Source organism: Micromonospora cremea (assembly GCF_900143515.1).
Classification (GTDB): Bacteria; Actinomycetota; Actinomycetes; order Mycobacteriales; family Micromonosporaceae; genus Micromonospora; species Micromonospora cremea.
Genome location: NZ_FSQT01000002.1, coordinates 3,812,559 through 3,925,821 on the forward strand (window position 1 = coordinate 3,812,559; position 113,263 = coordinate 3,925,821).

The window sequence follows — 113,263 nt, forward strand, 5'->3', positions numbered from 1 at the left end:
GCCCAGCGGGCCGGCGGCATCGCGGCCTTCATCGACGCTGAGCACGCGCTCGACCCGGAGTACGCGAAGGCCCTCGGGGTCGACACCGACGCGATGCTGGTCTCTCAGCCGGACACCGGCGAGCAGGCGTTGGAGATCGCGGACATGCTGATCCGCTCCGGCGCGATCGACGTCATCGTGATCGACTCGGTGGCGGCCCTGGTGCCGCGTGCCGAGATCGAGGGCGAGATGGGCGACAGCCACGTGGGTCTTCAGGCCCGGCTGATGAGCCAGGCGCTGCGGAAGATCACCGGTGTGCTCAGCAACACCGGCACCACGGCCATCTTCATCAACCAGCTCCGGGAAAAGATCGGCGTGATGTTCGGCAGCCCCGAGACCACCACCGGTGGCCGGGCGCTGAAGTTCTACGCGTCGGTCCGGCTCGACGTGCGCCGCATCGAGAGCCTCAAGGACGGCACCGACGTGGTCGGTAACCGCACCCGGGTCAAGGTCGTGAAGAACAAGGTCGCGGCCCCGTTCAAGCAGGCCGAGTTCGACATCATGTACGGCAAGGGCATCTCGCGCGAAGGCTCGCTGATCGACGTCGGCGTGGAGCAGGCGATCATCCGCAAGTCCGGCGCCTGGTACACCTACGACGGCGACCAGCTCGGCCAGGGCAAGGAGAAGGCCCGGGAGTTCCTGAAGGAAAACCCGGACGTGGCCGCCGAGATCGAGAAGAAGATCCTGGAGAAGCTCGGCGTCGGGGTCAGCGCGAGTGACGCCGCCGGCGGCCCGGAGCTGCCGCCGGTCGACTTCTGACCGGTCGCTGATCCGTGGCAGGACGACGCGCCCGTACGGGGCGAGGCTGGGATGCCAGTCCGCCCCGTACGGGCGACGCCAGCGATCCGCCCCGCCCCCGTCGGGGTCGCCGTGGCCGGTCCGAGGAGGCCGACGCGGCCGAGTCCCCGTCACCACCTCGCGACGAATCGGAGGTGGCTCGCGAGATCTGCCTGCGCCAGCTCGCCGTCCGGCCACGCACCCGGGCCGAGCTGGCCGGGGCGCTGGCCAAGCGGGGCATCTCCGAGCAGGTCTCGGCCGAGGTGCTCGACCGGTACGACGAGGTCGGCATCATCGACGACGCCGCATTCGCCCGGGCCTGGGTCTCCAGTCGGCACTCTGGGCGGGGCCTGGCCCGGCGGGCACTCGCCAACGAGCTGCGCCAGAAGGGCGTGGACGGCGAGGTGGCCACCGAGGCGCTCGGCGAGTTGGACGAGGAGACCGAGGCGGAGACCGCCCGTGCCCTCGTGGAGCGAAAGTTGCGCACCGCCCGGGGTGAGCCCGACGCGGTCTTCCGGCGGCTGGTGGGCATGCTGGCCCGCAAGGGCTACCCGCCCGGCGTGGCCATCCGGGCGGTGAAGGACGCGATCGCCGCGCAGAGCGCCGAGGCGGCCGAGTTCGCCGAGCAGATCGACGCCGACGCGCTCGCCGACGCCGAGGGCGAGCTGGAGCGGGACAACCACCCGGCCGAGTGAGCGGCCCGGTGGATGCTCCGGGGCGAACCCGCCGCGTCACTCGGCGATGTCCGCAATTGGACGGATGGGTCACACACTGGGGCCGGCCCAGCTGGTCGAGTGTCATCCAGTGGGCGGTTGGGCCGGGGTTGAGCAGGCCGGACACGCTCACCGGGCGGAGCACTCGCGGAGTTTGTCCGCTCGTGTCCGGCCCGACATCAGCACGCGGTGATGCCGTGGCTTCTCTCCGTTCGGGGGGTTTGATCATGAGTTCTTGACCAGACCACCTCCGGAGACCTAGCCTCGCCATACAGGCTCACATTGCCCGACCAAGCGCAGGCTAAGCGCACAACATAGATCGCGTAACAGAACAGCATCACTTTGGCCAGCGCAGCCGGCCATTCATCGCAGCTCCGGGCAGGCCGGTCCGGAGCCGGCGCGACAACTGCACCCGGCCGCCGACGATGCCCGAGGGCACCGCCGGCGGAGAGAGCTATCCACGGCCAGTCGCTCCGGTCGGGCGTCCAGAGCCGCAGGAGCGTGCCCTTGGCACGGTCGCTGCGGCGCCGACGTATCCAGGGGGAGGCGGCCATGGCGGGGCGGCACAGGTTTACCGGCGGTCCGCACGAGGTCCGGGCATGAGCACCTTCGACATCGTGCTCCTCGCCGCCGTACTGGTCCTGACCGTGGTGGTGGTCGGCGCGGTGCTCTTCGGCGTCCGGACGCTGCGCCAGGTCGGCGCGGCCCCGGTGCCGGAGGATCCGGCCTTCATCGCCGAGAAGGATCGTCAGGAGCAGTCCCTGGCCGCCCTGCGCAGCGCGGCCGACCAGGCGAACAGCACGATCGACGTGGCGAAGTCCGCGGCGTCGGCCGCCCGGGCCGAGGCCGCCGCCGCGAAGGCCGAGGCGAAGGCGGCCCGGGCGGAGGCCCGCCGGGTGCTCGACGACGCCCGCGCGGAGGCCGACACCGTGCTGGAGCGGGCCCACAAGCAGGCCGAGGCGGACGCCGAGCAGCTGCGCACCACGGCCCGGCGCAGCGGCGAACGGGAGGTCGCGGTGCTCGCCGCCACCACCCGGGAGCAGGCGGCCGAGGTGGAGCGCCGGGCGGCCAGGATGGACGAGCGCGAGCGGCTGCACACCGAGGAAGTGGAGCGGTTCGCCGAACGGGAGCGGCAGCTCACCGAGGCCCGCGCCGCACTCGCGACCCGGAAGGCCGAGCTCACCCGGCGGGAGACCGAGCTGGCCGAGGCGGAGGAGCTGCGCCGCCGGGAGCTGGAGCGGGTGGCCGGGCTCACCGCCGAGGCGGCCCGGCTGGAGCTGATCGAGGCGATCGAGACGCAGGCCAAGCGGGAGGCGGCGCTGCTGGTGCGGGACATCGAGTCCGACGCCCGCAACACCGCCGAGCAGCGCGCCCGGCACATCGTGGTCGACGCGATCCAGCGGGTGGCCAGCGAGCAGACCGCGGAGAGCGTGGTCAGCGTCCTGCACCTGCCCGGCGACGAGATGAAGGGGCGCATCATCGGCCGGGAGGGGCGCAACATCCGCGCCTTCGAGTCGGTGACCGGGGTCAACCTGATCATCGACGACACCCCGGAGGCGGTGCTGCTCTCCTGCTTCGACCCGGTACGCCGGGAGGTCGGCCGGCTCACCCTGGAGAAGCTGGTGCTGGACGGGCGGATCCATCCGCACCGGATCGAGGAGGTCTACGACCTGGCGCGGCACGAGGTGGAGGAGCTCTGCCACCGGGCCGCCGAGGACGCCCTGGTCGAGGTCGGCATCACCGAGATCCACCCGGAGCTGGTCACCCTGCTGGGTCGGCTGCGCTACCGCACCTCGTACGGGCAGAACGTGCTCAAGCACCTGGTCGAGACCGCGCACATCGCCGGCATCATGGCCGCCGAGCTGCGCCTGGACGTGCCCACCATCAAGCGGTCGGCATTCCTGCACGACATCGGCAAGGCGCTCACCCACGAGGTGGAGGGCAGCCACGCCATCATCGGCGCCGACCTGGCCCGCAAGTACGGCGAGCACGAGGACGTGGTGCATGCCATCGAGGCGCACCACAACGAGGTGCCCCCGCAGACCATCGAGGCCGTGCTCACCCAGGCGTCCGACGCCTGCTCCGGCGGTCGGCCGGGCGCGCGCCGGGAGAGCCTGGAGGCGTACGTCAAGCGGCTGGAGCGTATCGAGGAGATCGCGGCCGGCAAGATCGGCGTGGACAAGGTCTTCGCCATGCAGGCCGGCCGGGAGATCCGGGTCATGGTCAAGCCGGACGACGTGGACGACATCGGTGCTGCCGTGCTGGCCCGGGACGTGGCCAAGCAGATCGAGGAGGAGCTGACCTACCCGGGTCAGATCCGGGTGACCGTGGTGCGCGAGTCCCGGGTCACCGAGATCGCCCGCTGACGCGCACCCCGTACGACCGAAGGGCCGCCCCGATTCGCTCGGGACGGCCCTTCGTGGTCGGTGCGGCGTGGCTCAGATGCCGGTTCCGGTGGCCTCGGACTGCGACATGAGCGCGGCCGGGGGCGTGGCCGTGCCTGCGGTGCCGGCCGTCTTACGGCCCCGGGAGAGCCGGCGCTGGACGTACTGGGCCAGCTTCGACAGCGAGTAGTTCACCGCGATGAACAGCACGGCGATCACCACGTACACCGGGATCGGGTTGCCCAGCGCGCCGATGATCTGCTTGCCGATGTTCAGGGTCTCCTCGTAGCTGATGATGAAGCCGAGTGAGGTGTCCTTGAGCACCACCACGAGCTGGCTGATCAGCGCCGGCAGCATGATCCGGAACGCCTGCGGCAGCAGGATCATCCGGGTGGTCTGCGCCGGGGAGAGGCCGATCGCAGCCGCCGCCTCGCCCTGGCCGCCGGGCAGGCCCTCCATGCCGGAGCGGAGGATCTCGGCGATCACCACCGAGTTGTAGATGGTGAGACCGATGACCAGGTACCAGAGCGTGTCGAAGGTGACGCCGAACTCGGGAAAGCCGCGGGCCACGAAGAAGATGGTGATGACCACGGGCAGGCCACGGAACACCTCGACGCAGACCCGGGTGACCGCCGACAGCAGGACGCTCAGCCCGCGCAGCAGATATGACACGGGGGTGGCGAGCCCGGTGAACCGGCGCCGGGTCAGGCTCTTGAGCTGGATCCGCAGCACCGCCAGCGCGGTGCCGATCACCAGCGAGGAGATGATCGCCAGCACCGCCGCGGTGAGGGTGTTCTTGAGGCCGAGCCCGATCCGGTCCCAGACCAGCGAGAAGTTCTCATTGGAGGGGTCGATCAGCGGCCCCCACAGCTCCATCGAGAACTGGCCCTTGGCGTCCAGCGGCCGGTAGATCAGGAAGTACGCGCCGACCAGCAGCAGCACGGTGGCCACGAGGCTGCTGACGAGGGTGATCCGGCGTTGCCGGGGCCCGGGTACGTCGTAGAGGACGGTCTGCTGACTCATCGGGCCACCGCCTGTCGCTTCTCGATCCGGTCCAGCAGGGCGCCGAGCGGCACGGTCATGATCAGGTAGCCGATCGAGATGCCGATCGCGACCGGGATGAAGGCGTAGCCCTCGGCTCCGGTGAGCTGGTCGGCCGTGGCCGACAGGTCACCGACGACCCCGAAGAAGCCGATCAGCGCCGAGTTCTTGATCATTGCGATGATCACCGAACCGAGCGGCACGATCGAGGCCTTCCAGGACTGGGGCAGCACCACGTACCGCAGGTTCTGGCCGAAGGTCAGCCCCAGCGACCGGGCGGCCTCCGCCTGCCCGGCCGGCACCGCGTTGACGCCCGAGCGCAGCGCCTCGCAGACGAACGCCGCGGTGTAGAGCACCAGGGCGATCAGCGCGAAGCGGAAGTACGGCAGGTCGGTGTCGAGCCGGCTGAAGACCGCTTCGAGCCCGGGGAGGCGGAGGAAGTCCGCGTTCGAACCGAGCGCCGGCAGCCCGAACGCGGCGAAGAACATCACCACGGTCAGCGGCATGTTCCGGAAGACGTTCACGTAGCCGGTGCCGACCGCCCGCAGCGGCGGCACCGGCGAGATCCGGAGCACCGCCACGACGGCGCCCAGAATCAGGGCGCCGATCGCGGCGAGTACGCAGATCTGGAGGGTGAGCCAGAAACCACCCGCAAAGACGTCGAACTTGTCGATGAGCACGTTCACGGGTCGGTGTTCCTCCCCACCCTCCAGATCGAAGGATCAGATCAGTAGCGGTTGATGGTCGGAGCCGCGCCCAGTTCCGCGCCGAACTTGCCGGCGGTGTCGTCCCAGGCCTTCTTCCAGCTACCGTCGGCGACCGCCTTGTCCAGCGTGTCGTTGATGAAGCTGCGGAAGTCCGCGTCCTCCTTCTTCACACCGATGCCGTAAGGCTCCTTGGTGAAGTTGGCGCCGGCCAGCTTGAAGGACGCCTCGTCCTTGGCGATGTAGCCGAGCAGGATCACGTTGTCCGTGGTGACGGCGTCGACCTGGCCGCCCTTGAGGGCGTCGCGGCACTTGTCGTAGGTGTCGAAGAGCACCAGCTGGGTGCCAACGTCCTTGACGTACTGCTTGATCGTCTCGGCGGGGGTCGAGCCGGTCACCGAGCAGACCTTCTTGGTGCCGTCCTTGAAGGAGTCCGGACCGGTGATGGTCGCCTCGTCCTTCTTGACCATGATGTTCTGGCCGGCCTCGTAGTACGGCCCGGCGAAGGCGATCCGCTCCTTGCGCTTGTCGTTGATCGTGTAGGTCGCGGCGACGAGGTCCACCGTGCCGTTGACGATCACGTCCTCGCGGACCTTCGAGGGGGCCTCGACCCACTCGATCTTGTCCTCGGGGATGCCGAGCTCCTTGACGATGATCTTCGCGACCTCGACGTCGAAGCCCTCCGGCTTGCCCGACAGGCCCTTCTGCCCGAAGCCCGGCTGGTCGAACTTGGTGCCGACCTTGATCTTCTGCGCCTTGTTGAGCTTCTCCATCGTGCTGCCGGCCGCGAAGGACTTGCCGCCGGAGCCGGCGTCCTCCCCGTCGTCGCCGCCACAAGCGGTCAGGCCGAGCGCCAGAGCGGCGACCGCGGCGACCGCGGCAACGCGCTTGATACGCATACTCTTCTCCTTCTTCGACGGAGCCCACCGGTGTCCGGCGCGCCCCACTGCGGACACCTAGTGCGTGAGGATCTTGGAGAGGAAGTCCCGGGCGCGCTCGCTGCGCGGGTTGGCGAAGAACTCCGCCGGCGGGGCGTCCTCGACCAGTTGGCCGTCGGCCATGAAGATGACCCGGTTCGCGGCGTGCCGGGCGAAGCCCATCTCGTGGGTGACCACGACCATCGTCATGCCGTCGCGGGCCAGGGAGGTCATCACGTCCAGCACCTCGCCGACCATCTCCGGGTCCAGCGCGCTGGTCGGCTCGTCGAAGAGCATCGCCTTGGGCTGCATGGCCAGCGCACGGGCGATGGCCGCCCGCTGCTGCTGACCGCCGGAGAGCTGGGCCGGGAACTTGTCCGCCTGGTTGGCGATGCCGACCCGGTCGAGCAGGGCCAGACCGCGCTCGCGGGCTGCCGCCGGCTTCTCCTTGCGGACCTTGACCGGGCCGAGAGTGACGTTCTCGAGGATGGTCTTGTGCGCGAAGAGGTTGAAGGACTGGAAGACCATGCCAACCTCGCTGCGCAGCTTGGCGAGGGCCTTGCCCTCGGCCGGCAGTGGCTGGCCGTCGAAGGTGATGGTGCCCGAGTTGATCGGTTCCAGTCGGTTGATGGCGCGGCACAGCGTCGACTTGCCGGAGCCGGACGGGCCGATCACCACGACCACCTCGCCCCGACCCACCGACAGCGAGACGTCGTCCAGCACGTGCAGCGGTCCGAACCATTTGTTGACCGCGTCCAGCACGATGAGCGGTTCGCCCGTCGTCACGTCGTCCACCGTCCCTGTCGTCTCCCGGATCGGGGTCGGTTGACCCCCGGTGCGGCCACTGTAGGCGGCGTGATGTGGCGGAACGCAACCTGGCGGGTCACGGAGCGGTAACACCGGTCACGATCGTCGCGGCGAGTCCGATTCCGGTCACCGTGCGGGCCGCATCGGTGGCGTTGGCCGCAGGTTACCGAGATCATGGGGGGATGACCGAACCGGTACGCCTGACCCGGTACGCCCGTGGCGGCGGCTGCGCCTGCAAGATCCCCCCGGGTGAGCTGGAGATCATGGTGGCCGGTCTCGGCCCGGCCACCGGCACCGCGGAGCTGCTGGTCGGGTTGGACCACGGCGACGACGCGGCGGTGGTCCGTCTGGATGAGCGGACCGGGCTGGTGAGCACCGCCGACTTCTTCACGCCGGTGGTCGACGACGCGTACGACTGGGGTCGGATCGCCGCGGCCAACGCGCTCTCCGACGTGTACGCGATGGGCGGCGTTCCGCTGGTCGCGCTTAACCTGCTCTGCTGGCCGCGCGACGTGCTGCCGCTGGAGCTGGCCCGCGAGGTGCTGCGGGGCGGCCAGGACGTGGCCCGGGAGGCGGGCTGCCACCTGGCTGGCGGGCACAGCGTGGACGACGAGGGTCCGAAGTACGGCCTCGCGGTCACCGGCACCGTCCGGCCGGAGGAGCTGATCACCCTCGACGCGGGCCGGGCCGGGGTGCCGCTGTCCCTGACCAAGCCGCTCGGGGTGGGCGTGCTGAACACCCGGCACAAGGCCACCGGTGAGATCTTTCCGGAGGCGGTGGCCACGATGAGCGCGCTCAACCGGGACGCCGCCCGGGCGGCGGTCGCGGCCGGCATCCGGTGCGGCACCGACGTGACCGGGTTCGGCCTGCTCGGGCACGCCTCGAAGCTGGCCCGCGCCAGCCGGCTGACGGTGGCCATCGACACCGCGCGGGTGCCCTACCTGCCGGGTGCACGGGAGGCGCTGCGCGACGGGTACGTCAGCGGCGGCAGCCGGCGCAACCTGCACTGGGTCACCCCGTGGACGGACTTCGGCGCTGTGGGCGAGGACGAGCGGCTGCTGCTGGCCGACGCGCAGACCTCCGGAGGCCTGCTGGTCGCCGGTGAGCTGCCGGGGGCGCCCGTGGTGGGCGAGTTGCTGCCACGCGGCGAGCACCTGGTCGTTCTGCGCTGACCGATCACCGGCGCGCGGTCACCGGTCGGAACGCGCGGCGCCGACCGTGCGGGCGGGGCACCTTACTCGATAAAATGTCACCTTCCCGCTACTCCGAGCATTGGCGCTCAGGGAATTTTTGCCCGGAATGGTCACAGACCGGTAACTTGCCCCCGGCTGAGGTCATATGCCCCCCACCATCGTCAGTAAGGCCCGATCCGGAGGCCGGTGGGACGAACGCAGCGAGGAGGCGGAATGACCGAGCTGTGGAACTGGAGAATCGACCGGGTACGACCCGTGGAGGTCTACCCGGCGCTGGCCGAGGCGCTCGGCCGTGTGGTGATGCCGCTGGCGGTGGCCGACCCGGCCCGGCTGCCGGCGTACGCCGTGGTCGTCGACGTCTGGCAGGCGCCGGGCGAGTTCGCGACGGTCGTGGACTGCTACGGGGTGCCCGAGCGGCTTCCCGAGCACGCCAGCATCGCCGCGCTGGCCCGGTTGCTGGACCGCAACTGCCTGCTGCGCGACGACACGCTCGACGCCGGCCGGCACCTGCTCGTCGCCCCGGACGGCACGGTCCGTCCGGTGCACTTCGACATCCGCGACACCGACGACGGCGAGGTGCTCAGCAGGCAGCGGCTCTGCACGCTGGCCGACCCGGGCTGCCGGGGCTGGTCGCAGTGCCACCGCTCACGCTGGGCCCCCGACACGGTCGCCCCGGCGCTCGCCGCGGCCTGACCCACGGGTCGGGCCGCGCGCCGGCGGCTCCCTCCCTGCTCGTCGATCTAGGGAAGATCGTTGCTCAGGGAGATCCACTGGCAGCAACATGCCCTAGATCGACGCGGTGGGGGCGGCCGGGGGCGGGCGGGTGGGCGGTCAGCCGTGGCTGGGAGCGGCGGTGGGCGGGCGGTCTGCGGTGGCGGGCCCGGCTCCCCGGACCACGAGCTGGTGGAGCAGGGTGCGGGTTGCCTCGGTAACGGCGGCCACCGCGGCGTCGAACGCGGCGGCGTTGTGCGCGGCGGGCGTCCGGAAGCCTGAGATCTTCCGGACGTACTGCAACGCCGCCGCCTCGATGTCCGCCTCCGTCACCTGCGGGGTGAACGGCTCACGCAGCGTCTTGATGCTCCGGCACATGCTGTGCTCCTTCTCGTCTCGTTCGCTACTTGACCAACGATGACATCGTCTGGGCTGTTGCCTATTCTGGTGGCGCGTCAGGGCCCCTCGGGCCGTCCATCACACCTCCCGTGGCGCGTTCGCGGGACCCGGAGATTCACTGTGGACGAGAAGCTCGCACCGCCCGCCGGTCGGACTCCCGACCCGATCCTGTCGATCCTGAGGACTCGGCTTGACCAGGTCGCGACCGAGCACCCCGAGACGGTTGACGTGCTCCTACGCCGCGTCCTGCCCCCGGCCACCGGTCCGGCGGAGACGGTCGTACCCGTCTCCGCCTTCAACTCCGCCATCTGACTCGATGGCGGCCGGGTCACCCGTACCGGCTCCGCGTACCGCTGCGATCAGCCAGTACGTCAGCAGCCGGCGGATCGCGACGTCGTCGACCACCCGGATGTCGGCCTCGGGCAACTGGGGGCGGAGGAACTCCAGCAGCGTCATCGGGTCCCGTCGGGCCTGTTCCGACCCGGAGGTCTCCACCGCGAGGTGCCGGCCGTCCGGAGTGGCGACGGAGTGCTGTGCCGCATGTTGTCGCGTCACGGTTGCCTGCCGCGGGTCCCCGAGTACGGAGCCGCGCATCGGCGGCACCGAGTGCAAAGCCCCCGAAATCGCCCAGAGCGCAATCTTGTTGTGCAGCGTACTGCCCGCCGTGGGCCCCCGCCATGGGCCACCGGGTCAATGCCGGTCGGCTGAGCCCGCCGACCGGGCCGCTACCCTGGTAGCCCGAGGGGAAGGGGCACCAAGAGGGTGGCTAGGACCTACAACGTCGTGACGTACGGCTGCCAGATGAACGTGCACGATTCCGAGCGCATCTCCGGCCTGCTCGAACAGGCCGGCTACGTACGCGCGGCGCCGGCCGACGACACCCCCGACATCGTCGTCTTCAACACCTGCGCGGTGCGGGAGAACGCCGACAACCGGCTCTACGGCAACCTCGGTCGTCTGCGCCCCGTGAAGGACAAGCACCCCGGGATGCAGATCGCGGTCGGCGGCTGCCTGGCCCAGAAGGACCGCGGCGAGATCGTCCGCAAGGCGCCCTGGGTGGACGTGGTCTTCGGCACGCACAACATCGGCGCGCTGCCGGTGCTGCTCGACCGTGCCCGGCACAACGCCGCCGCCGAGGTGGAGATCCTGGAGTCGCTGGACGTCTTCCCGTCCACGCTGCCCACCCGACGCGAGTCCACGTACGCCGGCTGGGTCTCGATCTCGGTGGGCTGCAACAACACCTGCACGTTCTGCATCGTGCCCGCCCTCCGGGGCAAGGAGAAGGACCGCCGCCCCGGCGACATCCTCTCCGAGGTGCGCGCCCTGGTCGACGAGGGCGTGCTGGAGGTGACCCTGCTCGGGCAGAACGTCAACTCGTACGGTGTCGAGTTCGGTGATCGGTACGCATTCGGCAAGCTGCTGCGCGCCTGCGGCGACATCGACGGGCTGGAGCGGGTCCGGTTCACCAGCCCGCACCCAAAGGACTTCACGGACGACGTGATCGCCGCGATGGCTGAGACGCCGAACGTCTGCCACTCGCTGCACATGCCGTTGCAGTCCGGCTCCGACGCCGTACTCCGGGCGATGCGCCGGTCCTACCGGTCCGACCGCTACCTGGGGATCATCGAGAAGGTCCGGGCGGCGATGCCGGACGCGGCGATCACCACCGACATCATCGTCGGCTTCCCCGGCGAGACCGAGGCCGACTTCCAGCGCACCCTGGACGTGGTCCGGGAGGCCCGGTTCTCCTCGGCCTTCACCTTCCAGTACTCCAAGCGCCCCGGCACCCCCGCCGCCACCATGGACGACCAACTGCCCAAGCAGGTCGTCCAGGAGCGCTACGAGCGGCTGATCGCCACGGTGGAGGAGATCACCTGGGCGGAGAACAAGCGCCTCGTGGGGGAGACTGTCGAGGTGCTGGTCGCGGTCGGCGAGGGCCGCAAGGACGAGCGGACCGGCCGGATGTCCGGCCGGGCCCGCGACGGTCGGCTGGTGCACTTCGCGACTACAGCGTCCGACGGTGGGTCGCTGGCCGGTCAGATCCGGCCGGGAGACATCGTGCACACCGCGGTGACGTACGCCGCCCCGCATCACCTCAACGCCGACGGCGCGCCACTGTCGCACCGGCGGACCCGGGCCGGCGACGCCGCCGAGGCGGGCCGCTCCCCACGTACCCCCGGGGTGTTGCTCGGCCTGCCCACGATCGGCGCTCCAGCGGTCGCGCCCGCACCCGCCAACGGCTGCGCCACCCACTAACTCCCCGCCTGCGCCCCGCGCGCACCGCCCCCGCCCCGCCCCGCCCCGCGCGCCCCGCCCCCGCCCCCGCCCCACCGCCGTCGATCTAGGGATAATCGCTGTGGATGGAGATCCACTAGCAACGATTTCCCCTAGATCGGCGCGGAGGGCGGGGCGCGGAGGCGCGCGGAGGGCGGGGCGCGGAGGCGGGCGGGCGGCCGTCCGCACGCCACGGTCCTTTGGGGTACGCGGACAGTGTGCGACGGTCGAGGTCACGCGGACGGGGACACTCGCGGAAGCTCACCGACGACCCCCGACAGCGGTGTCCCGCCGTCGTCGCCTTCGTGCCGGTGGCCCAACCTAGCTCCGTCGCCCATTCTCATCAGCCCAGGTCGATGCGTCGACACCCCGGCCGCCCGCTCCATCCCGCACGACCTTGGGGCGGGGCGCGGATACGCGGGAGCCCCGGTCCCGTGCGGGGACCGGGGCTCCGGGGTGCGTCAGGTCAGCCGGCCTGCTCGGCGAGCTGGAGGAACTGCCGCTTGGCCGCGAGGGCCTGCTCGGCCTCCTTGATCCGGCGGGCGTCCCCGGCGCTCTTCGCCCGGGCCAGCCGGTCCTCGGCCTCGGCCACCTGCGACCGCATCTGGGCGAGCAGCGGGTTGTCCTCCTTGGTGGTCCGGCGCCATGCCGAATCCATCACCTCGCGGACCTTGTCGTCGATGACACGCAGCCGGCGCTCCAGCCCGGCGGCGGCCTCCCGGGGCACCCGGCCGGCCTCGTGCCACTGGGCCTGGATCTCCCGCAGCTTGGCCTGGGCGCCCTTCGGGTCGGCGTCGATGTCCAGCGCCTCGGCCTCAGCCAGCAGAGCCTGCTTGCGCTCCAGGTTGACGCGCTGCTCGTTGTCGCGGGCGGAGAAGACCTCGCTGCGGCGGCTGAAGAAGGCGTCCTGCGCGGCCCGGAACCGTTCCCAGAGCTTCTGCTCGGCCTCCTTGGAGGCGCGCGGCGCGGCCTTCCACTGGGTCATCAGCTCCTTGAGCTGGTTGGCCGTCGCCGCCCAGTCGGTGGAGTCCTTGAGCTTCTCCGCCTCGGCGACCAACTCCTCCTTGGCCGTCTGCGCCTGCTTGCGCTGCGCGTCCAGCGTGGCGAAGTGGGCGCCCCGGCGTCGGGTGAACCCGTCCCGGGCGGCGGCGAACCGCTTCCACAGCTCACCATCGGCCTTCTTGTCGACCCCGCGGATGGTCTTCCACTCGTCGAGGATCTCCTTGAGCCGGTCCCCGGCGGTCTTCCAGCCGGTGGACTCGGCGGCGAGCTTCTCGGCCTCCTCGACCAGCGCGGTCTTGCGCGCCAGGGCCTCGCCGCGTGCGGCGTCCCGGGCGGCACGTGCCTCGCCGGCCTTCTCCTCGGCGAGGGTGGCCAGCTTGTCCAGCCGCGCGGCCAGCGCGTCGATGTCGCCGACCACGTGGGCCTCGGGCAGCGAGGCGCGGATCCGCCGGATCGTGCTCAGCGAGTGCCCGGCGTCCGCCGCACCCGAGTTGAGCCGCGCTTCGGTCAGGTCCACCTCGGTCACCAGATCGGCGAAGCGGCGTGCGAAGTGCGCGAGGCCCTCCTCCGGTGCTCCCGCCTGCCAGGATCCGACCACCCGCTCGCCCTCGGCGGTCTTGACGTACACGGTGCCGTCCGCGTCCACCCGTCCGAAGGAAGTCCAGTCGCTCATGTGCCCATCCTCGTTCTCCCGGCGTCGAGGGAACCGTCCCCCGTCGCCGCCACGGCGCAGCCAACTTGCTTCCGGCATTGTCACAGGTCCGACCCGGTCCGCGTCGAGCGCCTATCGCCGACCGTGACCATACGGTGTCCTAGGGCCCGATTGACCGGATCAGCGCGGAGACGCACCGGGGATTCCGGCTACGGTGAACGGGTGCCACTGGTCGCCGCCGCAGTCTGCCCGCATCCGCCCCTGCTCGTGCCCGAGGTGGCCGGCGCCGCCGCGCCCGAGCTGGACGATCTGCGGGCGGCCTGCGACACCGCCGTACGCGGGCTGTTGGCCGCCGACCCGGCCACCGTGGTGCTGCTCGGCGCCGGGCCGGTGACCGGCGCCATCCCGCCTCCGGCCACCGGCTCCCTGCAGCCCTGGGGCGTCGACCTGGACGTGCCGCTCACCCCCGATCAGCCGGACCGGGGCGCGGTGCTGCCGTTGAGCCTGACCATCGGTGCGTGGCTGCTGGCCCGGCACGCGGTACGACTGCCGGTGATCCCCGTGCAGGTGGCCGCCGACGCCGGTCCGGGCGAGCTGGCCGCGCTCGCCGACGAGGTCGGTGCTGTGGGTGCCCGGGTGGCGCTGCTGGTGCTCGGGGACGGGTCGGCCTGTCGGGGGGAGAAGTCCCCGGGGTACGACGATCCGCGCGCCCGCCCGTACGACCAGCGGGTCGCTTCGGCCCTGGCCGAGGCGGACCTGGACGTCCTGCTCGACCTCGATCCGGTCGTGTCGGCGGAGCTGAAGGCCGCCGGTCGGGCGCCCTGGCAGGTGCTCGCCGGCGCGGCCTGGTCGACCGGCGGCGGTTGGCGCGGTGAGCTGCTGCACGAGTCGGCCCCCTACGGCGTCGCCTACTTCGTGGCGTCCTGGGCACCGGCGTGAGCGGCGACGGGGGCAGCCCGGTCGGCACGGTCGTCGCGGTGGTCGGCCCGACCGCGGCGGGCAAGTCGGCGTTGAGCATCGCGTTGGCGCACGCCCTGGACGGTGAGGTGGTCAACGCCGACTCGATGCAGCTCTACCGGGGCATGGACATCGGCACCGCCAAGCTGACCCCCGCCGAGCGGGACGGGGTGCCGCACCACCTGCTGGACATCTGGGAGGTCACCGAGCCGGCCAGCGTCGCGGAGTACCAGCGTCTGGCCCGCGCGGCGGTGGACGACATCCTGTCCCGGGGGCGGGTGCCGCTGCTGGTCGGCGGCTCAGGGCTGTACGTGCGGGCGGTGCTGGAGCGCTTCGACTTCCCCGGCACCGACCCGGCGCTGCGCGAGCGGCTGGAACGGGAGCTGGCCGAGGTCGGCCCGGCGCCGCTGTACGCGCGGCTGCGCGCTGCCGACCCGGCCGCCGCCGAGGGGATCCTGCCCGGCAACGGCCGGCGGATCGTGCGGGCCCTGGAGGTGATCGAGCTCACCGGCGCCCCGTTCGCGGCGTCGTTGCCCGAGCCGACGCCGTACTACCCGTCGGTGCAGCTCGGGGTCGATCTGGACACCGGGCTGCTGGACGAGCGGATCGCGCTGCGGGTCGATCGGATGTGGGCCGACGGGCTGCTGGCCGAGACCCGCGAGCTGGTCGGGCGGGGGCTGCCCGAGGGGCGGACGGCCAGCCGGGCGCTCGGCTACCAGCAGGTGCTGCGGTTCTTCGCCGGTGAGCTGACCGAGACGCAGGCGCACGACGAGACGGTCCGGGCCACCCGGCGGTTCGTCCGCCGGCAACGGTCCTGGTTCCGGCGGGATCCGCGGATCCACTGGCTGGATTCGGCTGCGCCGGACGTGATCGAGGCTGCCCTGCGCCTGGTGCCCGCCCCTGCGCGATGATGGGGGCGTGGAGTTCACCAAGGGCCATGGCACCGGCAACGACTTCGTCCTTCTCCCCGACCCGGACGGTCAGCTCGACCTGACCCCGGAGCTGGTCGCGGCGCTCTGCGACCGGCGGCGGGGCGTCGGCGCGGACGGGGTGCTGCGAGTGGTCCGCGCGGCCAAGCATCCGGAGGGTGCCGGGCAGGCCGGTGAGGCCGAGTGGTTCATGGACTACTGGAACTCCGACGGCTCGTTGGCCGAGATGTGCGGCAACGGCGCCCGGGTCTTCGTCCGCTACCTGATCGACGCCGGGTTGGCCACGCCGGCCGGCGCGGCGCTGCCGGTGGCCACGAGGGCCGGCGTCGTGCGCGCGCGGGTCGAGGGGCAGGCCATCGCCGTCGAGATGCGCCGCCCCCGGCTGCACGCCGGCTCGACCGCCACGCTCGGTGGGTTGACCCTGCCGGGCACCGCCGTGGACCTCGGCAACCCCCACCTGGTCTGCGTCCTGCCGGCCAGCCTGGAGCTGTCCGCGCTGGACCTCACCACCGCGCCCGGATTCGACCCGGCGCTCTTTCCGACCGGGGTGAACGTGGAGTTCATTGTGGCGGGCGAGCCGATCGACGGCACCGATGCGCACACCCTGATGCGGGTGTACGAGCGTGGCAGCGCGGAAACTCTCTCCTGCGGCACCGGCGCCTGCGCGGTGGCCGCGGTGGCTTTGCGCGACGCGGCCCGGGACACCGGCAGGGTCGCCGTCGACGTCCCCGGTGGCCGCCTCACGGTCACCGTGACCGACGATTCCTGCTGGCTGTCCGGCCCGGCCGTCCTGGTGGCGACCGGAGAGGTCGACCTCGCCGGGCTGCCCGTGTCCGCCTGACGTCGGGCGGCGCTGGCCCGTCTGCTCTGCTGTCGCCCGTGCGTCGCGCCCGACTGCGGTCGGTCACCGCACAGCCTTGCTCTGCTTCACTCCACGCAACGGCTGACGTCCGATAATCGGACACCGACCGTTGCGGTGGTTGAAGCAGAGCAGAGCGGGGGAGACGACCGGTTCGTGGTCGGTTCCCCCGCTCACGGCCATACCAGCTCGCGCCGGCCCGGCTTCGCGTCAATCAGTCCGTCAGGGGGTGGCGCTGGCGTTGGCGGCGATCTCAGGCAGGTCGGCGGGGCCCGGGTCGGCGGCCGGCAGCGGGCTGGGGTTGTGGGCGGCGGCGCGCACGGCGGCCGCGACGGCCGGGGCGACCCGGGGGTCGAAGACGCTGGGCACGATCACCGTCGGGTTGATCTTCTCCTCGCCGACCACGTCCGCGATGGCCCGGGCGGCGGCGATCGCCATCTCCTCGGTGAACTCCTCGGCGTGCGCGTCCAGCATGCCGCGGAACACTCCGGGGAAGGCGAGCACGTTGTTGATCTGGTTCGGCTGGTCCGAGCGGCCGGTGGCGACCACGGCGGCGTGCTTGCGCGCCTCCCGCGGGTCGACCTCCGGGTCCGGGTTGGCCAGCGCGAAGACGATCGAGTCCTTGGCCATCTGGGCGATGTCGTCGCCGGTGAGCAGGTTCGGCGCGCTGACCCCGATGAAGACGTCCGCGCCCCGGATCGCGCCCGGCAGGTCGCCGGCGTAGTTGTCCTTGTTGGTGTTGTCCGCCAGCCACTGCCACGCCGAGTTGAGCCCGGTCAGCCCACGGTGCAGGGCGCCCTCCCGGTCGTACGCGATGATGTCGCCGACGCCTTGACGCAGCAGCAGCTTCATGATCGCCGTGCCGGCCGCGCCGGCACCGGAGACCACCACCCGGACGTCCGCGAGCTGCTTGCCCACCACCCGCAGCGCGTTGGTCAGCGCGGCCAGCACGCAGATCGCGGTGCCGTGCTGATCGTCGTGGAAGACAGGGATGTCCAGCAGCTCACGCAGCCGGGCCTCGATCTCGAAGCAGCGCGGCGCGGCGATGTCCTCCAGGTTGATCCCGCCGTACGCCGGCGCGATCGCCTTGACGATGGCCACGATCTCGTCGGTGTCCTGGGTGTCCAGGACCACCGGCCAGGCGTCCACCCCGCCGAAGCGCTTGAACAGCGCCGCCTTGCCCTCCATCACCGGCAGCGACGCGGCCGGGCCCAGGTTGCCCAGGCCGAGCACCGCCGAGCCGTCGCTGACCACCGCGACGGTGTTGCGCTTGATGGTCAGCCGGCGGGCGTCCGCCGGGTTCTCGGCGATCGCCATGCAGACCCGGGCCACCCCGGGGGTGTACGCCCGGGACAGCTCGTCCCGGTTGCGCAGCGCGACCTTCGAGGTCACCTCGATCTTGCCGCCCAGGTGCAGCAGGAACGTCCGGTCCGACACCTTGCGCACGTCCACGCCCTCCAGCGCGGTCAGCGCGTCGACCACCTGGTCGGCATGGCCGGCGTCGGCGGTGTCGCAGGTCAGGTCGACGATCACGTTGGTCGGGTCGGAGTCCACCACGTCCAGCGCTGTGACGATCGCCCCGGCTTCGCCGACCGAGGTGGTGAGCCGGCCGATCGAGGAGGCGTCCGCGGTCACGGCGATCCGGATGGTGATCGAGAATCCGGCGCTCGGCAGTCGGGTGATGGCCACGGGGTCCCTCCGTCACGGCTGTGCGGCCGCTCGGCCGCCGCCCAGCATTTCTACCGGGTTGTCGAGGTCGACCGGCATTCGCCCCCGCTTTTGGCGACCTTCGGCACGGGCATATAGCAGGTGCGTTCGGCGTTGCGTCATGTCAGGATTACGTTCTACTTATCAAAACGGACAGGAGAACCGCTTGCGAGACCAGGAGAGCTTTGTCGCCGTCGAGGACGAGCTCGACGACGTCACCACCGGCGAGATGGAGCTGTCGGAGCGGCAGTCGCTACGACGCGTACCGGGCCTCTCCACCGAGCTCACCGACGTCACCGAGGTCGAATACCGACAGCTGCGGCTGGAGCGGGTCGTCCTGGTGGGCGTCTGGACCGAGGGCACGGTGACCGACGCGGAGAATTCCCTGACCGAGCTGGCCGCGCTCGCCGAGACCGCCGGCTCGCAGGTGCTCGAAGGGCTGATCCAGCGCCGTACGCGGCCCGACCCGGCCACCTACATCGGCCGGGGCAAGGTCGACGACCTCGGCGCGGTGGTGCTCTCCACCGGCGCGGACACGGTGATCTGTGACGGTGAGTTGTCCCCGTCCCAGCTGCGCAACCTGGAGCAGCGCACCAAGGTCAAGGTGGTCGACCGGACGGCGTTGATCCTCGACATCTTCGCCCAGCACGCCAAGAGCAAGGAGGGTAAGGCGCAGGTCGAGCTGGCCCAGCTGGAATACCTCCTGCCCCGGCTGCGCGGTTGGGGCGAGACGCTCTCCCGGCAGACCGGTGGTAGCGGTCGCGGCGGCGGCGCCGGCGGCGGCGTGGGTGTGCGTGGTCCCGGTGAGACCAAGCTGGAGACCGACCGGCGGCGCATCCGTCACCGCATCTCCCGGCTGCGCCGCGAGATCAAGAGCATGAAGACGGTACGCGTGACCAAGCGCGCCCGGCGTTCCCGTAACGCCGTCCCCGCGGTGGCCATCGCCGGCTACACCAACGCCGGCAAGTCCAGCTTGCTCAACCGGCTGACCGGCGCGGGTGTGCTGGTGGAGAACGCGCTCTTCGCGACGTTGGACCCGACCACCCGTAAGGCCACCGCCGCCGACGGGCGCATCTACACCCTCTCGGACACGGTCGGCTTCGTCCGGCACCTGCCGCACCAGATCGTCGAGGCGTTCCGCTCGACGCTGGAGGAGGTCGCCGAGGCGGATCTGGTGGTGCACGTCGTCGACGGCACCCACCCGGATCCGGAGGAGCAGGTGCGGGCCGTCCACGAGGTGCTCGCCGAGGTCGGCGCGGACCGGCTCCCCGAGCTGCTGGTGGTCAACAAGACCGACACGGCCGACGAGGACACGCTGCTGCGGCTCAAGCGGCTCTGGCCGGACGCGATCTTCGTTTCCGCGCACACCGGGCGGGGCGTCGACGGGCTGCGCGAGGCGATCGAGGAGCGGCTTCCCCGGCCTGCCGTGGAGGTCCGGGCCGTCCTGCCGTACGACCGGGGCGACCTGGTGGCACGGGTGCACCGCACCGGCGAGGTGCTCAGCACGTCGCACCTGCCGGAAGGCACCCTGCTGCACGTCCGGGTCGGCGAGGCGCTCGCCGCCGAGTTGGCGCCGTTCGACGTCGAGCGGCAAAGTCAGGCGGCCGGCAGCCGGCGCTGAGCGGCCCCGGCGTCATCCCCCGGAAACGCGCGGCATGCGACACTGGCCGAATGCGCCGCGTTGTTTCCTCGGTCACGGTTGCCCTCGGCCTGCTCGGGGCAACCGTGGCGCTCGCCGGAGTCGCTGTCGCCGCTCCCGCCCCCGCATCCTCCGATGCGCCTGCCCTCACTCCCGGCAAGAAGCGATGCACGGTCGCCGACGAGCGGCTGCGGGAGCTGTCGGGCCTGGTCGCGACCAAGAGCGGCTACATCGTGATCAACGACGGCACCGACGTCGCGGCACGCAAGCGGGTCTTCTTCCTCGACAGCAAGTGCAAGATCTCCAAGAACCCGGTCCAGTACTCGGGGCAGGGCCCGTTCGACACCGAGGACCTCGCTCTCTCCCCGAACGGCTCGACCCTCTGGATCGCGGACACCGGCGACAACGCCACCTCCAAGGAACGCCGTAAGCGGGTCGCGCTCTGGTCGATGCCGGTCACCGGCTCCAAGCAGCCGGTGCTGCACCGGATCTCCTATCCGGAGGGCAAGCCGCACGACGCCGAGGCGCTGCTCATCGGCAACGACGGCAAGCCGCTGATCATCACCAAGGTGACCAGCGGAAAGGCCGAGATCTTCACCCCGGCGGCGGCGCTGAAGAACGGCGACACCGATCCGGTGCCGATGCGCAAGGTCGGCGACATCGAACTGCCCAAGACGCAGACGGAAAACCCGCTCAACACGTTCGGCCGGGTCGCGATCACGGGCGCGGCGCGCTCGCCGGACGGCACCCGGGTGGTCCTGCGCACCTACGCGGACGCCTTCGAGTTCGACGTGGCCGGCGGGGACATCGTCGGCGCGCTCACCACCGGCAAGCCCCGGGTGACGCCGCTCACGGACCCGTTCGGCGAGGCCATCAGCTACACCCCGGACGGTAAGACCTTCCTTACCGTCTCCGACGGCGGCCAGTTCAGTGCGGACGACCCGGTGGACATCCTCAGCTACACGCCGTCCACCCAGACGGCGCAACCGCTGGCGGACGATGCCGGTGCACCCAAGTCGGCCGCCTCGCAGTCGTGGTTCGACGGGCTGAGCTTGGACGACATCACCTACCTGGTCGGCGCGGTCGGGGTGATCGGCCTGCTGCTGGTCGGCGCCGGCATCATCGGCATCGTCCGGGCGCGCCGCCGGCCGCCGGCCGCTGATGAGTCCGACCGGTCGGACCCGGACGGCGAGCCCCTCGGCCCGCGTGGTGGCCCTGCCGACGACGGATTCCCGGCCGGTGACCGTGCCGGTGGGGTCTACGGTGGCGGCGCACCGGCCGGTGGGGCGGTCTACGGGGCCGGCGGTGGGGCGTACGGCGGCGGCGCGGGCCGTGGTGGTCCCGCCCCGGCGGGCGGCGGGGTGTACGGCGGTGGCCGTCCGGCGGCCGGCGAGGGTGGCTACGGTCCTGCCCCGGCGGGCGGCGGCGCGGCCGGCGGTGGCGTCTACGGCGGGGGCCGTCCTCCGGCGGGTGGCGGTGGCCGGCCGGCGGGTGGCGGTGGTCGTCCTCCAGGCGGTGGTCGTCCCGGCGGTGGCGTGTACGGCGGCGGTGGCCAGCCCGGCGGCGGTGGTCAGCCGGGCGGCGGTCGGGCGGAGCCGCCGCGGCGTGGTGGGCCGGAGCCGGACTACCGGGGCCAGCGGCCCGGTCGTCGGCGTGACGAGGACGCGCCCGTGGACCCGTACGGGCAGTATCCCGGGGGCGGTCGCGGCCACCGGGGCGACCGCTACTGACGCATCCCGGCCCGTGCCCTGACGCGCCTCGAACGATTGCATCGGCGCTGGGCGGGTGCGGGTGAGTGCCGTGGGCACTCACCCGCGGACCGGTCAGATCCGGCGCAGGACCGCCACGACCCGACCCATGATGGTGGCGTCGTCACCGGGGATCGGGTCGAAGGCTGGGTTCTGCGGCATCAGCCAGACGTGCCCGTCGCGCCGCCGGTAGGTCTTGACGGTCGCCTCGCCATCGAGCATGGCGGCCACGATCTCGCCCGAGTCGGCGGTGGGCTGCTGCCGGACGACCACCCAGTCGCCGTCGCAGATGGCCGCGTCGAGCATCGAGTCGCCCTTGACCTGGAGCATGAAGACCTCGCCCTCGCCCACCAGCTCGCGGGGGAGGGGGAAGATGTCCTCCACCGCCTGCTCGGCGAGGATCGGCCCACCGGCGGCGATCCGGCCGAGCATCGGCACGTATGCCGGGGTCGGCCGCTGCGCGCGGGACAGCTCGTCGTCGATGGCCTCGCTGGGGGCCCGGACGTCCACCGCGCGCGGCCGGTTGGGGTCGCGGCGCAGGAAGCCCTTCTTTTCCAGCTCCTTGAGCTGGTAGGCGACGCTGGACGGCGACACCAGGCCGACCGCCTCGCCGATCTCCCGGACGCTCGGCGGGTAGCCGTGTCGCTCCACCCAGTTGCGGATGAACTCCAGGATGCGGCGCTGGCGGGCGGTCAGGTCGACCGTCGCCGGGTCGGGGAAGGTGCTGACCACCGGGGTGACCGGGCGCACGGCGGGCTGGCCCGTCCGGCTGCGCGCGGCGCTGCGGCGTCGGGTGGCCGGCGGGCCCGCCTCGGTGATCTGCTGCGGGCTCTTCGGCCGGCTGGCCCGGTCCTCGGTCACGTCCGTCCTCCCTGGTCGGCGCTGGGTGCCTCGTCGGCTCGTGGTGCGTGCGGTGGTGCCACGACGGTGCTGGGGGTGGTGCGTCGCCGGGTGCGGTGAAGATCCATCGCGCCCGGTTGTTCCTGACCGTATAGGTGAGATCGGTCATTTTCAAACATCTGTACGACCTCTCACCGGCGTGTCGGGGTGAAAAACCACTCCTGTCGTACGGATGTTCTGATAAATGGTACGTCGGATAGCACGCGTGTTCGATCCTCGGCCGTTTTCCGGGCTGCTTGGGCCCGCTGGCCGGTAACCGCGGCGGGGGTCCGGCGTTGGGTCTTCCGGCGGAGCGGTGGGTGCGGATGACCGGATGGTCCGTGACGCGCCGGACACGCCCGCCAACTTGACCCGGGTTCGCCAGCGACATACGGTCAACCCCTAGATGTAGTAGTGACACGGGCGTAAGTTGCCTACAGGTTGGGTCCGACTACCGACCGCACTCCCGTAACGTCCACCACGGCGGGCGTCATCTCCGGATGGCACCGTCGTGGCGAGCCGTGCCCGGGAGTGCCCCGGCCCGGCCGTGGTTGATCATGATTAGGAGGTAGGCGATGCGGTGTCCGTACTGCCGGCACGCCGACTCCCGGGTGGTCGACTCGCGGGAGGCCGACGACGGTCAGCTCATCCGGCGGCGACGGTCCTGCCCGGAGTGCGGCAAGCGGTTCACCACCGTCGAGGAGGCGGTCCTCGCGGTCGTCAAGCGCAGCGGGGTGACCGAGCCGTTCAGCCGTACGAAGATCATCGGCGGGGTGCGCAAGGCGTGCCAGGGCCGGCCCGTCGACGAGGACTCGATCGCGCTGCTGGCCCAGAAGGTCGAGGAGACCGTCCGGGCCAAGGGCGCGGCCGAGATCCCCAGCCATGACGTGGGGCTGGCGATCCTGGGCCCTCTGCGGGACCTGGACGAGGTGGCGTACCTGCGGTTCGCCAGCGTCTACCGGTCCTTCGACTCGCTCGCCGACTTCGAGCAGGAGATCGAGACATTGCGGGCCGCCGCCCGCGCCCGGGAGGGCGCGGGTCAGGCCGGGGCGGCGGGGACCGCCGGCCGTACCAACTGAAATGTGTGTTGCTGACAGGTGGAAGCGCGGCGGGTGGCCGCGTGGACGAGGGGGCGGATGAGATGTCGGGGGATGGTGTGACGACAAGCAGGTCACGGAGCAAGGCCAGCGCGAGCGCCGGGCTGAAGATCGAGCGGGTGTGGACGACCGAGGGGGTTCACCCGTACGACGAGGTCACCTGGGAGCGCCGCGACGTCGTGATGACGAACTGGCGGGACGGCTCGATCAACTTCGAGCAGCGCGGGGTGGAGTTCCCGCAGTCGTGGAGCGTCAACGCGGCGAACATCGTGACCACCAAGTACTTCCGGGGCGCGGTGGGGACCCCGGAGCGGGAGTGGTCGCTCCGGCAGCTGATCGACCGGGTGGTCAGCACCTACCGCACCGCCGGTGAGGAGTACGGCTACTTCGCCAGCCCGGCCGACGCCGAGATCTTCGGGCACGAGCTGACCTGGATGCTGCTGCACCAGGTGTTCAGCTTCAACTCGCCGGTCTGGTTCAACGTCGGCACGCCGTCGCCGCAGCAGGTCAGCGCCTGCTTCATCCTGTCCGTCGACGACTCGATGGACTCGATCCTCGACTGGTACAAGGAGGAGGGGCTGATCTTCAAGGGCGGCTCCGGCTCCGGGGTCAACCTGTCCCGCATCCGTTCGTCCCGCGAGCTGCTCTCCTCCGGAGGCAACGCCTCCGGTCCGGTCAGCTTCATGCGCGGCGCGGACGCCTCGGCCGGCACCATCAAGTCCGGCGGCGCCACCCGGCGGGCGGCCAAGATGGTCATCCTCGACGTCGACCACCCGGACATCCAGGAGTTCGTGGTCACCAAGGCGCGCGAGGAGGACAAGATCCGCGCGCTGCGGGACGCCGGGTTCGACATGGACCTGGGCGGCTCCGACATCGTCAGCGTGCAGTACCAGAATGCCAACAACTCGGTCCGGGTCTCCGACGAGTTCATGACGGCGGTGGAGAACGACGGCGGTTTCGACCTGCGGGGTCGGCTCGATGGGGCGACCATCGAGACGGTCGAGGCGAAGAAGCTGTTCCGTTCGATCTCCCAGGCCGCCTGGGAGTGCGCCGACCCGGGCCTGCAGTACGACGACACCATCAACGACTGGCACACCTGCCCGGAGACCGGCCGGATCACCGCGTCGAACCCGTGCTCGGAGTACCTGCACCTGGACAATTCCTCGTGCAACCTGGCCTCGCTCAACCTGATGAAGTTCCTCAAGGCCGACGGCGGCTTCGACGTGGAGAAGTTCGTCAGGTCGGTCGAGTTCGTCATCACCGCGATGGACATCTCGATCTGCTTCGCCGACTTCCCGACGGAGAAGATCGGTGAGACCTCCCGCGCCTACCGGCAGCTCGGCATCGGCTACGCCAACCTCGGCGCCCTGCTGATGGCCACCGGCCTGCCGTACGACTCGGAGCAGGGCCGCTCGGTCGCCGCGGCGATCACGTCCCTGATGACGGGTACCGCCTACCGCCGCTCGGCCGAGCTGGCCGGTGTCGTCGGCGCGTACGACGGCTACGCCCGCAACGCCGAGCCGCACAAGCGGGTCATGCGCAAGCACGCGGCGGCCAACGACGAGATCAAGCCCACCAGCCCGGTGGCCACCGCGATCGTCCGCGAGGCGACCAAGCAGTGGACCCAGGGCAACAAGATCGGCGACAAGTTCGGCTGGCGCAACTCGCAGGCCAGCGTCCTCGCCCCGACCGGCACCATCGGCTTCATGATGGACTGCGACACGACCGGCGTGGAGCCGGACCTGGCGCTGGTCAAGTTCAAGAAGCTGGTCGGCGGCGGCTCGATGCAGATCGTCAACCAGACGGTGCCGCGTGCCCTGCGCAGCCTCGGCTACCCCGAGGAGCAGGTCGAGGCGATCGTCGAGCACATCGCCGACCACGGCCACGTGGTGGACGCTCCCGGCCTCAAGCCGGAGCACTACGCGGTCTTCGACTGCGCGATGGGGGAGCGGTCGATCGCCCCGATGGGCCACGTGCGGATGATGGCGGCCATCCAGCCGTTCGTCTCCGGCGCCATCTCCAAGACGGTCAACATGCCGGAGGCGGCCACCGTCGAGGACGTCGAGAAGATCTACTTCGAGGGCTGGAAGCTCGGCCTCAAGGCGCTGGCGATCTACCGGGACAACTGCAAGGTCGGCCAGCCGCTCTCGGTGGCCAAGTCCAACAAGGCCACCTCGCCGGCGGCCGTCGAGGCCGCCACGGCCGCGCCGGTCGTCGAGAAGGTCGTCGAGTACCGGCCGGTGCGCAAGCGTCTGCCGAAGAAGCGCCCGTCCGAGACGGTCTCCTTCTCCGTCGGCGGTGCCGAGGGCTACCTCACCGCGTCGTCCTACCCGGACGACGGCCTCGGCGAGGTCTTCCTCAAGATGTCCAAGCAGGGCTCCACCCTGGCCGGGGTGATGGACGCCTTCTCGGTGGCCATCAGCATCGGCCTGCAGTACGGCGTGCCGCTGGAGACGTTCGTCAGCAAGTTCACCAACATGCGCTTCGAGCCGGCTGGGATGACCGACGACCCGGACGTGCGCATGGCGGCCTCGGTGATGGACTACATCTTCCGTCGCCTGGCGCTGGACTTCCTGCCGTACGAGCGCCGCGCCGAGCTGGGCATCTTCACCGCTTCGGAGCGGGCCGCGCAGCTGCGGGCCGAGGCCGACGCGGAGAGTGCCGCGGTGACCGGTGCGGAGCTCACCGCGATGGCGTCCTCGGCGCCGGTGGAGGCCCCGGCCAAGCCGGAGGCCGTCGCGCAGCCGGCGCAGGAGATGGCCGAGGTGGCCGCCGCCAAGCCGGCCCCGAACGTGGGCTCCAGCACCGAACTGCTGGAGGCCGTGATCGGCAAGGCCGCCGACGCGCCGCTCTGCTTCACCTGCGGCACGAAGATGCGCCCGGCCGGTAGCTGCTACGTCTGCGAGGGCTGCGGCTCCACCAGCGGCTGCAGCTGACATACGACAGAAGCGGCCCTGCCCCGGCCTCCTGATCGGAGGGCGGGGCAGCGCCGTTTCCAGGTCGTCGCGGACTCGCGCGGAGGACATGTGCTCGTTGGCCGGTATACCTCACAGGCATATCTATGACTGTGCGGTATACCGCTCACCGTGGCGGGTGCCATCGACCCCAGCCTGGAGAGAAAGGCGCGGCGAGCGGCGGAACCGCGAGTTGGCCAGGTCAGGGCCGGGCGAACAGGGAGGCCTTAGTTCGAGCGGAACCTACGTTCGCCGAGGCGGGAGATGGCTGCGACGATCAGGGCATGACGACCGCCGAGGCGTATGCCAGGTTCGCCGGCCGCGAGGTGCGCGGGGTCTCGCCCGCGTACGAGCGGCTGTCCCGGGCGGTGTCCCGCGACGACGAGCTGCTCGCCCTGCTCGACGGGCTTCCGCCGGCCAAGCGGCAGCCGAACCTGTTGTTCGGCGTCGTCCGGTGGCTCGGCGGCCCGGTCGAGGACCCGGCCGCGTTTCACGACTACACCCTGACGAACTGGACGACCATCGAGGCGCAGGTGCGGGCTCGGGCCACCCAGACCAACGAGGCCGGCCGGTGTGCGGTCCTGCTGCCGGTGCTCGCCGCGCTGCCGCAGCCGCTCGCCCTGCTGGAGGTCGGCGCGTCCGCCGGGCTCTGCCTCTATCCCGACCGGTACGCCTACCGGTACGGCGAGCACCGGGTCGGCTCCGGGGAGCCGGTCCTGGAGTGCGCGGCCACGGGGTTGGCGCCGCCGGCACGCGTACCGGAGGTGGTGTGGCGGGCCGGCCTGGACCTCAACCCCCTCGACGTGACCGACCCCGGTGACGTGTCCTGGTTGGACGCGCTGATCTGGCCGGAGCACGAGCACCGGCGGGCCCGGCTGCGGGCCGCGACGGCGATCGCCGCGGCCGATCCGCCACTGCTGATCCGCGGCGACCTGGTGGACGACCTGCCGGCGCTGGCCGCGCGGGCACCGGCCGGCGCGACCCTCGTGGTGTTCCACACCTCCGTGCTCTACCAGGTGCCCGTGCCGCGCCGGGAGGCGTTCGTCCGGCTGGTCGATGGGCTGCCCGCGCACTGGGTCGCCAACGAGGCCCCGGAGGTGCTGCCGCACGAGGGGCTGCCGGAGCCGCCGGAGGAGGGGCTGCACAACGTCCTGGCGCTTGACGGCAGGCCACTGGCCTGGACCCGGGGGCACGGCCAAGCCATCACCTGGTTCGCCTGACGCCGTCAGCCGACCCGACCGTCGGCGGTCGCCGACGGTTCAGCAGGCCGGCGACGGCATTCGGGCGCGCAGGGCACGGCTGAACCAGTCCAGCGCCGGTGCCACCGCGCCACCGGTCGACCAGCCGTTGATCACGGCGAGCAGGTCGAGGTACCGGTCCCGGCGGGGATCGTTCGCGGTGTCCAGCCGGTCCAGCAACCGCCGGCGCAGGTCGGCGTCGTCGGGGCTGGCGCTGAGGCCCGCGTAGCGGGTGGTGACGGCCCTGATCACCGGGTCGGCCTCGGGCCCGGCCGGGTCCAGGCCGGCAGCCAGGGCGGGGGCCACCGCGTCCCGAACCACCGCGACGGCGTCCGGGCGCGGTAGCCCCGGGACGTCGTGGTCGGCGGCGTACTCCCGCACCAGCCGTCGCATGCTGGCCCGGAAGTCCGGGTCCTGGGCCAGCTCGGCCAGCTCCACCCACGCCTGCACCTGCTCGGTGCGGGGATCGTCGGGCAGCTCCGGGGTCAGCGACCGCATGATCCCCGGGTACGCCGGTGCGGTGGCCGCACCGTCGAATACGGCGTCGAGGAAGTCGGTGACGAGCCGGTGACGCTCCTGTCCGGAGAGCCGGGCGAGCCTGTGCAGCAGTTCCATCTGCTCGGCGCCTCCGCCGCGCCGGGCGGCCTCGGTGAGCACCGCTTGGCGCAGCCGCAGCACGCGGATCTGCACCGCCAACGCCTCGGCGTGCGCGGCGGCCACCTCTGCCAACGGCACCTCGCGGTCCACCACCCGCCGGATGGCGGCGAGGTCCACGCCGAGGTCGCGCAGCGTCCGGACCAGCTCCAGTCGGGCGACCGCGTCCGGGCCGTAGCGGCGGTAGCCGGCCGGACTCCGGTCGGTGGGTGGCACGATCCCCCGGTCCGCGTAGTACCGGATGGTCTTGACGCTCAGGCCGGTCCGCCGGGCCAGTTCGCCGATCGTGTAACGCGTTTCGCCGTTCATGTCCCTCACCATGCTGTCTCCCCCCGGTGGAGACTCAAGCGGCTGGTGCCGATGGTCAGCCGAGGAACGCCGCGAGCCTCGCGGTGAACCGGTCGGCGTCGTCGAGCCACGGGTAGTGTCCCGCGCCCGGCTGCACGACCAGCTCGGCGCCTGAACACACCCTCTCAGCTCCCGCCGGCCCTGTGGGTGCCGTCCCCGGCGGCCAGGCCCGGCGGCATGTTTCGCATCCGACGCAGCGGGGAGCAGACCACGAACAGGCACGCGGCCCAGGTGCCCAGCACGCACACCCAGAGGGCGCCGCGCAGTCCCAGCGCGGTGCCGAGCGCGCCGCCGGTCAGCGCGCCGAGCGGGATCACCCCGAAGCAGATCCAGAGGAACGCCGCGTTGACCCGACCGAGGATCGCCGGCGGGGTGATGCGCTGCCGGTACGACATCGCCGCCACGTTGAACAGCACCGCGTTGGCCGAGAACGCGGCCAGCCCGACCCCGTAGAGCAGCAACCCCCAACCGGGCTGCGCCAGTGGCATGAGCAGGTAGAACGGGCCCGGCGCGGTCATCGCCACCCAGATCACCCGGGCCGAGCCGAGCCAGGCCGACAGGCGGGCAGCCAGCACCCCCACCACCAGCCCGCCGACCGCGCTGACCGAGAAGACCAGCCCCACCTGCACCGGGGCGGCGTGCAGCTCGCGGACCAGGAACGTCACCTCGATCGAGGCGGACGCCATCACCCAGAAGTTCGACCAAGTGGTGCAGGCCAGGATGCTGACCAGGATCGGCTGCCGCCGGATGAAACCGAGTCCGTCGGTCAGCTCCACCCGCAGCGGCACCCGGGGCGCCGGCTCACGACGTACCGGCGCCTCCCGGATCAGGATCAGCGTCAGCGCGCTGACCAGGAAGGCGAACCCGTTGGCCAGGAACGTCCGGGCGGCGCCGACCAGCCCGATGAGCGCGCCACTGACCGTCGGGCCGACGAGTTCGGCGGCGTCCTCACTGATGGTGAGCTTGGCGTTGCCGTCCACCAGCAGGTCCGCCGGCACCAGCCGGGGCAGCATGCTCTTGTACGACACGGTGAACATCACGGTCAGCACCCCGCCGAGCCCGACCACCACGTACAGGAAGGGCAGAGTGAGCTGGCCGACCAGGGCGGCCACCGGCAGCGACAGCATGAGCGCGGCCCGCCCCAGGTCACACGCGATCATCAGCCGCCGCTGGTCGAGCCGGTCGGCGACGATGCCCGCCGGCAGCGAGAAGAGCAGGTACGGCAGCCAGGCCAGGACGGTCAGCAGGGAGACCTGGAAGACGCTGGCGTTCAGGGTGTCGGCGGCGAGCAGCGGCACCGCCACGTTGGCGATCCGGGTGCCCAGCTCGCTGACCGTCTGACCACCCCAGAGCAGCAGGAAGTTCCTGCTGCGCCACAGCGACGGGTCGGGCCCCGTCGCGCCCGCCGGAGCCTGGGTCATCTGCTGGGTCACGGTCACAGCCTGTCTGTGCGGTCACGCGTGCCACCGGACGGCGGCCCGGGGACCCTATCGGGGCCGCGATCGCACACGACACCGCTTTTCGCGCCGCCCGGCCGGGTCGCCGGGCCGCTCCGCGGGGCGGGTACGGTCCCAGGGCCGCCGGCGCCCCGGCGGCGGAACGGAGGTCCACCAGTGTCCATCGCCCTGATCACCCTCGGCGGCACGATCGCGATGGGCGGCGTCGACGCCAGCCGCCCGGGCGTGGTCACCCGGCTCACCGGCGCGGACCTCACCGCCGCCGTGCCCGGCCTCGCCGAGCTGGGCGTACCCGTGGACGTGCGGGACACCCACGCGGTGCCCAGCGCCAACCTCACCGGCCGCCACCTGCTCGACGTGGTCGCGGAGGCGTCCCGGGCGGTGACCGGCGGCGCGACCGGCGTGGTGGTCACCCAGGGCACCGACACGGTGGAGGAGACGGCGTTCCTGGCCGATCTGGTCTGGCCGCACGCCGCCCCACTGGTGTTCACCGGCGCGATGCGCAACCCCACCCTGGCCGGCGCGGACGGCCCGGCGAACCTGCTCGCGGCACTGCGGGTGGCCGCCGCGCCGGCCACCCGTGACCTGGGTGTGCTGGTCGCCGTCAACGACGAGGTGCACGCCGCCCGCTGGCTGCGCAAGACACACAGCACCAGCACCGCCACCTTCGCCGCGCCCAACGCCGGCCCGATCGGGCAGGTGATCGAGGGGGAGGTGCGGGTGCTGAGCCGGCCGCAGCGGCACGAACCGCTGCCGCCGGCCGACCCGGACCGGCTCGAAGCGACCCGGGTGGCCCTGTACGTGGTGACGCTGGAAGATGACGGGCTGCTGCTGGACGGGCTGGCCGACACCCACCAGGGCCTGGTGGTGGCCGGCTTCGGCGTGGGGCACGTGCCCGCCGCCCTGGCCCCGGTGCTCGGCGATCTCGCCGGCCGGATGCCGGTCGTGCTCACCTCCCGATCCGGGGCCGGGTCGGTGCTGCGGCACACGTACGGGGCGGTCGGCTCGGAGACCGACCTGCAACGGCGCGGGCTGCTCAACGGCGGGTTGCTCGACCCGTACAAGGCGCGGGTGCTGCTGCGCCTGCTGCTCGCCGCCGGCGCCGGCCGCGACGAGGTGGCCGCCGCGCTGGCCCGGCACGGTTGAGCCGGGCGCCGGCGCCACCGGACGGCGTCCCTAGAATGCTGCGGTGACCGGAGAGCGACGACCGTTGGCGGACCGGCCGCTCACCGAGCCGCACCCGTCCCGGCTGCCGCCCGAGCACCCCGACCGGTCCCGGATTCTCGCCGCGCACACGGCCGCGCTGGCCGCGGAGGAGGCTGGCTACCTCGACCCGGCGACCGGACTGTTCGTGCTCAGCGCCGGTTTCCTGGCCCGCCGGGGCACCTGCTGCGGACGTGGCTGCCGGCACTGCCCATACGTGGATGACCCGCTGGCCGGATGAGCGCCGGCCGGGTCGCGGCGGACCCGCCGAATGAGGGCTTCCGCCGGGCGCGGACACCCCGTACGGTGTCCGACGGACATCTGGCGGGCACCTTCCGCCGTCGGTCGGCGAGAGGGTGGAGCGTGCGCGGGCGGATCGTGGTCGCCGGGCTGGCGGGGCTGCTGGTGAGCGGCTGCGCCGCCGAGGCTGAGCCGGTGGCGGTGCCGCCGCCGGCGCCGATCGCGGTGGACGTGGCGGCGTCGTCGTCGGGCGGCGCCTGCCGCCTGCTGGACTTCACCGTCATCGAGCAGCTGGTCAAGGTGCGCTTCGACGTGGCGGCCGCCAGCGAACGGGTCGACACGTACACCTGCGTCGTCCGGGCCGAGAGCGCGTCGCTGCCGGAGCTGACGCTGAGCGTGACCGACATCAAGATCGACAAGGCCACCTTCGCCGCGGACGTGGTGCCCGACAAGGCGGCGAAGGTCACCGGTCTGGGGCAGCAGGCGTACCGGCGGACCGTCGCCGCGGCGAGCGGGCACGGGCCGGTCGCCGAGGTGGGGTGGCTGGCCACCGAAGGGCGGCTGGCCACGCTGAGCTGGACGGCGGCGCGCGGTGTCGAGCGTTCGGCGGCCGAGAAGCTGATCGGCGACCTGATCGCACTGGCCAAGAAGGTGGACACCCGGGCGCTGTGACGCGGGGACCAGCCCTCCTGGCCGGCGGTGGTCAGTTGGCGGCGACGAAGACCCGGGAGGCGACCTCGCGGGGCAGCCGGACGCGATCTCCGGAACGGTCGATCGACACGCCGTCGCGCTCCTGGGCCACGGTCACCGTGGCGCCCGGGTCGACACCGGCGGCGTGCAGCTGGCGCAGCACGTCGGCGTTGGTCTGCACGCTCTCGCAGATCCGGCGCACCACGACCGGCCCGGAGAGGCCGGGGAAGGCCAGGTTGCGCTCACCCTCGCCGGCTTCGGTGGTTTCCGGCTCCGGCGAGCCCAGCTCCTCCAGCCCCGGGATCGGGTTGCCGTACGGCGAGCGGGTCGGCCGGTTGAGCAGGTCGTACACCCGCTTCTCCACGGCGTCGCTCATCACGTGCTCCCAGCGGCAGGCCTCCTCGTGGGCCTCCTCGTAGGGCATCCCGATGACGTTGACCAGCAGCAGCTCGGCGAGGCGGTGCTTGCGCATCACGGAGACGGCGCTGCCGCGGCCCTGTGCGGTGAGCATCAGGTGCCGGTCGCCCTCGACGGTGAGCAGGCCGTCACGCTCCATCCGGGCCACGGTCTGGCTCACGGTGGGACCGCTCTGCTTCAGGCGCTCGGCGATCCGAGCGCGCAGCGGCGGCACACCCTCCTCCTCCAACTCGAGGATGGTGCGCAGGTACATTTCGGTCGTGTCGACTAGATCATGGCGATCGTGGCGCATCGGTGCCTCCTTCCGGCGGAGGTACTTCTGCGCTCAATCGTGTCGACCAGGTCGTGAGACTTCATGACGTCAGCGGCCCTCCGGTGCACGATGGTACCCCGGCGAACGACGATCGACCGCTGCCGAGCCGCGAGCCGACGACCGGGATGGTGTTGGATGGTCGCCATGTCCGGTACCCAGGAGCCGCTGGTCGAGGCTGATCGGCTCGCCGCCGAGCTCGACCGCGCTGATCCGCCCACCCTGCTCGACGTCCGCTGGCGGCTCACCGGCCCGCCCGGCCGCGACGACTACCTGGCCGGTCACCTGCCCGGCGCGGTCTTCGTCGACCTGGACACCGCGCTCTGCGGGCCGCCCGGCGTCGGCGGCCGGCATCCGCTGCCCGACCCGGCCGCGTTGCAGGCCGCGCTGCGGGCCGCCGGCGTCCGGGCCGGTCACCCCGTGGTCGTGTACGACGGCGGCGACGGGCTGGCCGCCGCCCGGGCGTGGTGGACGCTGCGCTGGGCCGGGCACCGCCCCGTCCGCCTGCTGCACGGTGGCTACCCGGCCTGGGTCGCCGCCGGTCGACCCGTCTCCACCGAGGCGCCCACCCCGGCCCCCGGCGACGTCGAGGTGCGCCCCGGCGACCTTCCGGTGCTCGACGCCGGGCGGGCCGCCGCGCTGGCGGCGGCGGACGATGCCGTGCTGCTCGATGTGCGGGCCGCGCCCCGCTACCGGGGTGAGGTCGAGCCGATCGATCCGGTCGCCGGGCACGTCCCGGGTGCGGCGAACCTGCCCGCCGGAGAGTACGTCGGCCCGGACGGGCGCTTCCTGGCCGCCGCCGTGCTGCGGGAACGGTTCGCCGCCGCCGGGGTGACCGGAGCGCGGTCGGTGGGGGCGTACTGCGGCTCCGGAGTGACCGCCGCGCAGGCCGTTCTCGCCCTGCACCTGGCGGGCCGACCGGACGCGGCGCTCTACGTCGGATCGTGGAGCAACTGGGTGGCCGACCCGACCCGGCCGGTCGCCTCCGGGTCGACACCTGGCCGCTGAGCAGCGCGTGTGGTGGGCCGGCGACGGTCCTCGTGCGACGATGGGGCCCATGTCCGACGACACGGTGGTGGTGTGGGACGAGTCGCTGCTCGCCTACGACATGGGTGACCATCCGCTCGACCCGGTCCGGCTGGAGCTGACCGTCGCGCTCGCCCGCGAGCTGGGCATCCTGGACCGCCCCGGGGTCCGCCTGGTCAAGCCGGAGCCCGCCGACGACACCCTGCTCACCCGGGTGCATGATCCGGCCTACCTGGCCGCGGTGCGCGCCGCGCCGCGCGACCCGCTCTTCGCCGGGTACGGGCTGGGCACCTCCGACAACCCGGTCTTCGACGGGATTCACGAGTCCAGCGCGCTCATCGCCGGCGCGACGGTGGCCGCCGCCGAGGCGGTCTGGCGCGGTGACGCACGGCGGGCGGTGAACGTGGCCGGTGGGCTGCACCACGCGATGCCCGCCCGGGCGTCCGGCTTTTGCGTCTACAACGACCCGGCGGTGGCCATCGCCCGCCTGCTGGACCTGGGCGCCGAGCGGATCGCCTACGTGGACGTGGACGTGCACCACGGCGACGGGGTGCAACAGATCTTCTGGGACGACCCTCGGGTGCTCACGGTCAGCGTGCACGAGACCCCGCTCGCGCTCTTCCCCGGCACCGGGTTCCCGGACGAGACGGGCGGGCCGGGCGCGCAGGGCACCGCGGTCAACATGCCGCTGCCGCCGGGCGTCGACGACACCGGCTGGCAGCGGGCGTTCCACGCGATCGTGCCGTCGGTGTTGCGCGCGTTCCGGCCGCAGGTGCTGGTCAGCCAGTGCGGCGCCGACGGGCACCGTCTGGATCCGCTCGCCGACCTGAACCTGACGGTGGACGGGCAGCGGGCCACCTACGTGGCGCTGCGGGCGCTCGCCGACGAGCTGTGCGACGGCCGCTGGGTCGCCACCGGCGGCGGCGGGTACGCGCTCGTCGAGGTGGTGCCCCGGGCCTGGAGCCACCTGCTGGCCGTGGCCACCGGCGGCCCGGTCGACCCGGCCACGCTCACCCCGCCGGCCTGGCGGGAGCTGGCCGCCGCCCGTCGTCCGGGCCGCGAGGTGCCGCTGCGGATGACCGACGACGCGGACCCGTCGTACGAGCCGTGGCAGCCGACCGGCGAGCCGAACGCGGTGGACCGGGCGATCGCGGCCACCCGCAAGACGGTCTTTCCGCTGCTCGGGCTCGACCCGCACGATCCGCGGGACTGAGCTGGGAGGACCGCGCCGGTGACCACGGTGGACCAGCCGGTGGACGTGCTGCTCAGCGACGGCAGCACCGTCCAGTTGCGACCGATCAGGCCGGATGACGCGCCGGCCATCGTGGCGATGCACGCCCGGTTCTCCGAGCGCACCCGCTACCTGCGCTACTTCTCGCCGTATCCGCGCATTCCCGAGCGGGATCTGATCCGCTTCGTCACGGTCGACCACCACGACCGGGAGGCGTTCGTGGTGCTGGCCGGCGACCGGATCGTCGCGGTCGGCCGCTACGAACGGCTGGGCCCGCAGGCCCCGGAGGCGGAGGTCGCCTTCGTGGTGGAGGACGCCCACCAGGGCCGGGGCATCGGCTCGGTGCTGATGGAGCACCTGGCCGACGTCGCCCGGCGCAACGGCATCATGAGCTTCGTCGCCGAGGTGCTGCCAACCAACGGGCAGATGCTGCGGGTCTTCGCCGACTTCGGCTACCAGGTCCAGCGCGAGTTCGCCGACGGGGTGGTGCACCTGAGCTTCCCGATCGCGCCCACCGAGGCCACCCTGGAGGTGCAGCGCGGCCGGGAGCACCGCACCGAGGCCCGCTCGATCGCCCGGCTGCTCGCCCCGCGCGGCATCGCCGTCTACGGCGCGAGCGCGACCGGCCAGGGCGTCGGCGCGGCGGTGCTCGGGCACCTGCGCGACGGCGGCTTCACCGGCGCGGTCGTGCCGGTGCACCCGAGCGCGTCGACCGTGGCGGGGTTGCCCGCGTACCCGTCGGCGGTCGGCGCCGGGGTGCCGGTGGACCTGGCGGTGGTGGCGGTGCCGCCGGAGGCGGCGACCGTGGTGGTGGCCGACGCGGCGGCCGCCGGGGTGCACGGCCTGGTGGTCATCTCCGCCGGTTTCGCCGAGGCCGGCGCCGAGGGCGCGGCGGCGCAGCGGGCGCTGGTCCGCGCGGCGCACGCCGCCGGGATGCGGGTGGTCGGCCCGAACTGTCTCGGCGTGGCCAACACCGACCCGGCGGTACGCCTCAACGCCACCCTCGCCCCGGCGCTGCCGCCGGCCGGCCGGGTCGGCATCTTCAGCCAGTCCGGCGCGTTCGGGGTGGCGTTGCTCGCCGAGGCTGACCGGCGCGGCCTGGGGCTGTCCAGCTTCGTCTCGGCCGGCAACCGGGCGGACGTCTCCGGCAACGACCTGCTCCAGTACTGGCAGGACGACCCCGGCACGGACGTGATCATGCTGTACCTGGAGACCTTCGGCAATCCGCGCAAGTTCGCCCGGCTGGCCCGACGGATCGGCCGGGCCAAACCGGTCGTGGCGCTCGCCTCGCCGGCCCGCCCGGTCGGGGTGGGCGACACCGCCGGGCCGGATGAGGTGGCGGTGGCGGCGCTGTTCGCCCAGTCCGGGGTGATCCGGGTGGACACCGTGCCGGAGCTGCTCGACGTGGGGGTGCTGCTGGCCAACCAGCCGCTGCCCGCCGGTGGTCGGGTCGGCGTGGTCGGCAACTCCTCGGCGCTCACCGGCCTGGCCGCCAGCGCGTGCGCCGGGCAGGGCCTCACCGTCGTCGACGGGTACCCCCGCGACGTCGGGCCGCGCGCCGGCGCTGCCGAGTTCGCGACCGCACTGGCTGAGACGGCCGGCGACGACCAGGTGGACGCCCTGGTGGTCGTCTTCGCCCCGCCGCTGCCCGGCCAACTGACCGATGTGGACGCCGACGTGACCGCAGCGCTGCCGGCCGTACTCGCGTTGGGCAAGCCGACCGTGGCGACCGTCCTGGTCGGCCGGCTGCCGGCCGGGGTGCCGGCGTACGGCGGGGTGGAGGAATCGGTGCGGGCCCTCGCCCAGGTGCACCGGTACGCCGAGTGGCTGCGCCGGCCGCCCGGGGTGGCACCCGAGCTGCCCCGGATCGACCGGGCTGCCGCGCTGGGCGCGTTGCGGGCCGACGCCACCGACCCGACCGCCCTGCTGGCCGCGTACGGCATCGACGTGGTGGCGTCGGTGCCGGTCGACTCGGTCGACGGCGCGGCGGACGTGGCGGCGCGGTTGGGCTTCCCGGTGGCGCTCAAGGCCGCCGCACCCGGGCTGCGGCACCGGCTCGACCTCGGCGCGGTCCGGCTCGATCTGCCCGACGAGCAGGCGGTCCGCCGGTCGTACGCCGAGCTGACGGCGGCCTTCGGCGCGGACGTCCTGGTGCAGCCGATGGTTCCGCCCGGCGTGGCCTGCGTGGTGGAGCTGGTGGAGGATCCGGCGTTCGGGCCGGTGGTGGGCTTCGGTCTCGGTGGCGTCGCCACCGAGCTGCTCGGCGACCGGGCCTGGCGTGCGGTGCCGTTGACGGACCGGGACGCCGCCGAGCTGGTCGACGAGCCGCGGGCGGCGCCGCTGCTGCGCGGGCACCGGGGCGCCGCACCGGTCGACCGGGCGGCGCTGGCGGATCTGCTGCTGCGGGTCGGTCAACTCGCCGACGAGCAGCCCCGGGTGCGTTCATTGACCCTGAACCCGGTGCTCGCCCGCCCGGACGGCATCTCGGTCCTGCACGCGCAGGTGCGGGTCGGCGGCGTGGCCGCCCGCCCGGACACCGGCCCCCGCCGCCTGTAAGGGGACCTTCTTAACGCCTGCGGTAGAAGAAGGCCCCCTTGTCAACCCCGGCCGGCCGGCGGGCGGGCGCGGGCGTGCGGTGGATCAGGCGCGGCTGGAGATCTGCTGGATTGCCCATGCGTTGCCGTCCGGGTCGGTGAAGAAGACGAAGCCGACGTTGTCCAGCGGGTGCGGCGTGGGGCTCGGGCTGGCGCCCAACACCTGGATCTCGCTGACCTCCACACCCCGTTCGACCAGCTCTGCGCGGGCCCGCTCCAGGTCGGGCACCACCAGTTGCAGGCCTTTGAGCGAGCCCGGCGGCATGTCCGGGACGGCGCCCTTGCCGATCACGATCGAACAGCCGGAACCGGGCGGGGTCAGCTGGACGATCCGCGCGTCGTCACCGATCACCGTGTCGTGGTCCACGGCGAAGCCGAGCCCGTCGGCGTAGAACGTCTTCGCCCGGTCCACGTCGGAGACCGGCACGATCACCACTTCCAATGTCCAGTTCATGGTTGCTCTCCTCGCATCGTCGTTGTCTCATGCAGCAGTTCGGCGAGCCGCGTGAAGCTCTGCCCGAGGCCCCGGGCCATCGGGTAGCGCAGTACGGTGTCCCGTCCCTGGGGGGTGGCGTAGCGCAGCGTGGTGGTGACGGTCGTCCGACCGGCCAGTTCGGTGAACTCGTGGCTGACCAGCGTTTCACCCGGGTAGGACTGGTTGTCGAAGAGCTCGGTGCAGACCAGCCGGTGCGGTGGCTCGATCTGCCGGTAGAGCCCGGCCTGGACCATCCGGGCCCCTTGCGGGCCCAGTGACACGAACCGCCACCGGCCGCCGACCCGCAGGTCGACGTCGCACTCCGCCAGCCGCCAGCCGCGCGCGCCGTACCACCGGATCAGCAGTTTCGGCTCGGTGAAGGCGGCGAACACCAGGTGTGCCGGCGCGTCGAACAGCCGGCTCAGCACGATCTCCCGGTCGCTCGGGGTGTGCACGACGAGCGGGTCGCCGGTACCGGTCATTCGCTGGCCCCGCCCCGTTGGGCGCGCCGTTCGGCGGCGGTCTGGTCGACGGCCTGGAGTTCGTCGAGCAGGGCGTCGAGGCGCTGGTAGCTCTCCGCCCAGTAGTCGCGGTAGTCGGCGAGCCAGGCCGTGGCCTCCCGCAGCGGTCGGGCCTCCAGCCGGCACGGCCGGCGTTGGGCGTCCCGCCCCCGGCTGACCAGGCCAGCGCGTTCCAGCACCTTGAGGTGCTTGGAGATGGCCGGCTGGCTCATCGCGAAGGGCTGCGCCAGCTCCGTCACGGTCGCCTCACCGCCCGCGAGCCGGGCGAGGATGGCCCGCCGGGTCGGGTCGGCCAGCGCCGCGAAGGTCGCGTCCAACAGTTCGGAGCCCATCGCTTATAACCTCCTGGTTTTATAACCAGATGGTTTCTATCGCGGATCGGCGCCTCGGTCAAGCACCTCGACAGCATGGAAGGCCCCGGCGAACCGCCAGGGCCTTCCATGGGAACGAGTGCGTCAGCAGGCGTACGCCTCCAGGCGCTGGGCCCGCTCCGGCGCGCGCAGCTTCAGCAGCGTCACCTTCTCGATCTGCCGGATCCGCTCCCGGGACAGGCCGAACTCCCGGCCGACCTCGTCGAGGGTGCGCTGGCGGCCGTCGTCCAGCCCGAACCGGAGCCGGATGACCGCCTGCTCCCGCTGGGACAGCGTGGCCAGCACGATGCTCACCTCGTTGCGCAGCTCGCCCTGCGCGGCCGCGTCGCCCGGCTCGCCGCGCGGGTCCACCGCGGCCACGAAGTCACCGAGGGCGCTCTCGCCGTCGTCGCCGACGGCCTGGTCCAGGCTGACCGGCTCCCGGTCGTAGGAGATCAGCTCGATGACCTGGAACTCGGGGATGTCCAGCGCCCGGGCGACCTCGGCGACCGTGGGTTCACGGCCCAGCGTCACCGCCAGCTCGCGGCGGGCCCGGACCATCCGGTTGACCTGCTCCACCATGTGCACCGGGATGCGGATCGTGCGGGCCTGATCGGCCATCGCGCGGGTGATCGCCTGCCGGATCCACCAGGTGGCGTAGGTGGAGAACTTGTAGCCCTTGGCGTAGTCGAACTTCTCCACCGCGCGGATCAGGCCGAGGTTGCCCTCCTGGATCAGGTCGAGAAACGCCATCCCGCGTCCGGTGTAGCGCTTGGCGATGCTGACCACCAGCCGCAGGTTCGCTTCCAACAGGTGGTCCTTGGCCGCCCGGCCCTCCGCGACGATCAGCTCCAGATCGGCCCGCAGCTCCGGTGACACGGGGGTGCAGGTGGCCAGCTTCTCGTCGGCGAACAGGCCGGCCTCGATCCGCCGGGCCAGGTCGACCTCCTGGGCCGCGGTCAGCAGCTTCGTCCGGCCGATCCCGTTGAGGTAGGCCCGGACCAGGTCGGTGGAGATGCCGCGCTCGTCGGTGGCGTCCAGGTCGACGAGGGCCTCGGTGACCCCGTCGGTGGTGGTGCTGGCGGCCGGGCGCGTCCGGTTTTCCGTCATCTGCAGGACCATCTCTGTCTCTCCCCGTGTCCACGTCTGTGCCGTGTCTCCGGCCCAGTGGTGCCGGTGTGACACACAGCTTGGCGGGCGGGGCGTAAAACGGGAGTGAGGCGATCGGGCACCCGACAGGAATCCGGTCGGATCGCGGGCGCGGTGTGTGTCGCCACCGTGTCTCCTTGCCCGCCCCGGTTACCGTGCCGACGGTCGGCCACCCACGGTCGACGGCGACAGGAGATGGAGAACGACGTGGTCTTCAAGCGGCTCATGCAGGCGATGGGGGTCGGCGGCCCGTCGGTCGAGACGGTGCTGGCCAACCCGACCTGCCGACCGGGCGGCCAGTTGGAGGGCCGCATCCAGGTGGCCGGCGGTGACCACCAGGTCGACATCGACCACGTGGCGCTGGGCCTGGTCACCCGGGTCGAGGTGGAGAGCGGCGACAACGACTACGACACCATGCAGGAGTTCCACCGCCAGCAGGTCACCGGCGCGTTCCGGCTGGAGCCCGGGCAGCGCCACGACATCCCATTCCGCTTCGACGTGCCCTGGGAGACACCGGTCACCGAGCTGTACGGGCAGCACCTGCACGGCATGACGATGGGGCTGCGTACGGAGCTGCAGGTGGCCCGCGCCGTCGACAAGGGTGACCTGGACGCGGTGTCGGTGCACCCGCTGCCGGCACAGGAGCGGCTGCTCGACGCGTTGCTGCGGCTGGGGTTCCGGTTCGCCCGCGCCGATGTGGAGCGTGGGCACATCTACGGCGTCCGGCAGACGCTGCCGTTCTACCAGGAGATCGAGTTCAGCCCGGCGCCGCAGTACGCCCGCTCGATCAACCAGTTGGAGGTCACCTTCATCGCCGACCCGCAGCAGATGCAGGTGGTGCTGGAGGTCGACAAGCGCGGCGGCGTCTTCACCGAGGGCCGGGACGCGTTCGGCCGCTTCACGGTCGACCACGCCACCGCCGACCGCACCGACTGGACCGCCGAACTCGACGGCTGGCTCCGCCAGTCCCTCTCCCGCCGCGGCCTCTTCTCCTGACCCACCCCCTCGGCCCGCCCTCCGCTGATCATGACGTTGTTGCCCCGACACGCGGTCCTCGTCGATCTAGGGCATACCGTCGTTGCTGGAGATCCACTCGCGACGATATGCCCTAGATCAGCGGGGAAGGCGGCGCGCGGCGCGCGGCGGGCGGGTGGGCGCCGCTGCGGCGGCAGCAACTTCATGATCGACCGGGTGGAGCGGGGGCCGGCCCGTTACAGGTCTAGCAGGATCGTGCGGGGGCCGATGTTGACGCTCTCGACGAGCATGTGGGCGCGGAAGCGGCCGGTCTCCACCTTGGCGCCGCGCTCACGCAGCGCCTCGACGACCGCCGAGACCAGCGGCTCGGCCACCTCGGCCGGAGCGGCCGCCGTCCAGCTCGGACGGCGGCCCTTGCGGGCGTCGCCGTAGAGGGTGAACTGGCTGACCACCAGGACCGGCGCACCGGTGTCGGCCGCGGACCGCTCGTCATCGAGGATCCGCAGCTCGTGCACCTTGCGGGCCATCGTCCGGGCGGTCTCCGCCGTGTCGGTGTGGGTCACCCCGAGCAGCACCAGCAACCCGTCGTCGATCGCGCCGACCACCGCGCCGTCGACCGTCACGCTGGCCCGGCCGACCGTCTGCACCACCGCCCGCATCAGCCGGTCACCGGCTCAATGAAGCCCCGCTCCACCAGGTGCGCGACGATCGGCCCGGCCGCCTCGGCCAGCTCGTCCGTCTCGGCCTCGTGCGCGGCAGCCAACAGGGCGAGCTGGTCACGGAGCGGCAGCCGGCCGTCGGCCCCGCCCACCAGCGCCAGCACCAGCGGGTCGACATCCTCAGTCCACCGCAGGCCGTGCGGCATCGCGAGGACCTGCCGGTCCACCGCCCAGCCCTCGTCGCCCATGGTGGCCTCCTGGCGCAGTTGGAGGCCGTCGGCGGCCCGGTAGCGCTCGGCGAGCAACGCCTCGGTGTCGCGTACCCGCAGGAAGTCCTGACGGTCGAACCAGGCGGCCACCTGGTCGCCCAGCGGCGGCTGCACCCGCTGGCGCAGCTCCTCCACCCGGACCACCGGATCGACGTGCCCGCTGCGGCGCAGCGACACGATGCCGAAGCCGATCGCCTCGACCTTGTGCGCGTCGAACCAGTCCAGCCAGGCGGCCATCCGCTCCGGGTCGGCGCTCTCGCCGACGTCGGTGAGCCACAGGTTGACGTACGCCATGGGGTCGGCCACCTCGCGCTGGATGACCCAGGCGTCCAGGCCGGTACCGGCGAACCAGCCGGCCACGCGCTCGTCCCACTCCTCACCGGCGACGTGCACCCAGTTCGCCAGGTACTGCATGGTGCCGCCCTCGGTGAGCAGGCCGGGGGCGGCGGCGGCCAGTTCGGCGCCGATCGCGTCACCCACCCGGCCGGAGTCGCGGTAGACGTGCGTGGTGGTGCCCGGGCCGACCACGAACGGCGGGTTGCTCACCACCAGGTCGAAGCGGCGGCCGGCCACCGGCGCGACCATGTCGCCGCGCAGCAACTCCCAGTCCTGCCCGTTGAGGGCGGCGGTCGTCGCGGCGAAGCGCAGGGCCCGCTCCGAGAGGTCCGTGGCGGTCACCGAGCCGGCGTGGGTGGCCAGGTGCAGGGCCTGGACACCGGAGCCGGTGCCGAGATCCAGTGCGGTGCCGACCGGCCGGCGGACGGTCGCGCCGATCAGGGTCTGGGTGGCCCCGCCGATGCCGAGCACGTGCTCGGAGTGCAGCGGTCGGCCCGGCCGGGCGCTGGCCGGCACGTCGGCGAGCACCCACCAGTCGTCGCCGTACGGCTCCAGGTCGACGCCGGCGCGCAGGCCGTCGCCGTGCCGCTCGACCAGCCCACCGGCCACCGCCTCCGCCACACTCAGCGGCGCCAGCGCGGCGGCCACGGTCGCCTCCGACTCGGTCTGGTCGCAGATGAACACCCGGATCAGGGTGCTGAGCGGGTCGCGCTCCTCGGTGGCCCGCAGCGCGGCCCGGTAGTCGTTGCGCGCGACCCCGCCGGTGGCCTGCGAGCCGAGCCGGGTCGCGATGCCGTTGCTGGTGAACCCGGCCCGGGTCAGCGCGGTGCGCAGCGCGTCGACGCCGGCGGGGGAGAGCAGCATGTCGTGTTCGTCCACGCCGCCATCCTGCCCCCCGCGGTGCCTCCGGTCGGCGCCACCCGCCGGGTCGACTCCGGAGCGTCGGTGTTCACCCCGGGTCGGCGGCGGGGCAGGATGGGCACATGACGCTCGTCCTGCCCATCGACCCCGAGGCCAACCGACTGCTGGAGCGCAGCCCGCTGGCCCGGCTCCTCGGCATGGTTCTTGATCAACAAGTGCCGATGGAGAAGGCCTTCTCCTCGCCGTACGTGCTGGCGCAGCGGCTCGGCCACGAGCCGGACGCGGCGGAGCTGGCCGGGTACGACCCGGAGGCCCTGATCGCGCTCTTCGCCACCCCGCCCGCCCTGCACCGGTTCCCGAAGGCGATGGCGGCCCGGGTGCAGGAGGTGTGCCAGGTCCTGGTGGACCGCTACGACGGCGACGCCGCCCGCCTCTGGTCCGACGTCGCCGACGGGCCGGAACTGTTCCGCCGGGTCGCCGAGCTGCCCGGCTTCGGCAAGCAGAAGGCGCAGATCTTCGTGGCCCTGCTCGGCAAGCGGTTCGGGGTGACCCCGCAGGACTGGCGGGAGGCGGCCGGCGACTACGGCGACCCCGGCGCGTACCGGTCGGTGGCCGACGTGACCGACGCGGACTCGCTGCGTCGGGTGCGGGACTACAAGCAGCAGATGAAGGCGGCCGCGAAGGCGAAGACCGCCGGCGGCTGACCCGACCGGGCGGTCGCTCAGGCGGCGGTCGGGTGGGCCAGCGAGGCCAGCGCGCGCCGCACGTCGGCGAGCGAGACGGTGGCCGAGTCGTCCAGGTCGGCCAGGCCCGCCTCGATCCACTGCCGCATCAGCGTGGTGACCCCGATGCCGCGGGCGTCGGCGGCGGCCCGCACCCGCTCGTAGGTCTCCAGCGGCAGCCGGACCGACCGGCTCACCATCGGCACGTCGGTGTCGGGGGTGGGCAGGTCCACCGCCGGGCTCTCGTCGATTAGCTCGGCGATCCGGTCGTCGCCGCTGTGGAACTGCTTGGTCGCGTCGTTACGGTGCATCGTCACGGCCTCCTCATCGGCGCGATCTCCGCACGGCCTCGTCGTAGCGCTTGGACTCGACGTCGCTCAGCTCGCGAGCGGAGAGGATGTCCCAGTCGTTGTCGGTGCCGTCGGCCTCGGCGAGCAGCACCGCCAGTCGGCGGCCCCGCCGGGCGGCGGCGTAGACCACCATCACGTCGTCGCCCAGGTGGCGGATCACCCGTCGGGCGCTGTGCAGCGCCTCCCAGACTTCCCCGGGCGTGACGTCGTAGACCCTCAGGTTGGCCAACGCCTCGTCGGTGAAGCTGAACCTGCTGCCCACATCGCGGAGCGTACCACGCGCGTAACACGCACCGGGATGAGTCGAATTTCGCTGATCACGGCTTCACGGTGACAGGATGAGTCGTAATCCCCTCGAGGAGGTTCATGGTGAAGCATCAGGCGTACCAGCCGATTCTGATCACCGACGCCTCGCGCAGCCAGAACGATCAGCTCACCAGCCGTCAGCGCCGCTATGTCCTGATGATGGGCATCCGGGTGGCGTGCATCATTCTCGGCGCGATCCTGGTCGGCGCGAACGCCCCACTGCTCTGGCTCTGGCTGCCGCTGTGCGCCCTGGGCATGGTGCTCATCCCGTGGCTGGCCGTGCTGCTGGCCAACGACCGGCCGCCGAAGGAGCAGCACCGGCTGGCCAACCGGTTCCACCCCCGCCAGCTGGACGACACCCCGCCGATGAGCCTCACCGCCGAGGAACGTCCGCACAAGGTCATCGACGCCGAACCCTGACCCGCGTGCGGGCCAGGGTCCGACAGCTCACGGCTGTGGCCGGGCGCCGGCGGTGGAGACGGCCAGGGCCCCCAGGTCGGTGGCGCGGTTCAGCGCCGCCGTCGGGGCGGCGCCGGCGAGCCAGGCGGTGAGCAGACCGGCCGCGAAGGCGTCGCCCGCCCCGGTGACGTCCACCACCGCCACCCGCCGGGCCGGAGCCACGCAGACCGCCGCCGTGCGATCCACCCAGACCGCGCCGGCCGCGCCGCGCTTGACCACCACCCGCCGGGCCGTCGCCGACAGCGCCCGCCCCTGCGCCGCCGGGTCCAGCCCGCCGGCCAGCACCGTCGCCTCGTCCGCGTTGACCAGCAGCAGGTCGACGTCGCGTACCCAGCCCAGGAAGGCCGCCGCGCCGACCCGCCGCAGCGGCGCCGCGGAGGCCGCGTCGACGCTGGTGGTGAGCCCGCGCTCGCGGGCGGCCGCCAGCGCCCGCAGCCCGGCGCCGCGCGACGCGGCGTCCAACAGGGTGTACGCGGACAGGTGCAGATGCCCGGCGTCGGGCACCGCCGCGAGGGCCCGCTCGACGTGCTCGGCACTGAGCCGCAGGTTCGCGCCCCGCTGGCTGACCATGGTGCGCTCGCCGTCGGTGGCCAGCACGATCACCGTGCCGGTCGGGATGCCCTCGATCCGGTCGACCTTGCAGTCGACACCCGCACGGTCGAGTTCGGCCGTCCGGTCCCGCCCCGCGTCGTCGTCGCCGACCGCGCCGACGAGCGTGACGTCCACCCCCTGCGCGGCGATCCAGGCGGCGGTGTTGGCCGCCTGCCCGCCGCCGCCGAGGCTGATGTCGGCCGCGGTGTCCGAACCCGCCGCGAGCGGCCCGGACAGCACCGCGACCACATCGGTGATCACGTCCCCGACGACGACAACCCGGGCCGGTCGGGTCATGCCGGGAAGGCGGTGGCGCGGGCGGCGGCGACCGCGATCCGCGCGGCCAGGTCGGCGTTGCGCAGGATGATCCGGACGTTCACCGCCAGGCTCGCGCCCTCGGTGGCCGAGTGGAAGTGCGCCAGCAGGTAGGGGGTGACGGCCTTGCCGGTCACCCCGTCCCGCTCCAGCAGGGCCAGACCCTCGGCGAGGGTCCGGTCGTGCAGCTCCGGGTCGAGCTGCTCGTTGACCGGCAGCGGGTTGGCGATGATCAGGCCGCCGGCATGCACGGCGTGCCCGTCACGGGCCGCGAGCACGGCGGCGACCTGCTCCGCCGAGTCGACCGACCAGTCCAGGTCGAAGCCGCTGTCGGTGAGGTAGAAGCCGGGGAACCGGCGGGTGCGGTAACCGACCACGGCGACCCCGAGGGTCTCCAGCCGCTCCAGCGTCGCGCCCACGTCGAGGATCGACTTGACCCCGGCGCAGACCACGGCGATCGGGGTCCGGGCCAGTGTGATCAGGTCCGCCGACTCGTCGAAGGTGTGCGCCGCCTCCCGGTGCACCCCACCGAGCCCTCCGGTCGCGAACACCCCGATCCCGGCCGCGGCGGCCACCGCACTGGTCGCGGCCACGGTGGTGGCGCCGTCCGCGCCGGTCGCCGCCGCCACCGCGAGGTCGCGCACGGAGAGCTTAGTCACTCCATCGACGGTGGCCAGGCGGGTCAGCTGCGCGTCGTCCAGGCCGACCACCAGCTCGCCCCCGATCATGCCGATCGTCGCCGGGACCGCTCCGGCGTCCCGGACCGTCTGCTCGATCTCCCGAGCCACCCGAAGGTTCTCCGGACGGGGCAGGCCGTGCGAGACGATGGTGCTCTCCAGGGCGACTACCGGCCAGCCGTTGCGCAGGGCGTCGGCCACCTCGGTGCCGTAGCTGATGCGAAAGTCAGTCACGGGGGGCCACGGTACGGGGTCGGGCCCTGGCCGGCCTCAAGTGGACCCGGCCGTGATGACCTGCCAAACTTGACGGTTGGAGGTGCAGACGTGAGCACAGAGGTTCTCGAGCGTCCGGAGCTGAAGGACGCCGATACCGGTCCGGAGATGTTCCACTACGTCCGCAAGGAGAAGATCGCCGAAAGTGCCGTCATGGGCACTTTCGTCGTCGCGCTCTGCGGGGAGACCTTCCCGGTCACCAAGGCGGCCAAGCCGGGTTCGCCGGTCTGCCCCAAGTGCAAGGAGATCTACGACTCGTACCGCGAGTGAACCGCGGCCGGTGTCCCGACCGGCGACGTAGCCTGCGGCGGTGACCACCTCAACCGCCCTGCTCTTCGCCGACCTGACCGGGGTGGCGGTCTTCGCCGCGTCCGGGGCCTCGGCTGCGGTGGCCAAGCGGCTCGACCTGTTCGGCGTCGCGTTCGTCGGCTTCGTGGCCGCCCTCGGCGGCGGAATCGTCCGGGACCTGGTCATCGACGAGGTGCCGCCGCTGGCCTTCGCCGACTGGCGGTACGTGGCGACCGCAGCCGTCACCGCGCTCGCCGTCTTCTGGCTGCACCCGCAGTTGGCCCGGCTGCGCACCACGGTGCTGGTGCTGGACGCGGCGGGCCTCGGGCTCTTCACCGTGACCGGCACGCTCAAGGCGCTCGACGCCCGGGTGCCCGCGGTCGGCGCCTGCTTGATCGGCATGCTCACCGCGATCGGCGGTGGGCTCGGCCGTGACCTGCTGACCGCCGAGATCCCGGTGGTGCTGCGCCGGGAGATCTACGCGGTGGCCGCGCTGGTGGGGTCGGTCGCGGTGGCGCTGCTGTACGTCACCGGGCAGACCGGGCCGGTGCCGCTCACCGCCGCCGCCGCGCTGGTCTTCGGGCTGCGCCTGATCGCCCTGCGCCGGCGCTGGTCGGCCCCGGTGGCGACGCTGCGCCCGCCGCGTACCGGCGGGGCGGATCCGCGCACCGACCGGGACTGGTGACGCGCGGGCCCACGCGGTGGCGGGCGCTTTCCGGTGCGCCGGGGCGGGGGTGGTGGATGTGACCAGCGTGGCGTCGCCTGGGCCGTGGGGCCCGCGCTGGTTATGCTGAGTCGGCCTTCGCGGCAGCTTCTGCGCGGAGGCGTTTTCATGGGCGGCGGTACTCGTGGCCCTCGCCCGGGGTCCGCCGTCGTGCGGTAGGAGAGGAGCTTCGCGTGGCAGCCCGGACGCCGGTGCTCGAGACGTTCCCGGCACTACGTGCCTGGCAGCGCAAGGCCCTGGTGGAGTACCTGCGCCGGCGCGGCGAGGACTTCACCGCGGTCGCCACGCCCGGCGCCGGCAAGACCACCTTTGCCCTGCGGATCGCGGCCGAACTGCTCGGTGACGGCACGGTGGAGGCCGTCACGGTCGTCGCCCCGACCGAGCACCTGAAGAACCAGTGGGCCGAGGCCGCGGCCCGGGTGGGCATCCAGCTCGACGCCGCGTTCCGCAACGCCGACGTGCACTCCGCGGCCGACTTCCACGGCGCGGTGGTCACCTACGCGCAGGTGGGGATGGCCCCGCAGGTGCACCGGCGGCGCACCATGACCCGACGCACCCTGGTCGTCCTCGACGAGATCCACCACGCGGGCGACTCCCGGTCCTGGGGCGACGGGGTGAAGGCCGCCTTCGAGCCCGCCGTACGCCGGCTGATGCTCACCGGGACGCCGTTCCGCTCCGACGACAACCCGATCCCATTCGTCAGCTACGAGCGCGGCGGTGACGGGCTGCTGCGCTCCCGCGCCGACTCGGTGTACGGCTACTCCGACGCGCTGCGCGACGGCGTGGTCCGGCCGGTGCTCTTCCTGGCGTACTCGGGGGAGACCCGCTGGCGGACCAACGCGGGGGAGGAGTTGGCGGCCCGGCTCGGCGAGCCGATGACCCAGGACCTGGTGGCGCAGGCATGGCGTACCGCACTGGACCCGGCCGGGGACTGGATGCCCCAGGTGCTGCGGGCCGCCGACGCCCGGCTCACCGTGCTGCGCAACGCCGGGATGGCCGACGCCGGCGGTCTGATCATCGCCACCGACCAGCAGTCCGCCCGCTCGTACGCCAAGCTGATCGAGCAGGTGACCGGCGAGAAGGCCGCCGTGGTGCTCTCCGACGACCTGGGCGCGTCCGCGCGGATCGCGACGTTCGCGGCGTCCGAGCAGCGGTGGCTGGTCGCGGTGCGAATGGTGTCCGAGGGGGTGGACATCCCGCGGCTCGCGGTGGGGGTCTATGCCACCAGCGCCAGCACCCCGCTCTACTTCGCCCAGGCGATCGGCCGGTTCGTCCGGGCCCGCCGGCCCGGGGAGACCGCGTCGGTCTTCCTGCCCAGCGTGCCGCATTTGCTCGGGCTGGCCAGCGAGATGGAGACCGAGCGGGACCACGTGCTCGGCAAGCCCAAGGAATCCGATGGTTTCGACGACGACCTGCTGGAGCGGGCGCAGCGCGACGATCAGGCCAGCGGTGAGCTGGAGAAGCGGTTCGCCGCGCTCTCGGCCACCGCCGAGCTGGATCAGGTGATCTTCGACGGCGCGTCGTTCGGCACCGCGGCCCAGGCGGGCACTCCCGAGGAGGAGGAGTACCTCGGCCTGCCGGGCCTGCTCACCGCCGACCAGGTCTCCCTGCTGCTGACGAAGCGGCAGGCCGAGCAGCTCGCCGCCCAGCGTCGCCGTACCGCCGAGCGGGCCGCTCAGCCGGCCGGTGCGCCTGTCGCGGCGCCGCCGGCACCGATGAGTGCCGCCCAGCGCCGAGTGGCGCTCAGGCGGCAGCTGAACGCTCTGGTGGCCGCTCGGCACCACCGCACCGGCCAGCCCCACGGCAAGATCCATGCCGAGCTGCGCCGGCTCTGCGGCGGCCCGCCGAGCGCCCAGGCCACCATCGAGCAGCTTGAGGAACGCATCGCCACCGTGCAGACCCTCTGACCGACCGAGTCGATCAAGCGCTGCCCCTGATCAACTCGATGTCGCTGAGATGGGGGCATCCCGTCTCGGAGACACCCCCACATCGGCGACATGAAGTGGATCAGGCCCCATAACCGCAGGCCACCCACCGCATCCGTCCGATCCTGCGCTGAACCTTGGGCGGGGCGGGTTGTGGGTGTCGGGTAGCGAAAAGCCGGCCGGAGGCACCCACGGGGTGCCTCCGGCCGGCTATGTCGGTTTGCGGATTTAGTTCGCCATCAGATCGGCGCCACGCCAGCTGAAATCGGGCTCCGTTGCGAACCGCTCGGTGATCTTCACGAGATCCTCCGCGTACTTGTTCGCGTGGTGCCCGCAGAACACCAGCTCGCTCCCACTCACCAGAGTGATCCGGAGCTTCCCGGCAGCATTGCAGCGGTCGCACCGTTCATCGGCGGCTGGGGGCGCCACCGTCTCGGGCGGCGGCGTGAGGGTCGAGTTCATCGCCTTCCTCCTCTGGTCGTCACCGATGAACAATCTCTTCGGTCGTTGCTCACCTATCGTGCAACACCTTTACTAGGAACTGCCTTCCCTGTGTGCCCGCGGGGGACCGAGGTCACACCTGGCAGGGACAGTGTGCCGTGCACCCAGGGTGCCACGTCAACGATCACATTCGTGCATCCGGACGATCACCATCTGGCGTTGCACACCAGGTGGTCAAAACGACACGTTCGGTTGACGAAATCGGCTCAGTCCAGGTAATCCCGGAGGACCTGCGACCGGGACGGGTGACGCAGCTTGGACATCGTCTTGGACTCGATCTGCCGGATCCGCTCCCGGGTCACCCCGTAGACCTGGCCGATCTCGTCCAGCGTCCGCGGCTGGCCGTCGGTCAGGCCGAAGCGCAGGCGTACCACACCCGCCTCACGCTCGGAGAGCGTCTGCAGCACCTGCTGGAGCTGGTCCTGCAGGAGCGAGAACGAGACCGCGTCGACCGCGACCACGGCCTCGGAATCCTCGATGAAGTCGCCGAGCTGGCTGTCGCCCTCGTCACCGATGGTCTGGTCCAGCGAGATGGGCTCCCGGGCGTACTGCTGGATCTCCAGCACCTTCTCCGGTGTGATGTCCATCTCCTTGGCCAGCTCCTCCGGCGTGGGCTCGCGGCCCAGGTCCTGGAGCAGCTCGCGCTGTATGCGGCCGAGCTTGTTGATGACCTCCACCATGTGCACCGGGATGCGGATGGTGCGGGCCTGGTCGGCCATCGCGCGGGTGATCGCCTGCCGGATCCACCAGGTGGCGTAGGTGGAGAACTTGTAGCCCTTGGTGTAGTCGAACTTCTCCACCGCGCGGATCAGGCCGAGGTTGCCCTCCTGGATCAGGTCGAGGAAGGCCATGCCACGCCCCGTGTACCGCTTGGCCAGCGACACCACCAGGCGGAGGTTCGCCTCCAGCAGGTGGTTCTTGGCCCGCTCGCCGTCGCGGGAGATCCAGCCCAGGTCGCGGACCATCTCCCGGGTGAGCTTCTCCTCGCCCTCGTCGGCCGCGCGCAGCCGCTCCGCGGCGTAGAGCCCGGCCTCGATTCGCTTGGCCAGGTCCACCTCCTGCTCGGCGTTGAGCAGCGGGACCTTGCCGATCTGCTTGAGGTACGCACGCACCGAGTCGGCGGAGGCGGTCAGCTCGGCGTCCCGCCGGGCCTGCTTGAGCGCCTCGGACTCCTCGTCGTCCCACTCGAAGTCGTTGTCGGTGGCCGAGGCGGCGGCGTCGGTCTCGGCGGCCTGGGTCAGCTCGGCCGGCTCCTCGACCACCACGTCCTCGATCGCGGCGGCCAGCTCCTCCGGGTCGATCTCACCCTCGGCGCCCTTGCCGCCGGCCTTGGCCGGCTTGGCGCCGGCGGCCGCGGCGACCGTCGCCTTGGTGGCCCGGGTCGACTTGGTCGCGGCCTTCGCCGGCGTGGCGGCGGCCTCGGCGGTGCTGCCGGCTGCCTTGCGCGCGGCCACCTTCCGCGGGCCCGGCGTCGACGGGGCCTCGTCGGAGGCGGGTGCCTGCTTGGGCGCCGGTGCGGCGGCCTTCTTGGTGGTCTTGGCGGTGGTGGCCCGGGACGCCGGCGTGGTTGAGCGGGCCGCGGCCACCCGGCGGCGGGTGCTCGCCGAGCCGTCGACAACCACGGTCACTCCCGCCTCGGAGAGTGCCCGCAGAATCTTCTTGGCCTGGGCCGGAGTCACCTCGGCGGACTCGACGGTGCGCGCGAGCTGGGCCGACGTGAGCTGACCACCGGCGCTCTGCGCGTGGGCGATCAGAGTGTCGGTAAGCGAGCGAACGTCGGCGCCGGTCTGGCGGGGTTCTGTCACGAATGACCTTCCGGAGGCGAAGAGCGGGCACGGCCGGGTCGTCCGGCACAGCGTGGGGCAACCGGGCCGGGCGATGTGGTTGAGGGACCCCCGTGTCCCGGGCCGGCCGGTGGTCGGCGGTCCGTGGCGCGGTGGCAGGGGTGAATTGTAACGCCGTCTGCGGCGATCATCCTGCGCCGCACGGCGTACCGGCGGTGGGGACCGCCGATTCGGCGCAGATGTGGACTTTGTAAGGATGATACTCGCGCGTGGCCCGGAACACCCCGGTCGTGCGGGAAGGGGACGTGGGATGGACCGTTCGGTGCCGCCAATTGGGGATTTGTTGGCGATCGCGCTCGAGGTTACGCGGGACGCCGCGGCCACGGCATACCGCATGCGGGTCGAGGGCGTCGCCGTGGCCGCCACCAAGAGTACGGTCACCGACGTGGTCACCGCGGCCGACCGGGCGGTCGAGCGGCAGGTGCTCGACGCGCTGCACCGGCTGCGGCCGGGCGACGCGGTGCTCGGCGAGGAGTACGGCACGGGGGACACCGGGCCGGTCGGGCCGGGCGGCGTGCGCTGGATCGTCGACCCGATCGACGGCACCGTCAACTACCTCTACGGGCTGCCGTACAGCGCGGTGTCGCTCGCCGCCGAGGTGGACGGCGTGGTGGTCGCCGGCGTGGTGCGCAACGTCAGCACCGGCGAGGAGTGGACCGCCACGGCCGGCGGGGGCGCCTGGCGGGACGGCGTCCGGTTGCGCTGTTCCGGCGAGACCGACCTGGGGCAGGCGCTGGTCGCCACCGGCTTCGGCTACGACGCCGGCCGCCGGGCGCATCAGGCCCGGGTGGTGGCCGGGCTGATCGCCCACGTGCGGGACATCCGTCGGCTCGGCGCCGCCGCGCTGGACCTCTGCCTGGTCGCAGAGGGGCGCCTGGACGCGTACTTCGAGAAGGGCCTGGCCGCCTGGGACCTGGCTGCCGGTGGGCTGGTGGCCGCCGAGGCGGGCGTGCGGGTCACCGGTCTGGACGGCCGTCCGCCCGGCCCGGACCTGGTGCTCGCGGCCCCGCCCGCGCTCTTCGCGCCGCTGCACGACCGCCTGGCCGCCCTGGATGCCGCCGGCGGTCCCTGACCGGCGCTGCGAGCCGCGGCGCGCCGGTGGGTCCGGGGGGTCGGTCGTCGTCGGCGGCGCGCCGGGGCGGTGGCCCGGCGCGCCGTGACGACAGTGGTCAGCGCCCGTCGACCTGTCCGGTCACTTCATGGCGACCGGGGACGGGCACGACTCCGGGGGCGCCACCGGGGCGCCCAGGTCACCGAGGGACTGGTTCACCTCGGTCGTGGTGGCGAGCTGCTGGAAGCGGCTGCCCAGCACCACGTCGACCGTGTCGTCGGTGCGCTTCGGGTCGTAGCCCGGCTCGGCGTTGTTGAGGAAGTACGCCTGAAGCAGGTGCGCCGAGCCGACGCCCTTGGGGCCGTACCGCAGCACGGCCACCTCGTCGATCCCCTTGGGGGCGTTGCCAACCTTCTGGACCTGGAACTTCCGATTGCGGAAGTCGTCCGCGACGCTGCCGGCCCGGCCTGGCTCGTCGGTCGCGTTCAAGACGTTGATCTTGACGTCCTTGGGCTCGTGCAGCGTCACGTCGGCCAGCGGCCAGCCGTCGGGGCAACCCTCGGCCGTGCCCGCCTTGCCCTGGGTGTCGCGGACCAGCGCGGTGATCACGAAGGCCAGGGCCAGCACCCCGAGCAGGCCGACGACGACGAGTGCTCGCACTCGCGCAAAACTCATCTGGGCGCTCCCGGACGTCACGTGGGTGGCGGCGGCCGCCAACGATCGCACTGACCGGCGGCCGTCGAATACGCCGCTGAGGTTAACGGTTGTCCGGCCGTCGCGTGGAAACAGTCCGACATGCCGGCGCGCCGACCGTGAACCGGGTACTACTACCCCTATCTTCGTGTCGCCTGAGTCACATTGGGAACAACTTCGCGTGCTGGGGCGTACATCTCAGCGGCGAGGGCGGTATACATGCCTCGCCCAAAGGGGGGGTAAGGTTCCGCGCTCGCAGGGGAGTCGCCCCAGCGGGCTCGACCCGTTCGGTCCCCGGGTCGGGTGCCCGACACAACTGGTGGCCGGCCAGCGGAACCGAAACAGCGTCGTCCGGCGTTACAACCGGAAGCGACAACATCGATATGGGAGAGTGAAACCGATGGCCACCGACTACGACGCCCCGCGTCGCGACGAGGTCGACCTCGGCGAGGACAGCCTGGAAGAGCTCAAGGCCCGGCGCGTCGACTCACAGTCGGGCGCGGTGGACGTCGACGAGGCCGAGGTGGCCGAGAGCTTTGAGCTGCCCGGCGCCGATCTGGCCGACGAGGAGCTCACGGTCAAGGTGCTACCGATGCAGCAGGACGAGTTCCGGTGTGCTCGCTGCTTCCTGGTGCACCACCGCAGCCAGCTGGCGGTCGAGCGTAACGGCGAACTGATCTGCCGCGAGTGCGTCTGACACTCACGACACCAGCGGCGGCCTCCTGATCGGGGCCGCCGCTGCCGGTGTAGCCATGCGGCACGGGTGGGTACCTGCTTGACTCGTAGGGGTAGCCACAGCACCCGGGAGGTCCGACCCCATGAGCGATCGAGGCGACACCACCGGCACCGGCGCGGATGACCTCGGCGCCACCGTCGCGGCGTTGACCGCGGACGACATCGGGCCGGCAAAGCGCCGTCAACTGCTCACCCGCATGGTCGGGCAGGCCCGCGCCCGTGGCATCGGCGACCTGTTCAAGCCCCGCGCCGCCGTGCGCTGGATGGTCGACACCGTCGCCGAGATCGCCCCGCACGTACCGGTGCGGGACCTGGCCACCCTGCGCCAGCACTTCCCGGGGCTGGACGACAACGCCCTGGCCGAGCGGTTGATCCGCAACGCGGCCCGGACCACCGCCGGGATCGGCGCCGCCGGCGGGGGAGTCGCCGCCGTCGAATGGACGGTCGCCCCGACCCTCCTCTCCGCGCCGGTGCTGCTCGCCGCCGAGACGGTCGCCGTGGTGGCGGTCGAGCTGAAGCTGGTCGGCGAGCTGCACGAGGTGCACGGCGTGGCGCTACCGGCCGGCGGCAGCCAACGGGCCGTCGCCCTGGTGCACTCCTGGGCCACCCAGCGCGGGGTCAACCCGATGATGCCCGGCGTGGGGGTGGGCGCCGTGCTCGGCACCGCCGCCCGCAAGGAGCTGCGGGACACCCTGCTTCGGCGCTTCGGGCGCAACCTCACCACGCTCGGGCCGTTCCTCACCGGTGCGGCGGTGGCCAGCTTCCTCAACCGGCGGGCGACCCGGTCGATGGCCGACCAGCTCCAGGTGGACCTGCGTCGGCGCGGCATCGCCCGGCCGGCCCCGCCGCCGTCGCTGCCCGGCCCGTCGACCGGTACCTGAGCGGCCCGCACACGGGCCGCCGCGGTCAGCCCGGCTCGCCGGCTGTGCGGTCGACGCGGGCTCGGGCGTCCCGGGCGGTCAGCAGCGCCTCGGCCAGCTCGACCGGATGCCGGGTGCTCACCACCCAGAACGGGGTCGGGTCGGCCGGGTCGTCGAGCACCACCTGCACGGCCCCGCCGATCCACGGCCGCTGGACCACGAAGGCGAGCGGGTCCGCGCCCACCCCGAGCACCTCACGGCGGCCGGCCACGTCCAGCGGCACCACGTCCGCCACGAAGCGCACCGGCAGTCGGGCGTCGTCCACCCGCAGCTCACCGTCGGCGACCGCGACCCGGATCCGGCCCAGCCACCACAGCCCGGCCGCGGTGGCCGGCAGCAGCACCGCGAACGGCAGCCAGGCGCGGACGCCGCCGGCGCCCATCCAGATCTCGACGGCCAGCAGCGCGGCGGCCACCAGGCCGGTCAGCCACAACCACCAGGGCAGATCCAGCCGTTCGACGTACGCCGTGCGGGCCGCGACCGGCGGCTGACCGGCGGACGAAGAGGGCGACATGCTCACTCCTGCGAGGGTACGGCGCACGGCGGCCCGGGTAACCGGCAGGATGGCAGGGTCACCCCGATCAACCGGACGGAAGAGAGACCTGTGACCGACGTCGTACCCGTGCCCGTACGGCTGCTCGATGCCGAGCTGCCGCTGCCTGCGTACGCCCATCCCGGCGACGCCGGGGCCGACCTGGTGGCGGCCGCGGACGTGGAGTTGCCGCCCGGCGGCCGGGCCCTGGTGCCCACCGGCGTGGCCATCGCGCTGCCGGAGGGGTACGTGGGCCTGGTCCATCCCCGCTCCGGCCTGGCGGCCAGGCTCGGCGTGACGGTGCTCAACGCGCCCGGTACGGTCGACGCCGGCTACCGGGGTGAGATCCTGGTCAACCTGATCAACCATGATCGGGAGACGCCGGCGAAGATCTCCCGCGGCGACCGGATCGCGCAGCTCGTGGTCCAGCGGGTCGCGCGGGCGCGGTTCGAGCCGGTGGCCGAGCTGCCCGGGTCCCAGCGCGGGACCGGTGGGCACGGCTCCACCGGTGGACACGCCGGGCTGGTGCCGTCGCCGGCGGGCCCGGACCGGGTCGAGCAGCGGCTGAACGAGCCGAGCCGCGGGCAGACGGAAGAGGTGGCAGGGTGAGTGCGAACAGCGGAGGGTGGGCGCAGTGATCTTCTCCCGAAAGCGGGCCGGTGCCGGGCGGCACACCCGTGACGAGCGGACCACCGAGGTCGGCGACCAGAGCACCGAGGAGTCGACGCCGACGCTGGAGCGCGGCCCGTACGACATCTCCGAGGTCAACGACGACGTGCAGCGGCTCGATCTCGGCAGCCTGCACATCCCGGCGGTCGCCGAGGTGGAGGTGCGGGTGCAGGCCGACCCGCAGGGCGTGATCCAGCAGGTGGTGCTGGTGCACGGGGAGAACGCGCTGCAACTCGGTGTCTTCGCCGCCCCCCGGTCCGAGGGGATCTGGGACGAGGTGCGCGAGGAGATCCGCCAGTCGCTGCTCCGCGACGGCGCCAACGCCCAGGAGGTCGACGGCGAGTACGGCCCCGAGCTGCACGCCCAGGTGCAGACCCCGGACGGCCCGACCAACCTGCGGTTCGTCGGCGTCGACGGGCCGCGCTGGATGGTCCGCGGCGTGTTCCAGGGCCCGGTGGCCCTCGACCCGGCCACCGCCGGGCCGCTCGCCGAGTGCCTGGACGGCCTGGTGGTCGACCGGGGCCAGGAGGCGAAGCCGGTCCGCGAGCCGCTGCCGCTGCGGCTGCCCAAGGAGGTTGCCGACCAGGCCGGCGCCGAGGCCGGGGACGCGTCCGCCGCCGAACCGCGCCAGGTCTGACCCACGCGCACCGGCCCGCCGGAACCGCCCCCGTCGGCGTACGCTGGCGGCACGGTTCCGGCGTCGCCGGTGGCCGGGCCAGTGCCGGCCAGGGCCGGTGAGCGTGGAGAGGGTGACGCGGAGGTCATGATGACCGACGAGAGCCGAGTGTCGCTGCGGCGCATCCTGCAACGGCTCACCGCCAGCGAGGCCGAGATCGACGCGCAGGAGCTGCGTCGGGAGAGCGCCGAGTGCGGCGGTGTCCCGGCCCAGCAGTGTTCCCGGGGTCAGGTGGTCTCGGTCGCCGGTCGGCTCCGCACGGTGGTGTACACGCCGCGGACCAACCTGCCGACCCTCGAGGCCGACCTGTACGACGGCAGTGACGTGGTCACCCTGGTCTGGCTGGGTCGGCGGCACATCGCCGGGATCGAGCCGGGGCGGCACCTGACCGCGCGGGGCCGGGTCGCGGTGCGGGACGACCGCAAGGTCATCTACAACCCCTACTACGAGCTGGACTCGCCGAAGTGACGGCACCGCGGACGGAAGGCCGGCGATGACGACGGGACAGCACCGGGCGGCACAGCCGGAGACCGGCCCTCAGGGCGACGAGCCGCTGCCGACGATCGCCGAGCAGATGGCCGACCAGCTCGGCGGCTGGCGGGGGCTGGTCGAGTCCAGCATCCCGGTGGTGGTCTTCGTCGTCGCCAACATCATCGGCGAGCTACGGCCCGCGGTGATCGCCTCGGTGGCCGTCGCGCTGCTGATCGCCGGGCTGCGGCTGGCCCAACGCCGGCCGATCCGGCACGCGGTCAACGGGCTGTTCGGCGTCGGCATCGGCGCGGCCATCGCCTGGCGTACCGGCGACGAGCGCGACTTCTACCTGCCCGGCATCCTCTATGGCATCGGCTACGGCATCGCCCTGCTGGTTTCGGCGGCCATCCGGCAGCCGCTGGTGGGCTGGATCTGGTCGGTGCTGGTCGCCAAGGGCCGCGCGGAGTGGCGGGACGACCCGAAGCTGGTGCGCACCTTCACCCGGCTGACCGTGCTCTGGGGCGTGGTCTGGCTGGCCAAGGTGGGCGTGCAGGCCGGGCTCTACCTGGCCCACCAGGACACCGCGCTGGGCGTGGCCCGGCTGGCGCTGGGCTACCCGCCGTACGCGCTGCTGCTGCTGATCACGGTCTGGACGGTGCGCCGGGTCACCCGCGAGCCGCAACCGACCCCGCTGCCCGGCGCCTGAGCGCAGCGCCGGGCCACCGGCGACGTTCAGCGTGAGCTGCGGGTCCGCTCGACGCTGTCCGGGCCGAGGATCACCGCGCGGACCTGGTCCTCCACCTCGGCGGTGCAGACGAAGACCAGCTCGTCGCCGGCCTCGATCGGGTCGTCCGGGCTGGGCACCAGGACCCGCTTGCCGCGCAGGATCGCCACCAGGGCGGAGTCGCGGGGCAGCGGCACGGCGTGGATCGGCTGACCGACGTACGGCGCGGTCGGTGGCAGCGTGATCTCGACCAGGTTCGCCTCGCCCTGCCGGAAGGTCATCAGCCGGACCAGGTCGCCGACGGTGACCGCCTCCTCGACGAGCGCCGCCATCACCCGCGGCTTGCTCACCGCGACGTCCACGCCCCACTGCTCGGTGAACAGCCACTCGTTCTCGGCCCGGTTGACCCGGGCGACCACGCGGGGCACCGCGAACTCGGTCTTGGCCAGCAGCGACACCACCAGGTTGACCTTGTCGTCGCCGGTCGCCGCGACCACCACGTCGCAGCCGGCGACGTTGGCCTCCTCCAGGCTGGCTAGCTCACAGGCGTCGGCCAGCACCCACTCGGCGGCCGGCACCCGGTCCGGGCGCAGCATCTTCGGCTGGCGCTCGATCAGCATCACCTGGTGGCCGTTCTCGATCAGCTCCTGGGCGATCGAGCGGCCCACGTTGCCGGCGCCCGCGATGGCGATCCGCATGGCTCAGTGCCCCCCTTCCGGCGGCGTCGCCGCCACCGACGTGACCGTCGCCACGATGTCGTCGCTGACCAGCATGAAGACCTGGTCACCCTCCTGCACGACGGTAGAGGCGGTGGGCAGCGTGCCGATGCCGAAGCGGATCAGGTACGCCACCCGCGCCCCGGTCGCCTCCTCCAACGCGCGCACCGGCCGGCCGATCCAGTCCTTGTGCACGGGGACCTCGACGATCGACACGGTGCTCGTCGGGTCGCGGAAGATCTCCACGTTGCCCTCGGGCACCAGATGCCGCAGCATCCGGTCCGCCGTCCAGCGCACGGTCGCCACGGTGGGGATGCCCAGCCGCTCGTAGACCTGCGCCCGACGCTGGTCGTAGATCCGGGCCGCGACCCGGGACACGCCGAACGTCTCCCGGGCCAGCCGGGCGGAGATGATGTTGGAGTTGTCGCCGCTGGAGACGGCCGCGAAGGCGTCCGCCCGCTCGATGCCGGCCTGCTGCAGCACGTCGCCGTCGAAGCCCGCCCCGGTCACCGTGATCCCGGCGAAGTCGGGGCCGAGCCGGCGGAAGGCGTCGGCGTCCTGGTCGATCACCGCCACCGAGTGCCCCCGGGACTCCAGGCTGTGGGCGAGGGTCGACCCGACCCGGCCACATCCCATGATCACGACGTGCACGCTGCCCCTCCCAAGGTGTGGACCGCTCCCGCTGCCGGTGGCCTCCGAGTGCGAGCCTGCCACGTCCGGGTCGGAAGCGGGGACCGACCGTACCCCGTCGTCCCAGCCAGCCGTGATCGCCCACCCCCGCGCTCCGGCCGTGGTGGTCGTACTCTTGGCGTTCGTGGCCAGTCCCACCTCGCTGCTGAAGCGGCTTCTCCTCGGTCGACCGTTCCGGTCCGACCGCCTGCAGCACACCCTCCTGCCGAAGCGCATCGCGCTGCCCGTGTTCGCTTCCGACGCGCTGTCCAGCGTCGCGTACGCGCCCGACGAGATCCTGCTGACCCTCTCCATCGCCGGCGCGTCGGCGTACGTCTTCTCGCCGTGGATCGCGCTGGCGGTGGTCGTGGTCATGCTGACCGTGGTCGCCAGCTACCGGCAGAACGTGCACGCCTACCCCTCCGGGGGTGGGGACTACGAGGTGGCCACGGTCAACCTGGGCCCGAAGTTCGGCGTCGGCGTGGCCAGCGCCCTGCTGGTCGACTACGTGCTCACGGTCGCGGTGTCCGTCTCCTCCGGGGTGGCGAACCTCGGTTCGGTGGTGCCCTTCGTGGCCACCCACAAGGTCATGATCGCGGTGGCGGCGGTGGTGCTGCTGAGCGCGGTCAACCTGCGCGGCCTGCGCGAGTCGGGTACCGCGTTCGCCATCCCCACCTACGGCTTCGTGATCGTGATGGGCGGGATGCTGCTCACCGGTCTCGTCCGGGTCTTCGTGCTGGGCGACGATCTCCGCGCGCCGAGCGCCGACCTGGTGATTCAGGCCGAGCACAGCGTGACCGGTTTCGCGCTGATCTTCCTGCTGCTGCGGACGTTCAGCTCGGGCGCCGCCGCGCTCACCGGAGTCGAGGCGATCTCCAACGGGGTGCCGGCGTTCAAGGCGCCGAAGAGCCGCAACGCGGCCACCACGCTGCTGCTGCTCGGCACCATCTCGGTGAGCATGCTCGTCGGGATCATCTGGCTGGCCCGGCTGACCCACCTGCAGTTCGTCGAGGACCCGGCCCTCCAGATCGTCGCCGGTCCCGAGGGGTACGTGCAGAAGACCGTCACCACCCAGCTCGGCGAGACGGTCTTCGGCTCCGGGTCGATCCTGCTCTACGTGGTGGCCGGGGTGACCGCCCTGATCCTCTTCCTGGCCGCGAACACCGCGTTCAACGGCTTCCCGGTGCTCGGCTCGATCCTCGCGCAGGACCGTTACCTGCCCCGGCAGTTCCACACCCGGGGCGACCGGCTGGCGTTCTCCAACGGCATCGTCTTTCTCGCCGTCTTCGCGATCGTGCTGATCGTCGGCTTCCAGGCCGAGGTGACCCGGCTCATTCAGCTCTACATCGTCGGGGTCTTCGTCTCGTTCACCGTCTCCCAGGCCGGCATGATCCGGCACTGGAACCGGTACCTGCGGACCGAGCGGGATCCGGAGGCACGCCGCCGGATGCAGCGTTCCCGGGCCATCAACACGTTCGGCATGGGCCTGACCGGCACGGTGCTGGTGATCGTGCTGATCACCAAGTTCCTGCTCGGCGCCTGGATCGCGATCGCCGCGATGGCGGTGATCTACCTGCTGATGCTGGCCATCCGTGGGCACTACGACCGGGTCGCCCGGGAGCTGACCCCGCCGGACGAGGGTCGCGCCGTGCTGCCCGCCCGCAACCACGCGATCGTGCTGGTCAGCAAGCTGCACCAGCCGACCCTGCGGGCCATCGCGTACGCCCGGGCCACCCGGCCGGACACGCTGACCGCGGTCACCGTGAACGTGGACGACAAGGACACCCGGGACCTGCAGGCCGAGTGGGAACGGCGGGAGATGGCCATCCCGCTCACCGTGATCGACTCGCCGTACCGGGAGATCACCCGGCCGATCCTGGACTTCGTCGCCTCCACCCGACGCCAGTCACCCCGGGACGTGGTCACCGTCTTCATCCCGGAGTACGTGGTCGGACGCTGGTGGGAGAACTTTCTGCACAACCAGAGCGCGCTGCGCCTCAAGGGGCGCCTGCTCTTCGAACCGGGGGTGATGGTGACCAGCGTGCCGTGGCAGCTCGCCTCGACCGCGAGCAAGAACCTGGACCGGCTGGACGCCACGCTGTCCCGGACCCCGGCCCGCGGGCCGCGGGTGGCCCCGCGCGGCACCCTGCCGCCGGACGTACCGCCGGTGGTCTCCGCGCCCTCTGGCGAGAGCCGCCCGATCGACGGCGGCCCGGTCGGGACCGGCCGTGACTGAGCCGGGCGTACGGCCGGCGGCGGCACCCCCGCCGCCGGAGCGTGGGCTGGCCGAGGCGGAGCTGGTCGAGCTGACCGTCGACGCGGTCGCCCCCGGCGGGCACTGCGTGGCCCGGGTGGACGGCCAGGTGGTCTTCGTCCGGCACGCGCTGCCCGGCGAGCGGGTGATCGCCGAGGTCACCGAGGTGCACCGGGGGTTCGTCCGGGCCGACGCGGTGACCGTGCTGGAGTCCTCGCCGGACCGGGTCGAGCCGCCCTGCCCGTACGCGAAGCCGGGCGCCTGCGGTGGCTGCGACCTGCAGCACGTCGCCCCCGACGCGCAGCTGGCCTGGAAGGTCACCGTGGTGCGTGAGCAGTTGGTCCGCCTCGGCGGGCTGACCGACGCCGAGCTGGACCGGCTCGGCGTCCGGGTCGAGGCGCTGCCCGGCGGGCTGCTGGGCTGGCGCTCCCGGGTTCGCTACGCGGTGGACGCCGCCGACCGGGCCGGCCTGCTCAAGCACCGCTCGCACGAGGTGGTGCCGATCGACCGCTGCCGGATCGCCCACCCGGCCATCCAGCAGCTGCCGGTGCTCACCCCGACCGGCGCGCGCTGGCCGGCGGCCGAGGCGGTGGAGACCGTCGCCAGCACTGGCGGGGACGTGACCGTCGCGGAGGTCCGCGACGGCGTGGCGACCCCGGTGAGCGGGCCCATGATGGTTCGCGAGGTGGCCGCCGGGCGGGACTGGGAGCTGCCCGCGTCCGCCTTCTGGCAGGTGCATCCGGCGGCGGCGGACACCCTCTCCGCGGCCGTGCTGGAACTCCTCGACCCGCGACCGGGCGAGGTGGCCTGGGACCTCTACGGCGGCGCCGGGCTGTTCGCCGCCGGGCTGGCCGCCCGGGTCGGTACGACCGGCCGGGTGACCCTGGTGGAGGCGGCGGAACAGGGCGTCGCCGCCGCCCGGGAGAACCTGGCCGACCTGGCCCGGGTCGAGGTGGTGTCGGCCCGGGTCGAGACGGCGCTGGCCCGCCGACGGATCACCGGCCCGGTCGACGTGGTGGTCCTCGATCCGCCGCGCTCCGGGGCGGGCGCCCCGGTGGTGCGCGCGCTGGCCGCCGCCGGCCCGCGCGCGGTGGCGTACGTGGCCTGCGACCCGGCCGCCTTCGCCCGGGACGTGCGCACCTTCGCCGAGCTGGGCTGGCGGCTGGAGGCGCTGCGCGGCTTCGACCTGTTCCCGATGACCCAGCACGTCGAGCTGGTCGGGCTGCTGCTCCCGCCGGCCGGGCGTTAGCAGGGGACCCTTCCCTATACACGAGGTGTTAACAGGGGGACCTTCCTTCATGCGGATCGTTGGATTGATGTCGGGGACGTCGTACGACGGGGTGGACGTCGTGGCGGCGGAGTTCGCCGCCGAGGGGGACACCCTGTGGCTGCGCCCGCTGGGGCACCGCGGCCTGGACTACGAGGAGCGGCTGCGCGCCGAGATCGCCGCGCTGCTGCCGCCGGCGGCCACCACCATCGAGGCGGTCTGCCGGCTCGACAACCGCCTCGGCGAGGTCTTCGCCGAGGCGGCGGCCGTCGGCCTCGAGCTGGCCGGCGGGCGGGCCGACGCGGTGGTCTCACCGGGGCAGACGGTCTTCCACTGGGTCGCTGACGGGGTGGCCCTCGGCACCCTGCAACTGGGCGCGGTGGCCCGGGTGGCCGCCCGGGTCGGCGTACCGGTGCTCAGCGATCTCCGCTCGGCGGACATCGCCCTCGGCGGCCAGGGCGCGCCGCTGGTGCCGGCCTTCGACGCGTTGCTGCTGGACCCGGCCGACGGCGCCGCAGCGCCGCGCGCGGCGCTGAACCTCGGCGGCATCGCCAATCTCACCGTGGTCGCGCCGGGGGCACCGGTGCTCGGGTACGACGTGGGCCCGGCCAACGCCCTGCTGGACGCGGCGGCGCGGCGCTTCCTGGACCGGCCGTGTGACCTCGACGGCGCCCGGGCGGCGGCCGGCCGGGTGCACCAGGGGCTGCTCGCCGAGTTGCTGGCCGAGCCGTACTACGCGGCGGCGCCGCCGAAGTCCACCGGCAAGGAGCTGTTCCACGCCGGCTACCTGGACCGGCGGTTGGCCGCGCTCGGTGAGCCGGTGCCGGTGGACGACCTGCTGGCCACGCTGACCGAGCTGACCGCCCGGGTGGTGGCCGCCGAGTGCGACCGGCACGGCGTGGTCGAGGTGGTCGCCGCCGGCGGTGGTGTGCGCAACCCCACCCTGCTGGGCAGGCTCGCCGCGCTGGGCGCCGGCCGGTGGCGGCTGCGCGGCACCGACGAGCTGGGGGTGCCCGCGCAGGCCAAGGAGGCGTACGCCTTCGCGCTGCTCGGCTGGCTGTCCTGGCACGGCCTGCCCGGGTCGATCCCGTCGGTGACCGGCGCCACCCAAGGCGCGGTGCTCGGCTCCTGGACCCCGGCCGGGCCGGCGTACCCCGGCACGCCGGCCGACCCGCCACGCCGGCTGCGGATCCGGTCCTGACCAGGCACGCGGCCGGTCGCCGGGCGGCCCGGCCGAACGGTGTCTGACCGGGCGCTCAGCCGGCGGGTGCCGGCCGCTCCCGGGCGTGCGGTGCTCGGGCCGGGCTGCGGAGTGACGGCGGGCCGATAGACTCTGCGGTCATGAGTGTTGAAGAGGACACGGCCAACCACGGTCGGCTGCTCGGGACGGTACGCGGTCCGCAGGACGTCAAGCGGATGTCCGGCGAGGAGCTGGACATCCTCGCCGCCGAGATCCGGGACTTCCTGATCGCCAAGGTCTCCCGCACCGGCGGGCACGTCGGGCCCAACCTCGGTGTGGTCGAGCTGACGCTGGCCATGCACCGCGTCTTCGACTCCCCCCGCGACCGGCTCCTGTTCGACACCGGCCACCAGGCGTACGTGCACAAGATCCTCACCGGGCGCCAGGCCGGCTTCGACAAGCTCCGCCAGCGCGGTGGCCTCTCCGGCTACCCCAGCCAGGCGGAGAGCGAGCACGACCTGATCGAGAACTCGCACGCCTCCACCGCGCTCTCCTACGCCGATGGCCTGGCTAAGGCGTACGCCCTGCGGGGCGAGGCGCGCAGCGTGGTGGCCGTGGTCGGCGACGGCGCGCTCACCGGCGGCATGTGCTGGGAGGCGCTGAACAACATCGCCACCGCCGGCAACCCGCTGGTCATCGTGGTCAACGACAACGGCCGCTCGTACGCCCCGACCATCGGCGGGCTGGCCGACCACCTCTCCTCGCTGCGGCTCAACCCCGGCTACGAGAAGGTCCTCGACACGGTCAAGGACGCCCTCGGCTCCACGCCGCTGGTCGGCCGGCCGATGTACGAGGTGCTGCACGCGGTCAAGAAGGGCATCAAGGACGCGGTCGCTCCGCAGGCCATGTTCGAGGACCTCGGCATCAAGTACGTCGGCCCGGTGGACGGGCACGACGTGGCGGCGGTCGAGTCGGCGCTGCGCGCGGCGAAGAACTTCGGCGGCCCGGTGATCGTGCACGCGGTCACCCGCAAGGGCTACGGCTACCGCCCGGCCGAGGAGGACGAGGCCGACTGCCTGCACGGCCCCAGCAGCGCCTTCGACGTGGAGACCGGCGCGCTGCTGGCCGCCCCTTCGGTGAAGTGGACCCACGTCTTCGCCGACGAGCTGCTGGCCATCGCGGACGAGCGGCCGGACGTGGTGGGCATCACCGCCGCGATGGCGGAGCCGACCGGCATCGCCAAGCTGGCCCGCAAGTACCCCGAGCGGGTGTACGACGTGGGCATCGCCGAGCAGCACGCGGCCACCTCGGCGGCCGGGCTGGCGCTGGGCGGCCTGCACCCGGTGGTCGCCGTCTACGCCACCTTCCTCAACCGTGCCTTCGACCAGGTCCTGCTGGACGTGGCGATGCACAAGCTGCCGGTGACCTTCGTGCTGGACCGAGCGGGCATCACCGGCCCGGACGGCCCCAGCCACTACGGCATCTGGGACATGTCGGTCTTCGGGGTGGTGCCCGGGCTGCGGATCGCCGCCCCCCGGGACGCCGCCACGCTGCGCGAGGAGCTGCGCGAGGCGCTGGCCGTCAACGACGGCCCGACCGTCGTGCGCTTCCCGACCGGAGCGGTCGCCGCGGACCTGCCGGCGCTGCGCCGGGTCGGCCCGGTCGACGTGCTGGCCGAGTCGGCCCGCACCGACGTGCTGCTGGTCGCCGTCGGCTCCTTCGGGCAGCTGGGCATGGAGGTGGCCGCACGGGTCGCCGAGCAGGGCTACGGCGTCACCGTCGTCGACCCCCGGTGGGTCCGCCCGGTCCCGGCCGAGCTGGTCGAGCTCGCCGCCGGCCACCGACTCGTGGTCAGCGTCGAGGACGGCGTTCGGGTCGGCGGGGTGGGCGACGCGCTCGGCCAGGCGATGCGCGACGCCGACGTCCGGGTGCCGCTCAAGGACCTGGGCGTACCGGCCGACTGGCACCCGCACGGCACCCGCGCCCAGATCCTCGCCGACCTGGGCCTGACCGCGCAGGACGTGGCCCGGAACGTCACCGGCTGGATCTCCGGCCTGGACGCCACCCCGGACCGCCTGACCCCCAGCAACGCTCCAGCTCAGAACTGACCCACCCACGCCACAACGACGGCGGGCGCCCGTGAAGGGGCGCCCGCCGTCAGTCGTCCAACCCTCCCCGCCCGTCGGCCGCCCCCGCCGCCCCGCGCCGTCGATCATGGAGTTGTGGTGGGCGGTGTGTGCCGACGTGCCATTTGGTGAGGCACCACAACACCATGATCGACGCGACGGGGGCGGGGGCGACGCGACGCGACGCGGGCGGGGAGGCGGGTTAGCGGGGGGTGACGGAGCGGTAGTGGGTCTTGTCGGTGCCGGCGAGGCTGAAGGTCTGGGTGCGTGGCGGTTCGGGGATGACCACCAGGCCGGGACGTTCGACCAGCAGCGTTGTGCCCGGCGGAACGGAGAGCGAACTGTCCCGGGTGGCTCGCCAGCTGAGCACCACCAGCGGCTGGCCGGGCACCGGCAGTTGGTACGTCTGCAACGGGGTGGCCCGGTCGGCCGGCGAGACCACCGGCGCGCCCCCGTCCGCCGGCCGGTAGACCACCGCGGTCATCGTGCCGGCGTCGGTGTCCCAGCTGAGCTGCTGCAACTCGGCCGGCTCGCCGCCGCCGAGAGCGACCTCGCCGAGCGAGCGGACCGTGAGCTTCGCCATCGGCCAGGACGTCGGCACCGACCGCGGCGCGTCCCGATCGCCGATCCGGCGCGGGATGCTGCCGAAGGGCCCCCGGTCGCCGGCCAGCACGCAGGTGTCCAGGCCGGTGAGCGCCCGCCGGCCCGTGCCGGACTCGTCGCGTACCAGCGGATAACGCGGGTCGGCGGTGCCGGTGCCCAGGTCGAGCAGCCGCTCGGCGGCCCGCCCCCGGGGCAGCGACGCGGTTGCCCGCAGGGTCGCGGTCACCGGGACCGCGGTGCAGGCCGGCACGTCGACCGGCGCGCTGAGGCCGTCGGCGACGGTCAGCGCCCGGCCCTGCGGCCCGAGCAGCCGCTGCACCCGGGCCGAGACCAGGTAGCGCCGGCCGCCGGCGGTCTGCACGGGCAGCACGTCGGAGTAGACCAGGTAGCCGGGGTCGGTGTACTCGGTGGCGCGGGTGACCGTGTACCGGTCGCCGTCGCGGGTGAGTTGCAGCAGCCAGGAGGCGCTCTCGCCGGGCACGTCCGCGGCGACCAGCGCCACCGGGGCGCCGTCGACACGGCCGGAGAAGAGAATCCCGGACGAGGGCAGGTGCGCCCGGTCGTCGACCGGTGACCGCCAGTCGCGTACCGCGTCGGTGACCGCCGCCGTCGTGGCGGCGTCGCCGGACAGGTCGCCCCGGGGTGGCCACACCGTCAGCGAGCCGTCCAGGCTGTCGTACCCGACCCGCAGGTCCTTCGGCGTGCGGTCCGCGACCGGACCGCACGCCGTGGCGGCCAGCAGGGCGGTCAGCAGGACGGTGAGCGCTCTGCCGTGCCGGCGGTCCGGAGTCACCTGATCCGCCCCCGATCGCCTCGTCGTCGCCATGGGAAAGCGCCATAGTACGAGATGTCCGACGCAGCGCCTCCGGTGGCCGGCGATCCACCCACCACATTGGACGCCCCCGGGGTTTTAGTGCCTTTTCGTCACTCGGGTAGACTCCGCCGACTGTGACGCCTGCCGAGTCCCGCGCCCTGTCCGCGCCGCACCGGGAGGCGGAGGCCGGCCCCGACGAGACAGTGAGCCAGCGCACCCCGGCGGCCATTCCGGTCGGCTCCGCCGCTCCCGTCGCGCCCGCCAGGGCTCCCGGCGTCGCCGAGTCCGCGCTCGCGGGGCCGGTCGCACCGACGGCCGCGCCCGCCGAGGCCGGGACGGACGGGGAAGCGGAATCCGCAGTGGAGGCGCCGGCCAGGACACGGCGACGTTGGTGGACCGGGTGGACCCGGCGGCGGCAGAACCTGGCCGTGGGTGGGCTGTTCCTGCTCGCCGCGCTCTGGGTGACCAGCCGGATCTGGCTGGACCCCGCCGGCCGGGTGGCCTCGCTCTACACCGGCGACCCGGCCCAGGTGCAGTTCTTCCTCGCCCACTCGGTACGCGTGGTGCTGCACGGCGCGTACCCGTTCTACACCGAGCAGTTCAACTACCCCGACGGCGTCAACCTGATGGCCAACACGGCGGTGCTGGCGCTGGGCATCCCGATGGTGCCGGTGACCCTGCTCTTCGGGCCGGCGGTGTCCTTCGTGGTGCTGGTGACGCTCGGCCTCGCCGGCACCGCCATGGCCTGGTACACCGTGCTCTCCCGGCACCTGGTGCGCACGCCGCTCGCTGCGGCCGTGGGCGGCTGGTTCTGCGGGTTCTCCCCGGCGATGCTCTCGCACGCCAGCTGGCACCCGAACATCATCAGCCAATTCCTGCTGCCGTTCATCGTCTGGCGGGTCCTCGTGCTCACCCGGTCCCACCGGCCGGTGCGCGACGGGGCGCTGCTGGCGTTGCTGGTCACCGCGCAGGCGTTCATCAACGAGGAGATCCTGCTCTTCACCGCGATGGCCTGCGGAGTCTTCCTGCTCGCGGTGCTCGCCCAGGAGCCGGCCCGCTGGTCGGCGACGTGGCAACCGCTGGCCGCCGGCCTGGCGACCTGCGCGCTGCTGGCCGGGGCGCTGCTGGCGTACCCGCTGTACGTGCAGTTCGCCGGACCGATGGCGTACCACGGGCTCAGCGACGCGGTGCAGGACTACGGCAACGACATCGCCGCCTTCTTCGCCCCCGGCTCGCCCACCCTCGGCGGCAACCAGCGGGCCAACATCAACCTGGCGCCGAACTACTCCGAGGAGAACGCCTTCTTCGGCTGGAGCCTGTCGTTGCTCGCCGTCGGCGTCGTGGTCTGGCTGCGGCGTGACCTGATCGTCCGGGCGCTCGCGGCGACCGGCGGGTTCTTCGCCGTGCTCTCCCTCGGCGAGCGGATCTCCTGGTGGGACCGCGAGCTGGTCACCGGGCCGTGGCAGTGGTTGGTCCACCTGCCGCTGCTGGACGCGGTGGTGCCGACCCGGTTCGGTCTGATCACCAGCGTGGTGATCGGTCTGCTGATGGCGCTCGCCGTCGAACGGGCCTGGGCGCTGCGCCCGGCCGACCGGCGCACCGTGCGGAAGTTCGTCGTCGCCGGCCTGGCGTTCGCGCTGCTGCCGATCGCCCCGATGCCGCTGCGGATGGTGTCCCGGCCGCCGGTGCCGGAGTTCATCACCGCCGACCGCTGGCGGGCGTACGTCGGCCCGGACCAGACGCTGGTGCCGGTCCCGGTGCCCAGCATGGGCAACACGCACGGCATGCGCTGGGCGGCGGCCACCAACCTCGACTTCAAGATCCCCGGCGGCTACTTCCTCGCGCCCCGCAACGGCAACACCGGGGACCCCGGGCGGTTCGGCGGTCGACCGAGCGGGGTGGGCCAGCTGCTGGAGGAGGTGGCGACCACCGGCCGGACGCCCAAGCTGGACGACCGGCAGCGCCGCCGCTTCATGGACGAGCTGCGGCACTGGCGGGCGGCGATCCTGGTGCTGCCGGTCCGGCAGCAGAACGCCGAACCGCTGCGGCGGACCGTCGAGGAGCTGGTCGGTCCCGGCCGTCAGGAGCTGGACGTGTGGGTGTGGGACGTCCGGACGCTGACCGACCGATCGGTCTGATGACCACCCGAACGGCCTCCTCGGAGACGGCAGAACCGGGGACGGCGGTCCCGGCGCCGGCACGCCGGTCCCGACCCGCCTGGCTGCCGGACGCCCAGGTGGTGGCCGGTTACCTGGGGCTGGCCGTGCTGCTGACCAGCGGGCAGTGGTGGCAAGCCGGGCGGCTATTCCATCAGGCGGGCGACCAGGTCCTGTTCGAGTGGATGCTCGCCCACGCGGCCCGCGCCGTGGTGGAGGGGGAGAACCCGCTCTTCAGCACCGCGTTGAACGCGCCGGACGGCGTCAACCTGATGGCGAACACCTCGGTGCTCGGCCTGGGTGTCCCGCTGACCCCGGTCACCCTGCTCTTCGGTTCGCAGGCGGCGTTCTGCGTGGCGGTCGTCTGCTGCCTCGCCGGCACCGCCACGGCCTGGTACGCGCTGCTGCGCCGCCGGCTGATCACCGCCCGGTCCGCGGCGGCGATCGGCGGGCTGATCTGCGGCTTCGCCCCCGGCATGATCGCCCAGGCGGGCGCGCACCTGCACGTGGCCGCCCAGTTCCTAGTGCCCGCGATCCTCGCCCTGGTGTTCCGGCCCCGGCCGGGGCCCGGCGGGGTGTGGCGGCCCGGCGTCGGCCTCGGGCTGCTGCTCGTCTGGCAGGTCTTCATCGGCGAGGAGGTGCTGGTCTTTCTGGCGCTCGCCGCCGGGGTGCTCGCGCTGGGCTACGCGCTCGCCGACCGGGTGGCGGCCCGGAGGCTCGCGCCGGCCCTGATCGGCCGGCTCTCGGTGGCCGCCGTCGTGGCGGCGGTGCTGCTGGCGTACCCGCTGTGGTTCCAGTTCCGCGGCCCGCAGCACTACTCCGGGATGGCCTTCGCCGCGCACGGCTTCCAACTGGACGCGGCGTCGTTCACCGCGTCCGCCCGGCAGACCGTGCTCGGCGACGACTGGCTGCCGGGGCTGCTCTCACCGAACCCGACCGAGGAGAACTCGTTCTTCGGCCCCGGGCTGCTGGTGCTCGCCGTGGTGGTGGTGATCTGGCTGTGGCGACGGCCGCTGGTCCGCGCGCTGGCCGGCTGCGGGCTGGTCTTCGCCCTGCTCTCGCTCGGCACCGAGCTGCGGGTGGACGGCGGGGCCACCGGCATCCCCGGGCCGTACCGGCTGGTCGCCGGGCTGCCGTTGCTCGACCTCGCGGTCCCGGCGCGGTTCGCGCTGGTCTGCGTGCCGGTGCTGGGCGTGCTGATGGCGCTCTCCCTGGACCGCGTCCGGGCGGCACGTCGGCCGCCGGCCGCACCCGGGCTTCCGGTGCGGCTGCTGTGGACCGGCGCGGTGGCCGCCGCACTGCTGCCCCTGGTCCCGACGCCGATCCGGGCCGTACCGATCGCGCCGGTGCCGGAGTTCGTCGCCGGCGGTGGATGGCGCCCGCTGGTGCCACCCGGCCGGACCGTGGTCGCGGTGCCCCCGGTCACCGGTGCCGCGCTGAGCCCGGTGATGCTCTGGTCCGCCCGCACCGGGCTGGCCTTCCGCGCCGCGGGCGGGTACTTCATCGGCCCGACCGGCCCGGACGACCCGACGGCGCGCTGGGGTACGCCGGACCGGCCCACCGCCGTGCTGCTGCGCCGGGTGGCCGAGACCGGCACGGTGCCGGTGGTCACCGACGCCGACCGCCGCCAGGCGGTAGAGGATCTGCGGCACTGGCGGGCCGCGGTGGTGGTGCTCGGCCGATTGCCGCACGGCGAACCGGTCCGCCGGACCGTCGAGGAGCTGCTCGGGCCGGGCCGGCCGGTCGACGGCGGGTGGGTGTGGGACGTCCGGGACCGGGTCGGCTGAAACAGCGGCCCGTGCACTGCGGCTGACCGGCGGCTGGCTAGCCCACCAGCGCGCGGACGTCCCAGACCCAGACGTCGTCGACCCGCTGGGGCGGCCCGATCAGGGCGGTGACCAGCTCGCGCAGCACCGCCTCGCGGGGATGCGCCCCGAGCACCACCACCGACGCCCGCCAGAACCGCAGGTCCTCTACGGCCTGGCGGCGATTCTCGTCGGTGAGCGCGGGGACCGCACCAACGTCCATCGTGGAGTAGATGAGACTGCTGGTCGGCCGGTTCGGTGCGCCGAAGACTCCCTCGCCCACCTCGTTCGGGCCGATGAAGTAGCCGCCCGGGACGGGGAACTCCTGCCCGGTCAACGCGCTCCAGCGCAGCGTCGGCAGACCGTGCACATTGCTCGGGATCGGCACCGGCACCAGCGTCCGGCCTGCCGGCACGTACGGCCGCCAACCGCCGGCGGTGATGAAGTGCGGCGGCGGGTCCACCGGCTGGGCCGGCAGCGGCCGGGGGAGGAGCGGCAGCAGGGCGAGGGCGACCGCCGCGTACCCCACCGGGCGCAACCACCGCCGGCGCGACGAGACAGGCGCGGGCGCGTCGCCGGGGGTCGCGAGGGCCGGCTCGCCGGCACGCGGTGCCGGCACCCGGGCCCGGTCGGCCACCGGGCGGCCCTGGCGGGACGCCGCGTCCCAGGTGAGCGCGAGCAGCACGCCCACCGCGGCGGTCACCACCAGGGTCAGTCGGGTCGGCATCATCATCTCGACCAGCGGCAGGTCGTCCGGCACGTACGACCACGGGCCGCGCACGTCGGTCTCCACGCCGTTGAAGCGCACCACCGGCCCGATCGCGGCCACGGTGAAGACCACGATCAGCACCGCGACGATCCGGGCGGCCAGCGACCGGCGCACGAGCAGCACCAGGGCCACCACCGAGAGCAGCACCAGCGGCCAGCCGAACCAGGTGTTCTGCTCGGTCAGCCCGATCGTCTGCTCCACCGCCGGGTCACCGGCCCAGGTGTCCCGGGCGAAGGTGACGAAGGCGACCAGGTCCTCGCCCCAGTTGTGGAAGACGCCGCCCTGGAGGCCGCGGTAGGACTGCGGACCGTTGAACTGGAACCAGATCGGGTACGCGGCGAGCAGCAGCGCCAGCGCCCCGGCGACGCCCATCCCGGCCAGGAACGGGCCCGCGGCGGCGCGCGTCGCGGCCGGCCGCTGCACGGCGTACGCCACCACGACGACCAGGCAGGCCAGCGCGGTGAGCAGCAGCATCTCCTCGTTGATGAAGATCTGGTACGCCACCAGCACCCCGAGCACCAGCCCGTTGCGCCGCCACCGGCCCGGCTCGCCCAGCCTCAACACCCGCACCACGATCAGCGGCAGCAGGAAGTTGGACACGAAATTGGGCTGGCCGTTGGCGTGGTGGATGATCCCCGGCGCGAAGCCGAGGAAGGCGCCACCGACGAAGGCCGCCGCCCGCGAGCGCAGCAGGTAGCGGGAGAGCACCCAGTACCCGGTGCCAGCGGTGGCCGCCAACGCCCCGCCCAGGTAGAGCGCGTACATCACCTGCGGGCCGAGCAGCATGGTCAGCGGGGCCAGCGGCAGGGTCACCCCGAGCAGCGAGGTGTTGGCCATCATGTTCACCCCGTCCGGGGCGTTCTGCCGGGCCGTGAACAGCGGGTTCTCCAGGTGCCGAAGCGAGTACGCGCCATGCGCGAACAGCCACTCGAACCAGCTGTGATCGGTGGGCAGGTGTGAGGACACCCGGGACTGCACGTCCCCCCAGTAGTTGAGGCAGACGAACACGCCCAGCACCACATAGGCTCCGAGGGCCAACAGGTCGGCGCGGGCCGGGCGGCGTCGAGGGCGTCGTGTCGGCTCGACCTCGGCCGGGTCGGCGTCGGTCATCGAATTCAGTGAAGGGTCTACCACCGGCACGGCCACGACGCGCCATCGTACAGGCGAGGATGCGTCGCTTTTGCCGGGCCGGTACGCCAACGGTCGGTTTGCCGATGCGCGGGCCAGGCGGGCGCCGGGGACGGAAGGACGGTCGGTGTCGTCGATCATCGAACTGGGCGAGGTCGGGGACGTGGCGCCGGTGCGGCCGACCCGCCGGCAGCGCGCGCACGGCCGCCCGCTGCGCTGCGCGGCGGTGCTGCTGCTGGTCCTGGTCGTGCTGGCCGGTGCGACACCGGGCCCGCAGCGGACGGTGACCGTGGTGCCGGCCCTGTCGGGCGCCCAGTCGTACCTCGCCGGGGACGGCGTCTTCGTCGTCGATCCCGCGACACCCTCCGGCGACCGGTACCTGACCGCGTACGCCCGGCCGTCGCCGACGGGCGGCGACGTGCGGCGCCGGTGGCAGGCACCGCTGACCGGCATCGCCGACTACCTCGACGTCCGGGCCGAGCGGGGGCTGGTGCTGCTGATCGGTGTCAGCGCCGCGGTCGGAGTTGTTCAGACCACCGCCCTCGACGCCGCCACGGGGAAGCAGCGCTGGCAGCTGCCGGGCGTCGCCGAGTGGACGACCGACGGTGTTCTGTTGCTGATGAGCGGCCTGGCGGACGGTCCGGGCTCGGTGAGCCGGGTGGCGCCCGACACCGGCCGGGTGGGCTGGTCGGTGCCCGTTCCGCCGCCCGGGGAACCCGGCTATCACCGGGGCGCGGGCGGGGTCGACCAGTTCGTTATCGTCCAGCCGACCGGCGTGGTACAGGTGCACGATGCCGGCACCGGCCGGCTGGTGCGCAGCGTCGATACGCTGCCCGGCGACCGGTCGACTTTTCAGCGGGTGGAGGTCGTGGACGACGTGCTGCTGCTCGTCTCGCCCGGCAGCACCCGAGTGGTCGCCTACGGCCTACCGGGGCTGGATCCTCTGTGGACGGCCGAGGTGCCGCTGGTGGCGTATGCGGTCGGCTGCGATGACCTGCTCTGCCTGGTTCAGCAGACCGGCGGGATCCAAGTCCTCGACCCGGCCACCGGCGTGCTGCGCTGGTCGGATCCGGACCACGACACGCTGGCCGACGTCCGGCACGACCGGCTGCTGGTGCTCGGGCCCGACCAGCGGTACGCGGTGCGGGACGCGGCGACCGGGCGGGTACGGACCGATCTTGGCCGATGGGACCTGGTGCCGGTGCTGCGGAGCGACGATCCGCTGATCGGGGCACGCCCCGGTGTCGACGGTCGGCTGGTCGTCGCCGAGCTGGACCTGGCCGCCGGCCGGCCGCGGATCCTGGACGTGCTGCCGGGCGTGGTCGGCAGTTGCCAGGCGACCCCGCCGGTCCTGCTCTGCCGCCGCCTCGACGGCAGGACCGCGCTGTGGAGGTTGGGACGATGACCGGCCCGTTCATCGACCTCGGCGAGCTGCGGCACGAGCCGGAGCCCGCCCCGCTGCCCCGCCCGCCCCGCGCGAACGGCCGGCCGCTGCGCTGCGCGCTGGTCCTCCTCTTCGTGCTGGTCACCCTGGCCGCCGCCGCCGCACCGCCGCCCCGGCGGGCTGTCGTGACGCTGCCGGCCATGCTCGGGGCCGATGTAATGGACCTGGGGGACCTGTTCCTGGTCATCGACCCGATCACCCCCCAGACGCCGCAGCGGCGGCTGGCCGCCTTCCGGCTGCCCGGCGGCGAGCCGGTCTGGAAGGTGCCGTTGCCCGCGGAGGGCCGGTACTGGGGAGTCGCGTCGGCGGCCGGGATGCTGCTGGTCACCGGGCACGAGATCGGCCCGGACCGCCAGGGCACGCTGACCGTGGTGCTGGACCGGGCGACCGGGGCGTACCGGTGGCAGCAGCCGGGCAGCCCCGTCCAGCTGGCCGACGGAAACCTGCTTTTCCAGTCCGGCGGCGAGAACGAGCCGGTCAGCCTACGCGCGGTTGATCCATGCTGTGGCACCTTGCGCTGGCAGCTACCCACCACCTCCGACTACACCATCTACGGCGGTACCGGGCGCGGGGTGGAGCGGGTGGTCGTCAACCAGGTGGACGGGCCGGTCGAGGTACGTGACGCGACCACTGGTGCGGTGCTGGCCCGCGCCGACCTGCGCCCACCCGGCGGCGGGCCGTTCGGGTCCGTGCAGGTGGTGAACGACCTGCTTCTGATCGTCGGCGAGGCACCGGTCGCGGTCACCGCGTACGGGCTGGACCGGCTGGACCGGCGCTGGAGCAGCACAGCCGACCGGATCGATTTCGTGTCGGACTGCGGCCCCGTCCTGTGTCTGCAGACCCGTTCCAACGGGCTGCGGGCGGTCGACCCCGCGACCGGCCGGGAGCTCTGGAGCAGCGAGCGTTGGGGGTGGGTCTGGCCGTTCGACGGCCGGCTGATGGCCACCACGTTGAGCAGCGCCGGCCCCGGGGCGGAGCAACTGGTCGTGCTCGATCCGCCGACCGGTCGCGTGCTGGCCGAGCTGGGCCGTTGGGAGCTGGCCGGGTCCGATCCCGGGGGTCCGATGATCGGGCTACGCCGGTATCCCGGTGGCGGGCTGCTCGTCGCCGAGCTGAATGTCCGTGCCGGCACGGTGCGGACGCTGGACGTGCTGTCGGACGCGAACGGGGAGTGCCAGGCTAGCCCGGGTCGCCTGCTGTGCCGCCGGGTCGACGGCTCGTATGGGCTGTGGCAGCTACCCGACTGATCACCAGTTGGCCTGGGCGGGCGGCGGGGGCAGCGGCACCGACGCCGGCCGCAGCACGTACGCCATCCCACCGCTGCCCCGCTGCCAGGCCACCTCGAACCGCTGCCGGGGCACGGTACGGCGCACCGCGTCGTCGTCGGGTGCGTACGGGTCGTTGAGCACCGGGTCACCGTCGGCGGTGAAGCCGACCAGCACCATCAGGTGGCCCCTGGTGTCGTACGCCAGCCCCGGCACCTCGTCGGCTCGGAACGCGGCGGAGACGATCAACGGGATGCCGGCGGCGATGAACGCCTCCGCCTCGGCGAGCGACCGCAGCCGGGTGACGAACGCGTCCACCCCGTGCAGCCCGGCGTACGCGGTGTTGAACGGCCAGTTGCCCGCCCCGGCGAACCCGTGGTCGTAGCAGTGTCGGGCGGCGTGCACCACCACCGGGCGCGGGCCGGGCGGCTCCACCCAGGCGTAGCGTTCCGGCGCCGGCTCGGCGCCCCAGTAGGCGAGCACCATCGATGTGCAGGTGGGGCTGCACCAGGAGTCGCCGCCACCACCCCACTGCGGATGCTGGCCGGTGTGCAGCCGCTGCGAGTAGCGGGGCACCTCCAGCACCCTCCCGCGGCCGGCGTCGGTCGGCAGCTCCGGCACGGGGCCGGCAGCGGGCGGTCCGTCCGCCGCGCCCCCCGGGTCGGTCGCCGTGTGGCCGGTGGCGACCGCGCCGATGCTGCGCAGCACCGGGCCGGCCGGGCTGCCCGGCGGCCGGCACAGGGTCACCCGGGCCTGCCAGCCGGTGACCGCCGCCCCGGTCACGATCAGGGTGTCGGTGTCCACCCGGGCGTCGCCGTCGCGCTGACCGGGCACCGAGGTGCGCCGCACCGCGTGGTCGCCGGCCGCCCAGCGGGCCAGCAGGTACCAACCGGTGCTGGGCCCGTCTCCGTGCCAGCCGCGCAGCTCGACCTCGATCCAGCAGCCGTCCGGGGTGTCGGCGGTCCAGGACGGCACCACCTCGGCGACCGGGAAACCGACCCGCACCGGCGATGACGTCCAGCTGCCCCGGGCCACCGACGCGTCCGCGCCGGCCGGGGTCAGCCCCCGGTCGTCGGCGCGCAGGCCGTCGTCGATGCCGGCCGTCCGGTCCGTTGGCAGGTGGAAGCCCCGGTAGGCGATGTCCCGCAGGGCGGGTGGTGCGGCGATGGTCATGACAGGTCCGTCCGTTGCTCGGTGCCGGAAGCATCGCGTACGCCGGGATGGTCCGCAACGCCGGCCGGCGCGGGCGGCGAGGGACGATGGGTTGCCGGCCGGCACTAGGTTGTCGGTGGTCAGCAGCGAGGAGGCCGGGATGCGGGTACTGGTGGTGGAGGACGAGCGCAACCTCGCCGACGCGATCGCGCGCGGGTTGCGCAAGCGGGGGATGGCGGTCGACGTGGCCTACGACGGCGACGCCGGCCACGAGGCGGCGTTCGTCACCCGGTACGACGTGGTCGTGCTGGACCGCGACCTGCCCGGCGTGCACGGCGACCAGATCTGCGCCGACCTGGCCGCCTCCGGCGCGCTGACCCGGGTGCTGATGCTGACCGCGAGTGGCACGGTCGCCGACCGGGTGGAGGGGTTGCAGCTCGGCGCCGACGACTACCTGCCCAAACCGTTCGCCTTCGACGAGCTGGTCGCCCGGGTGCAGGCGCTGGGCCGGCGGGCCACCCCGGCCGCGCCGCCGGTGCTCGAACTGGCCGATCTGGTGCTCGATCCGGCCCGCCGGGTCGCCACGAGGGCCGGCGTGCCGGTCGACCTGACGAACAAGGAGTTCGGGGTGCTCAGCGAGCTGCTCAAGGCGCGCGGCGCGGTGGTCTCCAGCGAGGAGCTGCTGGAACGGGTCTGGGACGCCAACACGGACCCGTTCACCACGATCGTCCGGGTCACCGTGATGACGCTGCGCAGGAAGCTCGGTGATCCACCGCTGATCGAGACGGTGGTCGGCGCGGGTTACCGTACCGCCGAGGTGGTCCAGTGAGCGCGAGGAGTGAGCCGGGTTTGCGAGCCTCGCAGTCGCGAACCGAGGTCGTGCTGTGAGCGCGAGGAGTGAGCCGGGTTTGCGAGCCCCGCAGTCGCCGGGCGAGGTCGTGCTGTGACCGGTCGGGGCCGTCTGCGGCCCACCCTGCGGTTGCGGTTGACCGTGCTCAACGGTGTGCTGCTGATCGGCGCGGGAGCGATCCTGGTGCTGCTGGCCTGGCTGCTGGTTCGCGACGCGTTGCGACCCACCGACGAGCTGCTGCCGGGCACGACCGTGGTGCTGTCCGACGGCCGGGTGCTCGACGCCGCTCAGTGGCAGCGCCAGTTGGTCGACGCCGCCTCCGGGGAGTTGCTGGCCAAGGGGCTGGTCGCGCTGCTGGCGATCAGCGTGGTCGGGGTGGCCGGCGCGTACGCGGTGGCGGGCCGGGCTCTGCGTCCGCTGCACCAGGTCACCGCGACCGCGCAGCGGCTCGGCGAGGCCACCCTGGACCAGCGGATCGGCTACTCGGGCGCCGACGACGAGGTGGCCGAGCTGGCCAAGACCTTCGACGCCATGCTGGACCGGATCGCGTCCGCGTTCGAGGCGCAGAAGCGTTTCGTGGCCAATGCCTCGCACGAGCTGCGTACTCCGCTCGCCGTGATGCGGACCGAGATCGACGTGACGCTCAGCGACGACGATGCGGACGCCGCCGAGTACCGCCGGATGGCGACGGTGGTCCGGGACGCCTCGGAGCGGGCCAACGGCCTGGTCGACGCGCTGCTGGTGCTGGCCCGTAGCGAGGCGCAGGCGGGGCGGCGGCTCGGCCGCCGCACCGAGTGTGACCTTGCCACCGGCACGGCCAACGCACTGTCGGCGATGCGCCGCGAGGTGGAGCGGATCGGCCTGCGGGTGCAAACCTCGCTGGAGTCCGCGCCGGTGGTCGGCGACCCGGGGCTGCTCGACCGGCTGGCCGGCAACCTGATCGAGAACGCGGTTCGCTACAACCACCTGCACGGGCGGCTCTGGGTGCGCACCGGCACCGACCGCGAACGCTCCTGGCTGGTGGTGGGCAACACCGGTTTCGAGGTGGACCAGGCCGACGTGCCGGGGCTGTTCGAGCCGTTCCGGCGCGGCGGCCGGGAACGCACCGGGGCCCGTGGCTCGGGCCTGGGGCTGTCCATCGTCCGGGCGGTCTGCGATGCCCACGGCGGCACGGTGCGGGTGATCGCGCAGCCCGGCGGGGGCCTGGAGGTGACGGTCACCCTGCCGTCGGCGGACGCTCCGGCGGTGACCGGCCCGGCGCCCACCGTCGGCTGACCCGTCCGCCGCGAACGGGGTTGCGGGCGGCGCTCACCCGATGGCAAGATCACGTCGTCAGCTCGTGATCGAAAGGGGGTGCGTCGATGTCCAGTATCACCGACTCCGCGCCCCGGGTCTTCCTCGGCTGACCCCCGGAGGCGGAGCGTCCCCATCCAGCACGGAGGGAACACCCGTGTATCCACGGATCCGCAACATCAGTTTCGACTGTCATGACACGTACGCCCTGGCCGGGTTCTGGTCGTCGGTGCTCGGGTACGCCCGGCACCCCGACGACGTCCCGGGTGATCCGGAGGCGGCGCTGCTGCCACCGGGCGAGGCGACCCCGAACCTGTTCTTCCAGGCGGTGCCGGAGGACAAGGTGACCAAGAACCGGCTGCACATCTGCCTGGAACCGGTGGAACGGACCAGGGATGAGGAGATCGAGCGGGTGCTCGGCCTCGGGGCCACTCTGGTCGCCGACCGGCGGCACGCCGACGGTACGGGCTGGGCGGTGCTCGCCGACCCGGAGGGGAACGAGTTCTGCGTGGTACGCAGCGCCGGAGAGCGTGTCCCTGTCACCACTGTGGAGGACCAACCGTGAGTTCGAAGATCCACAACATCAGCATCGACTGTCACGACACGTACGCGCTGGCCGGCTTCTGGTCGCAGGTCTTCGACTGCCCCAGGCAGCCCGACGACTTCCCCGGCGACCCCGAGGCGATGCTCCTGCCGCCGGGCGGGCCGGAGGTGCTCTTCATCGCCGTACCCGAGGGCAAGGCGGTGAAGAACCGGCTGCACCTGGACCTCCAGCCCACCGACCGGACCCGCGCCGAGGAGGTCGAGCGGCTGCTCGGCATCGGCGCGGTGCACGTCGCCGACCAGATCGGGCCGACCGGCGGGGGCTGGGTGGTGCTCGCCGACCCGGAGGGCAACGAGTTCTGCGTGCTCGGCAACGTGGCGGAGCGGGCGGCGGCAGCCGCGGCGCGGGCCGCCGCGGAGGACGGCGAACCGGCCTGACCGCCGGCGTACGGCACGAGGCCCCGGCCACCCTCGGGTGGCCGGGGCCCCGGTCGGTCCGTACGGCTCAGGAGCGCTGCTCGACCTGGCCCCGGATGGTGGCCAACTCGCTCGTCGCCTCCGCGCCGGACTTGAAGAACATCACCACCAGACCCACGCTGCCCTTGTCGGCCCAGACGCAGACGCCCAGCGGCACACCGTCGGCCTTGCCGTCGCCGCAGCGCGCCTCGCCACCGAGTGGACCGGGCTCGACGGCTGCCATGGTGGCCACCCCGAGCTCGGTGGAGAGCCCGGTCACCGCGGTGTCCAGCTCCTTCTTCGGGTCCGCCATCAGGCCGGACGTGCCGGCGATCATGACCAGGTCCTGCTTGGCCGGGTCACCGTAGAAGGCGCCGACGGCGCTGGTCTCGTTCTGCACCGTCGACTTCATCTCGGCGACCAGATCGTCGGAGAGCTTCTGCAACTCCGGGTCGTCGATCTTCGGCCGGCCGGCGAGGGTGGTCGGCGCGACCACCCGCGTGTTGGTGGCGTCGACGACCTCACCCACCTCGTCCTTGACCGCGAACCAGGTGATCGCCGCTCCACCGAGGCAGAGCACCAGCACCACGGCCAGCACGATCAGCACGATCTTGCCGACCTTCGACTTCTTCGCCGGCGGCGGGCCGCCGGCCAGGCTCGGGTCACCGTACGGCTGGCCCGGCTGCGCGGGCGGGAAGCCCTGCTGGGCGGGCGGGAAGCCCTGCTGGGCGGGCGGGAAGCCCTGCTGTGCGGGCGGGAAGCCCGGCTGCTGCGGCGACCAGTCACCCGGCTGCTGCGGCGGGGGAGGGGAGTTGTGCGGCGGGCCGTAGGGGGTGGCCGGCGGCTGGGACATCAGTCAGCTCCAAGATCGGATGGCAAAGCGGGTGATCTTAACCCGGCGACGGACCCTCGCGTTACCCCTGCCGCAGCTCCCCCGCTGTCCGGCGGGCCAGAAACGATCGCGGTGGCCGGGCCCGTCCACGAGGACGGTCCGACCACCGCGACGGTGGTGCTGCGACCGGTCAGGCGGGCAGGCTCGCCGCCCCGCGGGGCAGGAACCGCTGGCCGGTGACGCGCTCGCTGGTGCCGGTCCGGTCCAGGTACGGCGTGACGCCGCCCAGGTGGAACGGCCAGCCGGCACCGAGGATCATGCACAGGTCGATGTCCTGCGCCTCGGCGACCACGCCCTCGTCCAGCATCAGCCGGATCTCCTGCGCGAGCGCGTCGAGCGCGTTCTGCCGTACCTGCTCGGCGGTCAGCGGCTGGTCACCGACCACGAGCAGCTTGGCGACCTCCTCGTTGACCTTCTCGTCGACCACGATGGGCTGGCCGGAGTCGGCGATCCGCTTGAGGTTCTCGCTGACGCCGAACCGGTCCGGGTACGCCGTGTGCAGGGTGCCCCCCACGTGGTACGCGACGGCCGGCCCGACCAGCTGGAGCAGGGCGAGCGGGCGCATCGGCAGGCCCAGCGGGTCCAGCGCGCTGTTCGCCACCTCCAGCGGGGTGCCGGCGTCGACGGCGGCGAAGACGGTGCCCAGGAAGCGGGTGAGCAGCCGGTTCACCACGAACGCCGGCGCGTCCTTCACCAGCACCGAGGACTTCTTCAGCTGCTTGCCCACCGCGAACGCGGTGGCCAGCGTCGCGTCGTCGGTCCGCTCACCCCGGACGATCTCCAGCAGCGGCAGCACGGCCACCGGGTTGAAGAAGTGGAAGCCGACCACCCGCTCCGGGTGCTCCAGCTCCGCGGCCATCTCGGTGATGGAGAGCGAGCTGGTGTTGGTGGCGAGCACCGCCTCCGGGGAGACGATCTTCTCCAGCTCGGCCCAGACCTGCTTCTTGACGCCCAGGTCCTCGAAGACCGCCTCGATGACGAAGTCGGCGTCGGCGAAGGCGCTCTTGTCGACCGTGCCGCTGACCAGGCCGTACAGCTTGGCGGCGGTGCCCTTGTCCATCCGGCCCTTGGTGACGGCCTTCTCGATCTGGGTGTGCACGTAGCCGACGCCCTTGTCCACCCGGGACTGGTCCAGGTCGGTCATCACGACCGGCACCTGGAGACGGCGGGCGAACAGCAGCGCCAGCTGACTGGCCATCAGGCCGGCGCCGACGATGCCGACCTTGGTGACCGGGCGGGCCAGGCCCTTGTCCGGTGCGCCGGCCGGCCGCTTGGCCCGCCGCTGCACCAGGTCGAAGGCGTACAGGCCGCTGCGCAGCTCCTCGGAGAAGACCAGGTCCGCGAGGGCCTCGTCCTCGGCGGCGGTGCCGGCGGCGAAGTCGCCGTCCTTCGCCGTCTCCAGCAGGTCCAGAGCCTTGTACGCGGCCGGGACCGCGCCGTGCAGCCGCTGGTTCAGCGTCTCCCGGGCGAAGTACAGCACGCCCGCCCACATGTCCTTGTCGACCTCGGGCCGGGTCACGCTGACCTGGCCCCGCACCACGCCGGCGGCCCACTCCAGGGACCGCTCCAGGAAGTCGGCCGGCTCCAGCAGCACATCCGCGATGCCCAGCTCGGCGGCCTGCTTCGGCTTGAGCATCTTGTTCTGCATCAGCGGGTTCTGGATGATCACCTGGGTGGCGGCGGGGATGCCGATCAGGTTCGGCAGCAGCTGGGTGCCACCCCACCCGGGGACCAGACCGAGGGAGACCTCGGGCAGCGCCAGCGCTGCGGCGCCGCCGGAGAGCGTCCGGTAGTGGCAGTGCAGCGCCAGCTCCAGGCCGCCACCCATCGCGGCGCCGTTGACGAACGCGAACGTGGGCACGGTGCTGTCCTTGAGCCGGGCGAAGACCCGGTGGCCGAGCCGGCCGATCTCCAGCGCCTGCGCACGGTCGGCGAGCTGCGGCAGGCCGACGATGTCCGCGCCCACGCAGAAGATGTACGGCTTACCGGTGACCGCGATGAACGCCGGATCGGCGGCGAGTGCGGCGGTGATCGCCTCGTCCAGGCTGGTCAGCCCGGCCGGGCCGAAGGTGTTCGGCTTGGTGTGGTCGAAGCCGTTGTCCAGCGTGATCAGGGCGGCGGGTCGATCCAGCCCCGGCACGTTCACCTGGCGCAGCAGCGCCTTCGTGACGACCTCGTTCGGTGCGGCGAGCGCGCTCACTTGTTGCCCTCCCCCTGAGCCGGCTTGCTGGACCCCGTCCAGTGCGGGTTCTCCCAGATCACGGTGCCGCCCATGCCGATGCCGATGCACATGGCGGTGAGGCCGTAGCGGACCTCGGGGTGCTCGGCGAACTGGCGGGCCAGTTGGGTCATCAGACGCACGCCGGAGGAGGCCAGCGGGTGACCGATCGCGATCGCACCGCCCCACGGGTTGACCCGCGCGTCGTCGTCGGCGATGCCGAAGTGGTCGAGGAAGGCGAGGACCTGCACGGCGAAGGCCTCGTTCAGCTCGAACAGGCCGATGTCGCCGATGCTGAGCCCGGCGATGCGCAGCGCCTTCTCCGTCGACGGGATCGGGCCGACGCCCATCACCTCCGGCTCGACGCCGACGAAACCGAACGACACCAGCCGCATGGCGACCGGCAGCCCCAGCTCGCGGGCCGTGGCCTCGTCGGCCAGCAGGCTCGCGGTGGCGCCGTCGTTCAGGCCGGCGGCGTTGCCCGCGGTGACCTTGCCGTGCGGGCGGAACGGGGTCTTCAGGGTGGCGAGCTTCTCCAGCGAGGTGTCCCGCGGCGCCTCGTCCACGGTGGCCAGGCCCCAGCCGCCCTCGGCGTCGCGGATGGCAACCGGCACCAGGTCGTCCTGGAGCTTGCCGTTGGCGTACGCCTTGGCGGTCTTCTGCTGCGAGGCGAGCGCGAACGCGTCGGTGCGCGCCTTGGTGATGTGCGGGACCAGGTCGTGCAGGTTCTCCGCGGTGGCGCCCATGACCAGCGCGGACGGGTCGACCAGCTTCTCCGCGATGATGCGCGGGTTGGGGTCGACGCCCTCACCCATCGGGTGGCGGCCCATGTGCTCGACGCCGCCGGCGATGGCGATGTCGTACGCGCCCATGGCGATGCCACCGGCAACGGTGGTCACCGCGGTCATCGCGCCGGCGCACATGCGGTCGATGGCGAAGCCGGGAACGGTCTTGGGCAGACCGGCCAGCAGGGCGGCGGTCCGCCCGATGGTGAGGCCCTGGTCACCGATCTGGGTGGTGGCCGCGATGGCGACCTCCTCGACCCGCTCCGGCGGCAGCTGCGGGTTGCGGCGCAGCAGTTCACGGATGCAACGGATCACCAGGTCGTCGGCGCGGGTGTTGGCGTACATGCCACCCGCCTTGCCGAACGGGGTACGGACGCCGTCGACGAAGACGACATCCCGAACTTCACGGGGCACTTGAGCCTCCTAGCCGGCACACGGGCACGTTCCCCCGGATGCTACTCGTCAGTAACCAACCCCGTCCCCATCCCCCACTGTGGCCCACCCCACACCCCGCTGGGTTGATCATGAAGTTGTTGTCGCGACTCGCCGGTCCGCAGGGCGACAACTTTATGATCAACCCTTGGGTGGGTCAGGGGAGGGCGGGGGCGGGAGGGTCCGGGTTCAGGGCTGGCGTCAGGTGCGGGGTGAGGAGGGCGATCTGCCACTCGCGGGCGTTGAAGCCCCGCAGGGTCTCCGCCACGGCGTCCTCGGTGATCTCCTCGGGCGGGGTCCAGGCCAGCCGGCGTACCGAATCCGGGGTGATCAGATTCTCCGGGGGCAGGTTGTGCTTGCTGGCGATGCGGACCACCACATCCCGGCAGCGAGCCAGCCGACCGGCCGCCACCGGGTCCCGCTCGGCCCACCGGTGCGGCGGGGGCGGGCCCTCCACCGCCGGAGTGACCGGCAGCGCGTCATCCGGCAGCTGGCGGGCGTCGTCGAGCGCGGCCAGCCAGGTGCGGGCCAGCCGGCGGACCGACCGGCCGCCGAAGCCGGGCAGCGTCAGTAGGGTCTTCTCGTCCTTCGGGTCCAACTCGGCGGCGGCGATGATCGCCGAGTCGGGCAGCACCCGGCCGGGCGCGGCGTCCCGCCGGGCCGCGATCTGGTCCCGGGCGTACCACATCGAGCGGACCCGGGCCTGCGCCCGCGCCCCGCGCACCCGGTGGATGCCGGAGGTACGCCGCCAGGGCTCGGCGCGGACCCGGGGCGGGCGGGCCCCGGTCCGGACCAGTGCGGCGAACTCCTCCGCGGCCCAGGCCGACTTGCCCTGACGGGCCAACTCGGCGTCCAGCGCGTCGCGCAGGTCGGTGAGCAGCTCCACGTCCAGGGCGGCGTAGGTGAGCCACGACTCGGGCAGTGGCCGGCTCGACCAGTCGGCAGCCGAGTGGTGCTTCTCGAGGGTGAAACCGAGTAACTGCTCGGTCAGCGCGGCCAGGCCGACGCGCTCGAACCCCGCCAGCCGAGCGGCCAGTTCGGTGTCGAACAGCCGACGCGGGCGCAGCCCCACCTCGGCCAGGCAGGGCAGATCCTGGCTGGCCGCGTGGAGCACCCACTCGGCCTCGCCGATCACGGCGTCCAGCGTGCTGAGGTCGGGCAGCGGCAACGGGTCGATCAGCGCTGTGCCGGCACCGGCCCGCCGGAGCTGCACCAGGTAGGCGCGTTGGCTGTAGCGGTAGCCGGACGCCCGCTCGGCGTCCAGGGCGACCGGGCCGGTGCCCGCGGCGAAACGGGCCACGACCTCAGCGAGCCCGGCCGGAGTGGCCACCGGATCAGGGGTGCCGTCACGCGGGGCGGTCAGCGGAACGGGCCCACCGTCGGTCGGGTCGACCCCGTCGCCCGCCGGCTGCGGCTGGGCCGACGGCGGGTGCTGGGGTGCGTTTCCCTGGAGTTCTTCGGTGGGCCGACGGCGCAGGGGTGGTTCGTCGGTCACCTGCCAACCCTAGTGCGCGCGGTGATCCGGCGGGTGCAGCCGGTCCGGCGTGTGTCGGTCAGGTGTCCGCAAGGTGTCGTTTCGGATGCCGGACATCGGGGGAGACCCGGCCGTTCGCGCAGGCTGACGGCTGCCTTCGGTTCGGGGGACGGGCGACCGGCGGGCGTCGAGCCTGACGACGCGGGCAGGGCGGGTCGGCTGCCGACCGGCCGGGGCCGCTGCCGCCGCGCATCGAGCCGCACCCCGGCGCCGGGTCGGCCTGGCCCGCGCCGACCGGCGGCACGTCGCACGTCGTAACGACCGCGACGAGCAGGCCCGGCAGAAGCAGGTCATCGCGAGCTGCCTGGACAGCTGACCACCACGCTCGGCGCGGCGGCGGCCAGCAACAAGAGCGCCTACGACGGGGCGATGAAGGGCCTGGACAAGGTCTGCGAGGAGCTCTGAACGCCCCGCTTCTCGTCGATCATAGAGTTGTGGTGCCTCTCAAAGGCCGCAGCGGGGAAGATTCCGCCCACCATAACTCCATGATCGACACCGCGGGGCGGGGCCCGGCGGGTCAGGCGGCGCCAGCGGGGCGGCGGTCGGACAGGGCGGTCACCCCGGGTGGGGGCAGGCCTGCCGTGGAGGCGAGCAGCGCGCACCAGCCAAGCAGGTGCGGGGCCAGGTCGTCGTCGACCGGGGTCCAGGAGGCGCGGATCTCGATGTCGCCGGCGGTCGGTGGGCCGGCCAGGTCGCCGAACCGGGTCGACATGGTCTGGGTGACCGTCCCCCCGATGGCCCGGTGGCCGGCGTCGTGGGCGTCCAGCGCGTCGGTCAACCAGGTCCAGCCGACCCCGGGCAGCAGCGGGTCGGCGGCCAGGTCGACCTCCAGCTCGGCGGTCACGTAGGTGACCAGCCGCAGGGTGCCCTGCCACGCCTCGTGCCCGACCGGGTCGTGCAGCAGGATCAGCCGGCCGGTGGCCACCTCGTCACCGTCGCGCAGCACCGTCGCGGAGAGCGCGAACGCGTACGGGGCCAGCCGCTGGGGGGCGCCGACCTCCTCCAGCGTGATCTCCGGCCGGGGCGCCGCCGACCGCAGCCCGGCGACCGCGCGGGCGAAGGTCTCCGGGAGCGCGATCGGGGGGGCCATGCCGGCAGCCTATGCCGCCGTCGGCTCCCCGGCTTCGACGGCGCGCCGACACCCGATCCGACGGCGGTTCCCGGGCGCTGGTGCTGGGCTGTCCCCGCCCGCCGTCCGGGCCGGTCCGGCCCACCGCTCGGGTGTTAGCAGGGGGCCCCTGCTCTACCGGAGGCGTTGAGAACGTGTCCTTCCTTTCACCCCCGGCGGGGAGGGGGTGGGTGCCGTGGCACGATTGCGGCGATGAGCACGGACACCACGGGCACTGCCGCCCGAGACGGAGAACAGCGCCCCGGAGGGCCGGCCGACTCGCCCTTCATTCGAGCATGCCGGCGCCGGCCCGGCCCGCACACGCCGGTCTGGTTCATGCGCCAGGCGGGCCGCTCACTGCCGGAGTACCGGGAGATCCGGGCGAGCGTGCCGATGCTGGAGTCCTGCCGTCGCCCGGAGCTGGTCACCGAGATCACACTCCAGCCCGTGCGCCGGCACGGAGTGGACGCGGCGATCCTCTTCAGCGACATCGTGGTGCCGGTGGCCGCGGCCGGGGTCGATCTGGACATCGTGCCGGGCACCGGCCCGGTGGTCGCCGAGCCGATCCGCACCGCCGCCGATGTGGAGCGGATCCGCCTGATCACCCGCGACGACGTCCCGTACGTGGACGAGGCGGTCCGGCAGCTGGTGATCGAGTTGGGCGACACCCCGCTGATCGGTTTCGCCGGCGCGCCGTTCACCCTGGCCAGCTACCTGGTCGAGGGGGGCCCGTCGCGGACCCACGCGAAGACCAAGGCGCTGATGTACGGCGACCCGGAGCTGTGGCACGCGCTCTGCGGCCGACTGGCCGAGGTGACGCTGGCCTTCCTGCGGGTGCAGATCGAGGCAGGCGTGTCCGCCGTGCAGCTGTTTGACTCGTGGGCCGGCGCGCTCTCCGAAGCCGACTACCGCCGCTACGTGCTGCCGCACTCGGCCGCCGTGCTGAGCGGGCTGGCCGACGCCGGGGTCCCGCGGATCCACTTCGGGGTGGGCACCGCCGAGCTGCTCGGCGCGATGGGCGAGGCCGGCGCGGACGTGGTCGGCGTCGACTGGCGCACTCCGCTGGACGTCGCCACCGGCCGGATCGGCCCGGACAAGGCGGTGCAGGGCAACCTGGACCCGTCCGTGCTGCTCGCGCCCTGGCCGGTGGTGGAGGCCGAGGTGCGCCGGATCGTGGACCAGGGCAGGGCCGCCCCCAGGCACGTGTTCAACCTCGGGCACGGGGTGCTGCCGGAGACCGACCCCGACGTGCTGACCCGGGTGGTCGCGCTGGTGCATGAGCTCTCCAGCCGCCGGGCCGACCAGGGCTGACACGCGATGCGGCAGCCCTGGCGGGTGGCGGTGGTCGGCGGCGGGATCGCCGGGCTGGCCGCTGCGGTCCGGTTGCGCGACCGCGCTCCGGCCGGCACCGAGATCACGGTGTACGAGCAGTCCGGCGCGCTGGGCGGCAAGTTGCGCACCGGGGAACTGGCCGGCCAGCCGGTGGAGTTCGGCGCCGAGTCGTTCCTGATGCGCGACCCGACGGGGGCCGAGTCCGCGGCCGTGGCGTTGGCCCGCCGGCTCGGGCTGGCCGATCAGATCGTGCACCCCACGGTCGGGCAGGCCGCGTTGGTCATCGACGGAGGGCTGCGCCCCATCCCGGGCGGCACCCTGGTGGGCGTACCCGGGGATCTGGACCGGGTGACCACGGTCGCCCGCCCGACCGTGGACGCCGACACCGACGGCGGCCGGCCGCTGATCGGGCCCGACGCGGACGTCTCGGTCGGTGCGCTGGTCCGGTCCCGCTTCGGTGACGAGGTGGTCGAGCGGCTGGTCGACCCGATGCTCGGCGGCGTGTACGCCGGCCGCGCCGACGACCTCTCCCTGGTCACCACCATGCCGGCGCTGGCCCGCGCGGCCCGGGTGGAGCACACCCTGACCGGCGCGGTCCGGGCGGCGCAGGCCGCCGCGCCGCGCGCGCCCGGCGCCCCGGTCTTCGGCACCCTGGCCGGTGGACTCAGCACCCTGGTCGAGGCGGCAGTGACGGCCAGCGGCGCGACGGTACGGCGGGATGCCGCCGTCCGCGAACTGACCCCGACCGCCACGGGTTGGCGGCTCACGGTCGGCCCGCCCCGGGCCCCGGACGACGGATCCGGGTCGCGGCGCGGCGGCAGACGCGCCGAGCTGGAGTCGTCGAAGGTCGACGTGGACGCCGTGGTGCTGGCGGTACCGGCCCGCCCGGCGGCCCGACTGCTCGCCGGCCCGGCCCCGGCGGCCGCCGCAAGCGTCGGTGAGCTGGACTACGCAAGCGTCGCGTTGGTCACCCTGGCGCTGCCGCAGCCCGAGCTGCCCGAGCTGTCCGGCTTCCTGGTGCCGAGCACCGAGGGGCTGCTGATCAAGGCGTCCACCTTCTTCACCACCAAGTGGGGGCACCTGCGCCGGCCGGACGGGCTGGCGCTGGTCCGCGCCTCGGTGGGCCGGTACGGCGAGGAGGCGCACCTCCAACGCCCGGACGCGGACCTGGCGGCCACCGTGCACCGGGAGCTGTCGGCGGTGCTCGGGGCGCCGCTGCCCGCCCCGATCGACGGGCACGTGCAGCGATGGGGAGGGGCCCTGCCCCAGTACACCCCGGGGCACGCCGACCGGGTCGGCGCCGCGCGGACGGCGTTGCGGGCCGCGCACCCCACCCTGGTCCTCGCCGGCGCCGGCTACGACGGCGTCGGCATTCCGGTCTGCGTCCGCTCCGGCGAGACGGCGGCCGACGAGATCATCACAGCACTGGGAGGATCGGCGAGATGACCGAGCAGACGAACGCGGCCCGGATGCGGGAGCTGAACGCCAGCATCCGCTACACCATGTGGTCGGTGTTCCGGGCCAGCGCCCCGCTGCCGTCGCTGCGGGACAACGTCACCGGTGAGGTCGAGTCCCTCTTCGAGGAGCTGGCCGGCAAGGACGTGGTGATCCGGGGCGTGTACGACGTCTCCGGGCTGCGCGCCGACGCGGACGTGATGATCTGGTGGCACTCCGCCTCCAGTGACGCGCTCCAGGACGCGTACCTGCGGTTCCGCCGCACCACGCTGGGGCGGGCGATGACCCCGGTCTGGTCGCAGATGGCGCTGCACCGGCCGGCGGAGTTCAACAAGAGCCACATCCCGGCGTTCCTGGCCGGTGAGGAGGCCCGCCCCTACATCTGCGTCTACCCGTTCGTCCGCTCCTACGAGTGGTACCTGCTGCCCGACGCCGAGCGGCGCGAAATGCTGGCCGAGCACGGCCGGCTGGCCCGTGGCTACCCGGACGTGCGGGCCAACACCGTGGCCTCGTTCGCCCTCGGCGACTACGAGTGGATGCTCGCCTTCGAGGCCGACGAGCTGCACCGCATCGTCGACCTGATGCGTGACCTGCGCGCCTCCGGCGCCCGCCGGCACGTGCGCGAGGAGGTTCCCTTCTACACCGGTCGCCGCCGCTCGATCGCCGAGATCGTCAACTGCCTGCTCTGATCCCCGCGGCGCGGGTCAGAGCGGGCGGAGCATGATCTGCTCGCGGCGTACGCCGTCGGGCAGGAGATCGCCGAGTTCGTCGGTGAGGCTGAAGCCGGCACGCCGGTAGAGCGCCTTCGCCGCCGCGTTGTCCGGCATGACGGTGAGGCGCAGCCGGTCGGCGCCGTTCTCGCGGGCCCAGTGCGCCACCGTGTCCACCAGCAGGCGGCCGACCTTCTGGCCGCGCGCCTCGGGGTGCACCCACATGGAGATCAGCTCCATGACGAGCGGGTCCGGCGTGGGTACGCCGCTGGCCATCCCGACCGGCCGCCCGTCCAGGGTGGCCACCACGTTGTGCGAGCCGGGGATGCTCAGCCGGTCGCGCCAACGCTGCTCGCGGTCGCCATCGCCCTGCCAGTCGGCCAGCCGGGAGCCGAACGCCGCCGGTGCCTCGGTGAGGGCGGCGAGCCGCAGTTCGCGCCAGGTGGGCCAGTCGTCGGGGGTGAGCACGGTCATCTCGATCATGTCGGGATGATGCCGGTGACCGGCGGGGCGCACCACCGGATTTCCCCGCCGGCCGGCGCCGCACCCCCGTCCGGGTGCGGCACCGGCCGGGGATCAACTGGTCGCCGTGCAGGAGACCAGTGGAACCTGGTTGCTGCCGGTCCACGAGCCGAGGAAGCCGAACGTGGTGCTCGCTCCGGCGGCGAGGCTGCCGTTGTGGCTGACGTTGCGCGCGGTGACCAGCGTGCCGTTGCTGGCAACGGTGGCGTTCCACGCGGAGCCGACCTGCTGGCCGTTGGCGTAGTTCCAGCTCACCGACCAGCCCCGGGTGGGCGATCCGCCGGCGGTCACCCGCACCTCGGCCTGGAAGCCGCCGGCCCACTGGCCGGTGACCGCGTACGTCGCCGTGCAGGCCCCGGCCGGCGGCGGCGGGGTGGTCGGCGGGGGCGTGGTCCGCGGTGGCGTGGTGGGGGGCGGAGTACCCGTTCCACCGGAGAAGTCGACGTCACTGCACAGGTATTACGACTGGTCCAGGTGGCTGGCCTGCCAGATGGTGTAGACGATGTGCCGGCCCGTGCGACCCGACGCGTTCACCGGGATCTCGATGGAGACGCCGCCGGTCTCCTGCTTCCACTGCGACGCCGGGGTGTTGCCGATCTGGCCGGACAGCACCAGGTCGTCCCAGCCCAGCGTCTCGGTGAGCGGGTTGAAGCCCTGCCGGGACACGTACACCCGAATGTAGTCGGCGCCGTGGCTGGCCTGGTCGAAGAAGCGGACCCGGAAGTTGCTCGACACCGCGGTGGTCTTCCAGGCGCCGACGGTGTCCAGGGCGTTGTAGCGGCCGCTCTGGGTACGCCCGCCGCTGCACAGCTGGCCGTCGGGGATGGCGCCCTGGTGGTTGCCGGCCACGCCCTCGCGGAACAGGCCGTTCCAGTTCCACATGGCGTTCGGGTCGGCCTACCAGGCCTGCCAGCACATCGGGTCCTCGGTGGCCATCCGGGGATTCTGGAAGTCGCTGCCCCAGCGTTGCCAGCAGCCGTAGTTGCGCGAGGCCGGGTCGACGACCGAGCCGTGCGCCGAGGCGGGCCGGACCAGCGCGGTGGTCAGCGCGGTGGTGAGCAGGAGCGTGGCGGCCGCCGCGATGGCGAGCGGCCAGAGCACGCGTGGTGATCGGACGAGAGTGGACATGGAGCCTCCGGGGGGATGAGGTCGGACGACGACACCCGGACTGCCGGGAGATGCCCGCTCCCGTGCCTACTCGCAGGCTCCCGCGATGGCTCTACCCGGCACGATGTCAGGCTGATCGTCAGACGTCAATGGCATCGCGGCGCATCGGGGTGTGCGGGATGCCGTCCTCGACGTACTCGGGGCCGCTGACCGCGAAGCCGTGCCGGGTGTAGAAGGGGACCAGGTGCGACTGGGCCTCCAGCACGCAGGGTCGGTTGCCCACCACCTCCAGTGCCGCGGTCATCAGCCGGCCGGCGTGCCCGCCGCCGCGCGCGGCGGGGGCCACCACCACCCGACCGATCCGGGCGGCGCCGTCCGGGTCGGCCAGGATCCGCAGGTACGCCAGCGGCGCGCCGCCGTCGGTCAGCCAGAGGTGCCGGGTGCCCGGTTCCACGTCCCGTCCGTCGAGTTCGGGGTACGGGCAGTGCTGTTCCACCACGAACACGTCGATGCGCAGCTTGAGCAGGTCGTGGAAGGTGTGGGCGTTCAGGTCGGCGAAGGACGCCGTCCGGACCTCGATGGTCTGCTGGGGCACCCACCGATCCTAGGCCGTCCGGTCGGGCCGGGCTCGGGGCGTCCGGCCCGACCGGACGGCGTCACGGCGCGTCCGCCCGGGTGGGGGCGAGGTAGGTGGCGGCCACGGCGGTGAGCAGCAGCGCGCCGCCGACGATCACCGGCAGTGGGAGCGGCTCGTGCAGCAACGCCACGGCCAGCGTGGCCGCGGTGAGTGCTTCGAGCAGGGTCAGCACGGCGGCGACGCTGCCCGGGGTGGTGCGCAGTCCGGCGTAGAACAGCGCGTACGCCACCGCGGTGGTGACCACGCCCAGGTGCAGCAGCAGCGCCACGGTGTCGACGCGCACCGGTAGGCCGACCCCGGCGACCAGCGCCAGCGGGGCCAGTGTCAGCGCACCGATCACGGTGGAGATGGTGGTCAGCGTCATCGGCGCGGTGCGCTGCGACACCTGTCGGCTGATCAGGGTGGTCACGGCGTAGCCGAGGCCGGACCCGGCCGCCGCGAGCAGGCCGAGCAGCGGGGCGGGCGCCGCCGTGGTGGGCTGCGCGGTGGCGCCGGTGATCAGGGCGAGGCCGGCCACGGCGGCGGCAAGAGTGCCGAGCCGCAGCGGGCCGGGGACCCGGCGGGCCCGCGCCGATTCCCAGGCCGCGGCGAGCACCGGAGCCAGGCCGAGGCTGACCACGGTGGCCACGCCGACTCCGGCCAGCGCCACGGCGGCGAAGTAGAGCGCCTGGTAGAGCCCGAGGCCGACGCCGGTGAGCAGCAGCGGCACCGGCGCCGCGCGCAGAGCGGCCAGGAGGGCGCCAAGCCGGCCGGCGGTGCACGCCAGCAGGACGAGCGCGGCGATGGCCAGGCGGTGGAAGCCGATGCTCACCGGGCTGAGCCCGGTGCTCTCGCGCAACAGTTGCACCGCCACGCCGGTGGTGCCCCACAGCACTCCGGTGACGGTGATCTGGATCAGGCCGGTGCGGGCCTGGGTGACGGCCGAGGCCGGGGCGGCCGGCGGCGCGGTACGGGAGGTGGACACGGATGCGCTCCGAAAGGGTGAGCCGTTGACGGGGACGACGTCGACGGAGCGCGTACGGCGAGGTGGCCGAGTCGGGTCAGTGACCGCTCGGCGAGAGGCGCGGCGCTCCGGTCAGGAGCGCGGTGGGGGCAGGACGCCCAGGAACGGCCGCATCGGACGACCGTACCGCAGGGGGCGTGATCAGGTGGGACGCGCCCCGACGGCGTCGCGGATCTCGGCGCCCTCGGCGCCCTCGACCGCGCGGGCGCAGTGCCCGCAGCAGAAGAACCGGCCGTTGACCTCCACGCCGTGCCCGACGATTTTGATCTCGCAGTGCTCGCAGATTGGTGCCAGTCGGTGGATCGCGCACTCGAACGAGTCGAAGGTGTGCACGTCGCCGCTGACCGTACGCACCTCGAACGCCATCCAGTAGTCGTTGCCGCAGACTTCGCAGGTAGCCACAGAAACCCCCGTATCAGAACATGTGTATTCAGAATGCCCCGGTTTCCGGTTGTAGCGGGCGGAATGCCGCTACCCGGGCGGCCCGAGCGGCGTGTCGGCTCCGGCGTGTCGTCCGTTAGATCGAGTGAACCGCCGCAACACCGGGAGGGGTCGCAGTGATCAAGCGCAACAAACTCTTCGGCAACCAGACCCGGGTGACCTTCTGCCTGCCCCGGGACGCCCCGCCCGGCCCCGTGAGCGTGGTCGGCTGCTTCAACGGTTGGGAGCCCGGCCGGCACGAGCTGGTGGCCCGGCGCGACGGCACCCGGACGGTGACCGTGCGGCTCGGGCCGGGGGAGTACCGGTTCCGCTACCTCGCCAGCGGCGGGGTCTGGCTGGACGACGAATCGGCGGACCAGGTCGACGACCGTGGCGGCCTGCTCCGGCTCTGACAGAAAACTCGTCATCATCGATGTATTTATTGACGAGGGTCTTTACTGTTAACAAAGTTTAAATTACGTTGAGGGGCACCCACCGGACCTGGAGAAGGAGTGCCCCGATGCGTCGAAGAATCACCGTTCCCCTGGTGGCGGCGGGCGCCGTCGCCGCCACCCTCACCGTCGCCGCGCCCGCCCAGGCGCACGGCTACGTGTCCGCCCCACCGAGCCGGCAGGCGCTCTGCGCCCAGGGCCGGGTGCCCGACTGCGGGCAGATCAAGTACGAGCCGCAGAGCGTCGAGGGGCCCAAGGGCCTGCGCAGCTGCAACGCCGGAATCGCCCACTTCGCCGTTCTCAACGACGACAGCCGGGGCTGGCCGGCCACGTCGGTCGGCAGCTCGCTGACCTTCACCTGGGTGAACACCGCCCGGCACGCGACCAGCAACTGGGAGTACTGGATCGGCAACACCCGGGTCGCGTCGGTCAACGGCAACGGCCAGCAGCCGGGCGCCACCGTCTCGCACAATGTCAACCTCGGCGGCTTCTCCGGCCGGCAGAAGGTTCTCGCGGTGTGGAACATCGCCGACACCGCGAACGCCTTCTACTCCTGCATCGACGTGCAGATCGGCGGCGGTGGCGGCCCGGGTCCCAGCCCGACCCCGACCCCGACCCCGACCCCACGGCCCACCCCCACGGCCACGCCGACCCCGCCGCCCGCGCCGGGCGGCACCTGGGCGGCCGGCCGGGCGTACCAGGTCGGCGACCAGGTCACCTACGGCGGGTCGACGTACCGCTGCCGGCAGGCGCACACCGCGATCCCCGGGTGGGAGCCGCCGAACGTTCCGGCGCTCTGGAGTCAGGTCTGACCGCACGGGTGCGGCCCTGGTCGCACCCGTGTCGCCGCCTTCGCGTGATCGGAGCACCCGGCATGCCTCGCCGAACCTTGCTGGCGCCCCTGCTCGCCGTGCTGCTGCTCACCGCCGCCTGCGCCGGGCAGCCCTCGTCGACCCCGTCGGCCGTGCCCCAACCCGCTCCCGCGTCCCCGGCCGGGTCGGCGGCGGCCGGGGACGCGCTGAGCGGCATCGACATGGTCTTCCTGAGCACGATGGTCGGGCACAGCGAACGCACCCTGGAGATCGTCCGGCTTGCCCGGGACCGGGTGCGCGACGGCGCGCTGCGCACCCTGGCCGCCGCCATCGAGGCGACCGAGGCGGACGAGCTGGCCGCCATGCGCGGCTGGTTGCCCACGGCAGGGCCAGGTGCCAGCGCGGGCGGGCACCACCACGCCGGGCACGGGGACGACGCCGCGCTCGACCGGCTACGGGCCGCGTCGGACGCCGACGTCGACCGGGTGCTGCGCGAGGTGCTCGCCGACCACCAGCGGGCGGCGGCGGACCTGGCCCGAGCCCAGGTCGACGTCGGCCGCAGCGAGCACGTCCGTGACCTGGCCCGGCGGATCGAGCGGTCCCGGACCGCCGAGGTCGAGCTGCTGACCGGGCCGCCGGCCGCGCGGCGGTGATCGGGGTACGCCGCTGGCGCGCCCACCGCCGCGCGGTGGACGCTCAGATCAGCGGGGTTCCAGCCGGATGGAGACCGAGTTGACGCAGTGCCGGGTGTCCTTCGGAGTGAAGCCCTCGCCGTGGAAGACGTGCCCGAGGTGGCTGTTGCATCGGGCGCAGCGGATCTCCGTACGGGCCATGCCGAGGCTGCGGTCCTCGATCTGCTTGACCCGGCCCGGAATGGCGTCGTCGAAGCTCGGCCACCCGCAGTTCGAGTCGAACTTCGTGTCGCTGGAGAAGAGCTCCAGCCCGCAGGCGCGACAGTGGTAGACGCCGGACGTCTTGGTGTCCACGTACTCGCCGGTCCACGGGCGTTCGGTGCCGGCCTCCCGAAGTACGTGGAACTCCTCGGGGGTCAACCGGACCCGCCACTCGTCCTCGGTGCGGGGCAGTTCGTTGTCGTCAAGACTCACGCCCCAACGGTACGTCGAACATCGGGGGCGTGGCATAAGGTCGCGGGATGGGTGGCACCAAGGCAGCGGTCGCCGAGGTCGAGGTGGCCGGGCACACCGTACGGCTGAGCAGTCCCGACCGGGTGATCTTCCCGCAGCGGGGCTTCACCAAGGCGGACGTCTTCCACTACTACCTCGCGGTCGGCGACGGGATCATGCGCGCCCTGCGGGACCGGCCCACCACGCTGCAACGCTTCCCCGAGGGCGTCGAAGGAGAGATGTTCTTCCAGAAGCGGGTGCCGACCCGCGGCGTCCCGTCGTGGGTGACGACCGCGGAGATCACCTTCCCGAGCGGCCGGAGCGCGGCCGAGCTCTGCCCGGCCGACCTGGCCCACGTGGCCTGGGCGGCGCAGATGGGCACGATCGTGTTCCACCCGTGGCCGGTGCGCGCCGCCGACGTGGACCGCCCCGACGAGCTGCGCATCGACCTGGACCCTCAGCCCGGCACGGACTTCGCCGACGCGGCGCGGGCCGCCACAGAGGTCCGCGCGGTGCTCGACGAGCTGGGCGCCACCGGCTGGCCCAAGACCTCCGGCGGCCGGGGCGTGCACGTCTACCTGCGCATCGCCCCACGCTGGACGTTCACCGAGGTGCGCCGGGCCACCATCGCGCTCGCCCGGGAGGTGGAGCGCCGCTGCCCCGACCTGGTCACCACCGCCTGGTGGAAGGAGGAGCGGGGCAGCCGGGTCTTCGTCGACTACAACCAGATGGCCCGGGACCGGACGATCGCCTGCGCGTACTCGCTGCGGGCCAACGCGCGGGCCACCGTCTCCACCCCCGTCACCTGGGACGAGCTGCCCGACGTCGACCCGGACGACTTCGACCTGCGCACCGTCCCGGCCCGGCTCACGGAACGGGGCGACCCGCACACCGGCATCGACGACGCCCCGTGGGACATCACCCCGCTGCTGGATTGGGCCGAGCGGGATGCCGCCGCCGGCCAGGGTGACCTGCCGTACCCGCCGGACCACCCGAAGATGCCCGGCGAGCCCAAGCGGGTCCAGCCCAGCCGCGCCAAGCGCACCCCCGGCGACGACAGCGCCTGACGGTGGTCCTCGACGCCGACCCCGACGCGCGTCGTGATTTCCGGATCGGGCCCGTCACGACCGGCGCTCAACCGGACATGAAGTAGACGTGAGCTCCGGGACCGAGCACGAGGACCTCTTTCGACGCGCCTACGCGGCCAACTTCGAGCCGCTGCTGGCGTACGCACTGCGGCGCGTCGAGCAACCCGAAGACGCGGCCGACGTGGTCGCCGAGACCTTCCTCGTCGCCTGGCGGCGCAGCCGGGAGATGCCGCCCGAGGCCGAGGTGCGGCTCTGGCTGCACGGCGTGGCCCGGCGGGTGCTGGCCAACCACCACCGCGGCGGCGTGCGCCGGGGACGGCTGGGTGAACGGTTGCGGCAACGCCTCCGGCCCGTGGTCGCCGCCGATCCGGGCAGCGAGGTGCCCGAACGGCTCACGGTCCGGGCCGCGCTGGCCGGGCTGGGCGAGTCGGACCGGGAGGTGTTGATGCTGACCTTCTGGGAGGGCCTGGAGCCGCGTGAGGTCGCCACGGTCCTGCACGTGAGCCCGGCCGCGGTCCGTACCCGGCTGTCGCGGGCCCGGGCCCGGTTGCGTGATCTCGTCGGTGACGATCTCGCACCACCCGGACATGTACTCGACGTCATGGCCGCACGAGCCCCAGAGGAGGGCAGATGACCGACGAGCACCTCGACCGGATGGTCCGAGACGCCGACCCGTACCGACCCGATGTCATCACGCACCTCGACGGGGCCGCGCAGAACCTCCTGGAGGAGATCATGTCCGCGCCGACCCTCGAACCCGTCGCCGAACCACCGGGCACACGCTCCCGCAGGCGCCGCACCGTGCTGGGCGGTCTCGCCAGCGCCAGCGTCGCGGCCGCCGTTCTCGCCGTTGTCTTCGGCGTCTCGGTCGTGAATTCCGATCAGCCGGGAGGCGGCGAGGCGTCCCCGGAGACCAGCCCCACCTCGGGAGCGACGGCAACGGCGGCCTACTCGGCCATGGTGCTCAAGGCGGCCGAGGAGAGCCCGCGGCTGTTGATCGACCAGCCCGGCTGGAAGGCGACCACCGTCTATGGGTTCGCTGAAAAGGAGGGCACCATCGCGTTCCGCAACGACGAGCGGGAACTGTCGATGAACTGGTACCCGGCCGGCCAGTACGACGGCTACCACGAGGATCGGCTCCACGTCAGCAAGCCGGAGCAGGTGAAGGTCGACGGCTGGCCGGGCGACCTGTTCCGGTACAGCGCGAGCGACTTCGCGGTCATGCTCAAGCCCCGCGACGGTTCCTTCGTCGAACTACGTGCCGGAGGCACGTGGACGCGGACCGAGTTCGATCGGGTTATCGCCGACGTCGTGCGCGTCGACGCCCGTACCTGGCTGGCCGCGCTTCCGGCGGAGATCGTCACGCCCGAGCGGGCAGACGAGCAGGCGGCCAAGGTTCTCGCGGACGTGCCGCTCCCTCCAGGCTTCGACGCCACCGCGCTGGGCGCCCTGGGCACCAACGACGCCTACCAGTTCGGCGCCAAGGTGACCAGCCGCGTCGGCTGTGGGTGGATCGCCGAGTGGCTGCGCGCGAAGCAGGCCGGCGACGCCGCCGCCCTCAAGCGGGCCGCCGACGCGTTGCGCAGCAGCCACACGTGGAAGGTGCTGCACCAGATGAACGATGAGGGCGACTGGCCGGAGGTGTTCTGGGAGACCGCCGACGAGGTGGCCGCCGGGAAGTCGCCCGCCGGGTACCGGGAGGCCCTGGGCTGCGAGTAGACGTCCTGGGCAGCCGAGCAGTTTCGGACCGGGCGCTGAGGATCAGCCGATCCTCGGCGCCCGGTGCTGCGCGATCGTGAGTGGCCAGATGACACTGCACCTATTGACATTCGATAGGTAACGAGCGAAGATCGATGCATGGTCACAGAGCATCGAGCGGTGTTTCCGCTCAGGGTCTTTCTCGTGCTGCTGTTCGGGGTCCTGGTCATGTTCCAGACCTTCTCGCTGCCCGGACAGTTCGCCCACATGGCGAAGGAGTCGCCGGACTTCGCGTACCTGAGGTGGCCGGCGACTGCCGTGACGGTGTTCTGGGTGCTGTGTGTCCAGGTGGTGATCGTGGCCACCTGGAAGCTGCTCAGCCTGGTCAAGAACGACCGCATCTTCACCGAGACGGCCCTGAAATGGGTGGATGCGATCGTGTGGGCCATCGCCGCCGCGTGGGTGGTGCTCGTGGGCGTCTTCCTGTACGTCGGATTCAACGCCGACGACCCGGGGTTGCCGCTCCTGCTGTTCCTGATGACGACGGGCGTCACCGTGCTCGGGCTGCTGATGGTGGTGATGCGCGCACTGCTGCGGCAGGCCACCGCACTGCGCACCGACATGGAAGCGGTGATCTGATGCCGATCATCGTCCGCATCGACGTCGAGCTGGCGAAACGCAAGATGAGCGTCGGTGAGTTCGCCGAGCGTGTCGGCCTCACCCCGGCGAACGTGGCCGTACTGAAGAACGGCCGGGCCAAAGCCGTCCGCTTCAGCACCCTGGAGGCCATGTGCCGGGTGCTCGACTGCCAGCCCGGCGATCTGCTCGAGTGGGTCGAGGAGGAAACCCCATGAAGTACGTCCTCGCGATCGTCACCATCCTCGCCGTCGGGCTCGGTGTCGCCGGCATCGTGCTCGGGGAGGCCGATGACTCTCCGGGCCTCCAACTCCTGGGCGTCGTGATCGTCGTCGGCGCGGTCGCGTTCGCCGTCCGGAGCGTCCGACGTGGCAGGCAGCGGTGACGCTCCAGCGCTGAGCCGTGCCCGCCAGCCCGTCCCCGCGTAACGATCAAGTAACGGGCGCGAACCTTTCCCGGTAGATGACCTGTCTTGATGGTCGTCGGCCCGCCAGGGCCAGGGGAGGCGTCGGATGAAGTTGGTGTGGAGGCGGGCCCGCGAGGCGCGCGGTCTGCTGGTTGCCGCGGTGATCGCCGCCCTGGTCGCCGTCGCGTTGGTCACCGGCCTGTCCGACTACAACCGCCGCGCGGTGGACGCCGGGCAGCGGGCGCTGGTGGCCGCCTCGCCGGCTGAGGAGCGCGGCCTGCTGGTCAGCGGCTCCGGTGGGCGCGACGCCGCCGAGTTCGCCACCCGGGACAAGGCCGTCCGGGCCGGGATCGCCGGCGGGTTCGCCGGCGTCCCGGTCATCGTCGGCGCGGCCCGGTACGGCACTGGCCGGGAGCTGACCGGCGATCTCGGATCCGTGCCCCGCACCGACGACGAACCCATCTTCGCGAATGTGGCCACGTTCGACGACCTGGCCGGGCACGCCGAGCTGACCAGCGGGGCGTGGCCCCGGCCCGGGGCGAACCCGATCCAGGTGAGCCTCCCCGAGCGGGTAGCCGGCCAGCTGGGGCTGAGCGTCGGCGAACGCGTCCCGGTGCGCGACCGGTCCGCCGAACAGCGCAGCGAACTCGTGGTCGCCGGCACCTGGCGGCCCCGCGACCCGACCGACGCGTACTGGCTGCTGGCCCCCGGGGTGGGGGCAGACAGCGTCGGATCCACCACCTCGTACGGGCCGTTCGCGCTCGACCCGGCTGACTTCGCGGCCACCTTCCGGGGCTCGGTGTCGGCGTCCTGGCTGGCCGAACCGGACCTCGGCGGTGTCAACACCGCCGACCTGCCGGCCATGCGGAAAGCCCTCACCGAGGCCACCACGACGGTGACCGAGGCCGCTCAACTGGGCAGCTCCGGGCAGGCGGTGACCAAGATGGAACGGCTGCTGGACCGGATCGCCCGCGCCGATCTGGTGGGCCGCTCCTCGCTGGCCACCCCGCTGTTGCTCATCCTGGTGCTCGGCGGGTACGCACTGGTGCTGGTCGCCGCCCTGCTGCATGAGGACCGCCGCCCCCAGACCGCGCTGCTGCGTGCCCGTGGCGCAGCCCGCCGGCAGCTGGCCGGCTTGGCCGCCCGAGAGGCGACCCTGGTGGTCGCCCCGGCCGCCATGCTGGGCCCGCTGATCGCCAGTGAGGCGCTGCGGTACATCCGGCCCGGCGGGTCGGCGGAACTCTCCACCGCCGGCGGTAACACCACCCTGGTCTGGGCAGCCGCCGCGGCCACCGCGGCCGGCTGCCTGGTCGCCATGGTTCTTCCGGCGCTGCGCAGCGCCGGCACGTACGTGGCGGACATGGCCGCCCGGTCGCGGCCGAACCGGGCCGCGAGCGTCCAGCGGGCCAGCGTCGACCTGGTGCTGGTGGCGCTCGCCGTGCTCGCCTGGGTGCAGCTGCGCCGGTACGCCTCCCCGCTGGCCGGCTCGGGCGGCCAGCTCGGGCTCGACCCGCTGTTGATCGCCGCGCCCACGCTCGGCGTGCTGGCCGGCGCCGTGCTGGCGTTGCGGGTGCTTCCGCCGCTCACGCGGTTCGCCGAGCGGTTCGTCGACCGACGGCCCTGGACGGCCACCATGCTCGGCATGTGGCAGGCGGGCCGGCGTCCACACGCCGGCCCGGTGCTGCTGCTCGCCCTCGCCGTCGGAGGCAGCACCCTGGCCTGGTCCCTGATCAGCACGGGGGAGCGGTCCCAGGTTGAGCAGGCCAGTCACACGGTCGGCGCCGACCTGCGGGTGACCGAACGGACCGGGTCAGCCCCGCCGAGCCGCGCCGGTCAACTCGCCGCGCTGCCGGGCGTGGACCGGGTGTTGCCGGCGTGGCGGGACGAGACGCGGGTCGGCCGGGAGGACCTGCCGGTGACCGTGATCGGCGTCGACCCCGCAAGCGCTCCCGGCGTCGTCCGACTCGCCGACCGGCTGAGCGACGAACCGGTGTCGGACCAGTACAAGCGAATGGTCGGGGCGCGGGGAGAGCCCGTGGGCATCGAGTTGCCCGCCGACGCCCGAGCGATCACCGGCACGGTTCGCACCCCGGTGGTCAGGGCCGTACAGCCGGTCCGGGTCGCGGTGACGCTGCTGGTCACCAGCTCCAACGGGCTCATCCTGCGGCTGCCGATAGCCGACGCCGACAGTGCTGACCGGGCCACCCGGTTCACCGTGCGACTGCCCGACGTGGGCGGGGCACGGCTGCGGCTGGCCGGGTTCGAAGCCGACGGCGGGCGGGCGGCCGGCAGCTCCTACGGGCTCGAGGTGGACGGGTTGACGGTGGTCGCCGCCGACGGCACGACCCGGCCCGCCGGGCTGACGGGAGACTGGGTGATGAAGGTCCCCGGCAAGGGACCCTCGCCGGTGTTGAGCACCGCCACCGGGATCGTCGCGGTCAACGCGGTGGCGGTGCTTCCGGGCGAGGAGCTCGCGTTCCAGCCGTCCACCCGGTTCGCCGTCGTGCCGGCCGGCGGCAGCACGCCCGTGCCGGTGCTGATGACCCCCCGGGTACGCGACGTACTGAGCTTGAGCGTCGGCGACACCGTCGACCTGACGCTCTCCGGGGCGACGCTCCGGGTCCACCTGGTCGGTGAGCTGACCGCCGTGCCGGCCACCACCGGGGAGGGGATACTGCTCGACCTGCCCGCGGCGGTCGACACGCTGATTCGGGACAGCGGCGCGGTGCGACTCGTACCTGAGTGGTGGGTCCGCGCCGACGACCCGAGGGCCGCCGCCCGAGCGGCCAGCGAGCTGCCGGACGTCACCGTGCTCAACCGGGAGGCGGTCATCGAGTCGGCCGCCGACGACCCGTACTGGCGCGGATCCCGTACCGGGATGCTCGCCGCGGCGCTCGGTGCGGTGCTCCTCGCCCTGGTCGGCCTCATGGTGGACGTGTGGGCCACCGCGCGGCGCCGGCTGAGCGAGTTCGCCGTGCTGCACACCCTCGGCGCCACGCCTCGGCTGCTGGCCCGGGCGCTGCTGGCCGAACAGACCTTCCTCGCCGGCATCGGCGTGGGGGTCGGGCTGCTGCTCGGCGCCGCGGTCGGGGCCACCATGGCCCCGCTGGTCATCCTCACCCCGGCCGCCGGCCGGCCGGTGCCCCCGGCGACGTTCGCGCTGCCCTGGGTGCCGATCGGCGTGACGGCGGTCGGTCTGCTGCTGGCGGCGCTCGCCTTCAGCGCGTTCATCGCCACCGGCATCCGACAGCGGATGGCGGCGGTGCAGCTGCGAATCGGGGGAGAACGATGAGCGTCGGCGGGGCCGTCCGGCGGGTCCGGGCGTACGGTGGGCAGTTCCTGCTCCTGGCGGTGCTGACCCTGGTGGTCACGCTGCTCATCAGCGGGGTGCCCCGGCTGGTCAACCGGCTCGCCGAACAGGGACTGCGCGCCCAGCTGAACAGCGAGCCGGCCGCCCGCCGGGACGTCTCGTACACCTCCGAGTTCCAGACCGCCTCTCCGGTGGATTCGGTCATGGCCGACGCCCGTGCGCGGTCGGAGGCCCTGGCCGAGCAGATGCCGCCGCGGCTGCGCTCTGCGGTGGAGGAGCAGTGGTTCAGCGTGGACGTCGCGCCGGCCCGCCTGGTCGGCCCCGACCTGGCAGCCCGCAAACTGCTGGTCGATTTGAGTCTGCGTGCCCTCCCCGGCGTTCAGCAGGCCGGCACCCTCGTCGAGGGGGCGTGGCCGAACGAGACGTACGTCCCCGGTCGGCCGATCGAGGTGGCGCTCGACGTCGACGTGGCCCGCAAGCTCAACCTGCGGCCCGGCAGCAAACTGCACATCGGTAACGCCACCGAGACCGGTCTCACCGACGTGGCCCCGGTGGTGGTGGCGGGGCTGTTCCGCCCCGTCGACCCTGCGAACGGCATCTGGGACGGGCTGCCACCGCTGCAGCGGATCACCGAGCCGCTCGGGGACGGCGAGCCGTTGATCGTCGTGGGCGTGGTCGCCGAGTCGGCCCTCAACAAGCGGGCCGCGGCCGGTTGGTCCGTGCGGTCCGACTGGCGGTACCGGCTGGGCGTCGACCGGATCGACGCGCGCCATCTGGATCAGCTGATCGACGGCCTGCAGCAGATGCAGCGCAGCAAACCGTCGACCCTCACGTTGACCCAGGGTGTCGATGTGCCGCTGCGCGCGTTCGCCGCCCAGGTGAACGCCGCCCGTACCCTGCTCGCGGTGATCGCGGCCGGCGTGCTGGCCACCCTGGCCGGGCTGATCGTGCTCGCGGCCACCCTCGCCATCCGGCGGCGCCGGGCGGAGTTCGTTCTGCTGCGTGCCCGCGGTGGCGCCGCCACCGCCGGCGCCCGGCGCAGCCTGGCCGAGTCACTGCTGGTGGTGCCGATAGCCGCCGCGGTGGGCTGGTGGCTGGGCACCCTGTTCCCCGGCGCTCCGGACCCGACCGCGCCGTACGCCGCTGCGGCGGCCGTCCTGGTCACCCTGGCGCTGCCGATGGCGACACTGGCGGTACCGGCCGGTGGGGCGGCACGTCGTGACCTGGTCCGGGTACGCCCGTCGGCCCGCCGGCTCACCGTCGAGGTCTCCCTGCTGCTGCTCGCCGGACTCGCCGCGGTGCTGTTGCGCCGGCGCGGCCTCACCCTCGGCGAGGTGGACCCGCTGCTGGTGTCGGTACCGGTGCTGCTAGCGGTCGCGGCGGCGGTGCTCGCGCTGCGGGCGTACCCCTGGCCGTTGCTGCTGGTCAGCCGACTGGCCGCCCGGACCCGGGGCAGCGTCGCCTTCCTCGGCACGGCGCGGGCCGGCCGGTCGGCCGTCGCCGCTCCGCTGGTCGTCGTGGTGCTGGCGATCGGCACCGCGGCGTTCTGCGCGGTGGTCGCCGCCGGCGTCGGCGCGAGCCGAGAACGGGCTGCCGAGCAGATCGTGCCCGCCGACGCGGTGATCCGCGGGGAGCGCTTCGCACCCGACACCGTCGACGAGTTGGGCCGCCTGCCGGGGGTGCAAGCCGTCACGCGAGTGCTGTTGGAGTCTGATGAGCGACTGGCCGTGGACGAACTCGGCACCGACGCGCGGGTCGCGCAGACGGCCGTGCTCCTGGTCGACGGCTCGGGACTGGACGCGGTGGCCCGGGAATCCGATGTGGACCTGTCGGTCCCGGCCGCGCTGCGCACCGCCCGGCCGGAACCGGGGCCGCTGCCGGCGATCGTCTCCCCGGCGGTCGCCGCCGACCTGGCCAAGGCCGGGCTGGACCACTCCGCGTTCATCTCGGTGCAGGGCCAGCGGTACGAGTTCCGGGTGGCCGGCACCGAGGAGAGTTTCCCGCTGCTGTCGTCGAACAGCGGCCGGTTCGTCATCCTGCCCTGGCAGGCGCTGCCGGCGCGGAACACCACGCCCGTCCCGACCAGCCTGCTGATTGCCGGCGACCGGTTGGACCAGGAGGCGCTGCGCCAGGCCGGTGACCAGGGACAGGAGCGGTACCAGAACACCGGTGCGGTGACCGGCAAGGACCGGCCGATCCGGGCCACCGTCGACACCCGGGCGGGCGTCCGGCGGGATCTCGGTAACGGCGGCGCGAACGGCGTACTGGCCTTCGGATTCGTGGTCGGCGCCGTCGGCGGCACCGTACTCGGGCTGCTGGCCATCGCGTTCACCGTGCTGGCCGGCGCCCGAGCCCGGGGCCAGGTGCTGTCCCGGCTGCGCACCCTCGGCCTGTCCCGCCGGCAGTGGCGGGGGCTGCTGCTGGTCGAGTTGACCCCGCTGGTCGCGGTGTCGGTGCTGACCGGCGCGCTGGTCGGCGCGGTGCTGCCCCTGCTGCTCAACCCGGTGCTCGGCCTGTCCGCGTTCACCAGTGGTATGCCGGTCCGGGTGGCCTTCGAACCCAGCCTGGTCGCCGCGGTGCTCGCGCTCGGGGCGGTCGCCCTCGGCTTCGCGGTCACCGTCGAAGCCCTGAACAACCGCCGGTTGCGCCTCGGTGAGGTGCTCCGGCTCGGAGAGGAGAGCTGAGATGACCGCTACCGCCCAGACTCCACTGGTGCCCGACCTGGCCGCCCTGCAACAGCGGGCCGCGCAACGCGCCGCTGAGCGGGCCGGCGGCCAGGACCGGCTGCGTGGGCACATCGTCTGCGACGGCCTGGTGCGCATCTTCAAGACCGAGGGGGTGGAGGTGGTCGCCCTGCAGGGGCTCGACCTGGTCATCGACCGGGGTGAGCTGGTGGCGATCGTGGGTGCCTCCGGCTCTGGTAAGTCGACGCTGCTCAACATCCTGTCCGGCCTGGACACCCCGACCGCCGGTATCGCCCGGGTGGCCGACTACGACCTGCTCGCGCTGTCGGCCAAGCGACGGCTCAGCTACCGGCGGGAGCTGGTCGGGTTCGTCTGGCAGCAGACTGGCCGCAACCTGCTGCCGTACCTGACCGCATTGGAGAATGTCGAGCTGCCGATGCAGCTCGCGGGCAAGCGTTCCCGGCGTGCCCGCCGGGAACGGGCCCGGGAGCTGCTCGACCTGGTCGGGGTGGGCTACTGCGCGGACCGGCGACCGGGTCAGCTCAGCGGCGGCGAGCAGCAGCGGGTCGCGGTGGCGGTGGCGGTGGCAAACGATCCGGAGGTGCTCTTCGCGGACGAGCCGACCGGCGAGCTGGACGAGGCGACCGGCGCCGAGGTCTTCGGGGCGCTGCGCACCATCAATGCCGAGCTCGGTGTGACCATCGTGGTGGTCACCCACGACCACGCCGTGGCCACGCAGGTCCGCCGGACCGTCGCGATCCGCGACGGCCGGACCGCCTCAGAGGTACGCCGGAGCGCGCGGGTCGGCGCGGACGGCAGCACTGAGCTGGTCAGCGAGGAGTACGCGGTGCTGGACCGGAACGGCCGGATGCAGCTGCCGGCCGCCTTCGTCGACGCGTTGGCGCTGCGGGAACGGGTTCGGCTCGACCTGGAGCCGGACCATGTGCAGGTACGGCCCGGTGACCGGGCGTCGGACGGACGGGAGGCACGGGCGTGAGCCGTCGGGACATGGTGATCGCGGACGCGGCCGGGGTCGGCGGACTGATCGCACCCGGCGAGGTGGTCCGGGTCAGCGGCGTCAGCCGGACCTTCGGCCGGGGCGAGCACGCCGTGCACGCGGTGCGGGACGTCTCGTTCAGCGCCCACCGTGGCGAGCTGGTCGCCATCCAGGGCCGCTCCGGCGCCGGCAAGACCACGCTGCTGAACCTCATCGGCGGGCTGGACCGGCCGGACAGCGGCCAGGTGGTGGTGGCCGGGCACGAGGTGACCGCGGCGGGCGAGGCGGAGCTGTTGCAGCTGCGCCGGGGCACCCTCGGCTTCGTGTTCCAGACCTTCGGGCTGGTGCCGATCCTCTCCGCCGCCGAGAACGTGGGCGTGCCGCTGCGACTGGCCCAGGTGCCGGCGGCCGAGCGGGAGCAGCGGGTCGCCGTGCTGTTGGAACTGGTCGGCCTGGGCGGGCACGCGGCGCAGCGCCCGTACGAACTCTCCGGCGGGCAGCAGCAGCGGGTCGCGGTGGCGCGCGCGCTGGCGAACGAGCCGGATCTGCTCATTGCCGACGAGCCGACCGGCCAGCTCGACTCGGAGACCGGGCGGTCCATCATGGACCTGCTGCGCGCGGTGGTGCACGCCCGCGGCATGACGGCCCTGGTGGCCACGCACGATCCGGCCCTGATCGACCTCGCCGACCGGGTGCTCAACCTGCGGGACGGTCGCCTGGTGCAGGCGTGATCCGATGGCGGCGCCCGGATGGTGGACTCGGCGGGGCCGGGCGGCAGGGGGCGAGTTGCTCCCTGTCGAGCTGCCCCAGATATGAAGCGCGCCTGGACCGGGCGCACAGGCTCACGGAGCGGGCGGGGGCCGGACGCCTAACCGACCGGGCGGCGGCCCGCTGAGCGACGTCGCCCGCCGGTCGCCCACCCGTCGCCCACCGATCGCCCGCCGTTCGCCCGCCAATCGACCACCGGTCGCCAGCCGGTCGCCGACCGGTCGCCCGTCGCTGCCCCAGATCTGGGGCAGCTCGACAGGTGCTGAGCGGACGGGCACCCGGGGTTCCCCACGTCCCTGAGGTGCGATGGGATTGCGGGGGCTTGCGCCTCCGCGACACCACCGCCGGGCCGTCAGAGCGTGAGCTTCATGCCCTCGTGGCTGGCCACGAAGCCGAGGCTCAGGTAGAAGCGGTGCGCGTCCTGGCGGGTCTTGTCCGTGGTGAGCTGCACCAGCGCGCAGCCACGCCGCCGAGCCTGGTCGATAGCCCAGGCCATCAGCTCGCGGCCCAGCCCCTGGCCGCGCCGGTCGGAGCGGACCCGGACCGACTCGATCAGGGACCGCTCGGCGCCGTGCCGGCCGAGCCCCGGGATGTAGGTGATCTGGAGGCAGCCGACCAACTCGCCACCCTGCTCGGCCACGATCAGCTGGTTGCGTGGGTCGGCGCTGATGTCCGCGAAGGCCCGCTCGTACGCCTCGTCGACCGTGGTGAAGTCGCGGGCCTTGCCCAGGACGTCGTCGGCGAGCAGGGCGATGACGGCGGGCAGGTCCGCCCGGATCGCCTCGCGGTAGATCAGATCGGTCATGCCGGTGAGCCTGGCACAACGACATCGGCGGATGGGGCGGTGCTGCTTGCCCGTGCGGGGCAGCATGGGCGGCATGGAGGCCCTGCTGCTGCCGTTCCGTTGGATCTACCGGGCGTTGGTGTGGTTCGCGAACTCGCCGCGCACCCTGATCACGTCGTACCTGCTGATGATCGTGGTGGCCGGGGTGATCTATGGCGAGGTCGAGCAGCGCAGCCCCGCCGACGCGGTCTGGTGGGCGGTGGTGACCGCGTCCACCGTCGGGTACGGCGACATCTCACCGACCAGCTGGGCGGGCCGCACCCTCGCCGCGCTGCTCATCTCGACCATGGTCCTGCTGGTCATCCCACTGATCACCGCGCACTTCGCGAGCCGGCTCATCGTCGACGACGACGCCTTCGAGCACGAGGAGCAGGAGCAGCTCAAGGCCGACGTGCGCCGGATGCGGGCGCTGCTGGAGGAACTGGCCGCCCGGCAGGGGATCGAGCTGCCGCCGCTGCCGCCGACCCGGCCGGTCACCGGGCCGGGCAGCGCAGCCCCTCCCTGGGAACGGTCAGGTCGATCAGGTAGGCGTCGACCGCGGCGGTGATGCAGGAGGTCTGCGGGTAGGCGGTGTGCCCCTCACCCTCCCAGGTGAGCACTCGGCCGACGCCGAGCATCGAGGCGAGCCGACCGGTCTGCTCATAGGGCGTCGCCGGGTCACCGGTGGTGCCGACCACCACGATCGGCGGCGCGCCGGTCGCCCGGCCGGTCGGGTACGGGTCCCGCCGGCCCGGCCACTCGACGCAGCTCAGCATGCCGACCGCGAGCGCCGGCCCGAACAGCGGGTACTTCGTGCGCCACTGCGACTGCAACTGGCGGATCTGCTCCCGGCTCGGCTTCTCCGTCTCGTCCGCGCAGTTGATGGCGAGGTTGGCGTCGAACAGGTTCGAGTAGTGGCCGTCGTCCTGCCGGCCGGCGTACGCGTCGGCGAGCCGGAACACGTCCTTCGGGTCGCCCTCGGCCAGCCGGTCGATCGCCCGGGCCAGCTCCTGCCAGCCGGACTCCGTGTAGAGCGAGGAGATGACCGCGTAGAACACCCAGCCGGCGGTGGCCTCCCGCCCGTCGTCGCCGCGTACCGGGGAGACCCGGGCCTTGTCGATCGCCGAGGTGACCGCGGCCCGCGCGTCCGGGGCGATCGGGCAGCGGGCGGCGTTCGCCGCGCACCAGCGGCTGAAGTTGCCGAAGGCCCGCTCGAAGCCGCGGGCCTGACTCTCCGACCCGGCCACCAGCCGCTGCCGCGGGTCGACCGCGCCGTCCAGGACCAGCGCCCGCACCCGCTGCGGGTAGAGCTGGGCGTAGATGGCGCCGAGCAGCGTGCCGTAGGAGTAGCCCAGGTAGGTGAGCTTGTCGTCGCCGACGGCGGCGCGGACCGCCTCCATGTCCCGGGCGGCCTGCTCGCTGCCGTAGAGCGGCAGCTGGTCGCCGTACCGGTCGCCGCAGCCGCGCCCGATCCGCTGGCTCAGCCCCACGAAGCCGTCGAACGCGGCCTGGCTGGTCGGATCGGGGTCGTAGCCGAAACTGGCGTCCAGGTTGGCGTCGGAGATGCACTTGACCGGGCTGGATCGGCTCACCCCGCGCGGGTCGAAGCCGACGATGTCGAAACGCTCGGTGATCGTGGTGGGCAGCCCGCCGAACTGGGTGCCGAAGGAGAGGTAGACGGCGGTGTCGACGCCGGAGCCGCCGGGGCCGCCCGGGTTGACCACCAGCGAGCCGACCCGGTCCCGCTGCTTGGTGGACCGAGCCCGCAGCAGAGCGATCTCGAAGGTCTGCCCCGCGCCCGGCCCGGCGGTCGCTCCGCCGCCGGTGCCCCAGTCGCGCGGCACCGCGATCCGGGCGCACTCGTAGCGCATGTCCGGGGCGCCCCGCCCGACCAGCTCGTCGGCGACCTCCGGGCAGGCCCGCCAGGCCGGCGCGCCGCCGGCCGGCGCCGCCTCGCCCTCCACCTCGGTGCGTGGCGCGAAGGCCGGCAGGGTGCAGCCGGCGGTGAGCAGCGCGGCCACGGCGAAGGCGGCGAGCCTACGACGGACCCGGCGACTGGTCGCCATCCGAGGCTGGGCGGCGGTGCGGGTCACGTGGTCCTCCCGGGTCGAGTCGACGGCCAGGCTACGCCGGGCCGGTGGCGGCCCGGTCCACGGTGGCCGCCGGGTCCCCGCGCAGCACCTGGTCCACGTCGAAGCGGATCGGGCGGTCGAGCTGGTCGTAGCGGCAGGAGAGGGGATCGCGGTCCGGTCGCCACCGGACGAACTGTGCGGTGTGCCGGAACCGCTCGCCCTCCATCGCGTCGTAGCCGACCTCGACCACCAGCTCCGGGCGCAGCGGCTCCCACTCCAGGTTCTTCGTGCCGGTCCACCGGCTGACCCCGCCCGGGATGCGCTGGCCGCGCTCGTGGTCGCCGTGCACCCACGGGTGTTCGCCGCCGGTGTCCCGGTAAGGCGCCAGCTCGTCGAGAAGCTCGGCCCGCCGGGCCATGCTGAACGACGCGCTCACTCCCACGTGGTGCAGCACCCCCGCGTCGTCGTAGAGGCCGAGCAGCAGCGAGCCGACCACCGGACCGGACTTGTGCCAGCGGAAGCCGGCCACCACCGCGTCCGCGGTGCGGGCGTGCTTGACCTTGATCATCAGCCGCTTGCCCGGCTCGTACGGCAGGTCGGCCGGCTTGACGATCAACCCGTCCAGCCCGGCGCCCTCGAAGACGTCGAACCAGCGACGCGCGGTCTCCGGATCGGTGGTGACCTGGGTGACGTGCACTGGCGGACGGACCCCGGCCAGCGCCTCGACCAGCCGCTCCCGGCGGCGCGGATAGGGCTGGTCGAGCAGCGCCTCGTCGCCGATGGCCAGCAGGTCGAAGGCGACGAAGTCGGCCGGGGTGGTCTCGGCCAGCAGCTTCACCCGGGACGCGGCCGGGTGGATGCGCTGGGCCAGCAGCTCGAAATCCAGCCGGGGCTGGCCGCTCGGGCCGTCCCGCCGG

106 protein-coding genes and 1 pseudogene (2 of these 107 only partly in view) are annotated in these 113,263 nt (G+C 72.9%); 62 read left to right on the forward strand and 45 right to left on the reverse strand.

The genetic code is table 11. From position 1 onward, the window contains the following. The 3 genes from recA to rny form a co-directional block, all read left to right on the forward strand. Nucleotides 1–798, forward strand: partial view of a recombinase RecA gene (recA, locus tag BUS84_RS31340; RefSeq protein ID WP_074318012.1) — the 3' portion only. 249 nt of this gene lie to the left of the window's left edge; the window shows 798 of its 1,047 coding nt (coding positions 250–1,047); the start codon falls outside the window, past its left edge; it ends in the stop codon at nt 796–798. Nucleotides 799–812: 14 nt separating this feature from the next. Further along, nucleotides 813–1,511 (forward strand): regulatory protein RecX, encoded by a 699-nt coding sequence (locus BUS84_RS31345; protein WP_074318013.1) that lies wholly within the window; start codon nt 813–815, stop codon nt 1,509–1,511. 617 nt (nt 1,512–2,128) lie between these two features. Further along, complete coding sequence (gene rny, locus BUS84_RS31350) at nt 2,129–3,895, forward strand: ribonuclease Y (protein WP_074318015.1); 1,767 nt, start codon at nt 2,129–2,131, stop codon at nt 3,893–3,895. A 72-nt stretch (nt 3,896–3,967) separates the two neighbouring features. On the opposite strand, the gene BUS84_RS31355 is transcribed toward rny, so the two are convergent. From BUS84_RS31355 to BUS84_RS31370, 4 genes are read right to left on the reverse strand one after another with little or no spacing between them, the layout of a single operon-like run. Then, complete coding sequence (locus BUS84_RS31355; protein ID WP_074318016.1) at nt 3,968–4,936, reverse strand: amino acid ABC transporter permease; 969 nt, start codon at nt 4,934–4,936, stop codon at nt 3,968–3,970. Continuing rightward, a complete protein-coding gene (locus BUS84_RS31360) occupies nt 4,933–5,640 on the reverse strand; it encodes an amino acid ABC transporter permease (RefSeq protein ID WP_074318018.1) in 708 nt (235 codons plus the stop codon). Before BUS84_RS31360 ends, BUS84_RS31355 begins: the two co-directional genes overlap by 4 nt. Nucleotides 5,641–5,681: 41 nt before the next feature. After that, nucleotides 5,682–6,557, reverse strand: coding sequence for a glutamate ABC transporter substrate-binding protein (locus BUS84_RS31365; RefSeq protein ID WP_074318020.1), 876 nt, complete (start codon nt 6,555–6,557; stop codon nt 5,682–5,684). A gap of 57 nt (nt 6,558–6,614) precedes the next feature. Further along, on the reverse strand, nt 6,615–7,370 hold the full coding sequence (locus BUS84_RS31370; protein WP_074318022.1) for an amino acid ABC transporter ATP-binding protein: 756 nt from the start codon (nt 7,368–7,370) through the stop codon (nt 6,615–6,617). A gap of 194 nt (nt 7,371–7,564) precedes the next feature. Here BUS84_RS31370 and selD point away from each other — a divergent pair, with 194 nt between their 5' ends. Both selD and BUS84_RS31380 read left to right on the forward strand, forming a co-directional pair. Then, entirely contained in the window at nt 7,565–8,554 is a 990-nt protein-coding gene (gene selD, locus BUS84_RS31375) for a selenide, water dikinase SelD (RefSeq protein ID WP_074318024.1), read from the forward strand. Nucleotides 8,555–8,788: 234 nt separating this feature from the next. Continuing rightward, on the forward strand, nt 8,789–9,268 hold the full coding sequence (locus BUS84_RS31380; protein ID WP_074318026.1) for a hypothetical protein: 480 nt from the start codon (nt 8,789–8,791) through the stop codon (nt 9,266–9,268). A 138-nt stretch (nt 9,269–9,406) separates the two neighbouring features. Here the strand turns inward: BUS84_RS31380 and BUS84_RS31385 are convergent, their stop codons facing one another. Both BUS84_RS31385 and BUS84_RS31390 read right to left on the reverse strand, forming a co-directional pair. Continuing rightward, on the reverse strand, nt 9,407–9,664 hold the full coding sequence (locus tag BUS84_RS31385; protein WP_074318027.1) for a DUF2277 family protein: 258 nt from the start codon (nt 9,662–9,664) through the stop codon (nt 9,407–9,409). Nucleotides 9,665–9,919: 255 nt separating this feature from the next. After that, entirely contained in the window at nt 9,920–10,240 is a 321-nt protein-coding gene (locus tag BUS84_RS31390) for a hypothetical protein (protein ID WP_143728579.1), read from the reverse strand. 207 nt (nt 10,241–10,447) lie between these two features. Here BUS84_RS31390 and miaB point away from each other — a divergent pair, with 207 nt between their 5' ends. Next, on the forward strand, nt 10,448–11,941 hold the full coding sequence (gene miaB, locus BUS84_RS31395; RefSeq protein WP_074318031.1) for a tRNA (N6-isopentenyl adenosine(37)-C2)-methylthiotransferase MiaB: 1,494 nt from the start codon (nt 10,448–10,450) through the stop codon (nt 11,939–11,941). A 484-nt stretch (nt 11,942–12,425) separates the two neighbouring features. Here the strand turns inward: miaB and BUS84_RS31400 are convergent, their stop codons facing one another. Then, complete coding sequence (locus tag BUS84_RS31400; RefSeq protein WP_074318033.1) at nt 12,426–13,634, reverse strand: DUF349 domain-containing protein; 1,209 nt, start codon at nt 13,632–13,634, stop codon at nt 12,426–12,428. A gap of 201 nt (nt 13,635–13,835) precedes the next feature. Here BUS84_RS31400 and BUS84_RS31405 point away from each other — a divergent pair, with 201 nt between their 5' ends. Genes BUS84_RS31405 through dapF form a run of 3 tightly spaced genes read left to right on the forward strand, consistent with a single transcriptional unit; the run spans nt 13,836 to nt 16,340 of the window. Continuing rightward, nucleotides 13,836–14,552, forward strand: a complete 717-nt coding sequence (locus BUS84_RS31405; RefSeq protein WP_074318035.1) for a class III extradiol dioxygenase subunit B-like domain-containing protein — start codon at nt 13,836–13,838, stop codon at nt 14,550–14,552. Next, the gene (gene miaA, locus BUS84_RS31410) at nt 14,549–15,481 is read left to right on the forward strand and encodes a tRNA (adenosine(37)-N6)-dimethylallyltransferase MiaA (RefSeq protein WP_074318037.1); all 933 of its coding nucleotides are present in this window, start codon (nt 14,549–14,551) and stop codon (nt 15,479–15,481) included. The genes BUS84_RS31405 and miaA overlap by 4 nt, the downstream gene beginning before the upstream one ends. Before the next feature lie 7 nt (nt 15,482–15,488). Next, entirely contained in the window at nt 15,489–16,340 is an 852-nt protein-coding gene (gene dapF, locus BUS84_RS31415; RefSeq protein ID WP_074318039.1) for a diaminopimelate epimerase, read from the forward strand. Between the two features lie 240 nt (nt 16,341–16,580). On the opposite strand, the gene BUS84_RS31420 is transcribed toward dapF, so the two are convergent. Beyond that, nucleotides 16,581–18,047, reverse strand: coding sequence for an NAD-dependent malic enzyme (locus tag BUS84_RS31420; RefSeq protein ID WP_074318040.1), 1,467 nt, complete (start codon nt 18,045–18,047; stop codon nt 16,581–16,583). Nucleotides 18,048–18,231: 184 nt separating this feature from the next. On the opposite strand from BUS84_RS31420, the gene hflX reads away from it, so the two are divergent. Both hflX and BUS84_RS31430 read left to right on the forward strand, forming a co-directional pair. Beyond that, nucleotides 18,232–19,686 (forward strand): GTPase HflX, encoded by a 1,455-nt coding sequence (gene hflX / locus BUS84_RS31425; protein ID WP_074318041.1) that lies wholly within the window; start codon nt 18,232–18,234, stop codon nt 19,684–19,686. A gap of 50 nt (nt 19,687–19,736) precedes the next feature. Continuing rightward, on the forward strand, nt 19,737–21,434 hold the full coding sequence (locus tag BUS84_RS31430) for a hypothetical protein (RefSeq protein ID WP_074318042.1): 1,698 nt from the start codon (nt 19,737–19,739) through the stop codon (nt 21,432–21,434). Between the two features lie 93 nt (nt 21,435–21,527). Here the strand turns inward: BUS84_RS31430 and lexA are convergent, their stop codons facing one another. Next, complete coding sequence (gene lexA / locus BUS84_RS31435; RefSeq protein ID WP_074318043.1) at nt 21,528–22,313, reverse strand: transcriptional repressor LexA; 786 nt, start codon at nt 22,311–22,313, stop codon at nt 21,528–21,530. Between the two features lie 593 nt (nt 22,314–22,906). Here lexA and nrdR point away from each other — a divergent pair. The 3 genes from nrdR (at nt 22,907) to BUS84_RS31450 (ending at nt 27,602) form a co-directional block, all read left to right on the forward strand. Beyond that, entirely contained in the window at nt 22,907–23,410 is a 504-nt protein-coding gene (gene nrdR / locus BUS84_RS31440; protein WP_074318044.1) for a transcriptional regulator NrdR, read from the forward strand. Nucleotides 23,411–23,472: 62 nt separating this feature from the next. Further along, nucleotides 23,473–26,364 (forward strand): vitamin B12-dependent ribonucleotide reductase, encoded by a 2,892-nt coding sequence (locus BUS84_RS31445; protein WP_074319241.1) that lies wholly within the window; start codon nt 23,473–23,475, stop codon nt 26,362–26,364. A gap of 302 nt (nt 26,365–26,666) precedes the next feature. Continuing rightward, nucleotides 26,667–27,602, forward strand: a complete 936-nt coding sequence (locus BUS84_RS31450; RefSeq protein WP_074318045.1) for a DUF2332 domain-containing protein — start codon at nt 26,667–26,669, stop codon at nt 27,600–27,602. A 39-nt stretch (nt 27,603–27,641) separates the two neighbouring features. On the opposite strand, the gene BUS84_RS31455 is transcribed toward BUS84_RS31450, so the two are convergent. Together BUS84_RS31455 and BUS84_RS31460 are read right to left on the reverse strand one after the other, a co-directional pair. Next, the gene (locus tag BUS84_RS31455; protein ID WP_074318046.1) at nt 27,642–28,583 is read right to left on the reverse strand and encodes a MerR family transcriptional regulator; all 942 of its coding nucleotides are present in this window, start codon (nt 28,581–28,583) and stop codon (nt 27,642–27,644) included. Nucleotides 28,584–28,747: 164 nt separating this feature from the next. Next, on the reverse strand, nt 28,748–30,055 hold the full coding sequence (locus BUS84_RS31460; RefSeq protein ID WP_143728580.1) for an MFS transporter: 1,308 nt from the start codon (nt 30,053–30,055) through the stop codon (nt 28,748–28,750). Nucleotides 30,056–30,235: 180 nt separating this feature from the next. Between BUS84_RS31460 and BUS84_RS31465 the strand changes: the two genes are divergently transcribed. The 3 genes from BUS84_RS31465 to BUS84_RS31475 all read left to right on the forward strand — a co-directional run bounded on the left by BUS84_RS31465 (nt 30,236) and on the right by BUS84_RS31475 (nt 32,194). Beyond that, complete coding sequence (locus tag BUS84_RS31465; protein WP_074318047.1) at nt 30,236–31,225, forward strand: asparaginase; 990 nt, start codon at nt 30,236–30,238, stop codon at nt 31,223–31,225. Nucleotides 31,226–31,268: 43 nt separating this feature from the next. Beyond that, on the forward strand, nt 31,269–31,523 hold the full coding sequence (locus BUS84_RS31470) for a DUF5522 domain-containing protein (protein WP_074318048.1): 255 nt from the start codon (nt 31,269–31,271) through the stop codon (nt 31,521–31,523). Between the two features lie 122 nt (nt 31,524–31,645). Then, the gene (locus tag BUS84_RS31475) at nt 31,646–32,194 is read left to right on the forward strand and encodes a hypothetical protein (RefSeq protein WP_074318049.1); all 549 of its coding nucleotides are present in this window, start codon (nt 31,646–31,648) and stop codon (nt 32,192–32,194) included. Nucleotides 32,195–32,225: 31 nt separating this feature from the next. Here the strand turns inward: BUS84_RS31475 and BUS84_RS31480 are convergent, their stop codons facing one another. Continuing rightward, complete coding sequence (locus BUS84_RS31480; RefSeq protein ID WP_074318050.1) at nt 32,226–32,921, reverse strand: iron-dependent transcriptional repressor DtxR; 696 nt, start codon at nt 32,919–32,921, stop codon at nt 32,226–32,228. A 165-nt stretch (nt 32,922–33,086) separates the two neighbouring features. On the opposite strand from BUS84_RS31480, the gene BUS84_RS31485 reads away from it, so the two are divergent. The 3 genes from BUS84_RS31485 to BUS84_RS31495 are packed head-to-tail and all read left to right on the forward strand — an operon-like array spanning nt 33,087 to nt 37,752. Next, on the forward strand, nt 33,087–33,947 hold the full coding sequence (locus BUS84_RS31485; RefSeq protein WP_074319243.1) for a sulfurtransferase: 861 nt from the start codon (nt 33,087–33,089) through the stop codon (nt 33,945–33,947). A gap of 49 nt (nt 33,948–33,996) precedes the next feature. Beyond that, nucleotides 33,997–35,178 carry an acetoin utilization protein AcuC gene (locus BUS84_RS31490; RefSeq protein ID WP_074318051.1) on the forward strand — a complete coding sequence of 394 codons (1,182 nt, stop codon included), beginning with the start codon at nt 33,997–33,999 and terminating at the stop codon, nt 35,176–35,178. Between the two features lie 18 nt (nt 35,179–35,196). Then, nucleotides 35,197–37,752 (forward strand): bifunctional acetate--CoA ligase family protein/GNAT family N-acetyltransferase, encoded by a 2,556-nt coding sequence (locus BUS84_RS31495; protein WP_074318052.1) that lies wholly within the window; start codon nt 35,197–35,199, stop codon nt 37,750–37,752. A gap of 84 nt (nt 37,753–37,836) precedes the next feature. Here BUS84_RS31495 and BUS84_RS31500 read toward each other — a convergent pair whose 3' ends face one another. The 4 genes from BUS84_RS31500 to sigB form a co-directional block, all read right to left on the reverse strand. Further along, nucleotides 37,837–38,244, reverse strand: coding sequence for a VOC family protein (locus BUS84_RS31500; RefSeq protein ID WP_074318053.1), 408 nt, complete (start codon nt 38,242–38,244; stop codon nt 37,837–37,839). After that, nucleotides 38,241–38,747, reverse strand: coding sequence for an SRPBCC family protein (locus tag BUS84_RS31505; protein WP_074318054.1), 507 nt, complete (start codon nt 38,745–38,747; stop codon nt 38,241–38,243). The genes BUS84_RS31500 and BUS84_RS31505 overlap by 4 nt, the downstream gene beginning before the upstream one ends. Next, nucleotides 38,744–39,118 (reverse strand): ArsR/SmtB family transcription factor, encoded by a 375-nt coding sequence (locus BUS84_RS31510; protein WP_074318055.1) that lies wholly within the window; start codon nt 39,116–39,118, stop codon nt 38,744–38,746. Before BUS84_RS31510 ends, BUS84_RS31505 begins: the two co-directional genes overlap by 4 nt. A gap of 123 nt (nt 39,119–39,241) precedes the next feature. Next, nucleotides 39,242–40,246: an RNA polymerase sigma factor SigB gene (gene sigB / locus BUS84_RS31515; protein WP_074319244.1), complete on the reverse strand. Its 1,005-nt coding sequence runs from the start codon at nt 40,244–40,246 to the stop codon at nt 39,242–39,244. 246 nt (nt 40,247–40,492) lie between these two features. Here sigB and BUS84_RS31520 point away from each other — a divergent pair, with 246 nt between their 5' ends. Beyond that, the gene (locus BUS84_RS31520) at nt 40,493–41,281 is read left to right on the forward strand and encodes a sporulation protein (RefSeq protein ID WP_074319245.1); all 789 of its coding nucleotides are present in this window, start codon (nt 40,493–40,495) and stop codon (nt 41,279–41,281) included. A 215-nt stretch (nt 41,282–41,496) separates the two neighbouring features. Here BUS84_RS31520 and dtd read toward each other — a convergent pair whose 3' ends face one another. Continuing rightward, the gene (gene dtd / locus BUS84_RS31525) at nt 41,497–41,919 is read right to left on the reverse strand and encodes a D-aminoacyl-tRNA deacylase (RefSeq protein WP_074318056.1); all 423 of its coding nucleotides are present in this window, start codon (nt 41,917–41,919) and stop codon (nt 41,497–41,499) included. After that, a complete protein-coding gene (locus BUS84_RS31530) occupies nt 41,919–43,403 on the reverse strand; it encodes a DUF7782 domain-containing protein (RefSeq protein ID WP_208869769.1) in 1,485 nt (494 codons plus the stop codon). The genes dtd and BUS84_RS31530 overlap by 1 nt, the downstream gene beginning before the upstream one ends. A 104-nt stretch (nt 43,404–43,507) precedes the next feature. On the opposite strand from BUS84_RS31530, the gene BUS84_RS31535 reads away from it, so the two are divergent. Next, a complete protein-coding gene (locus BUS84_RS31535; protein WP_074318057.1) occupies nt 43,508–44,089 on the forward strand; it encodes an HhH-GPD-type base excision DNA repair protein in 582 nt (193 codons plus the stop codon). Nucleotides 44,090–44,106: 17 nt separating this feature from the next. Here the strand turns inward: BUS84_RS31535 and BUS84_RS31540 are convergent, their stop codons facing one another. Together BUS84_RS31540 and BUS84_RS31545 are read right to left on the reverse strand one after the other, a co-directional pair. Then, the gene (locus BUS84_RS31540; RefSeq protein ID WP_074318058.1) at nt 44,107–44,418 is read right to left on the reverse strand and encodes a hypothetical protein; all 312 of its coding nucleotides are present in this window, start codon (nt 44,416–44,418) and stop codon (nt 44,107–44,109) included. A 13-nt stretch (nt 44,419–44,431) separates the two neighbouring features. After that, on the reverse strand, nt 44,432–44,719 hold the full coding sequence (locus BUS84_RS31545) for a hypothetical protein (RefSeq protein ID WP_074318059.1): 288 nt from the start codon (nt 44,717–44,719) through the stop codon (nt 44,432–44,434). A gap of 104 nt (nt 44,720–44,823) precedes the next feature. Between BUS84_RS31545 and BUS84_RS31550 the strand changes: the two genes are divergently transcribed. After that, the gene (locus tag BUS84_RS31550) at nt 44,824–45,183 is read left to right on the forward strand and encodes a DUF3099 domain-containing protein (RefSeq protein ID WP_208869770.1); all 360 of its coding nucleotides are present in this window, start codon (nt 44,824–44,826) and stop codon (nt 45,181–45,183) included. A 27-nt stretch (nt 45,184–45,210) separates the two neighbouring features. Here the strand turns inward: BUS84_RS31550 and BUS84_RS31555 are convergent, their stop codons facing one another. Together BUS84_RS31555 and BUS84_RS31560 are read right to left on the reverse strand one after the other, a co-directional pair. Then, nucleotides 45,211–46,110: a carbohydrate kinase family protein gene (locus BUS84_RS31555; protein WP_074318060.1), complete on the reverse strand. Its 900-nt coding sequence runs from the start codon at nt 46,108–46,110 to the stop codon at nt 45,211–45,213. Then, nucleotides 46,107–47,039 carry a pseudouridine-5'-phosphate glycosidase gene (locus tag BUS84_RS31560; RefSeq protein WP_074318061.1) on the reverse strand — a complete coding sequence of 311 codons (933 nt, stop codon included), beginning with the start codon at nt 47,037–47,039 and terminating at the stop codon, nt 46,107–46,109. Before BUS84_RS31560 ends, BUS84_RS31555 begins: the two co-directional genes overlap by 4 nt. A 90-nt stretch (nt 47,040–47,129) precedes the next feature. On the opposite strand from BUS84_RS31560, the gene BUS84_RS31565 reads away from it, so the two are divergent. From BUS84_RS31565 to BUS84_RS31575, 3 genes are all read left to right on the forward strand, one after another. Continuing rightward, nucleotides 47,130–47,348, forward strand: coding sequence for a DUF3039 domain-containing protein (locus BUS84_RS31565; RefSeq protein WP_007456912.1), 219 nt, complete (start codon nt 47,130–47,132; stop codon nt 47,346–47,348). Between the two features lie 40 nt (nt 47,349–47,388). Then, nucleotides 47,389–48,051 carry a trimeric intracellular cation channel family protein gene (locus BUS84_RS31570; RefSeq protein ID WP_074318062.1) on the forward strand — a complete coding sequence of 221 codons (663 nt, stop codon included), beginning with the start codon at nt 47,389–47,391 and terminating at the stop codon, nt 48,049–48,051. A 212-nt stretch (nt 48,052–48,263) separates the two neighbouring features. Continuing rightward, entirely contained in the window at nt 48,264–49,997 is a 1,734-nt protein-coding gene (locus BUS84_RS31575) for a DEAD/DEAH box helicase (RefSeq protein WP_074318063.1), read from the forward strand. A 246-nt stretch (nt 49,998–50,243) separates the two neighbouring features. On the opposite strand, the gene BUS84_RS31580 is transcribed toward BUS84_RS31575, so the two are convergent. Next, nucleotides 50,244–50,477 (reverse strand): DUF7455 domain-containing protein, encoded by a 234-nt coding sequence (locus BUS84_RS31580; RefSeq protein WP_074318064.1) that lies wholly within the window; start codon nt 50,475–50,477, stop codon nt 50,244–50,246. Nucleotides 50,478–50,722: 245 nt separating this feature from the next. Further along, the gene (locus BUS84_RS31585) at nt 50,723–52,321 is read right to left on the reverse strand and encodes an RNA polymerase sigma factor (RefSeq protein WP_074318065.1); all 1,599 of its coding nucleotides are present in this window, start codon (nt 52,319–52,321) and stop codon (nt 50,723–50,725) included. Between the two features lie 289 nt (nt 52,322–52,610). On the opposite strand from BUS84_RS31585, the gene BUS84_RS31590 reads away from it, so the two are divergent. Then, entirely contained in the window at nt 52,611–53,432 is an 822-nt protein-coding gene (locus BUS84_RS31590) for an inositol monophosphatase family protein (protein WP_074318066.1), read from the forward strand. Between the two features lie 120 nt (nt 53,433–53,552). Here the strand turns inward: BUS84_RS31590 and BUS84_RS31595 are convergent, their stop codons facing one another. Then, the gene (locus BUS84_RS31595; protein WP_208869953.1) at nt 53,553–54,071 is read right to left on the reverse strand and encodes a LytR C-terminal domain-containing protein; all 519 of its coding nucleotides are present in this window, start codon (nt 54,069–54,071) and stop codon (nt 53,553–53,555) included. 433 nt (nt 54,072–54,504) lie between these two features. Here BUS84_RS31595 and BUS84_RS31600 point away from each other — a divergent pair, with 433 nt between their 5' ends. Together BUS84_RS31600 and BUS84_RS31605 are read left to right on the forward strand one after the other, a co-directional pair. Then, entirely contained in the window at nt 54,505–54,801 is a 297-nt protein-coding gene (locus tag BUS84_RS31600) for a DUF4193 domain-containing protein (protein ID WP_007075406.1), read from the forward strand. Between the two features lie 121 nt (nt 54,802–54,922). Next, nucleotides 54,923–55,720 carry a hypothetical protein gene (locus BUS84_RS31605; protein ID WP_074318067.1) on the forward strand — a complete coding sequence of 266 codons (798 nt, stop codon included), beginning with the start codon at nt 54,923–54,925 and terminating at the stop codon, nt 55,718–55,720. A gap of 25 nt (nt 55,721–55,745) precedes the next feature. Here BUS84_RS31605 and BUS84_RS31610 read toward each other — a convergent pair whose 3' ends face one another. Next, a complete protein-coding gene (locus tag BUS84_RS31610) occupies nt 55,746–56,273 on the reverse strand; it encodes a DUF3093 domain-containing protein (RefSeq protein ID WP_074318068.1) in 528 nt (175 codons plus the stop codon). Between the two features lie 90 nt (nt 56,274–56,363). Between BUS84_RS31610 and dut the strand changes: the two genes are divergently transcribed. The 4 genes from dut to BUS84_RS31630 all read left to right on the forward strand — a co-directional run bounded on the left by dut (nt 56,364) and on the right by BUS84_RS31630 (nt 58,813). Beyond that, nucleotides 56,364–56,900 (forward strand): dUTP diphosphatase, encoded by a 537-nt coding sequence (gene dut, locus BUS84_RS31615; RefSeq protein WP_074318069.1) that lies wholly within the window; start codon nt 56,364–56,366, stop codon nt 56,898–56,900. Nucleotides 56,901–56,925: 25 nt separating this feature from the next. After that, a complete protein-coding gene (locus BUS84_RS31620; protein WP_074318070.1) occupies nt 56,926–57,597 on the forward strand; it encodes a DUF3710 domain-containing protein in 672 nt (223 codons plus the stop codon). A 126-nt stretch (nt 57,598–57,723) separates the two neighbouring features. Then, entirely contained in the window at nt 57,724–58,104 is a 381-nt protein-coding gene (locus BUS84_RS31625) for an OB-fold nucleic acid binding domain-containing protein (protein WP_074318071.1), read from the forward strand. 25 nt (nt 58,105–58,129) lie between these two features. Next, complete coding sequence (locus tag BUS84_RS31630; protein ID WP_074318072.1) at nt 58,130–58,813, forward strand: DUF3159 domain-containing protein; 684 nt, start codon at nt 58,130–58,132, stop codon at nt 58,811–58,813. A 26-nt stretch (nt 58,814–58,839) separates the two neighbouring features. On the opposite strand, the gene BUS84_RS31635 is transcribed toward BUS84_RS31630, so the two are convergent. Beyond that, nucleotides 58,840–59,529: a potassium channel family protein gene (locus BUS84_RS31635; RefSeq protein WP_074318073.1), complete on the reverse strand. Its 690-nt coding sequence runs from the start codon at nt 59,527–59,529 to the stop codon at nt 58,840–58,842. A gap of 3 nt (nt 59,530–59,532) precedes the next feature. After that, nucleotides 59,533–60,198: a potassium channel family protein gene (locus BUS84_RS31640; protein ID WP_074318074.1), complete on the reverse strand. Its 666-nt coding sequence runs from the start codon at nt 60,196–60,198 to the stop codon at nt 59,533–59,535. A 163-nt stretch (nt 60,199–60,361) separates the two neighbouring features. Between BUS84_RS31640 and BUS84_RS31645 the strand changes: the two genes are divergently transcribed. From BUS84_RS31645 to dxs, 4 genes are all read left to right on the forward strand, one after another. Next, nucleotides 60,362–62,452, forward strand: a complete 2,091-nt coding sequence (locus tag BUS84_RS31645; RefSeq protein ID WP_074319249.1) for an APC family permease — start codon at nt 60,362–60,364, stop codon at nt 62,450–62,452. Next, nucleotides 62,445–63,719 carry a class I SAM-dependent RNA methyltransferase gene (locus tag BUS84_RS31650; protein WP_074318075.1) on the forward strand — a complete coding sequence of 425 codons (1,275 nt, stop codon included), beginning with the start codon at nt 62,445–62,447 and terminating at the stop codon, nt 63,717–63,719. The genes BUS84_RS31645 and BUS84_RS31650 overlap by 8 nt, the downstream gene beginning before the upstream one ends. Nucleotides 63,720–63,768: 49 nt before the next feature. Continuing rightward, the gene (locus BUS84_RS31655; RefSeq protein WP_074318076.1) at nt 63,769–64,938 is read left to right on the forward strand and encodes an anhydro-N-acetylmuramic acid kinase; all 1,170 of its coding nucleotides are present in this window, start codon (nt 63,769–63,771) and stop codon (nt 64,936–64,938) included. Nucleotides 64,939–65,078: 140 nt separating this feature from the next. Then, complete coding sequence (gene dxs, locus BUS84_RS31660; protein WP_074318077.1) at nt 65,079–67,025, forward strand: 1-deoxy-D-xylulose-5-phosphate synthase; 1,947 nt, start codon at nt 65,079–65,081, stop codon at nt 67,023–67,025. Nucleotides 67,026–67,245: 220 nt separating this feature from the next. Here the strand turns inward: dxs and BUS84_RS31665 are convergent, their stop codons facing one another. Then, on the reverse strand, nt 67,246–68,439 hold the full coding sequence (locus tag BUS84_RS31665) for a hypothetical protein (protein ID WP_074318078.1): 1,194 nt from the start codon (nt 68,437–68,439) through the stop codon (nt 67,246–67,248). Nucleotides 68,440–68,594: 155 nt separating this feature from the next. Here BUS84_RS31665 and BUS84_RS31670 point away from each other — a divergent pair, with 155 nt between their 5' ends. Both BUS84_RS31670 and BUS84_RS31675 read left to right on the forward strand, forming a co-directional pair. Then, nucleotides 68,595–70,598 carry a DUF6311 domain-containing protein gene (locus BUS84_RS31670; RefSeq protein WP_074318079.1) on the forward strand — a complete coding sequence of 668 codons (2,004 nt, stop codon included), beginning with the start codon at nt 68,595–68,597 and terminating at the stop codon, nt 70,596–70,598. Further along, a complete protein-coding gene (locus tag BUS84_RS31675) occupies nt 70,598–72,403 on the forward strand; it encodes a DUF6311 domain-containing protein (protein ID WP_244298785.1) in 1,806 nt (601 codons plus the stop codon). The genes BUS84_RS31670 and BUS84_RS31675 overlap by 1 nt, the downstream gene beginning before the upstream one ends. 37 nt (nt 72,404–72,440) lie before the next feature. Here BUS84_RS31675 and BUS84_RS31680 read toward each other — a convergent pair whose 3' ends face one another. After that, entirely contained in the window at nt 72,441–74,300 is a 1,860-nt protein-coding gene (locus BUS84_RS31680; RefSeq protein WP_208869771.1) for a DUF6311 domain-containing protein, read from the reverse strand. A 145-nt stretch (nt 74,301–74,445) separates the two neighbouring features. Between BUS84_RS31680 and BUS84_RS31685 the strand changes: the two genes are divergently transcribed. Further along, nucleotides 74,446–75,723 (forward strand): outer membrane protein assembly factor BamB family protein, encoded by a 1,278-nt coding sequence (locus tag BUS84_RS31685; protein ID WP_074318082.1) that lies wholly within the window; start codon nt 74,446–74,448, stop codon nt 75,721–75,723. Beyond that, the gene (locus BUS84_RS31690) at nt 75,720–77,009 is read left to right on the forward strand and encodes an outer membrane protein assembly factor BamB family protein (RefSeq protein WP_074318083.1); all 1,290 of its coding nucleotides are present in this window, start codon (nt 75,720–75,722) and stop codon (nt 77,007–77,009) included. Before BUS84_RS31685 ends, BUS84_RS31690 begins: the two co-directional genes overlap by 4 nt. On the opposite strand, the gene BUS84_RS31695 is transcribed toward BUS84_RS31690, so the two are convergent. Then, on the reverse strand, nt 77,010–78,200 hold the full coding sequence (locus BUS84_RS31695; protein ID WP_084757660.1) for a peptidase C39 family protein: 1,191 nt from the start codon (nt 78,198–78,200) through the stop codon (nt 77,010–77,012). 139 nt (nt 78,201–78,339) lie between these two features. Here BUS84_RS31695 and BUS84_RS31700 point away from each other — a divergent pair, with 139 nt between their 5' ends. The 4 genes from BUS84_RS31700 (at nt 78,340) to BUS84_RS31715 (ending at nt 81,303) form a co-directional block, all read left to right on the forward strand. Continuing rightward, on the forward strand, nt 78,340–79,008 hold the full coding sequence (locus BUS84_RS31700; RefSeq protein WP_074319250.1) for a response regulator transcription factor: 669 nt from the start codon (nt 78,340–78,342) through the stop codon (nt 79,006–79,008). 114 nt (nt 79,009–79,122) lie between these two features. Next, on the forward strand, nt 79,123–80,304 hold the full coding sequence (locus BUS84_RS31705) for a sensor histidine kinase (protein WP_074318085.1): 1,182 nt from the start codon (nt 79,123–79,125) through the stop codon (nt 80,302–80,304). 175 nt (nt 80,305–80,479) lie between these two features. After that, nucleotides 80,480–80,887, forward strand: coding sequence for a VOC family protein (locus BUS84_RS31710; RefSeq protein WP_074318086.1), 408 nt, complete (start codon nt 80,480–80,482; stop codon nt 80,885–80,887). After that, nucleotides 80,884–81,303 (forward strand): VOC family protein, encoded by a 420-nt coding sequence (locus BUS84_RS31715; RefSeq protein WP_074318087.1) that lies wholly within the window; start codon nt 80,884–80,886, stop codon nt 81,301–81,303. The genes BUS84_RS31710 and BUS84_RS31715 overlap by 4 nt, the downstream gene beginning before the upstream one ends. A gap of 67 nt (nt 81,304–81,370) precedes the next feature. Here the strand turns inward: BUS84_RS31715 and BUS84_RS31720 are convergent, their stop codons facing one another. The 5 genes from BUS84_RS31720 to BUS84_RS31740 form a co-directional block, all read right to left on the reverse strand. Next, the gene (locus BUS84_RS31720; RefSeq protein ID WP_074318088.1) at nt 81,371–82,174 is read right to left on the reverse strand and encodes a hypothetical protein; all 804 of its coding nucleotides are present in this window, start codon (nt 82,172–82,174) and stop codon (nt 81,371–81,373) included. A gap of 169 nt (nt 82,175–82,343) precedes the next feature. Beyond that, nucleotides 82,344–84,413: a 3-hydroxyacyl-CoA dehydrogenase NAD-binding domain-containing protein gene (locus tag BUS84_RS31725; RefSeq protein WP_074318089.1), complete on the reverse strand. Its 2,070-nt coding sequence runs from the start codon at nt 84,411–84,413 to the stop codon at nt 82,344–82,346. Further along, entirely contained in the window at nt 84,410–85,630 is a 1,221-nt protein-coding gene (locus tag BUS84_RS31730; protein ID WP_074318090.1) for a thiolase family protein, read from the reverse strand. The genes BUS84_RS31725 and BUS84_RS31730 overlap by 4 nt, the downstream gene beginning before the upstream one ends. Before the next feature lie 175 nt (nt 85,631–85,805). Next, entirely contained in the window at nt 85,806–87,143 is a 1,338-nt protein-coding gene (locus tag BUS84_RS31735) for a ribonuclease D (RefSeq protein ID WP_074318091.1), read from the reverse strand. 556 nt (nt 87,144–87,699) lie between these two features. Next, the gene (locus BUS84_RS31740) at nt 87,700–88,272 is read right to left on the reverse strand and encodes a DUF3000 domain-containing protein (protein WP_074318092.1); all 573 of its coding nucleotides are present in this window, start codon (nt 88,270–88,272) and stop codon (nt 87,700–87,702) included. Nucleotides 88,273–88,503: 231 nt separating this feature from the next. On the opposite strand from BUS84_RS31740, the gene hemE reads away from it, so the two are divergent. From hemE to hemQ, 3 genes are read left to right on the forward strand one after another with little or no spacing between them, the layout of a single operon-like run. Continuing rightward, nucleotides 88,504–89,601: a uroporphyrinogen decarboxylase gene (gene hemE, locus BUS84_RS31745; protein WP_074318093.1), complete on the forward strand. Its 1,098-nt coding sequence runs from the start codon at nt 88,504–88,506 to the stop codon at nt 89,599–89,601. Between the two features lie 6 nt (nt 89,602–89,607). Next, nucleotides 89,608–91,068 carry a protoporphyrinogen oxidase gene (gene hemG, locus BUS84_RS31750; RefSeq protein WP_074318094.1) on the forward strand — a complete coding sequence of 487 codons (1,461 nt, stop codon included), beginning with the start codon at nt 89,608–89,610 and terminating at the stop codon, nt 91,066–91,068. Further along, entirely contained in the window at nt 91,065–91,766 is a 702-nt protein-coding gene (gene hemQ / locus BUS84_RS31755; protein WP_074318095.1) for a hydrogen peroxide-dependent heme synthase, read from the forward strand. The genes hemG and hemQ overlap by 4 nt, the downstream gene beginning before the upstream one ends. Nucleotides 91,767–91,781: 15 nt before the next feature. Here hemQ and BUS84_RS31760 read toward each other — a convergent pair whose 3' ends face one another. From BUS84_RS31760 to BUS84_RS31780, 5 genes and pseudogenes are all read right to left on the reverse strand, one after another. Continuing rightward, nucleotides 91,782–92,270, reverse strand: coding sequence for a GNAT family N-acetyltransferase (locus BUS84_RS31760; protein ID WP_074318096.1), 489 nt, complete (start codon nt 92,268–92,270; stop codon nt 91,782–91,784). Between the two features lie 93 nt (nt 92,271–92,363). Further along, nucleotides 92,364–93,437, reverse strand: a pseudogene (locus tag BUS84_RS31765) (lytic polysaccharide monooxygenase auxiliary activity family 9 protein). Between the two features lie 118 nt (nt 93,438–93,555). Then, on the reverse strand, nt 93,556–94,011 hold the full coding sequence (locus tag BUS84_RS31770; protein ID WP_074318097.1) for a GNAT family N-acetyltransferase: 456 nt from the start codon (nt 94,009–94,011) through the stop codon (nt 93,556–93,558). 61 nt (nt 94,012–94,072) lie between these two features. Further along, nucleotides 94,073–95,017, reverse strand: coding sequence for a DMT family transporter (locus BUS84_RS31775; protein ID WP_084757661.1), 945 nt, complete (start codon nt 95,015–95,017; stop codon nt 94,073–94,075). A gap of 180 nt (nt 95,018–95,197) precedes the next feature. Further along, a complete protein-coding gene (locus tag BUS84_RS31780) occupies nt 95,198–95,458 on the reverse strand; it encodes a Prokaryotic metallothionein (RefSeq protein WP_074318098.1) in 261 nt (86 codons plus the stop codon). Between the two features lie 155 nt (nt 95,459–95,613). Between BUS84_RS31780 and BUS84_RS31785 the strand changes: the two genes are divergently transcribed. From BUS84_RS31785 to BUS84_RS31795, 3 genes are all read left to right on the forward strand, one after another. Next, nucleotides 95,614–95,889 (forward strand): isoamylase early set domain-containing protein, encoded by a 276-nt coding sequence (locus BUS84_RS31785; RefSeq protein WP_074318099.1) that lies wholly within the window; start codon nt 95,614–95,616, stop codon nt 95,887–95,889. A gap of 107 nt (nt 95,890–95,996) precedes the next feature. Next, a complete protein-coding gene (locus BUS84_RS31790; RefSeq protein WP_074318100.1) occupies nt 95,997–96,740 on the forward strand; it encodes a lytic polysaccharide monooxygenase in 744 nt (247 codons plus the stop codon). A 62-nt stretch (nt 96,741–96,802) separates the two neighbouring features. Next, nucleotides 96,803–97,393 (forward strand): DUF305 domain-containing protein, encoded by a 591-nt coding sequence (locus BUS84_RS31795; protein ID WP_074318101.1) that lies wholly within the window; start codon nt 96,803–96,805, stop codon nt 97,391–97,393. Nucleotides 97,394–97,441: 48 nt separating this feature from the next. On the opposite strand, the gene msrB is transcribed toward BUS84_RS31795, so the two are convergent. After that, nucleotides 97,442–97,846, reverse strand: coding sequence for a peptide-methionine (R)-S-oxide reductase MsrB (gene msrB, locus BUS84_RS31800; RefSeq protein WP_074318102.1), 405 nt, complete (start codon nt 97,844–97,846; stop codon nt 97,442–97,444). Between the two features lie 47 nt (nt 97,847–97,893). Here msrB and ligD point away from each other — a divergent pair, with 47 nt between their 5' ends. The 10 genes from ligD (at nt 97,894) to BUS84_RS31845 (ending at nt 109,414) form a co-directional block, all read left to right on the forward strand. Further along, nucleotides 97,894–98,931, forward strand: a complete 1,038-nt coding sequence (gene ligD / locus BUS84_RS31805) for a non-homologous end-joining DNA ligase (protein WP_074318103.1) — start codon at nt 97,894–97,896, stop codon at nt 98,929–98,931. A gap of 88 nt (nt 98,932–99,019) precedes the next feature. Continuing rightward, on the forward strand, nt 99,020–99,586 hold the full coding sequence (locus BUS84_RS31810) for an RNA polymerase sigma factor (RefSeq protein WP_074318104.1): 567 nt from the start codon (nt 99,020–99,022) through the stop codon (nt 99,584–99,586). Beyond that, nucleotides 99,583–100,671 carry a hypothetical protein gene (locus BUS84_RS31815; protein WP_074318105.1) on the forward strand — a complete coding sequence of 363 codons (1,089 nt, stop codon included), beginning with the start codon at nt 99,583–99,585 and terminating at the stop codon, nt 100,669–100,671. Before BUS84_RS31810 ends, BUS84_RS31815 begins: the two co-directional genes overlap by 4 nt. Before the next feature lie 159 nt (nt 100,672–100,830). Beyond that, nucleotides 100,831–101,289 carry a DUF2975 domain-containing protein gene (locus tag BUS84_RS31820; RefSeq protein ID WP_244298786.1) on the forward strand — a complete coding sequence of 153 codons (459 nt, stop codon included), beginning with the start codon at nt 100,831–100,833 and terminating at the stop codon, nt 101,287–101,289. After that, complete coding sequence (locus tag BUS84_RS31825) at nt 101,289–101,504, forward strand: helix-turn-helix domain-containing protein (protein ID WP_007457017.1); 216 nt, start codon at nt 101,289–101,291, stop codon at nt 101,502–101,504. The genes BUS84_RS31820 and BUS84_RS31825 overlap by 1 nt, the downstream gene beginning before the upstream one ends. Then, the gene (locus BUS84_RS38770; protein WP_167627086.1) at nt 101,501–101,671 is read left to right on the forward strand and encodes a hypothetical protein; all 171 of its coding nucleotides are present in this window, start codon (nt 101,501–101,503) and stop codon (nt 101,669–101,671) included. Before BUS84_RS31825 ends, BUS84_RS38770 begins: the two co-directional genes overlap by 4 nt. Nucleotides 101,672–101,798: 127 nt before the next feature. Next, nucleotides 101,799–104,984 (forward strand): ABC transporter permease, encoded by a 3,186-nt coding sequence (locus tag BUS84_RS31830; RefSeq protein WP_074318107.1) that lies wholly within the window; start codon nt 101,799–101,801, stop codon nt 104,982–104,984. Then, the gene (locus BUS84_RS31835; protein WP_074318108.1) at nt 104,981–107,686 is read left to right on the forward strand and encodes an FtsX-like permease family protein; all 2,706 of its coding nucleotides are present in this window, start codon (nt 104,981–104,983) and stop codon (nt 107,684–107,686) included. Before BUS84_RS31830 ends, BUS84_RS31835 begins: the two co-directional genes overlap by 4 nt. A 1-nt stretch (nt 107,687) precedes the next feature. After that, complete coding sequence (locus tag BUS84_RS31840) at nt 107,688–108,683, forward strand: ABC transporter ATP-binding protein (RefSeq protein ID WP_074318109.1); 996 nt, start codon at nt 107,688–107,690, stop codon at nt 108,681–108,683. An 11-nt stretch (nt 108,684–108,694) separates the two neighbouring features. Beyond that, nucleotides 108,695–109,414 carry an ABC transporter ATP-binding protein gene (locus tag BUS84_RS31845; RefSeq protein WP_074318110.1) on the forward strand — a complete coding sequence of 240 codons (720 nt, stop codon included), beginning with the start codon at nt 108,695–108,697 and terminating at the stop codon, nt 109,412–109,414. A 389-nt stretch (nt 109,415–109,803) separates the two neighbouring features. Here the strand turns inward: BUS84_RS31845 and BUS84_RS31850 are convergent, their stop codons facing one another. Next, entirely contained in the window at nt 109,804–110,256 is a 453-nt protein-coding gene (locus tag BUS84_RS31850) for a GNAT family N-acetyltransferase (RefSeq protein WP_074318111.1), read from the reverse strand. A 73-nt stretch (nt 110,257–110,329) separates the two neighbouring features. Between BUS84_RS31850 and BUS84_RS31855 the strand changes: the two genes are divergently transcribed. Next, nucleotides 110,330–110,842: a potassium channel family protein gene (locus tag BUS84_RS31855; RefSeq protein WP_074319253.1), complete on the forward strand. Its 513-nt coding sequence runs from the start codon at nt 110,330–110,332 to the stop codon at nt 110,840–110,842. Here BUS84_RS31855 and BUS84_RS31860 read toward each other — a convergent pair. Continuing rightward, nucleotides 110,769–112,340, reverse strand: a complete 1,572-nt coding sequence (locus BUS84_RS31860; protein WP_074319252.1) for an alpha/beta hydrolase — start codon at nt 112,338–112,340, stop codon at nt 110,769–110,771. The two genes, BUS84_RS31855 and BUS84_RS31860, sit on opposite strands and share 74 nt — an antisense overlap. Nucleotides 112,341–112,398: 58 nt before the next feature. Continuing rightward, a protein-coding gene (locus BUS84_RS31865) for an ATP-dependent DNA ligase (RefSeq protein ID WP_074318112.1) crosses the window boundary here: on the reverse strand, nt 112,399–113,263 show its 3' portion. The gene runs 251 nt beyond the window's last position; the window shows 865 of its 1,116 coding nt (coding positions 252–1,116); its start codon lies beyond the right edge, outside the window; the stop codon is at nt 112,399–112,401.

Excerpts from the sequence above, each read along its gene's own strand:
- rny (WP_074318015.1), top strand. The coding sequence starts at position 2,129 with ATGAGCACCTTCGACATCGTGCTCCTCGCCGCCGTACTGGTCCTGACC.
- BUS84_RS31355 (WP_074318016.1), bottom strand. The coding sequence starts at position 4,936 with ATGAGTCAGCAGACCGTCCTCTACGACGTACCCGGGCCCCGGCAACGC.
- BUS84_RS31365 (WP_074318020.1), bottom strand. The coding sequence starts at position 6,557 with ATGCGTATCAAGCGCGTTGCCGCGGTCGCCGCGGTCGCCGCTCTGGCG.
- selD (WP_074318024.1), top strand. The coding sequence starts at position 7,565 with ATGACCGAACCGGTACGCCTGACCCGGTACGCCCGTGGCGGCGGCTGC.
- BUS84_RS31380 (WP_074318026.1), top strand. The coding sequence starts at position 8,789 with ATGACCGAGCTGTGGAACTGGAGAATCGACCGGGTACGACCCGTGGAG.
- BUS84_RS31385 (WP_074318027.1), bottom strand. The coding sequence starts at position 9,664 with ATGTGCCGGAGCATCAAGACGCTGCGTGAGCCGTTCACCCCGCAGGTG.
- BUS84_RS31400 (WP_074318033.1), bottom strand. The coding sequence starts at position 13,634 with ATGAGCGACTGGACTTCCTTCGGACGGGTGGACGCGGACGGCACCGTG.
- BUS84_RS31430 (WP_074318042.1), top strand. The coding sequence starts at position 19,737 with ATGCGCCGCGTTGTTTCCTCGGTCACGGTTGCCCTCGGCCTGCTCGGG.
- nrdR (WP_074318044.1), top strand. The coding sequence starts at position 22,907 with ATGCGGTGTCCGTACTGCCGGCACGCCGACTCCCGGGTGGTCGACTCG.
- BUS84_RS31445 (WP_074319241.1), top strand. The coding sequence starts at position 23,473 with ATGTCGGGGGATGGTGTGACGACAAGCAGGTCACGGAGCAAGGCCAGC.
- BUS84_RS31450 (WP_074318045.1), top strand. The coding sequence starts at position 26,667 with ATGACGACCGCCGAGGCGTATGCCAGGTTCGCCGGCCGCGAGGTGCGC.
- BUS84_RS31455 (WP_074318046.1), bottom strand. The coding sequence starts at position 28,583 with ATGAACGGCGAAACGCGTTACACGATCGGCGAACTGGCCCGGCGGACC.
- BUS84_RS31480 (WP_074318050.1), bottom strand. The coding sequence starts at position 32,921 with ATGCGCCACGATCGCCATGATCTAGTCGACACGACCGAAATGTACCTG.
- BUS84_RS31485 (WP_074319243.1), top strand. The coding sequence starts at position 33,087 with ATGTCCGGTACCCAGGAGCCGCTGGTCGAGGCTGATCGGCTCGCCGCC.
- BUS84_RS31490 (WP_074318051.1), top strand. The coding sequence starts at position 33,997 with ATGTCCGACGACACGGTGGTGGTGTGGGACGAGTCGCTGCTCGCCTAC.
- BUS84_RS31500 (WP_074318053.1), bottom strand. The coding sequence starts at position 38,244 with ATGAACTGGACATTGGAAGTGGTGATCGTGCCGGTCTCCGACGTGGAC.
- BUS84_RS31505 (WP_074318054.1), bottom strand. The coding sequence starts at position 38,747 with ATGACCGGTACCGGCGACCCGCTCGTCGTGCACACCCCGAGCGACCGG.
- BUS84_RS31510 (WP_074318055.1), bottom strand. The coding sequence starts at position 39,118 with ATGGGCTCCGAACTGTTGGACGCGACCTTCGCGGCGCTGGCCGACCCG.
- sigB (WP_074319244.1), bottom strand. The coding sequence starts at position 40,246 with ATGACGGAAAACCGGACGCGCCCGGCCGCCAGCACCACCACCGACGGG.
- dtd (WP_074318056.1), bottom strand. The coding sequence starts at position 41,919 with ATGCGGGCGGTGGTGCAGACGGTCGGCCGGGCCAGCGTGACGGTCGAC.
- BUS84_RS31535 (WP_074318057.1), top strand. The coding sequence starts at position 43,508 with ATGACGCTCGTCCTGCCCATCGACCCCGAGGCCAACCGACTGCTGGAG.
- BUS84_RS31540 (WP_074318058.1), bottom strand. The coding sequence starts at position 44,418 with ATGCACCGTAACGACGCGACCAAGCAGTTCCACAGCGGCGACGACCGG.
- BUS84_RS31550 (WP_208869770.1), top strand. The coding sequence starts at position 44,824 with ATGGTGAAGCATCAGGCGTACCAGCCGATTCTGATCACCGACGCCTCG.
- BUS84_RS31555 (WP_074318060.1), bottom strand. The coding sequence starts at position 46,110 with ATGACCCGACCGGCCCGGGTTGTCGTCGTCGGGGACGTGATCACCGAT.
- BUS84_RS31580 (WP_074318064.1), bottom strand. The coding sequence starts at position 50,477 with ATGAACTCGACCCTCACGCCGCCGCCCGAGACGGTGGCGCCCCCAGCC.
- BUS84_RS31590 (WP_074318066.1), top strand. The coding sequence starts at position 52,611 with ATGGACCGTTCGGTGCCGCCAATTGGGGATTTGTTGGCGATCGCGCTC.
- BUS84_RS31600 (WP_007075406.1), top strand. The coding sequence starts at position 54,505 with ATGGCCACCGACTACGACGCCCCGCGTCGCGACGAGGTCGACCTCGGC.
- BUS84_RS31605 (WP_074318067.1), top strand. The coding sequence starts at position 54,923 with ATGAGCGATCGAGGCGACACCACCGGCACCGGCGCGGATGACCTCGGC.
- BUS84_RS31610 (WP_074318068.1), bottom strand. The coding sequence starts at position 56,273 with ATGTCGCCCTCTTCGTCCGCCGGTCAGCCGCCGGTCGCGGCCCGCACG.
- BUS84_RS31625 (WP_074318071.1), top strand. The coding sequence starts at position 57,724 with ATGATGACCGACGAGAGCCGAGTGTCGCTGCGGCGCATCCTGCAACGG.
- BUS84_RS31630 (WP_074318072.1), top strand. The coding sequence starts at position 58,130 with ATGACGACGGGACAGCACCGGGCGGCACAGCCGGAGACCGGCCCTCAG.
- BUS84_RS31635 (WP_074318073.1), bottom strand. The coding sequence starts at position 59,529 with ATGCGGATCGCCATCGCGGGCGCCGGCAACGTGGGCCGCTCGATCGCC.
- BUS84_RS31655 (WP_074318076.1), top strand. The coding sequence starts at position 63,769 with ATGCGGATCGTTGGATTGATGTCGGGGACGTCGTACGACGGGGTGGAC.
- dxs (WP_074318077.1), top strand. The coding sequence starts at position 65,079 with ATGAGTGTTGAAGAGGACACGGCCAACCACGGTCGGCTGCTCGGGACG.
- BUS84_RS31675 (WP_244298785.1), top strand. The coding sequence starts at position 70,598 with ATGACCACCCGAACGGCCTCCTCGGAGACGGCAGAACCGGGGACGGCG.
- BUS84_RS31680 (WP_208869771.1), bottom strand. The coding sequence starts at position 74,300 with ATGACCGACGCCGACCCGGCCGAGGTCGAGCCGACACGACGCCCTCGA.
- BUS84_RS31690 (WP_074318083.1), top strand. The coding sequence starts at position 75,720 with ATGACCGGCCCGTTCATCGACCTCGGCGAGCTGCGGCACGAGCCGGAG.
- BUS84_RS31695 (WP_084757660.1), bottom strand. The coding sequence starts at position 78,200 with ATGACCATCGCCGCACCACCCGCCCTGCGGGACATCGCCTACCGGGGC.
- BUS84_RS31700 (WP_074319250.1), top strand. The coding sequence starts at position 78,340 with ATGCGGGTACTGGTGGTGGAGGACGAGCGCAACCTCGCCGACGCGATC.
- BUS84_RS31720 (WP_074318088.1), bottom strand. The coding sequence starts at position 82,174 with ATGTCCCAGCCGCCGGCCACCCCCTACGGCCCGCCGCACAACTCCCCT.
- BUS84_RS31740 (WP_074318092.1), bottom strand. The coding sequence starts at position 88,272 with ATGGCCCCCCCGATCGCGCTCCCGGAGACCTTCGCCCGCGCGGTCGCC.
- hemE (WP_074318093.1), top strand. The coding sequence starts at position 88,504 with ATGAGCACGGACACCACGGGCACTGCCGCCCGAGACGGAGAACAGCGC.
- hemG (WP_074318094.1), top strand. The coding sequence starts at position 89,608 with ATGCGGCAGCCCTGGCGGGTGGCGGTGGTCGGCGGCGGGATCGCCGGG.
- hemQ (WP_074318095.1), top strand. The coding sequence starts at position 91,065 with ATGACCGAGCAGACGAACGCGGCCCGGATGCGGGAGCTGAACGCCAGC.
- BUS84_RS31760 (WP_074318096.1), bottom strand. The coding sequence starts at position 92,270 with ATGATCGAGATGACCGTGCTCACCCCCGACGACTGGCCCACCTGGCGC.
- BUS84_RS31790 (WP_074318100.1), top strand. The coding sequence starts at position 95,997 with ATGCGTCGAAGAATCACCGTTCCCCTGGTGGCGGCGGGCGCCGTCGCC.
- BUS84_RS31795 (WP_074318101.1), top strand. The coding sequence starts at position 96,803 with ATGCCTCGCCGAACCTTGCTGGCGCCCCTGCTCGCCGTGCTGCTGCTC.
- ligD (WP_074318103.1), top strand. The coding sequence starts at position 97,894 with ATGGGTGGCACCAAGGCAGCGGTCGCCGAGGTCGAGGTGGCCGGGCAC.
- BUS84_RS31815 (WP_074318105.1), top strand. The coding sequence starts at position 99,583 with ATGACCGACGAGCACCTCGACCGGATGGTCCGAGACGCCGACCCGTAC.
- BUS84_RS31825 (WP_007457017.1), top strand. The coding sequence starts at position 101,289 with ATGCCGATCATCGTCCGCATCGACGTCGAGCTGGCGAAACGCAAGATG.
- BUS84_RS38770 (WP_167627086.1), top strand. The coding sequence starts at position 101,501 with ATGAAGTACGTCCTCGCGATCGTCACCATCCTCGCCGTCGGGCTCGGT.
- BUS84_RS31830 (WP_074318107.1), top strand. The coding sequence starts at position 101,799 with ATGAAGTTGGTGTGGAGGCGGGCCCGCGAGGCGCGCGGTCTGCTGGTT.
- BUS84_RS31835 (WP_074318108.1), top strand. The coding sequence starts at position 104,981 with ATGAGCGTCGGCGGGGCCGTCCGGCGGGTCCGGGCGTACGGTGGGCAG.
- BUS84_RS31840 (WP_074318109.1), top strand. The coding sequence starts at position 107,688 with ATGACCGCTACCGCCCAGACTCCACTGGTGCCCGACCTGGCCGCCCTG.
- BUS84_RS31845 (WP_074318110.1), top strand. The coding sequence starts at position 108,695 with ATGGTGATCGCGGACGCGGCCGGGGTCGGCGGACTGATCGCACCCGGC.
- BUS84_RS31850 (WP_074318111.1), bottom strand. The coding sequence starts at position 110,256 with ATGACCGATCTGATCTACCGCGAGGCGATCCGGGCGGACCTGCCCGCC.
- BUS84_RS31855 (WP_074319253.1), top strand. The coding sequence starts at position 110,330 with ATGGAGGCCCTGCTGCTGCCGTTCCGTTGGATCTACCGGGCGTTGGTG.
- BUS84_RS31860 (WP_074319252.1), bottom strand. The coding sequence starts at position 112,340 with ATGGCGACCAGTCGCCGGGTCCGTCGTAGGCTCGCCGCCTTCGCCGTG.